The organism is Sulfitobacter sp. M85 (genome assembly GCF_029285915.1).
Classification (GTDB): Bacteria; Pseudomonadota; Alphaproteobacteria; order Rhodobacterales; family Rhodobacteraceae; genus Sulfitobacter; species Sulfitobacter faviae.
Genome location: NZ_JABECQ010000001.1, coordinates 107,909 through 217,788, shown reverse-complemented (window position 1 = coordinate 217,788; position 109,880 = coordinate 107,909). Strand labels below are relative to the sequence as shown.

Below are 109,880 nucleotides of genomic sequence, written 5' to 3'. Positions count from 1 at the left end.
AGGCGCGCCCGAGGGCGTGACCATCGTGCCGGTGCAATGTCTTTCCGCCTGTTCGCAGGGGGCCGCCGTGGCACTGTCTGCGCCGGGCAAATGGTCCTATGTCTATGGCCGCTTGACCAAGGAAGACGCCGCCGACATCCTTGCCGGAGCCGCCGCCTATGCCGCCACCGAAGACGGGCTGGTGCCATGGCGCGAACGCCCGGTCATCTTTCGCAAGCAAAGCCTTGCGCGTATCCCCCCTTTGACCCTGCCGCAGGAGCCTACCGCATGAGCGATCTCGCCAAAATTCCCGTTACCGTCATCACCGGCTTTCTCGGCGCTGGTAAAACCACGCTCATCCGCCACCTGATGACCAATGCAGGCGGGCGTCGCCTTGCCGTTCTGGTCAATGAGTTTGGCACCGTGGGTGTGGACGGTGACATCCTGAAATCCTGCGCCATCGACGACTGCCCGGCGGAGAATATCGTCGAGCTGGCCAATGGCTGCATCTGCTGCACTGTGGCGGATGACTTTATCCCGACCATCGAAGCGCTGATGGCTCTGCCGACGCGCCCCGATCACATCCTGATCGAAACCTCTGGGCTGGCCCTGCCGAAACCGCTGCTTAAAGCCTTCGACTGGCCCGCGATCCGGTCCAAGATCACCGTCGACGGCGTCATCGCGCTGGCCGATGCCGAGGCCGTGGCCGCTGGCACTTTCGCCGCCGATGTCGCCGCCGTGGACGCGCAGCGTCTGGCCGATGACAGCCTCGACCACGAAACGCCGCTTTCCGAAGTGTTCGAAGATCAGATTTCCTGCGCCGATATCGTGCTGATGTCCAAAGCCGATCTCGCCGGTCCCGATGGCCTTGCCAAAGCCCGTAAGGTGATTGAAGAGGAAAGCCCGCGTGAGATTCCGATCCTTGAGATGACCGAAGGCGTGATCGACCCCAAGGTGGTGCTCGGCCTCAACGCTGCCGCCGAAGACGACCTCGCCGCGCGCCCTTCGCATCATGACGGCCATGACGATCACGAGCATGACGATTTCGAAACCGTGGTGATCCCGATGCCGGAAGTGTCGGATGTCGATGCGCTGGTGGCCTCGATCGAGCGGCTCGCGCGTGAGCAGAACATCCTGCGCGTGAAGGGCTATGTCGCTGTCGAGGGTAAACCGATGCGCCTGTTGGTGCAGGCTGTGGGCGCGCGGGTGCGTCAGCAGTTCGACCGCCCTTGGGGCAGCGACACGCGCGCCGGGCATCTGGTGGTGATCGCCGAGCATGACGACATCGACCTTGCCAAAATCCGCGAGACTTTGGGAGCCTGATCGCCCATGCATGTCGTCTTTCGCGAAAGCCACGGGTTGGAGGATACCGACACCCCCTATGATCCGGGGCAAACCCCCGCCGATCTGGTGGTGCTGTCGTTTTCCGACAGTGACCTCGGCGCTTTCGCGGCAGGCTGGCACCGCGGCGGCGGCAAGGAGGGGAAGCTGCCCTCGCTGCGGCTGTGCAACCTCGTGGCGCTGCGGCACCCGGCCTCGGTCGACAACTACATCGAACAGACGCTGACCGGGGCCAAGGGCATTCTGATCCGCCTCATCGGGGGGGAGAATTACTGGCCCTACGGCATCATGCAGGTCCAAGACTTCGCCCGCCGCCATGATATCGCGCTGGCCGTCTTGCCCGCCGATGGGCGCGAGGATCCGGGGCTCGACGCGCATTCGACTTTGCCGGTTTCCACGCTGCGCCGTCTTGCGCATCTCTGCGACGCGGGCGGGCCGGTGGCGGCGCAGGCCGCGCTGGCACAGATGGCGCTGGCGGCGGGCTTTTACGCCGGGCCGGTCATGGGCACGAAAACGGTGCCCGACTGCGGCTATTACGACCCCGATCAGGGCGTGGTGCCTTTTGCCGACGTGGCAGGGGATACCGTCGCGGTCACCTTCTACCGCAGCTATCTTCTGGCCGCCGATACCGCGCCCGTCGATGCGCTGATCCGCGCGTTGCGGGCGGCGGGGCTGAACGCGATCGGGCTTTTCGTGCCCTCGCTTAAATCCGATCCCGCGCGGGGCTTTCTGGGTGATGCGCTGTCGGCGATGAAACCCGTGGCCATCGTCAACGCCACCGCCTTTTCGGGGCGCGGGGATGATGGCACCTCCCCGCTCGACGCGCCGGGCTGCCCGGTGTTTCAGGTGGCCCTCTCCACCGCCCGGCGGCGGGATTGGGACGAGAGCGAGCGCGGCCTTTCCCCCGCCGATCTGGCGATGCATGTGGTCTTGCCCGAGGTCGATGGCCGCATCTTCGGTGGCGTCGTCAGTTTCAAGAGCCCCGGAAAGCGCGACCCCGATCTGCAATACTCCCGCTTTGCCCACCGCGCCGAAGAGGCGCGGATCGAGGCTGTCGTCGCCCGCGTGATGGGGTGGCAGCGGCTGGCCCAAACCCCTGCGGACACGCGCAAACTGGCGCTGGTGCTCTCGACCTATCCGGGGCGGGACGATCAACTGGCCCATGCCGTCGGCCTTGATGCGCTGGCCAGCGTCGAAGACATGTTGATGCGGCTGGCGGGTGAGGGCTATGGCGTCACGCCGCAGATCGGCTTTGGCCGCAGCCTGACCGAGCAGCGCATCACTTGGCCGTTGGCTGACTACCGTGCCGCTCTGGCCAGCCTGCCGCAGGCGCTGCGCGATGACCTCGCGCAGGCATGGGGGCAGGCTGAGGATGACCCGCTGGCTCAGGACGGCGCCTTTCACTTCGCGGCGCAAACCTGCGGCAACGCGCTGGTCGCGCTGCAACCCGAACGGGGCGATCTGCAAGACCGCGAAGACAGCTATCACGACCTCGCCCGCACGCCGCGGCATTCCTATGTGGCCTTCTACCTCTGGCTGCGGGCGCAGGGGCATCATGCGCTGGTGCATATCGGCGCGCACGGCACGCTGGAGTGGCTGCCGGGCAAGGCGGTGGCCCTCTCGGGCGATTGCTGGCCCGAGGCGCTGACCGGTGATCTGCCGGTGATCTACCCCTTCATCGTTAACGATCCGGGGGAGGCGGCACAGGCCAAGCGGCGCATCGGGGCGGTGACGCTCGGCCATCTGCCGCCCCCGCTGAAAGACAGTGAAACACCCGATGGGCTGTTGCGGCTGGAACGGCTGCTGGATGAATATTCCACCGCCGATGGGCTTGACCCCGCGCGCCGCGACCGGCTGGTCGACACGATCCGCGCCGAGGCGCAGGCGGCGGGGGTGGAAGATGACCTCGGCCTCGACGCCGCCAGTTCCTCGGCCGAGGCGCTAACCCGGATCGACGCCTTCGTCTGCGACATTAAGGAAAGCCAATACGGCGATGGCCTGCACGTCTTCGGCGCGGGGGCGGGCGAATGGGACGGGCTGCTGACCGCACTGGCGGGGCGGCGCGTGACCTCCGGGCCCTCTGGCTCGCCCTATCGCGGGCGGTCGGATGTGCTGCCCACGGGGCGCAACCTCTATGCCGTCGATCCGCGCGGGGTGCCCAGCCGGGCCGCCCATGCGCAGGGGGTGAAACTGGCCGAGGAACTGCTCAGGCGGCATCTGCAAGACAATGGCGACTGGCCGCGCGGGCTGGTGATCGACCTTTGGGGCTCGGCCACCATGCGCACGGCGGGCGAAGAGGTCGCCATGGCGATGCATCTCGCCGGGATCGCGCCGAAATGGGATGAGGGCAGTGAGCGGGTGTCGGGTTTCGAGGTGATCCCGCTGACCCTGCTGGACCGTCCGCGCATCGACGTGACCCTGCGCATCTCGGGCCTGTTCCGCGATGTCTTTCCCGGCCTCGCGCAGCTTTTCGAAGCCGGGGCGGCGGCATTGACCGAGCGCGAAGAAGCGCCGGATATGAACCCCTATCTCACCCGCACCCCCCGTGTCTTTGGCCCCAAGCCGGGCCTTTACGGCGTGAATATGGAAGCGGCCTTGCAAGACTATTCCGACGCGGGTCGCGCCGCAGCGGGTGAGGCGTGGCTCGCGGGGTCAGAATGGGCGATCAACGCCCAAGGGGAGGCGCATCAGGACCGCGCCGCGTTGGAGGCGCAGTTGCACCGCGCCGATGGTTTCGCCCATGTGCAGGACTTGGCCGAAAGCGATATCCTGCTGGCCTCGGACTATGCCAGCCACGAAGGCGGCTTTGCCGCCGCGATGGCGCATCTGGGCGCGCAGAAACCGGCGATGTACCATCTTGACCACACCCGCGCAGGCAGCCCGCGCGCGCGCTCCATGCCCGAAGAGATCGCCCGCGTCGTCCGCGCCCGTGCGGCCAATCCCGGCTGGGCCAGCGGCATGATGCGCCACGGTTTCCGCGGCGCGGCAGAGGTGGCAGCGACACTCGACAACCTTGCTGCCTTTGCGCATCTGACGCGCGAGGTGCCTGCGCATCTCTTCGACCTCTATTTCGACGCCACACTGGGGCGCGAAGATCTCGTGGCCTTCATGGAGGCCGAGAACCCCGCCGCCTTGCAAACCATGCGCGACCGTTTCGCAGCGCTGCGCGAGTCCGGCCTATGGCTGACCCGCCGCAACTCGATCTCGGCCACATTGGACGGGGTGACGTGAGCGCGGCCCCGGCGATCAAGGGCTGGTGCCCCGGTGCGTTGCGCCCGATGCTCTCGGGCGATGGGCTGGTGGTGCGCCTGCGGGTGCCGCAGGGGCGGTTGACCCCGGCCCAAGCCCGCGGCGTGGCGGGGCTGGCCACGCGCTATGGCAACGGGATGCTCGACCTGTCGAACCGGGGCAATCTGCAACTGCGCGGCGTCGATCCCGCGCGGCATGAAGGGCTGAACGAGGCGCTGCGCGCGCTGGCGCTGATCGATGTGGATGAGCGGACGGAGCGACGGCGCAACATCATGGTCAGCCCCTTTTGGCAGGCGGGCGATGATACCGAATTCCTGAGCCATGCCCTCTCATCCGCCGCGCAGGCCCATGCGCTGCCGGATGTCTCCGCCAAATTCGGCTATGCGGTCGACGCAGGGCCGCAGCCGGTGTTGCACGCCGATCCCGCCGACATCCGGTTCGAGCGCTCGGCGGAGGGGCAACTGCTGCTCTGCATTGAAGGGGCAACGCGGGGCAAGCCCGTGACCCGTGCGACTGCAGTGGCCGATGCCATCGTGCTGGCCGAATGGGTGCGCGCGCAGGGGGTGACCCGCGCCGCGCGCGCCACGGCCACGGGGGCGCCGCTTCCCGCCGGTTTTGACTGCCCGCGTCAGACAGGGCAGGGCACACCCGCCCCCGGCCTCTACCCAGCCGGGGCGCTTGTCGCCTGTGCTTTTGGGCAGATGGAGGCCGAGACGCTTGCCGCGCTCGCCGAGCTTGCCCCGCTGCGCCTGACCCCGTGGCGGCGGCTGCTGATCGAAGGTGCCCCGCGCCTGCCTGGTCTGGCCGGTCTCATCACCGCCGCCGATGACCCGCTGTTGCGCGTCGTTGCCTGTATCGGCGCGCCGGGCTGTGCACAGGGCCGGGGTGAGACGCGCGGGCTGGCCCGGCGCCTTGCCGCCGTGGTGCCGAAGGGGCAACGCCTGCATGTCTCGGGCTGCGCCAAGGGCTGCGCCGCGCCGCGCGCTACCGACCTCACCCTGACCGCCACCGCGCCAGAGCGCTATGACCTCATCCACGATGGCCGCGCCGATGCCATCCCTGATCTGCGCGGGCTGACCCCCGCCGCCATCGCCTCTCACCTTAGAAAGTCCGCCGATGCCCCATAGCTATATCACCGACGGTGCCGAGATTTACCGCCAGTCCTTTGCCACCATCCGCGCCGAAGCGGCGCTGGCGCGTTTCACCCCGGAGGAAGAGATCGTCGCCGTGCGCATGATCCATGCCGCGGGTATGGTCGGGCTGGAGGAGCACATCCGCTTTTCCGAAGGCATGGCCGTGGCCGCGCGGGCGGCACTGGAGGACGGCGCACCGATCCTCTGCGACGCCTATATGGTCAGCGAAGGCATCACCCGCAAACGCCTACCGCGCGAGAATGAGGTGATCTGCACACTGCGCGACCCTTCGGTGCCAGCACTGGCCGCGAAGATGAGCAACACACGCTCTGCCGCCGCGCTGGAACTGTGGCGGCCCCATCTGCAAGGTGCTGTGGTGGCCATCGGCAATGCGCCCACGGCGCTGTTTCACCTGCTCAACATGCTCGAAGACCCCGATTGCCCGCGCCCGGCGGCGATCATCGGCTGCCCGGTGGGCTTCATCGGCGCGGCGGAATCGAAAGAGGCTTTGATGCAGGACCTGCCGGTGCCCTCGATGATCGTGCAGGGGCGTTTGGGCGGCTCGGCGATCACCGTGGCGGCGGTGAACGCCTTGGCCAGCAGGGTGGAATGACGATGGGCAAGGTAATCTGCGCGGGCCTTGGCCCCGGCGACCCCGAACTGATGAGTGTGAAATCCGACCGTGCCATTCGCGGTGCGCGGCATCTGGCCTATTTTCGCAAGAAAGGCCGCGCGGGCCAAGCACGCCGCATCGTTGAAGGGATGCTGCGCGACGACGTCATCGAATATGCGATGGAATATCCCGTCACCACCGAGTTGCGCTTTGATTCGCCCGAGTATCGCGCCCAGATGGTCGCCTTTTACGAGGAATGGGCCGACCGGCTAGAAGCCTTGGCCCAGGATCATGAGGTCGTCGTGCTCTGCGAGGGTGATCCCTTCTTCTACGGCTCCTTCATGCATCTGCACACGCGGCTTCAGGGCCGCGCCGAGGTTGAGGTGCTGCCCGCGATCCCCGGCATGGTGGGCTGCTGGAACGCGCTCGATACGCCCTTCACTTGGGGCGACGACGTGGTCACCGTCTTGATGGGCACGCTGCCCGAGGCCGAGTTGACCGACCACATGAAACGCGCCGATGCGCTGGTGGTGATGAAGACGGGCCGCAACCTGCCGACCGTGCGCCGCGCGCTGGCGGCGGCGGGCAAGTTGGAGGACGCTTGGCTGGTCGAACGCGGCACCATGCCCGACCAGCGGGTGGCAAGGCTTTCTGACGTGGCGGATGACGACTGCCCCTATTTCGCGATCGTCTTGGTTCATGGCCAAGGCCGCAGACCGGAGGCGGAGTCATGAGCGGCATTCTCTATATCGCGGGCCTCGGCCCCGGCGACGACGCGCTGGTGACGCCCGAGGTGACCGAGGCGCTGGCGCAGGCCACCGATGTCATCGGCTATATCCCTTACGTCGCCCGCGTCGCCCCGCGCGACGGGCTGACTCTCCACCCCAGCGACAACCGGGTGGAGTTGGACCGCGCGACCCATGCGCTGCAACTGGCGCAGGCAGGTGCCCGGGTGGTGGTGGTCTCTTCGGGTGATCCGGGCGTCTTTGCCATGGCCTCAGCCGTGTTCGAAGCGGTGGAGCGGGATCCGGCGTTTGAAGGCGTCGACGTCCGCGTGCTGCCCGGTATCACGGCGATGCTGGCGGCGGCGGCGCGGCTTGGGGCACCTTTGGGTCATGATTTCTGCGCGATCAACCTCAGCGACAACCTCAAGCCCTGGGCGATGGTGGAGCACCGTTTGCGGATGGCGGCCCGGGCGGATTTCGCCATGGCTTTCTACAACCCCCGCAGCAAATCCCGCCCGCACCAATTCGCCGAGGCGTTGGACATCCTGCGCACCGAATGCGGGCCGGACCGGCTGATCACCTTCGCCCGCGCCGTGACCACGCCGGAAGAGGCGTTCAACACCGTCACATTGGGCGAGGCGACGCCCGAGATGGCGGATATGCGCACCGTGGTGATCGTCGGCAATTCCGCGACGCGGCGGGTCGGGCGCTATGTCTATACGCCGCGCAGCGCGGTATGATGTAACCAATGCATCACTTCGGTCACATCATTGGCGGCCACTTCGCCCGGCAGTTTCGGCCGCTCGGCCAAGATCACCGGCAGGCCAAGGCTGCGGGCGGCATCCAGCTTGGCCCGCGCGCCAGCGCCTCCGGCGTTCTTGGCGACCACATGGGTGATCGCATGGGTCTGCATCAGCGCGGTATCCCCGGCCACGTCGAAAGGCCCGCGCGCCAGCACGACCGTCGCCCGCGGCAGCGGCAGCGGGTCGCGCGGCGGATCGACGAGGCGCAGGAGGTAGCGGTGCTGCGGTTTCGCAGCGAAAAGCGCCAGTTGTTGTTTGCCGATGGCCAGAAACACCCGCGCCGGGCTGTCGGGCAGGGCCGCGGGCAGCGCGGTGACGTCGGGCACGAAGGTCCAGTCGTCACCCTCCTGCGCCTCCCAAGCGGGGCGCTCGAACCGCACGAGCGGCAGGTCTTGCCGGGCGCAGGCGACGAAGGCATTGTTGCTCATCCCCGCGGCAAAGGGATGGGTGGCGTCGACGACATGGGTGATCGCTTCGGCTTTGAGATAGGACACCAGCCCCGCCACGCCCCCGAAGCCGCCTACGCGGGTGGGCAGGGGCTGGGCCACGGGGCTGTCTGTGCGCCCGGCATAGGAAAACACCGCGTCGATCCCGGCTTTGGCCAAGGCGCTGGCCAAGGCGCTGGCTTCGGTGGTGCCACCCAAAAGAAGGACGCGCATAATGGGTGACCCCTGGCTCAGCATCATCGGAATGCCCGACGATAGCGCGGATGCCTTGCCCCCGGCAAGTCGCGCGGCGCTGGCAGAGGCCGAGGTGATCTTTGGCGGGCCGCGGCATCTGGAGCGGGCAGGCGCAGGTGCGCGCGGTCGGGTTTGGCCCGTGCCCTTCTCTGTCGAGCCGGTGTTGGCCGAGCGTGGCAAGCGCGTCGTGATGCTGGTGTCGGGCGATCCCTTCTGGTTCGGCGCGGGCCGCAGCATCGTCGGCGCGTTGCAGCCCAACGAATGGCACAGCCTGCCCGCGCCCTCGACCTTCTCGCTGGTGGCCAATGCGCTTGGCTGGCGGTTGGAGGAGATTACCTGCCATGGGCTTCACGCCGCACCGCTGGCGCAGTTGCGCGGTGCCCTGCGTCCCAAGGGGCGGATGATCTGCCTGCTGCGCGATGGGAAAGCCCCTGCGGCGCTGGCGGAGTTTCTTTGCACACAGGGCGCAGGCGCGGCCAGGCTGCATGTGGCCGAACGGCTGGGCGGCCCCGACGCGCGGGTGCGGGCGGTGCAGGCGGATGGCTTCGATCTGACGGATGTGCAAGCGCCGGTGGCGGTCGGGGTGGAATTGCCCAAGGGCATCGGCCTGCCGCGCACCCCCGGCCTGTCGGATGACCATTTTGCCAGCGACGGCCAAATCACCAAGGCGCCGGTGCGGGCGCTGACGCTGTCGGCCCTCGCCCCTCGGCCCGGCGAGTTGCTGTGGGACATCGGCGCGGGGAGCGGCTCGGTCTCGGTCGAGTTCTGTCTTGCCGGTGGACGCGCCATCGCCTTTGAGCAGCACGCCGCGCGGGTCGAGAATATCACCCGCAATATCGAAGATTTCGGCCTGAACGCGCGTATGCAAACAATTCATGGCCGCGCGCCAGAGGTCTGGGCGGGGCAGTCTCTGCCTGACGTGGTCTTTGTCGGCGGCGGCGGGAACGCGGCGCTTTACGATGCCCTCTTGCCTGCGCTACCAGCGGGCACGCGGCTGGTCGCCAACGGTGTGACGCTGGAAACCGAAGCGCTTTTGGCGCAGTTGCAAGCGGAGCATGGCGGTAACCTGTTGCGGATCGAACTGGCGCAGGCCGCACCTTTGGGCCGGATGCGCGGCTGGCAGCCGCTGCGGCCCGTGGTACAATGGAGCGTGACACTATGAGGATGGCCGGGATCGGATTTCGGGGCGCGGCAAGCGTGGCGTCATTGCGCGACGCGCTGGAGCGGGCCAACCCCGATGGCACCAAGATCGACGCGTTGGTGACCGAAGCCGCCAAGGCCCGCGCCACCGTCTTCCGCGAATTCGCGCAAGAGTTGGGCGTGCCGGGGCTTGGCATCACCACCGAAGACTTGGCCCGCATGATAACCCCCACGCAATCGGCTCGGATCGAAGACCGTTTCGGCACCGGCTCCCTGTCCGAGGCCGCGGCATTGGCCGCCGCCGGACCGGGGGCGGTATTGGTTGCCGAACGCGTCGTTTCGGGCGATGCCATGGCCACTGCGGCGATTGCCGAGAGGAAAGGATAGATACCGTGACTGTACATTTCATCGGGGCCGGGCCGGGGGCGGCGGATCTCATCACCCTGCGCGGACGCGACCTGATCGCGGCCTGCCCGGTCTGCCTCTATGCCGGGTCGCTGGTGCCCGAGGCGTTGCTGAGCCACTGCCCCGAAGGGGCGCGGATCGTCAATACCGCACGGCTGTCGCTGGATGACATCATAGAGGAAATCGCCGCCGCCGATGCCGCAGGTCATGACGTGGCGCGCCTGCATTCGGGCGACCTGTCGGTCTGGTCGGCGATGGGCGAACAGCTGCGCCGCTTGCGCGAGATGGGCATCGCCTATGACGTGACGCCGGGGGTGCCATCCTTTGCAGCCGCTGCCGCGGAACTGGGGGCCGAGCTGACCCTGCCGGGCGTGGCGCAATCGGTGATCCTGACCCGCACCTCGGGCCGCGCCACGGCGATGCCCGAAGGCGAGACGCTGGCCAATTTCGCCCGCACCGGGGCGACGCTGGCCATCCATCTGTCGGTGCATGTGCTCGATAAAGTCGTCGAAGAACTGACCCCGCATTACGGTGCCGATTGCCCCGTCGCCGTGGTCTGGCGTGCAAGCTGGCCCGATCAGCGCATCGTCAAAGCGACGCTTGCGACCCTGCGCACCGAAGTGGGCGAGGAAATGGCCCGCACCGCGCTGATCCTCGTGGGCCATGCCATCGGGGCCGAGGATTTCGGCGAGAGCCGCCTTTACGCCGCCGATTATGACCGCCGCTTCCGCCCCGTCGGGGCCGAGCCGCGCTTTCCGGAGACCTCCTCATGATCCCGCCCGGCCTGCTGATCTCCGCCCCGGCCTCCGGCACCGGCAAGACAACCTTGATGCTGGGGCTGCTGGCTGCGCTGCGCGCCGAAGGTGTCGCGGTGCAGCCGTTCAAAAGCGGCCCCGATTACATCGATCCAGCCTTTCACACGGCGGCCTCGGGCCGGGCGTCTTTCAACCTCGACAGTTGGTCGATGGACCGCGCGCGGATCGAAGGGCTGGTCGGCAATGCCGATGGGGCCGAATTGATCCTCGGCGAAGGGTCGATGGGACTGTTTGACGGGGTGGCCAAACCGGGGGCCTGCGGCAATGGCGCCAGCGCCGATGTCGCGGCGCTGATGGGCTGGCCGGTGGTGCTGGTGCTCGACGTATCGGGTGCGGCGCAATCGGTGGCGGCCACGGCGCTCGGCTTTCGCGAGATGCGGCCCGATGTGGAACTGGCGGGCGTGGTGTTGAACCGCGTCGCCTCCCCCCGGCATGAGACGCTGGTGCGCGCGGGGATGGAGGCTGTCGGGATCAAAGTCTTCGGCGCGCTGCCGCGCCGGGTGGAGATCGAAATGCCCGAGCGTCACCTCGGGCTGGTGCAGGCCGGAGAGCAGGAAAACCTGCCCGATCTGTTGGGGCAGGCGGCGGCATTCGTCGCGGCCCATGTTGATGTCCCCGCCCTGCGGGACGCCGCGCGGGGCACGTTGCAGAACCCACCCGCACCGGCGCAGATCAACCCGCCCGGGCAGCGCATCGCGCTGGCGCAGGACAACGCTTTCGCTTTTGTCTATCCGCATCTTTTGGCCGGATGGCGCGCGGCGGGGGCAGAGGTTCTGCCCTTCTCCCCGCTCGCCGATGAAGCGCCGGACGACAGTGCCGATTGCTGCTGGCTCCCCGGTGGCTACCCTGAACTCCACGCCGGCAGGCTCGCCGCCGCCGCGCAATTCCGCGACGGGCTGCGCGCCTTTGCCGAGACCCGCCCCGTGCACGGCGAATGCGGGGGCTATATGGCGATGGGCGCGGGCCTCATCGACAAAGAGGGCGCCCGGCACGAGATGGCGGGGCTTTTGGGGCTGGAGACCTCTTTCGCCAAACGCAAGATGCATCTGGGCTACCGTCAAGCCGATCTCAACGCGCCGATCCCCGGCCATTCGGCACGGGCCGAATTGCGCGGACATGAGTTCCACTATGCCACGATCCTTGCAGAGCCGGATGCCCCGCTGGCCCGGATCACCGACGCCAATGATCTTGAAGTGCCCGAGACCGGCTCGGTCCGCGATTTCGCTGGGGGTGGGCGTGCCACGGGCACCTTCTTTCACATGATCGCGGCGCTGTGATGGGGGGCTTTGTTTCCTTCGTCTCCTCCGGCCCGGGCGACCCGGAGCTCTTGACCGTCAAGGCCGTGGCGCGGTTGCAGGCGGCCGATGTGGTGCTCTTCGATGACCTCAGCGCAGGCCCGATTTTAGAGCACGCGCGGCCCGATGCGGACCTGATCGGGGTTGGCAAACGGGCCGGGCGCGCCTCGCCCAAGCAAGACCATGTAAGCCGCGTTCTGGTCGATCATGCGGAAGCCGGGCTGAAGGTCGTGCGGTTGAAATCCGGCGACAGCGGCATGTTCGGACGGCTGGAGGAAGAGATCATCGCCCTGCGCGCGGCGGATATCCCTTTCGAGATCGTGCCGGGCGTGACCGCCGCCTCTGCCGCCGCCGCCACCGCAGGCATCCCGCTGACCCGCCGCATGACGGCGCGGCGCGTGCAATTCATCACCGGCGCGGATGTGACCGGCGAATTGCCGCGCGACGTGAACATGGCCGCCTTGGCCGATCCAATGGCGACCACCGTGGTCTATATGGGCAAACGCACCTTTGCGGGCCTTGCTGCGCGCTTGATCGAACACGGGCTGCCAGGCCACACGCCCGCGCTGCTGGCCGAGGCGGTCTCGACCCCGGCGGAGAAGGTGCAGCGCTTTACCATTGAAACTTTGGCACGCCATCTGGAAAGCACCAGCAGCACCACGCCCGCGCTGATCTTTTACGGACCATTGGCCGAGTTCGAGACGTGAAAGCGTTTGTCTGCACCTCTTGCACCGCCGACGGCGGCTTTCTGGATGTGGTCCGCGCGGGTCTGTCCGAGGTGGAGGTCGAAGGCATCGACTGTATGTCAGGCTGCACGCGGGCGCAGACGGTGGCGTTTCGCGCGCCAGGCAAGGTGGCCTATCTGTTTGGAGAGATCACCGAGGCGGATATGGATGACCTGTGCCGTTTCGTGACCCTCTACCGCGCGTCGCCGGATGGCAAATTCCCCGATGCGCGGGTGCTGGGAGGGCTGCGGCTGAAAGCGATTGCGAGGATACCGGGATGAGCGCGCTTGAACTCACTTTGATCGGCATTGGCACCGGCAACCCTGAGCATCTGACGCTGCAAGCGATCCGGGCGATGAACGCGCAAGACCTGATCTTGATCCCGCAAAAGGGCGCGGGCAAGGATGATCTGGCGGGACTACGGCGGAGCATCTGCGACGAGGTGTTGACCAATGAGGCGGTGCAGATCGTCGGCTTCGATCTGCCCGTGCGCGACCCGGCGATCGAGGATTACCGCGCCCGTGTCGACCACTGGCATGATGCGATTGCCGAGGCATGGCGCGGGGCGATGGCCCAGCATCCGACCGCCCGGCGGGTGGCGCTGCTGGTCTGGGGCGACCCGTCGCTTTATGACAGCACCCTGCGCATCGCCGCGCGGCTGGAACCCGCGCCCCGCATCACCGTGATCCCCGGCATCACCTCATTGCAAGGGCTGACGGCGGCCCATGCGATCCCGCTGAATGAAATCGGCGCGCCCTTCATGGTGACCACCGGGCGGCAATTGCGCGATCACGGTTGGCCCGAAGGGGTCGATACGCTGGTGATCATGCTCGATGGCGATTGCGCCTTTCAGACCTTGCCGCCTGCGGGGGTGACGATCTGGTGGGGCGCCTATGTTGGCATGGCCGAAGAGATCATCCGCCACGGCCCGTTGGCCGAGGTTGCCGAAGACATCATTGCCACCCGTGCCGCCGCCCGCGCGGCGCATGGTTGGATCATGGACATCTACCTGCTGCGGCGCGGCTGATCCTCAACCGTCGGGATCGACCTTGCCGCGCATCGCCTTAACCTCGCCGCGCACCTTCTTGGCCTTGAGACGGCGCTTTTTCGACCCCAGCGTCGGGCGGGTGGCGATGCGGCGTTTCGGCGGGGTGAGGGCGCGGCGGATCAACTCGGCCAGCCGCTCGCGCACCAATTCGCGGTTGCGCGCCTGACTGCGGGTCTCGTCACATTGCAACACCAATGCGCCTTCGGTGGTCCAGCGCCGTCCGGCCAGACGGCGCAGCCGGTTCTTGACCGGTTGCGGTAGGGAGGGCGAGGTGGCGGCCTCGAACCGCAATTCCACCGCCGAGGAGACCTTGTTCACATTCTGCCCGCCAGGGCCGGAGGCGCGCATGAAGCTTTCCGTCAGCTCCCAATCCTGAATGGCGATGTCATCGTTGATGTGCAGCATGGGCTCTCCTTGCCCCCGCAACATGCCAGCCCGCGCCATAAGGGTGAAGGGGGAATGCGAAATGGGCCGCCCCTTGCGGAGCGGCCCAATCGAATGGTTTCAGGAGGGGGATCGGTTAGACCGCCGTCCACCAGGTGGTTGCATTGCCAGGGGCTGCCCTAGCAGGAAACCCCGCTGGCTGTTCCGACACCTCGCTCCAATACCTTTCTTGACACTGGATCACCTCCTTTACATTTGTTGAACTCACCCTGAGCGTTGCACAGGTTTTGAAATTCGCAAAGCGTTTTTTTTGAAGGGGCGCGGCGGCAGGGGGTGGCCCCCTGCGCCAGTATCACGCGCGGGCGGTCAGCCGTGCGGTCAGGAGCCGGAAGGGGATCAGCGCGATGAGCGCGATGGCCAGTTTGACCGACCAATCCGCCACGGCGAGCGAGACCCAGAGCGGCGCGAGCGGGCCAGCGCCCAAAAGCGGCAGCGTCTCAGCAGCCCAAGCCACATCGGTGGCGAGGTGGATGAACGACAGGCTGGCCGAAAAGGCGATGGAGAAAAACAGCGCCGTGTCGATCGCGCTGCTGATCAATGTGCTGACCAAGGGCGCGCGCCACCATGCGCCATCGCGAAAACGGTTAAAGATCGTCACGTCCAGCAGCTGCGCCACGAGGAAGGCGGTGCCCGAAGCCACGGCAATGCGGATCGTCACAAGCGGGCCGAATTCGCCCATGATCTGCGTGCCAATGAGCGAGCAGATCAGGCCCACGACAAAGCCCACCAACACGACCCGGCGCGCGGCAGAGGCGCCGTAGAGACGGTTCATCACATCGGTGACGAGGAAGGCGAGCGGATAGGTGAAAGCCCCCCAGGTCAGCCATTGGCCAAAGAGAAACTGAACAAGGATATTCGAGGCCACGACGATGGCGGCCATGGCAAGAATGCCGGGAAGATAGGTGCGTGTCATATGTGAACCGTTTTGTGCAAGGGTGCGGCGACTTGGCCTGCGGGGATCGCAGACCGGACGGCTTTAGCCCTCGGAACCCGGTTTGGCAAGGATCAGCTCGACCACCTCATTGCGCTGCATGACGAAGAAATTGTCGTCCGACAGCAGGGTCAGCCGGGTTTGCCCCGCCGCGTCCTGCCAAGTGCTGAGTGCTTCGAGGTTGTCATATTGACCGGGGCCGGAGGTCAGCAGTGTCTCTTCGCCAAGCGCAGGCGCGGTGAGGTCGAAGCTGCGGATGCGGTTGCGAAACCCCAGCGGCGTGATCGTCCGCTCCAGCAGATAAAGCGTACCGTCCTGGGCAAAATCGGCATCCACCGGCAGGAACGGCCCCCGGCGCGGGATTTCTGCGGTGATCGTCCAACTGCTGCCGTCAAAGGCATAGAGCGGGAAATCATCCGAGGCCGGGCCGCCGCCTTCGGGGATCGCAAAGAGCCGCCCATCGGGGTGGGCGGCCAAAGTCTCCATCCCCGCGTTCGGCTCGAACTTGGCGAAGTCGTCATGTCTGGGCAGCGGGGTGGTGACGCCGCTCTCGGGCGACAGCCGCGCGACATGGTGGTCGTGTTCGAATGAGACGTAGAGTTGCCCGCTGCCGTCACGCGCCAGCGCTTCGGCATCGCGCATCTTGTCGCGCAGGGACTTGCCATCGGCATCTTTGAGCGGCGCATCCTCCTCAATCTCAAGCGACACCAGACGGCCCGCCTCGCGCAGCATGCGCGCTTGCACGACGCGGCCCCGGTCCGACACCGCCGTGAGGCGGGTGCCATCGGCATTCACCTCGACCCCGGAAAAGCCGCCGAACCACGGCGCCGGATGGCGCCATGTCAGCACGCTGTCCACCTGCACCACCGGCCCTGTCTGCGCGGCGGGGGCCACGCAGGCGATGAGCAGGAAGAACGGAAGGCAGGCGCGGATCAGTTTGCGTTCAAAACGGCGTTGCATTGTGCAGGCAGGTCCGCAAGCAGGATGTCGCGCTTGGGCTTGGGTGTCACTTTGGGCGCGCTCGGGTCGGGCTTTGGCGGGTTCAGGATATTGGCCTGCCACTGGCGCGCATCGGCGCAGCCGTCACCGGGCGGGGGTGGGGCCTGATCCACACAGCCGCGCGCGCCCTTGGGGCAGCTGATGCGGATGTGGAAATGGTAGTGGTGCCCGTACCAAGGCCGGATTTTGCGCAGATAGCTGCGGTCGCCCTTCTCATCGGCGCACATCTGCACCTTGGCGCCGGGGAAAACAAAGATGCGCGCGGTGCGGGGGTCTTGGGCCGCAGCCTTAATGACTTCGTGATGCGCAGGTGTCCAAGAGGAATTCACATAGGCCCCGCTTGCCCGGCGCATGGAGATCGACGAGATGTTTTCACGCTGGGCGCGGCTGAGGTTGAGGGATTTGGGCGGCAGCATCCAGATGTCGGCATCCAGCCCGATCTGGTGGCTGGCGTGCCCGGTCAGCATCGGCCCGCCGCGCGGCTGGCTCATGTCGCCGACATAGATGCCTTCCCAACCGGGTTGCTGCGCGGCCTTCCGGCTGAGTTTCTTGACCATGTCGATCATCTCGGGATGGGCCCAGTTGCGGTTGCGCGACAGGCGCATGGCCTGCCATGTCGGACCCGTCTCAGGCAATTGTTCGGCCCCGGCGAGGCACCCTTTGGAATAGCTGCCGAAAGCCGCCGGAGATTGCGCGGAGGCAAAGTTCTTGGCGCCGAAAAGCCGCTTGGCCTCAACCGTGCTCAATGCGCCGCCCGAAGAGCCGATGGTCGGCAGGGCGACCTTCTCACCGCTGATGTCGGTCTCGGTCCGGCCGCCCCCGCAAGAGGCAAGCGCAAAGGCCAGCGCCACGGAGGTGAAGGTGCGAAGCAGCGTCATGTGGCGAAATCTCCCTTGGGTTTGACCCAGGCTAACAGGATCAATCCGATGATGAAAAGCCCCACGACGGGGGTGATCCCCAGCCTTTGGCTGCCGGTGAGGTCGCTGGTCAGGGCAATCAGCGCCGGTGCGAGAAAGGAGGTGGCTTTGCCCGAGAGGGCGTAGAGGCCGAAAGCCTCGGTCATTCGCTCGGGGTTTCCCTGCCGGGTCAGCATGTTACGCGATGACGCCTGTAGCGCCCCGCCCGCCGCGCCGATAGAGGCACCGGCGACGTAGAACAGGATATCGGGCAGGGCGGAGCCTTCGGGCAAAGAAACGCCCATGACCGAATTTGGCCCCAGCGAGATGATCAGGCAGGCGGTGGCGATGAGGATGACGCAGCAGGCCACGATCACCGGCATCGGGCCGATGCGCCGGTCGATCCGCCCGCCCAGCACGCAGAACACCGCGCCCGAGATGGCGGCGAGGATGCCGAAGATGCCGATCTCTTGGATCGACCAATCCAGCACCCCAAGCGCATAGACCCCGCCAAAGGTATACATCCCGTTCAGCGCGTCGCGGTAGAACATCGACGAGCCGAGATAGGCCAGCAGAGACGGATGCTTCGGCAGCCCCCGCAGGGTGCGCGCCAAATCCGCGAGACCCGCACCCACGCGATAGCGCACCGCGCCGCGTTTCGGCCTGTCGCGCACATAGAGGAAGAAGGGGATCATAAAGACCGCGTACCAGATGGCCGTCAGCGGCCCGACGATGCGGGTGTCGGCCTTTGTCGCCGGGTCCAGCCCGAAAAGCGGCGTCAGCCCCGCCATGGTGCGCCCATTCGCGCCGCTTTGAAACAGGGCGATCATCGCGATCAGCGCCAGCACCCCGCCCGCATAGCCAAAGGCCCAGCCATCGCCGGAAATGCGTCCCCGCTCATCCGCGTCGGGGTGCAGCTCGGGCAGGTAGGCATTGGTAAAGATCGTCGCGAACTCCATCCCGACCAAGCCGATGCCGAAAAAGAACAGCGCCCAAAGCAGAGAGAAATCTCCCGGCGCGGTCCACCACAGTGCGCCTGCGCCCACCACATACATGGCCGAGAACAGCCAGATCCAAGGCATCCGCCGCCCCGAGGAATCCGCCACAGCGCCCAAGACCGGGGCCAGCACCGCAATCGCGACGCCCGCCAGCGCCAGACCATAGCCCCAGTATGCCTGGGCTTGGGCTTTGGCGGCGCCAAGCTCCATCCCGCCCTCGACCAGCGCATTGGTCGCGGTCTGAGCAAAGTAGGGGCCGAAGATGAAAGTCAGAAGCAGGGTGTTGTAAGGCTGGCTGGCCCAGTCAAAGAAATACCATCCCCAGATGCGCTTGCGCCCGCCTGTCTGTGCCATGTTGCGCCCTTTCGCGGCCTGCCCTTTTTCAAGTTAGAGCAGGGCAGGGCGCAAGGCGCAAGCGTCAGTAAGGGCAGGGGGCGAGGCAGAGGAGGGCGGTCGGCTCAGGCCGAAAGCTGCTCTGCGGTCTCGGGGGCAGGGACCGCGTCCTGCATCGGCGGCCACGGGCGATGCGCATCGGCGCGGATCCACTCCGCTACCCAGCCGGGCACTTCGGGCGAAGGTTGCTGCCGTCCCATCGCTTGCAGGACCTTTTCCGGCGGGATCAGGCCGTTGCGATCCGTGACAGCGGAACGGTAGAGCACATGGCTCGCGCATTCGCCGTTCTTCTTCCACATGGATTGCTCAAGATAGATGAACTTGTCGTCCCAACACAGTGTCCGGCTGCGCATCTCGAACTTCTCGAACATGCGGATGCGGCGGCGGAACCGCGTGCTGGAGCCTGCGATGGTGATGGCCCATTTGTTTTGCCGCAGCAGCGTGATCAGCCCGGCCCGCTGCGCCATGGCGGTGCGGCCCAGATCATAAAGCGACAGTGCCCGCCCGTTGTTCAATTCCATCCAGATATCGAGGTCATGCGGCCAGCAGATGTGGTGGCTGACATGGGTGTCGGTCAGATTGTCCAGCGGCGCCTGCCGCGCGGCGACGATGACGTCTTTGGCCATGCGGATGATCGGGAACATGAGGCTTTCCTTTGTCGTGACGCCGCGGATCTGCGGCGGAAGCGCAGCGCGGTCAAGCATATACGTCGCGGCACTCTTGCCCTTTGAGGGCGGGGCGCTTAATTGTCTTGCGTCAAACCAAGGGGATATTCCATGACGTCGCTGTTCCAGATCCTGATGCTGCTTTTGAACATCGTTTGGTTCATCGTCATCGCCCATGTCATCATGTCTTGGTTGATCAATTTTCAGGTGCTGAACCTGCGCCAGCCGCTGGTGGCGCAGATCTGGGACGGGCTGAACCGCATTCTTGAGTCGGTCTATAGCCGTGTGCGCAATGTGATCCCGCCGATGGGCGGTCTGGACCTCGCCCCCCTGATCGTGCTGATCGCCGTTGCCATGGCGCGGATCGTGCTTACCAACAACGCAGCGGCCTTCTACTGACCCGTGCCCCGGGCCCGCCCGCGCGCCGATGCCGCGGGCATCTGGCCTTGTTCACGCTTTGTTAGTGTGGGAGTCTGCATAAAAAGAGCAGACAATCTTACAGGTTCTCCATGACAGGCGCTGCCACGCTTCTTCGTGATGTTTTCGGTTTCGACGGGTTCCGCCCCGGCCAGCAAGAAATTGTTGAGGCCGTAACCGAGGGCGAGAACGTGCTGGCCATCATGCCCACGGGCGGCGGCAAATCCCTGTGTTTCCAATTGCCTGCCCTGATGCGCGAGGGGGTGACGGTGGTGATCTCGCCGCTGATCGCCCTGATGCGCGATCAGGTCCGCAGCCTGCAAGAAGCAGGCGTCGCGGCAGGCGCGCTCACCTCAGGCAACACGCCCGAAGAGACCGATGCGGTTTGGGAGGCGTTGGAAGCTGGCACGCTCAAACTGCTCTACATGGCTCCGGAACGGCTGGCGGCAGGCTCCGCCATGGGGATGCTGCGGCGCGTTGGCGTCAATCTCATCGCCGTGGACGAGGCGCATTGCGTCAGCCAATGGGGCCATGACTTCCGCCCGGACTACCTGCGCATCGGTGAGCTGCGCCGCACGCTCGACGTACCGCTCGCCGCCTTCACCGCCACGGCGGATGCCGAAACGCAGGTCGAGATTGTCGAGAAGCTCTTTGACGGCACCCCGCCGCGCGCCTTCCTGCGCGGTTTCGACCGGCCCAACATCCATCTTGCCTTTGCCGCCAAGAACAAGCCGCGCGACCAGATCCTCGCCTTCGCCGGGGCGCGGCGCGGCCAATCGGGCATCGTCTATTGCGGCACAAGGGCCAAGACCGAGGGGCTAGCCAAGGCGCTGCGCGATCAGGGGCAGGAGGCGCTGCATTACCATGGCGGCATGGAGGCCGAGGACCGCCGCATCGCCGAGCGACGTTTCCAGCAAGAGGACGGGCTGATCGTCTGCGCCACCGTGGCCTTTGGCATGGGCGTGGACAAGCCCGACATTCGCTGGGTCGCCCATGCCGATCTGCCCAAGTCGATCGAGGCTTACTACCAAGAGATCGGCCGCGCCGGGCGCGATGGTGCCCCGGCCGAGACGTTGACGCTTTTCGGCCCCGACGACATCCGCCTGCGCCGCGCCCAGATCGACGAGGGGCTGGCCCCGCCCGAACGCCGCGCCGCCGATCACGGGCGGCTCAACGCGCTTCTGGGGCTGGCCGAGGCGCTGGAGTGCCGCCGCAAGACGCTGCTGGGCTATTTCGACGAGACCGAGGTGACCTGCGGGCGTTGCGATCTCTGCGATACCCCCGCGGAGGTTTTCGACGGCACCACGGCGGTGCGCAAGGCGCTCTCGGCCATGCTGCGCACCGACGAATGGTTCGGCGCCGGCCATCTCATCGACATCCTCTTGGGCAACGAGACCGAGAAGGTCCGCCAGCGCGGCCACCAATCGCTGCCGACCTACGGCGTCGGCGGCGAATACAGCCGCAACGAATGGCAGGCGGTGTTCCGGCAGATGATGGGCCATGACCTCGTGCGCCCGGATGCCGAGCGCCACGGCGCGCTGCGCATGACCGACGCCGCCCTGCCGATCCTGCGCGGCGAGGCCAGCATCAACCTGCGCCGCGATACGATCAAGGCGGCGGGCGCGAACCGGCGGCCCGCGGTCAAGGCCATGGTCAGCGATGAGGACGCGCCGCTGCTCTCGGCGCTCAAGGCCAAGCGTCGCGCGCTGGCCGAGGCGGCCCGCGTGCCCGCCTATATCATCTTCACCGACCGGACATTGATCGAGATGGCCGAGGCGCGGCCGCAAGACCTCGACGCCATGGCGCGGATCGGCGGCGTGGGGGCCAAGAAGCTGGAAAATTACGGTGCGGCCTTCCTCGAAGTCATCAACGGCGAGGCGCAGCCGATGCATAAGGCGCGGCGCAAGCTGGCGGGGCGCGAGGCGGGCAATGTCTATGACCAGCTGTTGCAGGTGCAGGCCGATCTGGCGCGCGGCGAACAGGGGACCGAAAAGCCGCTGAGCTGTTCTGCCGCGATGCTTGCGAAAGTGGCCCAACTGCGCAGCGCCGACCCTTCGGCCATTGAACGATTGCTCGGCGATAAACGCGCTGAACGCTTTGGTCCGGCCTTTCTGGACGTTCTGCGCGACCCGGGCTAGATCACCCCGAAACGTCCCCAAGGAGACTGCCATGCTCGTCGTTATTTCCCCCGCCAAACGCCTTGATTGGGCCGAGCGCAATGTCGCCGTCACCCAGCCTGATTTTCAGGAAGACGCCGTGCGGCTGGCGACGACTGCGCGCAATCTCAGCTTGGGCGATCTCAAAAGCCTGATGGGGCTGAGCGACGATCTCGCGCGGCTCAACCGCGACCGCTTTCAGGCGTTCGAGGCTGAGCCCTCAGCCGAGGTCACCCGCCCCGCCGCGCTGGCCTTCGCCGGCGACACCTATCAGGGGCTGGAGGCCACGAGCCTTGATGCCGATGAGATGACCTATGCCCAAGATCACCTGCGCATCCTGTCGGGCCTTTACGGCGTGCTGCGCCCGCTCGATGCGATCCAAGCCTACCGGCTAGAGATGGGCAGCAAGCTGAAAACCCGCCGGGGCGGCAACCTTTATGACTATTGGCGCGACAGCCTGTCAAAGGCGTTGAACGCACAGGCCGAGGCGACCGGCAGCGATGTTCTGGTGAACTGCGCCAGTCAGGAATACTTTGGCGCGGTGGACCTCAAGGCGCTGAAACTGCGGGTGATCACCCCGCAGTTCATGGAAGATAAGGGCGATGGCAAGGGGCCGAAGATCGTCAGCTTCTTCGCCAAGAAGGCGCGGGGTGCCATGGCCCGCTACATCGTGCAGCACCGGGTGAACGACCCGGAAGGCTTGCAGGATTTCGACAGCGGCGGCTATGCCTATCAGCCCGATGCCTCGACGCCCGAGCGTCCGGTCTTTGTCCGGCCCTACCCGTCGAACTGACCCACAGGCGGGGCGGCGATGCGCGCCTTCCCGCCGTGCGCCGCCCGCCGGGCGATTGCCGCGCTTGGCGAAGGGGCGTAGACCTAGCGCCATGAAATACCCGCTCGTCACCGCCGCTCTCCTCGCCTGCGCCACACCGCTTGGCGCGCATCCGCATATCTTCGTCGATACCGGGTTCGAAGTGATCGTCGATGCCGAGGGGCGGTTGACCCATCTGCGGATCACATGGGCCTATGACGAATTCTACTCTCTCTTGGTGACCGAGGATCGCGGCCTCGACCCCGATTACGATGGCGTGCTGACGCAGGCGGAAGTCGCCTCTCTCAACGGATTCGACATGCAGTGGATCGAAGGGTTCAACGGCGATACGGTCTTGCTGGAGGGGGGCGAAGAGGTCGCGCTCTCGGGTCCGCAAGACGTGGAAACCCGCTTTGCCGAAGGCCGCATCATCACCAGCCATCTGCGCGCGGTCGAAGGCCTGGCTCCCTCGGCGGATGGGCTGATCATCAAACCCTATGATCCGACCTATTACACCGCCTATGAAGTGACCCAGAAAGTGACCATCCAAGGCAGCGATGCCTGCCGCGCGCGGGTCAAGATGCCGGATATGAATGCCGATCTGCGCGCCCTTCAGCAGGACTTGAGCACGCTGGACGCGAATACCGATCCAAGCGATGTCGGCTTGCCGGAGATCGGCGAAGCCTTGGCCAATGAAGTGGTGATCACATGCGACGCATCATAGCGCTGGCGGCATTGGCGACCCTTTTGGCGCTGGCGGCGCTGTGGTGGTCGGGCGGGTTCAACGCCCTTGCCCATTGGGCCGCGGGACAGCAGCGCGGATTTCAAAACAGTATCGCCAGCGGGCTGCGCGCCACGCGGGGCGGCGATACGGCGGCGTTCTGGACGGTGCTCTTGGCGTCTTTTGCCTATGGCGTCGTCCATGCGGCGGGGCCGGGGCACGGCAAGATCGTGATCGGCGGCTACGGGTTGGCGCGGGCGGTGCCAGTGCTGCGGCTGTCGCTGATCGCGCTCGCGGCGTCCTTGGGCCAAGCGGTGACCGCCGTGGTTCTGGTCTATGCGGGTATCCTCCTCTTGGGTCTCGGGCGGGAGGCGCTGGTCGGCGTGACCGAAGGCATCATGGCCCCGGCAAGCTATGGCGCGATTGCTCTCATCGGGCTTTGGTTGATCTGGCGCGGGTTGCGCCATGCGCGACAGGACAGATCGGCGCATTCCGGTGAAGTATGCAGCCATTGCGGCCATGCCCATGGGCCCAGTCTGGCGCAGGTTCAGCGCGCGGGCAGACTGCGCGACGCGCTGCTTTTGATCGGTGGGATCGCCATCCGGCCCTGCACTGGCGCGCTTTTCGTGCTGGTGATCACTTGGCATATGGGGATCGGCGGGGTCGGCATCTTGGGGGCCTTTGCCATGGCGCTCGGCACCGGCTTGATCACCATCGCCACCGGCTTGGCCGCAACGGGGCTGCGCGCCGGGGTCTTGGGCGGCCTCGCCGGATCGCCGAGGCTGGCCCAAGCCGGAGCGGTGGCCGAGTTGACGGCGGGCTTGGTCGTGGTGACGCTGGCGGGCGGTTTGCTGCTGCGGGCGCTTTAGCGGCGGCCCTCGCGCAGCCATGCGGCAATGATGAAGAGCGCCGAAAGCAAGAGCACCAGCCACCCCGGCAGCAGCGGCGTTTGTCGCACATCGCGCGTCTCGTAAGCGCCGCGCGGGGTCAGCCCCAGCCAGCCGCGCCCGGCGGCAGGGCGGCCAAGGCGCACGTCGCGCAGACGGGGGAGCCCATCCTCCACCCGTGCCACCCCACCGCGCAGGCTGTCGATCGCCGGGCGCAGGGCCGCATCGCTGGCGATGGTCTCCACAAACTCGCGCGGGGCGGCGGGGCCGAGGCCGATGACGGTGACCTCTTCGCCGTTCTCCAGCCGGTAGAGGCCGATCTCTTCGCCGGTATATTCCGCTTCGAACCGGCCCGGCCCGGCGGGGGTGAGGGGCAGTTCAGTCGTGCTGCCATCGGGGGCGGTGATCGTGACGGGGGGCACGGTCTCGTCCAAGGTGCGGCGGGTGATGCGCATGGTCCGGCCTTGGGCAGAGGCCATCAGCGCCTCTTCCTCAAGCTCGGGTTCCTTCATCATCCAATGGGCCAGACGGCGCAGCAATTCCAACTGCGGGCCGCCGCCCTCATAGCCGCGGTTCCACAGCCAAGCGTGGTCAGAGGCGAGCAGCGCCACGCGCCCCTCATCCACGCGGTCCAGCACTAGAAGCGGGCGGTCGTCCGCGCCGGTCATCACCACGTCGCCGCTTTCAGCGTTCACGTCGATCTGACGCAGCCAGCGGCCCCAGTCGCCCTTGCCGGGCAGGTCTGAGGTGACGGGATGGCGCTGGCCGATGTCGGTGACGACCGGGGGGAATGCTTCCTCCACCACCCGCGCGGTGGGGGTGGCGGGCAGCACCGTGCCGAGCGGCGACCGGTAGAGGCTGTCGGCACTGGCAAAATCCGGCCCGGCGGCGACCAGCACCGCACCGCCCTTGCGCACATATTGCGCCACGTTGTCGAGGTAGAGCGCAGGCAGAATGCCGCGCCGTTGGTAGCGGTCAAAGATGATGAGATCGAAGTCGTCGATCTTTTCCATGAACAACTCGCGCGTCGGGAAGGCGATGAGCGACAGCTCGTTCACCGGCACCCCATCCTGTTTGTCGGGCGGGCGCAGAATGGTGAAATGCACCAGATCGACCGCGCTGTCGGACTTCAGCAGGTTGCGCCACGTGCGCCCGCCGGGATGCGGCTCGCCTGAGACCAAGAGCACGCTGAGCCGGTCGCGCACGCCGTTCATATGGATCAGCGCGGCATTGTTGCGGTCGGTCAACTCCCCCTCGGCTTCGGGCAGGGAAAAGCGGATCACGTTGCGCCCGCCGTGGGGCAGGGCCACGGGCAGTTCAAGGTCTTGGCCAATCGGCACGTTGAAACTCTGCGGTTCTTCCCCGTCGACAGAGATATCAAGCTGGGTCAGCCCGCCGCCCTCGGGCGCGGCCCCCAGATCGTCGATGCGCAGCGTCAGGGTCACCGGCTCTCCGATGATGGCAAAGGCCGGAGCGTTGCGCACAGTCAGGCGGCGGTCCCAATCCTCGGCCCGACCGGTTTGCAGCAGATGTAGCGGCGCGGGCAGGTCGAGCGGTAGATCGGCGTCATGCACCCGGCCATCGCTGAGCGCCAGAATGCCCGCGATCCGCGCGCGTGGCTCTTCGGCCAGCGCATCGGCCAGCGTGGTCATCAGCCGGGTGCCTGCATCCTCGGCCCCATCGGGCACGGTGATCCGGCGCAGCTCGGTATTGGGGCGGGCGGCGATGCGGGTAGAGAGCGCCTCTGCCGCCGCGTCGGTCTGCGCGGCACGGTCGGAGAGCCGCTGGCTGGCGCTTTCGTCTTCCAAAAGCAGCACGATGTCCGACAGCGGCGCGCGGTCTTCGGTCTGGTAGGATGGCCCGGCGAGCGCGGCCAGAACCACTGCCGCCGCCAAGCCCCGCAGGGCCCAGCCCGACAGGCCGCGCCACAGCGCCAGCAGAAGGCCGAGCGCGGCCAGCACCGCAAGGCCGATCAGCAGCGGCAGGGGGATCAGCGGGTCGAAAAGCACGGTTCCGGTCATTGGCCCAACCTATCCAGCAGCGCAGGCACATGGACCTGATCGGATTTGTAGTTGCCGGTCAGCACATGCATGACAAGGTTCACGCCAAAGCGGTAGGCCAGTTCGCGCTGCCGCTCTCCGGCAAAGCCGCGCCCGATGGGCAAGAGCGGCGCGCCATCGCGGCGCACAGCCCAAGCCGCAGCCCAGTCGTTGCCCCCGATCACCACCGGCGTCACCCCGTCATTGAGGTTGCGAAAGGGCATCCCCTCGATCCGTTCGGCATCGGGCGGCGCAGCCTCGACCCAGACATCGCGGCTGCTGTAGCGACCGGGGTAGTCTTGCAACAGATAGAAAGTGCGCGTCAGCACATGGTCGCCCGGCAGCGGCTCCAGCGGCGGAATGTCGAGCGGTGCGGCCAGTTCCTGCAACTTGCGCCCATTCGGGCTGGCGGCACCGTAGCTGGCGATATCCGCGTCCCGCGTATCGAACAGGATCAGCCCGCCCGAGCGGAGGTAGTCGTTCAGCTTGCCATAAGCCTCGGACGAGGGCTGCGGTTGGTCGGGGGTTACTGGCCAATAGAGGATCGGAAAGAAGGCCAGTTCGTCCTGCTCAAGATCAACGCCGGTGGGCAGGTCAGGCTCTACGGTCGTGCGGAAATAAAGCGTGTCCGACAGGCCGATCAACCCGGCGCGGGCGATCTCGTCAACGTCGCTGTTGCCGGTCAGCACATGGGCCAAAGTCACCTCAGAGGCCGAGCGTATTGCAAAGCTTTCGGGGTCATTCTCCTGCGCGTCGCCCATCTGCGGGGCGATGGCCAGCCCCAAGGCCAGCGCCAAGCTGCCAGTGGAGCGGCGCAGCAGCAGCCCCGAAAGGGCGAGGGAGGCCAGCACATCGGCCACGAGCAAAAGAATGGCGAGGCTCAGAAGCGCCCCGGCGAGTGGCTGTTCCGGCGGCAGGGCAAGGCCCCGCAGCGGCACATCGGCGGGCCATGTGGCGGGGGTGAGGGCGGTCTCGCCGGTCAGCACATTGCGCGCAAGACGCCGGTCTTCGGCGCCGTAGATGCCGGGCGGAAGGGCGGGGCCTGCGGGGGCCGAGATCAGGTCAGGCCCCGCAACGCCGGGCAGGTTGCCCGCATCCGACAGGCTGCCGAAACCGTCCATCACCCACAGCGGGGTCCATGTGGTGCCCTCAAGGCTCTCGGCCTCGGGGGCGCTGGCACCGGATGACACGGCCAGCCGTTCCATCATCTGCACGAAAAGACCCGAAAGCGGCAGGGTGGACCATTCCGCCGTGGCGGTGACGTGGAACAGCACGATCTGCCCCTGACCCACGGCTTTGCGTGTGACCAGCGGGGTGCCATCGCTGAGCGCGGCGATCACCCGGTCGGCCAACGTCGGGTCGGGTTGGGCCACGACTTGGGCCGAAACGGTCACGTCATCGGGCACCGTCAGCCCAAAGAATGGCGACCCGTTGCGGAAGGGGGCCAGCGCCTTGGGCTCACCCCAAGACATCGCGCCGCCGACACTGCGGCCCCCGGCGCGCAGGCGCACGGGCATCAGCGGGTCTTCGTCGATGCGGCTGACATCGCTCGCCGCCACCCGCGGCCCGGCGAAACGGATGAGCATGCCGCCCGCGTCGATCCACTCTTGCAGCGGCTCGGCCTCAGCAGGGGCGAGGGTGGCCACATCCGCCAGCACGATCACATCGGGGTTGGCGGGCAGCACCTCGGTCAGGGTGCCGTCGATCAGATCTGCGCTCGGGGCCAGCGCCTGTTCGATGTAATGCAGCGGCGAGAGCAGTTGCAGCCCCTCCTGCGCCTCGCGCCCCCGGATCAGCGCGACTTCGCGGCGGCGCAGCCCGTCATCGACCAAGCTGCGCGCCCCGGCGGAGCGTTGGCCCGCGATGTCGAAAGAGGTGAGCCGCGCGCGCATTTCGGCAGGCAGCGAGAGGGAGGTGCGGGCCTCGGTCGCGCCTGCCTCGAACGTCGCATTGGCGGTGGCGAGCACGCGGGCGTTGCCCGCCGGATCGCGGCCATGGGCCTGCACCACCGCCGCGCGTTCCGGTCCGGGCGCGGCGCGGCGCAGGGTCAGGTCGATCGCGCCGTCTTGGTAGACTGCGGGCGCGATGCCGATGACATTGCCCGCGGATTGATGCACCTCGACCGCGCCTTTGGATTGCAGCGCGGCAACCAACTCATCGCGGCCCGGATAGTCCAATCCGTCGCTGAACCACAGGGTGTCGAAGGCGGGCAGGGCCGCCATGATCTCGGTCGCGCGGGTCAGCTCTGCCGGGGCCGGTTGCCACGGCGCGGGGGTGAACCCGGCCAGACGGCTGCGCCACGCATCGGCGGATTGGAAGGTCGGCACCTGCGGGTCGGTGAGGCTAAGGATGCCCACCGTCCGCTCCGCCCGTCCGGCGCGGGTGAGTTGCGCGTCAACGGCGGCCATCTGTCGGTCCCAGCCGCTGGCCCCGGCCCATGAGCCCTCGAGCAGGATCAGCAAGGGGCCGCTGCCCTCTTCCGCCTCGGCCTGCGGGTTCAGCACCGGCCCGGCAAGGCCGATGATGATCGCGGCCACGGCCAGCATCCGCAGCAAAAGTAGCCACCACGGGGTGCGGTCGCTGGTGCTGTCGTCATCCGCCAACCCCAAGAGCAGCGCCACACCGGGAAAGCGGCGGCGAACCGGCGCGGGCGGCACGGCCCGCAGGATTAGCCAAAGGATCGGCAGCGCCAGCAGGGCCAGCAGCAGCCAAGGCGCGGTGAAACCGATGCCGCCGAAAACGCTCATGCCGCACTCCCCTGCCGCGCGTCCAACGCGCCGTAGAGCCAGAGCAGCGCCGACTGCGCCGTGGCATCGGTGTGGTGCAGCCCGTAACGCCAGCCGGTCCGGGCGCAGAGTTGCTGCAAGGCGTCTTTGCGCGCCGCCAGCCGATCGAGGTAGCGATCACGCAGGTCATTCGCTTTGAGCGTCTCATGCCGCAGACTGCCGCCGACGCTTTCGAAAATGGTTCGACCCGCGAAGGGGAAAGCCTCCTCCGCCGGGTCTAGCAGGTGATAGAGCACGCCACGCACGCCACGGTCGGCGGCCTTGGTCAGCGCGGTCTGTACCGGGTCGAGATCGCCCATGAAGTCCGAGATGAAGACCGCCCGCGCATGGGGGATCATGCCGCGATGTTCGGGCGGGGCGTAGTCTTGGCCATCGTCTTGGCAGAGCAATTCGGCCAGTCGCAGCACCTGCGGATTGCCGCGCCGTGGGGGCAGGGCGGTGCCGGTCAGGCCCACACGCTCCCCCCCGCGCAGCAGCAAGATCGCCAGCGCAAGGCCCAAAAGGCGGGCGCGGTCGGCCTTGTCAGGCAGCGCCTTGTCCGAGGCAAAGCGCATCGAGGCCCCCTGATCAACCCAGAGCATGACGGACTGCGCAATCTGCCACTCGCGCTCGCGCACGAACTCCTGATCGCCGCGCGCCGAACGGCGGTGGTCGACCATGCGGCGGCTGTCACCGATCTGCACCGGGCGGTATTGCCAGAAATCATCTCCCGTCCCCGCGCGGCGGCGGCCATGGGCGCCGGGCAGCACCGCACCGGCCAAATGCTCGGCCCGCGCCAGCAGGGCGGGCAGCCGGGCCGCTTCGCCCTCGGCGCTGGCTCTGAGGGACAGGGGGCTATGGGTCACGCGGCGGCCTTTTTCCCGATCAATTGACCGGCGGTGGCGTCGATCAGCCCTTGCAGGCTTTCGCCGCGCGCGCGCGCGGCAAAGTTCAGCGCCATCCGGTGGCTCAGCACCGGGCGGGCCATGGCGAGCACATCTTCGGCGGAGGGGGCCAACCGCCCCTCCAGCAGCGCGCGGGCGCGCACGGTCAGCATCAACGCCTGCGCGGCACGGGGGCCGGGGCCCCAAGCGACGCTGTCGCGCACGGGCTGGGTGGCCTCAGGCTCGTCGGGGCGGAAGGCGCGGACAAGGTCGAGGATCAGTTCCACCGCGCTGTCGCCCACGGGCATCCGCCGCAGCAGGGTCTGGGCAGAGAGCAGATCTTCGGTGGTGAAGACCGGGCGCACGGTGCCCTCTTCGACACCGGTGGTGGCCAGCAGAATGTCCCGCTCCGTCGCGCGGTCGGGGTAGGCCACGTCGATCTGCACGAGGAAACGGTCAAGCTGCGCTTCGGGCAGGGGGTAGGTGCCTTCCTGCTCGATCGGGTTTTGCGTGGCCAGCACATGGAAGGGCTGGCCAAGCGCGCGGTCCTGTCCTGCGACGGTCACGGTCTTCTCTTGCATCGCCTGCAACAGGGCGGATTGCGTGCGCGGGCTGGCGCGGTTGATCTCATCGGCCATCAGAAGTTGGCAAAAGATTGGCCCTTCGACAAAGCGAAAGGCGCGGCTGCCGTCGGGCGCGGTGTCGAGTACTTCGGAGCCCAAGATGTCAGCGGGCATCAGATCGGGGGTGAATTGCACGCGGTTGCCGTGCAGGCCCATGACCGTGCTCAATGTCTCAACCAGCCGCGTCTTGCCCAAGCCCGGCAGCCCGATCAGCAGGCCGTGCCCGCCGCAGAGCAGCGCCGTCAGCGCAAGGTCGACGACCTGCTCCTGCCCGACGAAACGCCCGGTGATCGACTGTTTCGCCGCGGCGAGCTTTTCGGTCAGCGCTTCGATTTGCGCGATCAGATCATCCGCTTCGGCCATGACATTTCTTTCCCCGGAGTTATATCTTTCAGGTGTAAGTGTATCGCGACCAAAGGGAATGGCAAAACCAATGAGCGGACAAAATACCGTGACACCCACGGCAGACAGTTTGATCGAAGCCGCCAAGGCCGCAAAAGCGCGCGGAACCCCGCCGCTTGAGAAGTGGAACCCGGAATTTTGCGGCGATCTGGACATGCAGATCAAACGCGACGGGACGTGGTTCTATCAAGGCACACCCATTGGCCGGATCGAAATGGTCAAATTGTTCGCATCGATTCTCTGGCGCGAGGGGGATGATTATTTCCTCAAAACCCCGGTGGAGAAGGTCGGCATCACCGTCGAAGATGCACCATTCGTCGCCGTGGACTTCGAGGCCGAGGGCGCAGGCGAGGCGCAGCAGTTGCGGTTTTTGACCAATCTGGGCGATGTGGCCGAGGCGGGCGCGGCCCATCCGATCCGCGTGGTCCGCGATGAAGAGACGGGCGAACCTGCACCCTATGTGCTGGTGCGCCGCAATCTGGAGGCGCTGATCGACCGCAAGAGCTTTTATCGCTTGGTCGATCTGGGCCAGCACCGCGATGGCTGGTTTGGTGTCTGGTCGGGTGGGGAATTCTTTGGCATCATCCCTTCGGAAGACCTGCCGTAAGCTCACCGAAAGACCCGAATGCCGATCACCCCCGCCGCCAATCTGTCGCTGCTTTGGTCCGAACTGCCCTATCTGGACCGGTTCGACGCGGCGGCAGAGGCGGGGTTTGGCGCGGTTGAGGTCTTGTTCCCCTATGACATGCCCGCGAAAGAGACGCAGCGCGCCTTGCTGCGCAATGGCTTAACGCTCGCCCTGATTAACGCGCCGCCGCCGAATTACACGGGCGGTCCGCCCGGTTTCGCCGCCCTGCCGGGAGGCGAGGCGCGTTTCGCCCATGATATGCGCCGGGTCTGGCGCTATGTTGTGGCGCTGCGGCCCAAAATGGTGCATGTCATGGCCGGGGAGGGCGAAGGGCCAGCGGCGGCAAAGGCCCTTGTGGCGAACCTGCGCCATGCCGCGGCAGAGGCGCCGCCAGGGGTCACCTTGATGATCGAACCGCTCTGCCCGCAGGCCAAGCCGGGCTATTTCCTGAACGACTACGCGCAGGCGGCGGAGCTGCTGGCGGCGGTAGATGCGCCGAATGTGGCGCTGCAATTCGACAGTTTTCACGCGCAGATGATCCATGGCGATGCCGTGGCGGTTTTCGAGGAATATCGCCCCCTGATCCGCCATGTGCAGCTAGGTGACACGCCAAAGCGCGGCGCGCCGGGCAGCGGTGATATCGATTTCGACGGGCTTTTTGCCACGCTGCGGGCGGGCTATGACGGTTTCGTCAGCGGGGAGTATATTCCGGGCGGCCCGACGGAGCAGTCCTTGGGGTGGGTGTCCGCCTTAGGGGAATGACACCGGCGTATCTCCGGGCTGCCACTGGGGGTATTTGTTCATCACGCTTTCGAACCGGGGCGAGGCGAGGAAGCGGTCGAGCCAGCCGCGAAGGGCGGGCCAGTCCTGCGCGTCGAACCAAGCGCGGTCGATGAAGGCGAACTGCCGCACGAAGGGCAGGATCGCGTAATCCGCCAGCGTGGGGCGGTCAAAGATCCAGTCCCCCAGTTGCGCGTCGAGGTCATGGAGGAAGGTTGCCGCCTTGGCGCGTTGCTCTTCGGGGTCCGCCTCGGGGTAGCGGGTGGCGTATTTGGTGCGGTCCAGCGCGTCTTTGAACGGGCCGTCGGCGCAGGTGATCCAGTCGTGGCCTTCGGACGGCATGTCGCGCCAGCCGTCGGGATCGTTCTGGACCAGCGCCCATTTCATGATGTCGAGGCTTTCGTCGATGGGGCCGGTTTCGGTGACGAGGCAGGGCACGGTGGCGGTGGGCGAGGCGTCAAGGAAGGCTTGCGGTTTGTCGCGCAGGACGACTTCGCGCAGGTGGACGGGGGTTTGCGCGGCCGCGAGGGCGAGACGCGCGCGCATGGCGTAGGGGCAGCGGCGGAAGGAGTAGAGGATCGGGGTCATGCTGCATGATCTAGCGCATGGGGGACGCGTGTACAAAGGGCCATCGCCTGAGAATGGGGCCGGCCCGGAATCAAGCCGCAGGCGCCGGGCCATCGCCCGCCCGCCCCACCGGGTAGGCGATTTGGTGGGGCCGGGCGTAACCTTGAGGCCGCACATCATGGCTGAGAGATAAAGTGGCAGGAACTGAGCTTGGATCGCCAACCCGCGGGCAGGCGATGGCCCTCCACCCTACTGAAACGGCGTCGGCGGCAGCCCCTTGCCGGCAAAGCGCGCCACGTCATCCACCCGCTTTGACCGCGCCGTCGTGGTCCGTGCCGCGTCGATCCACGCCAGTGCATCGGCGCGCAGCGCGTCGCTGTAGCTGTCCCAACCGGCCTGCGCGCCGGTCTCTTCCAGCGCTTGGGCGAGGTCTGCGGGAAGGGCCGCGTCTTCCATCAATGCGCCTCCGCCCAATTGGCACCCACACCGGCGTCGACGATCAGCTTCACGTCAAGCTTCACCACCGGATCATTGGCATTCTCCATCACCTCACGCGCGGCGGCGATCAGCGCATCTTCGGCACCCTTTTCGACCTCGAACAGCAGTTCATCGTGCACCTGCAACAGCATGGTCGCGGGCAGATCGGCGATCGCCTCGGGCATCCGCACCATGGCGCGGCGGATCACGTCGGCGGCGGTGCCTTGGATCGGCGCGTTGATCGCGGCCCGGGCGGCGAAGCCCGCCTGCGGTCCCTTGGCGCCGATGTTGGGCGTGTTGATTTTGCGGCCAAAGAGCGTCTGCACATAGCCGCGCTCTTTCGCAAAGGCCTTGGTCTCGTCCATGTAGGTCCGGATGCCGGGGAAACGCTCGAAATAGCGGTCGATGAAACCCTGCGCCTCGGCCCGCGGGATGCGCAGGTTGCGCGCAAGGCCGAAGCCCGAGATGCCGTAGATCACGCCGAAGTTGATCGCCTTGGCGTTGCGGCGAATCTCAGGTGTCATCTGATCCATCGGCACGTCGAACATCTCGGACGCGGTCATGGCGTGGATGTCGTCGCCGCGGTGAAACGCCTCCTTCAGCGCGTCGATCTGGGCGATATGCGCCAGAATCCGCAGCTCGATCTGGCTGTAATCCAGCGCCACCAGCACCTTGCCCTCGGGGGCGACGAAAGCCTCGCGGATGCGGCGGCCTTCCTCGGAACGGATCGGGATGTTCTGCAAGTTCGGATCGGTCGAGGCGAGCCGCCCCGTCGCCGCCCCGGCGATGGAATAGCAGGTGTGCACGCGGCCCGTCTCGGCGTTCACATGGTCTTGCAGCGCATCGGTATAGGTCGATTTCAGCTTGGACAGCTGCCGCCAGTCCAGCACCCGGCGGGCGAGGTCATGTTCGGTCGCCAAATCCTCCAGCACATCCGCGCCGGTGGAGTATTTCCCGGTCTTGCCCTTTTTGCCGCCCGGCAGCCCCATTTTGCCAAAGAGGATTTCACCAAGCTGGGCGGGGGAGCCGACGTTGAAACTCTCGCCCGCCAACTCGTGAATATCCGCCTCCAGCCCGGCCATTTTCTGGGCAAAGGCGTTGGACATGCGGCTGAGCGTATCGCGATCGACCTCGATGCCCGCCCGCTCCATCTGCGCCAAGACCGGCACCAGCGGGCGCTCTAGCGTTTCGTAGACCTTGGTGACCTCGGCGCGGTGCAGTTGTGGCTTGAAAAGCTGCCACAGGCGCAGGGTGACATCGGCATCTTCGGCGGCATAGGGGACGGCATCGGCCAGCGGCACCTTGTCGAAGGTCACGGCGGATTTGCCGCTGCCCAAGAGTGGCTTGATCGGCATCGGTGTGTGACCGAGGTAGCGTTCCGACAGCGTGTCCATCCCATGCCCGTGCAGGCCCGCGTGCATCGCGTAGGACATCAGCATGGTGTCGTCGATGGGCGCGACCGCGATGCCCAGTTGGGCGAAAATCTTGCTGTCGTATTTCATGTTCTGCCCGATCTTGAGGATCGCGGGATCCTCCAGCATCGGGGTCAGCAGTTGCAGCGCCTCTTCGACCGGCATCTGACCGGGGGCTAGCCCCTCTCCGCCGAAGAGGTCGTCGTCGCGGCTGGCTTTGTGGGTCAGCGGGATGTAGCAGGCCTGCCCGGGCTCTACGGCCAGCGAAACGCCGACCAGTTCCGCGGTCATCTCATTGAGGCCGGTGGTCTCGGTGTCCACCGCGACATAGCCCCGCTCGTAAATCCGATTGAGCCAGACACGCAGCGCTTCGGCGTCGCTGACCTGTTCATACTGGCTGTGGTCAAAGGCCACCTCGGCCACCTGCGGCGCATCGGCCACGGCGGGGGCGGGCGCTTCGGGGATGACGGGGGCCTCGCGGCCCAACACCTCGGCCACGCGTTTCGACAGGGTGCGGAACTCCATCTCGGACAGGAAACCCAGCAGGCGGTCCGCATCGGGGTCGCGCACTTCGAGATCGTCGATGGTGAAGTCGAGCGGCGTGTTCTCGTCCAGCAGGACGAGGTTGCGGCTCAGGCGGATTTGCTCGGCATGGTCGATCAGGGTCTGGCGGCGCTTGGGCTGTTTGATCTCGCCCGCCCGTTCAAGCAGCGCATCCAGATCGCCGTATTCATTGATCAAAAGCGCTGCCGTCTTAATCCCGATGCCGGGCGCGCCGGGCACGTTGTCGACCGAATCGCCCGCCAGCGCTTGCACGTCGACCACGCGTTCGGGATAGACGCCGAACTTCTCGAACACCCCATCGCGGTCGATGGTCTTGTTCTTCATCGCGTCGAGCATTTCCACCCCGTCGCCCACAAGCTGCATCAGGTCCTTGTCGGAGCTGATGATGGTGCAACGCCCCCCGGCGGCGCGGGCCTGCACGGCGAGGGTCGCGATGATGTCATCGGCCTCATAGCCCTCAAGCTCTTTGCAGGCGATGTTGAAGGCTTCGGTCGCCGTGCGGGTCAGCGGGATCTGCGGGCGCAGGTCTTCGGGCATCGCGTCGCGGTTGGCCTTGTACTGGTCGTACATGTCATTGCGGAAGGTGTGGCTGCCCTTGTCGAAGATCACGGCGACATGGGTAGGCGCGTTGGGGCCGGTGTTGCCCTCGACATAGCGGTGCAGCATGTTGCAGAAGCCCGCCACGGCGCCAATCGGCAAGCCATCGGATTTGCGCGTCAGCGGCGGCAGGGCGTGATAGGCGCGAAAGATGAAGGCAGAGCCGTCGATCAGATGCAGGTGGTGGCCTTTGCCGAATGTCATAGGAATGCTCCGCTGGGTTGGCGACCCTTTTGCCACGAAGCATGGCCCACGGCCAGACGCCAATGCGCCGCGCGGGCAGGTTCGTGCCGTCGGTTCAGTTGTTCAGGGGGGGCGGAAAGGCTCAGACTTTGCCTTCGAAATCCGCATGGACGAATTTGCAGTCGCAATAGCTGCATTCGACCCAGCCGCGATCCTGGGGGATTTGCAGCCAGACGCGCGGGTGGCCAAGCGCGCCTTCGCTGCCGTCGCAGGCCACGCGCCAAGTGTTCACGATGCGGGTTTCGGGCGCTTGCAGGGTCATGGAGTTGGTCCTCGGCTCAGGCGAAAGTTGCCACTCGTTATGACCAAAGCAGCCGCGCGGGGCAAGGGCTCTGCGCGGGAATGGGGGGCTTGTGCACAAAGTGGTTCAAGTGCCAGCCCACAAGGGGTAAAAGGCGCTGAACAGCCACCAAGCCGGAGCAACAGTCTGATGAGCGCCCCCAAACCTGTCGTATTGTGCATCCTTGACGGTTGGGGCCTCAGCGAGGTGCCTGAGGGCAACGCGCCCCTGCTGGCCAAGACGCCGAATTTCGACCGGATCATGCAAGCAGGACCAAAGGCGCAGTTGATCACCCATGGCCCCGACGTGGGCCTGCCGCGCGGGCAGATGGGCAATTCCGAGGTCGGGCACACCAATATTGGCGCGGGCCGGGTGGTGGCGATGGATCTGGGGCAGATCGATCTCGCCATCGAAGAGGGCAGCTTTGCCGAGAATGAGCGCCTGCAAGATTTCATCGCCAAGCTCAAGGAAACCGGCGGCACCGCGCATCTGATGGGCGTCGTCTCGGACGGGGGGGTGCATGGGCATCTCAGCCATATGATCGCCGCCGCCCGCGCGCTGGACGCGGCAGGGCTGCCGGTGGTGATCCACGCGGTGACAGATGGGCGCGACGTGGCGCCGTCCTCTGCCCTTGGCTATTTCGAGACGCTAGAGGCGGCGCTGCCCGAGGCCGTGAAGATCGTCACCGTGACGGGGCGCTATTTCGCGATGGACCGCGACAACCGTTGGGACCGGGTCGGCAAGGCTTCGGCGGCGATCCTGCATGGCGAAGGGGAGGGGTTTCCCGATCCCCGCGCGGCGGTTCAGGCGGCCTATGGGCGGGGCGAGACGGATGAATTCATCACCGCCAGCGTGATCGAGGGCTACGCGGGGGCGGCTTCTGGCGACGGGTTCTTCTGCCTCAACTTCCGCGCTGACCGCGCGCGGGAAATCATGGCGGCTTTGGGCGATCCGGGCTTTGACGCCTATGACACCGGCGCGCGCCCCGATTGGGCGGCGCTGATGGGCATGGCGGAATATTCCAAGGACCACGCCGCCTATATGACCACGATGTACCCCAAGCCGGACATCAAGAACACGCTGGGCGATTGGGTGGCGCAGCATGGGCTGCGGCAGTTCCGGCTGGCCGAGACCGAGAAATATCCCCATGTGACCTTCTTCCTCAACGGCGGGGGTGAGACCCCGGCCACGGGGGAGGACCGCAACATGCCCAAATCGCCCAATGTGGCGACCTATGACATGCAGCCCGAGATGTCCTCCGCCGAGGTGACGGATCAATTCGTGCAGGCGATCGAGGCGGGTTATGACCTGATCGTGGTGAACTACGCCAATCCCGATATGGTCGGCCATACCGGCGATCTGGAGGCGGCGATTGCGGCTTGTGAGGCGGTGGATGCGGGGCTTGGCCGGGTGCTCAAGGCGCTGGAGGCCGCAGGCGGCGCGATGATCGTCACCGCAGATCACGGCAATTGCGAGATGATGATCGACCCCGAGACCGGCGGCGCGCATACGGCCCATACGCTGAACCCCGTGCCGGTGGTGGCGGTGGGCGCGCCCGAAGGGGCGGCGCTGCGCGACGGGCGGCTGGCCGATCTGGCGCCGACGGTGCTTGATTTGATGGGGCTGCCGCAGCCCGAAGAAATGACCGGGAAAAGCCTGCTTTCATGAAACATCTTGCCGCGGCTGCCCTTTTTGCCTGTCTGCCCTTGATGGCACAGGCGCAGGCCGATGAGGCCGCCGCGGAGGCACGCGCAGCCGCGACCGCCTTGGAGGCGGCATCGGCGCGGCTGGACCAAGCCGATGGCGCGCGCGACCGGGTGAAGGCGCTGACCGAGACGATTCAGGCGTTTGAGGCGGGGCTGGCGGCGATGCGGGCAGGGCTGCGGCAGGCGGCGATCAATGAGGCGCAGCTGAGCCGCAAGCTTCAGGCGCGCGAGGGCGAGGTGGCGCAGTTCTTGGGCGTCTTGCAAAGCATCGGCGGCGATCCCTCGCCCGTGGTGCTTCTGCACCCCGATGGCCCGATGGGCACCGCCCGCGCGGGCATGTTGCTGGCTGAATTGACGCCTGCGCTGAACGCTCGCGCCGATGCGCTGCGGCAGGACTATGAGGACATCAAGACCCTGCGCGCGCTCCAAACCGATGCGGCGCAGCGCCTGCAAGACGGGCTGACCGAGCTTCAGGCCGCGCGCACCGCGCTCAATCAGGCCATGGCCAACCGCACCGATCTGCCGATGCGCTTTACCGAAGACCCGGTGCGCACCGCGATCCTCATCGCCTCGACCGAGACGCTGGACGGCTTTGCCAGCGGCCTGTCCGAGATCACCACCGGCGCGGTTGAGCCTGCGCCGGTGAACCTTGACGGGCAGGTGGGCGATCTGCCCTTGCCCGCACAGGGGCTGGTGATCCGCAAGGCTGGCGAGACGGATTCGGCGGGCGTAACGCGACCGGGCATGATCCTTGCCACGCGCCCGCGCGCCATCGTGACCAGCCCCTCGGCGGCCACGATCCGCTATGTCGGGCCGCTGCTTGATCTGGGCAATGTCGTGATCCTTGAGCCGCAGGTCGACACGCTTTTCGTGCTGGCGGGGCTGGATGTGGTTTACGGCCAAGCCGGGCAGGTGATTGCCGGTGGCACCCCCATCGGGTTGATGGGCGGGCCGGAAAGCGGCACAACTTCTCAGATGTCACCAAATGGTGAAGCCACTGGCACTGACCGGACGGAAACGCTCTATATAGAAGTCAGGCAAGACAACACACCTCAGGATCCGGCAGACTGGTTCCGCACCGACAAGGATGGATAGCAGATGAAGAAATTCGTGATGGCAGCCGTTGCAGGCACGGTGGCGGGGGTGGTCGCCACCACTCAGATCGCCGGGCCGCTGCTGGCGCAAGAGGCCGAGAAGACGACCAATGTTTACGAACAGCTTGATCTTTTCGGTGATATTTTCGAACGCATCCGCGCCCAATATGTCGAAGATGTCGATCCCGGCGACCTGATTGAGGCGGCCATCAACGGCATGCTCACCTCGCTTGATCCGCATTCGTCCTACCTGTCGCCGAAAGACGCCGAGAAGATGCGCGAACAGACGCGCGGTGAGTTTGGCGGCCTTGGCATCGAGGTCACCCAAGAAGAGGGTTTTGTCAAAGTCGTCTCGCCCATCGACGGCACGCCTGCTGCTGAGGCCGGCATCGAAGCGGGGGATTTCATCACCCATGTCGATGGCGAAAGCCTACTGGGTCTCGGCCTCGACGATGCGGTCGAGATGATGCGCGGGCCGGTGGGGTCCGAGATCCTGATCACCGTGGTGCGGGAAGGGGAGCCTGAGCCCTTTGACGTCTCCATCGTGCGCGACACGATCCAATTGACCGCCGTGCGGGCCCGTACCGTGGGCGATACCGCCGTGCTGCGCCTGACCACCTTTAATGAGCAGACCTATCCGAAGATGAAGGAAGGGCTGGAGCAGCAGATCGAAGAGGCGGGCGGCATTGAGAATCTCAACGGCATCGTCATCGACATGCGCAACAACCCCGGTGGCCTGCTTAATCAGGCAATTGCCGTGTCGGATGCCTTTCTTGAGGAAGGCGAGATCGTCAGCACCCGGGGCCGGGATATCGAAGATGGTGACCGGGTGAACGCCACGCCGGGTGATCTGGCGATGGGCAAGCCGATCGTCGTGCTGATCAACGGCGGTTCGGCCTCGGCTTCCGAGATTGTCGCGGGCGCTTTGCAAGACCACCGCCGCGCCATCGTCATCGGCACCAAGAGCTTTGGCAAAGGCTCTGTCCAGACCGTGATGCCGCTGCGCGGGGACGGGGCCATGCGCCTGACCACGGCGCGCTATTACACGCCCTCGGGCCGGTCGATCCAAGCGCTTGGCGTATCGCCCGATATCGTCGTGGCCCAACCTCCGGTCACGCCAGAGACCGAGGAAGATGACGACGCATTGTCGGCACGCCCCCTCCGCTCCGAAGCCGATCTGCGGGGCCGGTTGAACAACGACAGCCTGACCGACGATCAGATCAAACAGATCGAAGACGACCGCGAAAAGGCCCGCAAAGCGGCGGAGCTGCGCGAAGAGGATTACCAGCTGGCCTATGCCATCGACATCCTCAAAGGTCTGTCGGCTCTGGGTCCGAACGAGTGATCTCTTTCACATAGATGCACAAAGCCCCGCTGGAGACAGCGGGGCTTTTTATTGGGCGCAGCCCTGCGGGACGGCGTTTCGCTTATTCCGTCTCGCGGCAATGCCGCCGAAAGGCGCGTTTCAGCATGTCGAGTTCGGCGCGCAGCAGGTCCATCTCGGCCCGTATGTCATCGCCGAGCGCTTCATCCGCGATCAGGGTCACATGACCCAAGAGCGCCCCGCTGGCCATTTCGGTGATGACGAGGGTCTGGACCCCATCGGCAATCGCCTCTGCCGGGACCGGGAAGGAAAGATGCCAGCGCCCCTCGGACCCTTCGGCCTTTAACGTGATATCCGTCACCTCCTTGCCCTCATGGGTCACGCTGATCTGTGGCGTGTCTGCACCCTCTTTGGCGGTCAGCACGCCGTGCCAGGCGCCTTGGCGCAGCACGGTTTTTGTGAGGTCATATCGGCTCATCACGGGGTCCTAGATCTGGGCGCGGGGGGAGCGGGAAAAAGTGAGGTCGCGCAGCACGACTTGGTTCATCTCCGGCCCTTCAAAGATCAGGTCGATCCATGCCGCCTCGATCCGTTTTTCGTTGAGCTTGCTATAGGCCAGATCGAATTCGACGCTGATGTGTTCCTGACCGACAGGCAGTTCGCGGACGATCTGTTCGGTGTTCGGCCCGTGGCGGATGTTGAGCCGGGCAAAGATCTCCAGCGGGTGCTCCAATTCCACAATCGTGTCCATGCGGAACAGGTGGCGGCGTTTCAATCCGGTGATCGCCTCGGTCGGCAGATCGACCACCAGCGACAGGAATGACCCGTCGAATTTGAACACGTCGAGTTGCAGGCCAAAGGGGGCCAGATCGGCCTCGCGCAGGTTGCGCAATTGGCGCAGGGTCAGTTCCGACTGCGCGCAATCGTGGAACAGGGTCACCTCTTCGCCCAGTTTTGATTTGGTCGCGACCGAGGACAGCCCCGGCGTGGCAAGCGGGCCGCGCCACAACTCCGGCCGCCATGCCCAATCGGCGTTATGTGGTTTCGGGAAGCCGCTGGCCCCGATGGCGGGCAGGGCAAGGCGGTCTTCGGCGCGGTGGATCAGCCGGTTCAGTTCGGCACGCAGCAGCCGGGCGCGGCTGCGTTGGCGGCGCAGGGTGGCAGGGTCAGCCGTGGCCGCTTTGCGGGCCGCAACCGCCCAGCGTTGCAGCGCGCGGGCAAAGAGCTTGCCCTCAAGATAACCGCTGCGGAAGTTGACCATGGCCCTGCGCCTCTCGTTTGCTCGCAGTCTATGCAAGGCGGGGATTTCGTTCAAATGAATAGCCCCCGTGATTGTTTCCGTCCCCGGGCAGTGTTGCCGATTTGGAAACAAAGGTCGGTCAACTGCCGGGGGCGGTGGGTGTTGCGCTTTTGCTGCGGCTTTGCTGGATCAGCTCTGCCACCAGCGCGCGGCCCTCTTCGGAAATGGCGCGGCTGTGCGGCGCGCCGTAGAGGGTGACGCTGGCGACATGGCCGCCGATCCGCGCCGTGCCGCGCCAATGGCGGGGGGACATGCCCTCGGCGGGCACCGGCCCTTGGGCCACAAAGATTGATGCCCCTTCGATGCTACCGGCCTCTTGCAACTGGCTTAGCCCTGCCGCCTCGGCAACCTGTTGCGGCGTGGGCAGGGGCGCGTCGGCCTCGGCTTCGATCAGCGCGAGGGTGAGAATGCCGCGCGGCGCGGCGCTGACCACATCAGGCAGGCCAAGCGCATCGCAACGCGCCATCAGCGCAAAGCGACGTTTGAGGCTTTTGGGGTCGATGCAATAGCCTTGCGGCGGCACAACCTGCACCGCGCCCCCGGCCAAAGCGGTTTGCAGCAGCGGTTTCTCAGGCGTGGCGGGGCTGCCGCCAAAGGAAAAACCCTGACCGCCTTCGCAGGCGGACAGGGTGAGCATTGCAAGCGCCGCGAGGGGGCTTTTAGAGGTCCATGTAATCATGGGTCTCCGCCTTGGCACCGGGATGTGTCACCGCGCCAAGGTAGGTGGGGCCGACGAGTTTCGCGTATTTCCACAGCGCACCACTTTCGTAGTTGGTGGCACGCGGGCCAGCCCAAGCCTTGCGGCGCTCGGCCAGCTCCTCGTCCGACAGATCCACGGTGATGCTGCCCTTGACCGCGTCGAGGGTGATCATGTCGCCGTTCTTCAGCAGCGCGATCGGGCCGCCATGCGCCGCTTCGGGGCCGACGTGGCCAACGCAGAAACCGCGGGTCGCGCCGGAGAAGCGCCCGTCGGTGATCAGCGCCACCTTCTTGCCCATGCCCTGACCCGAGAGCGCCGCCGTTGTCGCCAGCATCTCGCGCATGCCGGGGCCGCCCGCGGGGCCTTCGTTGCGGATGACGAAAACATCGCCTTCGGAATAGGCGCGGTTTTGCACCGCTTCAAAGGCATCCTGCTCGCATTCGAACACCAGCGCGGGGCCGGTGAAGACGATGTCGTCTTCGGACATGCCCGCGATTTTCACGATGGCGCCTTCGGGGGCAAGGTTGCCTTTCAGACCCACAACGCCGCCGGTCTTGCTGATCGGATTGGCGACCGAGTGGATCACCTTGCCGTCTGCTTCGCGCTCGATACGGTCGAGTTCCTCGCCGATAGAGCGGCCCGTTGCGGTCAGACAGTCGGTGTGCAGCAGACCCGCTTTGCGCAGTTCTTTCATCACAACCGGAACGCCGCCGGCGTCATAGAGGTCTTTCGCCACATAGGCACCGCCCGGTTTCATGTCGACGAAATACGGCGTGTCGCGGAAGATTTCGCAAACGTCTTCGAGGAAGAAGTCGATCCCGGCCTCATGGGCCATCGCCGGAAGGTGCAGGCCCGCGTTGGTGGAGCCACCGGTGCAGGCGACGATACGCGCGGCGTTCTCGAAGGCTTCGCGGGTGCAGATGTCGCGGGCGCGGATGTTCTTCTCGATCAGGTTCATCACCGCAGCACCTGAGGCTTCGGCATAGGCGTCGCGGCTCTCGTAAGGGGCGGGCATGCCGGAGGAGTTCGGCAGCGCGAGGCCGATGGCTTCGGAGACGCAGGCCATGGTGTTGGCGGTGAACTGGCCACCGCAGGCCCCGGCAGAGGGGCAGGCGACGCGTTCCAGCACATCGAGGGCGGCTTGCGACATGGAGCCGTTCTGGAAGCGGCCCACGGCCTCGAACATGTCCTGCACCGTGAGATCGCGGGTGGCGAAATCTTCGGGAACGTCGGCGCCCGCAGGCGCCTTGCCCGGCAGGATCGAGCCGCCGTAGAGGAAGACCGACGGCACGTTCAGCCGCAGCATCGCCATCATCATCCCCGGCAGCGACTTGTCGCAGCCCGCCAGCCCGACGATGGCGTCATAGCAATGGCCGCGCATGGTCAGTTCCACCGTGTCGGCAATCGCCTCACGCGAAGCCAGCGAGGAGCGCATGCCCTCATGCCCCATGGCGATGCCGTCGGTGACGGTGATGGTGGTGAACTCGCGCGGGGTGCCCTGTTCGGAGTGCACGCCAACCTTCACCGCCTGCGCCTGACGGTTCAGCGCGATGTTACAGGGGGCGGCTTCGTTCCAGCAGGTGGCGACGCCTACCAGCGGCTGGTGAATTTCTTCCTCGGTCATGCCCATGGCATAGTAGTAGGACCGGTGCGGCGCGCGGGCGGGGCCTTCGGTCACATGGCGGCTGGGCAGCCGGGATTTGTCGAAGCGGGGCGTGGTGGACATCGGTGGGCTCCTTGAAACGTCGTGAATGGAATAGTCGGGCGGCGGCTATGCTGCAAGGCTTTGGCGCGTATGAGGCGGGGGAACTGTTGTATTGCAGCGTGTTAGGGCATAGGTTCTGACCTTCTGGCGCGGTCGGTTCGGCCCGCCCGCAAGCGTGAAGGCCCGGCATATGCTCTGCAAGCACCACCCCCGATTTGAACGGCGCCGCTGATGAACTGGCGGCCCGATTATAGCGCCCATGCGGCCTTTGTCGCACCCGCGCGCCCGTCATCGGCGCTGTGGCGGTTTTTCTTGGGACTGTTCGTGGCCGTGGTGGCCTATGTCGCGCTGAACGAGCTTTACTTTCAAACGGTCTATGGGCTGGCGGGATCGGCGGCCCCCTCGCTGCACGGCAACCTGCTCAAAGGGGCCACGCCGCAGGCGATGTATCTGCTACTGTTCAGCTTTGGCACCATGGCGATGGCCGTCGCCGTGACCGTGCGGATCGTGCACCGGCGCAGCGCGGGGAGCCTTTTTGGCCTGCCGGGGCGGCTCTGGCCCAGTTTTCGCGCGGTTTCCGGGGCGATGTTGCTGCTGGGCGTTGCGCTTGCGGTATTGCCGCCGTGGAGCATGGGCGGTGAGTTGACGCCGAACCTGCCCCTAAGCCGTTGGTTGCTGCTTTTGCCGCTGTCGCTGCTGGCCGTGCTGGTGCAGGTCAGCGCCGAAGAGATCGTCTTTCGCGGCTATGTGCAACAGCAACTCGCGGCGCGGTTCAACGCGCCGCTGATCTGGATGGTGCTGCCGTCGGCGCTGTTCGCGGCGGGCCATTACCTGCCTGCCGAGGCGGGGAAGAATGCGCTGATGGTGGCGCTTTGGGCGGGGGTTTTCGGCATCCTGATGGCGGACCTTACCGCGCGCTCCGGCTCGCTTGGGCCCGCGATCGCGGTGCATCTGTGGAACAATGTCTCAGCCATTCTCATTGTCTCTCTGCCGGATGATCTTTCGGGGCTGGCGCTTTATCTGACGCCCTTTTCAATGGATGACGCGGCGGCGTTGCGTTCATGGCTGCCGGTTGATTTCGCCTTGATGCTGGTCTCATGGCTGGCGGCGCGGCTGGCGATACGCCGCTGATTGCAATTTCCCCATGCGGGGATTATCTGGGACGGAACCACAGCAGAGGCCTGCCAATGAACTGGATCACGAACTACGTCCGCCCGCGAATCAACTCGATCTTCTCGCGCCGCGAGACGCCGGACAATCTGTGGACCAAGTGTAACGAATGCGGCACCATGCTGTTTCACCGTGAGTTGGCGGACAATCTGAACGTCTGCACCAATTGCGGCCACCACATGCACATCAGCCCCCGCGCGCGTTTCAAGGCGCTGTTCGACGGTGGCATCTTTACCGAGGTGAAGGTTCCGGCGCCCACACCCGACCCGCTGCATTTCAAAGACCAGAAGCGCTATCCCGACCGGATGAAGGCCGCGCAAAAGCAGACCGGTGAGCATGAGGCGATGCTGGTCGTGACCGGCGATATTGGTCGCACGCCGATCGTCGCCTGCGCGCAGGACTTCTCTTTCATGGGCGGCTCCATGGGCATGTATGTCGGCAATGCGATCATTGCCGCCGCCGAGGAAGCCGTGAAGCTGAAGCGCCCGCTGGTGCTGTTCTCCGCCGCCGGTGGCGCGCGCATGCAGGAGGGTATCCTCAGCCTGATGCAGATGCCGCGCACCACCGTCGCCGTGCAGATGCTGAAAGAGGCGGGGCTTCCTTACATTGTCGTGCTGACCCATCCCACCACCGGGGGCGTCACCGCGTCCTATGCAATGCTGGGCGATGTGCAGATCGCCGAGCCGAACGCGCTGATCTGTTTTGCCGGACCGCGCGTGATCGAACAGACCATCCGTGAGAAACTGCCCGAAGGGTTCCAGCGGGCGGAATATCTGCTCGACCACGGGATGCTTGACCGGGTGACCAAACGGACCGAGATGCGCGATGAGTTGATCACCATCACCCGCATGCTAATGGGCCTGCCCCCTGTCGTGCGCGGCGACCTGCCCGCCCCCGAAGAGCTTGAGGTGGCCGAGGCCGCCGCCGCCGTTCAGGCCGCAGCGGATTTGCCCGCCGACACGCCAGAGAAGAAATGAGCACGCCTTCATCCGACGTCATCCTTGAACGGATGATGGCGCTGCACCCCAAGATCATCGACCTGACGCTCGACCGGATGTGGCGGCTGCTCGATGCTTTGGGCAATCCGCAGAACGACTTGCCGCCGGTGATCCATATTGCGGGCACCAATGGCAAAGGCTCGACCCAAGCGATGATCCGCGCGGGGTTGGAGGCGGCGGGAAAGACGGTGCACGCCTATACCTCGCCGCATCTCGCGCGGTTTCACGAGCGTATCCGGGTCGCGGGAGAATTGATCTCGGAGCCTGACCTCGCCGCCGTGCTGGACGAATGCCATGCCGCCAATGGCGGCGAAGAGATCACCTATTTCGAGATCACGACCTGCGCCGCGATCCTCGCCTTTTCGCGGGTGCCTGCCGATTATACCCTGCTCGAAGTCGGCCTTGGCGGGCGGCTCGACGCGACGAATGTGGCCGATCCCGCCCTGACCGTGATCACCCCGGTGTCGGTCGATCATCAGCAGTATCTGGGCGAAACACTGGCCGAGATCGCGGGCGAAAAGGCGGGTATCATCAAGCGGCTTGTCCCTTGCGTGGTCGGCAAGCAGGAAGAGCCCGCGCTTGAGGTGATCGAAGACCGCGCCGCGAAACTCGGGGCACCCTTCTTGGCCTATGGTCAGCAGTGGCATGTCGCGCCCGAAGCCGGGCGCATGGTCTATCAGGATGAGCGCGGCCTGCTTGATCTGCCGCGTCCCAATCTGCCCGGCGACCACCAGATCATGAACGCCGGGTCCGCGCTGGCCGCGCTGCGCCAACTTGGCGTCGATGCGGAGGCCTGTGAGGCTGCCGTGACGCAGGCGCAGTGGCCCGCGCGAATGCAGCGGCTGTCAGACGGGCCGCTTGCCCGTATGGCGCCCGAGGGCGAGTTGTGGCTCGACGGCGGCCATAACCCCGCGGCGGGGGCGGCATTGGCGGCCACGTTGGCGGTCCTCCCGAAACGCCCGACGCATCTGATTTGCGGCATGTTGAATACCAAGGATATCGCCGGATATCTGCGCCCGCTGGCGGCAGAGGCTGCAAGCCTCACCGCCGTGTCGATCCCCGGCGAGGCGGCGACCCTGCCTGCCGAGGCGACGGCGAAAGTGGCGCGCGATGTAGGGTTCGAGACCGCAGAGGCCGAGACCGTCACCGCGGCGCTCAAGGCGATCATCGCCCGCGAACCCCATGCGCGTGTGCTGATCTGCGGCTCGCTCTACCTTGCCGGTAGCGTGTTGCGTGAAAACGTCTGATTAACCATATTTGGGTGTACCGCTGCTGCGAGGTGCAGATGTGGTGTATCTTGGTCCGCGGAAGTCTCCCCTTTCGAATTTAACCGAGGTGTCCCCATGCGCAATTTCAGCCGGTCCGCGCGTCACGATCAGGACGATGCACGGAAATTTCAATTTATCTTCATGGCCGTAGGTCTCGCAATTATCGCGGGCGGCCTGTGGTGGCTTTATGAGGTCGAACGACCTTACCACCCTTTCCTGCAGGGCAATGACCTGCATATGCAGCCGATTAGTGATTCCTGATCGGTTGGCCGGGGGCGGTCAGCGCCCCCAGTCTTCCCCCTGCATCTCCCGCAGGCGGGAGGCTGTACGCTCAAATTCAAAGGTGCCTTCACCTTCGAGGTAGAGCATTTCCGGCGCGGCGGCGGCGGAACAGATCAGCCGCACCTTCGCCTCGTAAAGCGCGTCGATCAGGGTGACGAAACGCTTCGCCTCGTTAAAATTCGACCGGCCAAGGGTGGGGATGTTGTCCAGCAGCAGTACCCGCACAGCCTGCGCCAGCGCGAGGTAATCCGCCGCGCCCAAGGGCTGCCCGCAGAGCGCGTGAAAACCGGCGCGGGCCATGCCGTTGTGATATTGCGGAATGGTCACTTCGCGGCCTTTGACGTGTAGGGTGAGCGGTTCGCCCTCGGTGCCCGCCAGATCGTCCCAGACCGCGTCCATCGCGGCGCGGCTTTCGGCGTTGACGGGGGTGAAATAGACCTGCGTCCCTGCCAGCCGGTCTTGGCGGTAGTCGGTCGGGCTGGCCAATTCATGCACCACCATCCGCTCTTTGATGAGGTCAATGAAGGGCACGAAAACCTCGCGGTTGATGCCGTTTTTGTAGAGGTCATCGGGCAGGCGGTTCGAGGTGGTGACCACCACGACACCCGCGGCAAAAAGCGCTTCGAACAGGCGGCCCACGATCATCGCGTCGGTGATGTCGGTGATCTGCATCTCGTCGAAAGCGAGCAGGCGGACGCTTTCCGCCACGTCGCGGGCCACGGGCGCGATGGCGTCATCCACGCTGGTCTTGCGGACCTCGTGCATGGCGTTGTGGATTTCCTGCATGAAGGCGTGGAAATGCACGCGGCGCGCAGGCACGTCGGGCAGATGCGCCACGAACATGTCCATCAGCATGGATTTGCCGCGCCCGACGCCGCCCCATAGGTACAGGCCCTTGGGCGGCTCTGGGGCTTTGCGGAAAAAGCTTTTCTTCGGCGGGTTGGCCAGTGCATCGCGGATGCGGTCGAACTCGGCCATGACGGTTTCTTGGGCCGGGTCGGCCTGTAGTTTGCCCTCGGCGACAAGCCGGGCGTAGGTTTCGCGCATGTTGCTCATGGCGGGAGAGATAGCGTGCTGGTGAGGGAGAGGAAAGCATTTCGCGAGGAGGGCCGTCGCCTGCCCGCGGGTCGGCGATCAGGCGGTATGGCGTTGCCACTTTATGGCTCAACCATTGTGTGCGTTCGCAAGGTCGTACCCAGCCTCGCTAAATCGCCTACCCGTCCGGGCGGGCAGGCGATGGCCCGGCGCCTACGGCTTGATTCCGGGCCAGGTGGCAGTCGCGACTGTTACCAGTCCGCCGGCCCCTTCTCGGCAAACTCATGCACCAGAAAGTCGATGAACGCCCGCACTTTGGGCTGGGTGAACCGGCCCGGCGGATAGACGGCATAGATGCCCTGCGTCTCCAGCGGCAGATCGGGGATCGCGTCCTCGACCAGTCCTTTCTCCATCGCCTCGGCGTAGAGGAAGCTTGGCAGATAGGCGATGCCCAGCCCCGAGATCGCGGCGTTCAAAAGGCTCTGCCCGTCATTGACCGAAAGCCAGCCCGCCGTGCGCACCTGCCGTTTCTCGCCCGAGGGCGCGGTCAGTTTCCACACGTTGCCCGAGGACTGGTTCGAGTAATGCAGCAGCTTGTGATTGTTCAGGTCGTCGATCTTTTCCGGCCGTCCGTATTGCTCGAAATACTTCGGGCTGGCGATCATGCGTTTGGTCGTCTCGGTCAATTTGCGCGCGCGCAGGGTGCTGTCTTCCAGCTCCCCGATCCGCACGGCCATGTCGAAGCCTTCCGAGATCAACTCAACGTAGCGGTTGTTCAGCACCATGTTCACGGTGATATCGGGAAAATCCTGCAAGAACTCCGACAGCGCGGGGGAGAGGTGGTTCACCCCAAAGTCCGTCGCCACCGAAATCCGCAGCAACCCCGAGGGCGCGGATTGCATCGAGGTCACCAGCGCGTCGGCTTCGCCCGCGTCGTTCAGCACGCGGCGGGCGCGGTCGTAATAAGCAAGGCCGATCTCTGTGGGCGATACGCGACGGGTGGTGCGGTTCAGCAGTCGCGCCCCCAAACGGGCCTCGAGTGAGGAGACATGCTTTGAGACGGCGGATTTCGAGATCCCCATCTTCTTGGCAGCATCTGTAAAGCCGCCTTGATCCACCACAGTGGCAAACGCTTCCATTTCCGTAAGGCGGTCCATTGCCTGTCCCTTCGCATTGATCTTGTTGCGGTCAGGTATGGGCGTCAATTCGGGCAGGATCGGGGCGGAGGCAAGACAGTCCCGTGGTCTTTGCGGGGATCGTTCATGGCATGGAAACGGCAGAACAATCCGTTTCCCCGCCCGTCACAGCCAGCGCAGCCATTTCAACACGGCCAGCATGATGGCAGCGAGGCCGACCATGGCAAGGCAAAGGATCGCGAAGGCGCGCGGATCGTCCACGCCCGGCATCCCGCCCACGTTGACGCCGAAAAGTCCCGTCAGAAACCCTAGCGGCAAAAAGACCGCGGCGGCGATGGAGAGCATGTAGCTGTGCCGCGCCTGTCGCTGCGCGACCTGGTTGTCGTGTTCGTCCTGCACCGTGACGATGCGTTCCTGTAGCGCGTCCAATTCCTCGACCACGATGGCGGTCCGGTTGGCCAGTTCGCGCAGCTTCATCGCGTCCACGTCCGGCACCAGCGGCAGGTCCAGTGTCGCCAACCGCTCCAGCGCATGGCGCTGCGGGGCGAGGTAGCGTTCCAGCCGGATCGCGCTGCGGCGGGTCACCGGCAGTTCCTTCGGCGGCGGGGTGCTGAGGTCTTCGAGGTCGGCCTCGTAGAAGGCGGTGCGCTCGGCCAGCCGGGCGACCTCGGCTTGTACCCGCGCCGTGAGCCGCATCACCAGCGCCTCGACAAAGGCCGAAGGCCGGGGTGGCGCATTATTCTCGGCGGCCAGCGCGCGCAGCTCATCTATGGCAAAGACCCGGCGCATCCGCACGGTGATCACCACCGCATCCGTCACCCACATCCGGACCGAAACCATTTGGTCGGCCTGTTGACCTTCGTTGAGGTTGATGCCGCGCAGGTTCAGGATCAGCCCGTCGTCATATTCGTCACAGCGCGGGCGGGTTTCGGGCTGTAGCAATGCGCCCGCCGGGATCTCGGGCAGGTGTTCGGCCAGCCACGGTGCCAGCGCCGGATCAGCCATGTCGTAGTGCCACCAGCGGTAGCGCCCCGGCCCGGTGAGGTTGTTGTCAGAGGGCACCTGCGCGGTGCCGTCCTCATAGATGTCGAAGACGCAGAGGGGCATGGAGACCTTGGATCGTTTTGGCAATCCTGCGGCGATCTAGGGCGGGGCGCAAGGGGGCCAAGCGCCCGCCCCTCGCTTACAGCCCGGCGGCCAGCCGTGTGCCTTGGTTGATGGCGCGTTTCGCGTCCAGTTCCGCCGCCACATCCGCGCCGCCGATCACGTGGCAGGTCTGCCCCCGCGCCTCCAGTGCATCGGCGAGGCTGCGCTCGGACAATTGCCCGGCGCAGAGCACGATGGTGTCGGCCTCGATCAGCGTGGGGTTCTCGCGCGCTTCGCCAAAGGAGATATGCAGGCCCGCGTCGTCGATCTGCTCGTAGTTCACGCCCGCGATCATCTTCACGTCGCGCATGGTGAGCGAGGCACGGTGGATCCAACCCGTGGTCTTGCCCAGACCCTTGCCGGGCTTGCTGGTCTTGCGTTGCAGCATGGTGATCTGGCGCGCGGGCGCCGGGGGCTGCGGGCCTTCGGGGGCGAGGCCGCTGCGATGCGCGCCCGGGTCCGTGACGCCCCATTCGCGCATCCACTCGGGCAGGTTCATCGTGCTGCTCTCGCCATCGTGGACCAGATGTTCCGACACGTCGAAGCCGATCCCGCCTGCGCCGATCACGGCGACCCGTTGGCCGACCTTCGCAGTGCCGTTCAGCACGTCGATGTAGCTGACCACGTTGTCGCGGTTCTGGCCGGGAATCTCCGGGTCGCGCGGCACGACGCCGGTGGCAATGATGACCTCGTCGAAGTCTGAGAGCGCCTCGCTCGTGGCTTCGGTCTCAAGCTGTACGGTCACGCCGTGCACGTCCAGCATGGTGCGGTACCAGTCGACGAGGCCCCAGAACTCCTCCTTGCCGGCTACCTGTTTGGCGAGGTTGAGTTGCCCGCCGATCTCGCTTGCGCGGTCCATGAGCGTCACCTTGTGGCCGCGCTCCGCCGCCGTGATGGCCGCCGAGAGACCGGCGGGCCCCGCGCCGACAACGGCAATTGTTTTCGGGCTTGCGGCGGGTTCGATCCGCAATTCCGTCTCGTAGCAGGCGCGCGGGTTCACGAGGCAGGTGGAGATCTTGCCGCCGAAGGTATGGTCGAGGCAGGCTTGGTTGCAGGCGATGCAGGGGGCGATGCGCTCGGCCTGACCGGCCTTCGCCTTGGCGAGGAAATCGGCATCGGCCAGCATCGGCCGCGCGAGGCTGACCATGTCGGCGCAGCCCTCCGCCAGCACTTCTTCGGCCACTTGCGGCGTGTTGATCCGGTTCGAAGTGATCAGCGGGATGCCCACCTTGCCCATCAACTTTTTCGTGACCCATGCAAAGGCCGCGCGTGGCACCGAGGTGGCGATTGTGGGGATGCGCGCCTCGTGCCAGCCGATGCCGGTGTTGATGATGTTGGCGCCCGCCTTCTCGACCTCTTGCGCCAATTGCACGACCTCTTCGAAGGTCGAGCCGTTGGGCACGAGGTCGATCATCGACAGGCGGTAGATCAGGATGAAATCCTCGCCCACCATTTCGCGCACGCGGCGGACGACTTCCAGCGGCAGGCGCATGCGGTTTTCGTAAGACCCGCCCCAGCGGTCCTCGCGCTTGTTGGTATGGGTGACGAGGAACTGGTTCAGGAAATAGCCCTCGGAGCCCATGATCTCGACCCCGTCATAGCCCGCCTCGCGGGCGCGCAGGGCGCAGGCGGCGATGTCGGAGATTTGTTTTTCGATGCCTTCCTCGTCCAACGCCTTGGGCGCGAACATCGAGATCGGGGATTTCACCGCGCTCGGGGCCACGCATTCAGGTGTGAAGGCATAGCGGCCCGCGTGCAGGATCTGCATGGCGATCTTGCCGCCCGCCTCATGCACCCGCTGGGTGATGATGCTGTGGTTGTCGACGTCCTTCTGGCTGACCATCATCGCCGCGCCATGGGCCACCGCGCCTTCGCGGTTCGGCCCGATGCCGCCCGTGACCATCAGCCCCACATCGCCCCGCGCCCGTGCCGCATAGAACTCCGCCACGCGGTTCCAATCGCCCGTCTCCTCCAACCCGGTGTGCATCGAGCCCATCAGCAGCCGGTTCTTCAGCGTAGTGAAACCAAGGTCGAGCGGGGCAAGCAGGTGGGGATAGTCGGACATGGCTTTACCTTTCTGGGAGGGCTGGGTCACTGTGACACCATCGGAAACGGCAGGGCAAGTCACGCGAAACGCCGCGTCAAGGATGCGGCTGCCGAAACGTTATAGCCGCGATGTGACCGCTTTGAGCCGCGCCTTGGTCGTGCTAACTCCCTCATGAACGCCATTCAGGAGACCTGCCCCCATGACCCCCGAAGAGATTGCCAAACTGCCCTACCGACCTTGCGTCGGCGTGATGCTGGTGAATGCCGAGGGCGAGGTTTTTGTTGGCCAGCGGCGCGACCGGGATCAGGACGCTTGGCAAATGCCCCAAGGCGGGGTCGACAAGGGCGAGGCCGCGCGCGATGCGGCCCTGCGTGAGTTGGAGGAAGAGACCGGCATCTCCAGCGATCTGGTGCGGATCGAAGCCGAGACGACAAGCTGGCTGCCCTATGATCTGCCCCATGAACTGGTGCCCAACATCTGGAAGGGCCGCTACCGGGGGCAGGAACAGAAGTGGTTTCTCATGCGTTTTATGGGGCAGGACGATCAGGTCAATATCCAGACGGCTGAGCCTGAATTCTCGGAATGGCGCTGGATGCCCGCAGATCAACTGGTCGCGAATATCGTGCCGTTCAAACGTGCGGTCTATGCGGCGGTTCTTGAAGAGTTTGAGGAGAAGCTATGACACGGATCATCGCCTGCGCCCTCGCCACTTTGGCCCCGCTGCCCGCGCTTGCGCTCAGTTGCCTGCCCCATTCGGTCGAGGCGACCTATCAACGCGCGGCCAAGGCCGAGGAAAGTTACGTCGTGGTGCAGGGGCGTCTGACCTTGGATGCCAGCGCCCTGCCGAAGGGTGGCACCATCGGGATCAACCCACCCGAAGAGACGCCGATCCGGGCGCAGATCAGCGGCACGGCGCTATCCGAAGGGGGCTTTGACGTGCCCTTTGACCAGCCCTTGACGCTCAACGTTCAGTGTTTCGGCCCTTGGTGCGGCTCCGCCGAAGAGGGGGATGTTCTGGCCTTCCTCGAACGCAAACCGGATGGGGCCTATGCGCTGGAAAGCAACCCCTGCGGGGGCGACCTCTTCGGCTCTCCGAAGCCTGCCATGGTCGATAAAGTAATCGCCTGTTTCCAAGGGGCGGAGTGCACGCCGGTTCGATGATCCGGCGGCGGTCCTATGCCTCGATAAGCGGCACTTGCGGTGCCGCATCGCGCGGCAGCAGCCCTGTGAGACGCGGATCGTCGTCGATCTCGACCTGACGGCGCACCGGGATGAAGCCTGACCGCACATAAAAGCCAAGCGCCTGTGGGCTGTCGTTGGTGCAGGTATGCAGATGCAGCCGGGTGATTGGCTTTTCCCATGCCAGCGTGATCGCTTGGTTCATCAGATACCGCCCCGAACCGCTGCCGATCAGCGCAGAGGTCAGCCCGAAATAGGCCAGCTCGCAGCTGCCATCTTCGGGGAAGTTCAACTCAAGCAGCGCCTCGTCCTTGCCATCGCGGGTCAGCGTATAAAAGTCCCGCGCCGGGTCTTGCAGCAGCGCAGAGAGGGCCGCGCCCTCCAGTTTGAGCCGCCCGTACCAGAGCCAATCCATCCCGACACGCCGGAAAATGTCCCGAAACCAGTCGGGCGTCGGTGTGACCTTCCGAAAGGTGACACCCTCGGGCAGGGGCACCTCCCGCAGGCTGGGTTTGGCGTCCATCTCAAGATGGGTCACCACCACGGCGAGTTTGCCGGGCGGGACATCGTGAAAACCGTTCTCGATCATGGTCAGACCAGCCCTTCGGCCTTGAACAGGGCCATGATGTCAGTCTGGGGGCGGGGGCCGATGTGGCGGATCACTTCGCCCGCGCAGATGTTGCCCATGCGGCCACAGGTCTCAAGATCGCGGCCCGTGGCAAGACCATAGAGGAAGCCCGCCGCGAATTGATCGCCCGCGCCCGTGGCATCCACCGGCACGACCTTTTCGACCGGCACGTCGACCCGTTCCTCGCCCCGGACCAGCGTGACCCCGTCGCCTGAACGGGTGCAGACCACCAGCGGGCAAATCTCGGCGGTTTTGGCCAGGGCGGCTTCGGTGTCGTCGGTTTCCCAAAGGGCGCGAATCTCGGCCTCATTACCGATGACATAGCCCAGATCGTTTTCGATCAGCGCGAGGAAGTCGTCGCGGTGGCGCTCCACGCAGAAGGGGTCGGAGATGGCGATGCCCGCCATGCCGCCGCCCGCCGTCGCGGCCCGCGCGGCCTCGCGAAAGGCGGTTTTGCCCGCCTCGTGGTCGAAGAGGTAGCCTTCGAGGAACATCAGCTTGGCCTTCTCCGTCACCGCCTGCGGCACATCGGCCGAGGTCAGCCCGGTTGAGATGCCGAGGTAGGTGTTCAGCGACCGCTCCCCATCGGGGGTGACGAAGATCATGCAACGCGAGGTCGGGTTCTCGCCCTCGGCCACGGGGGCGTTGACGAAGTCGATGCCGATATCGGTCATCGCCTTGGCATAAAACTGGCCCAACTCATCATCGCGCACCCGCCCGATAAAGGCGGTCTTGAGGCCCAGCGCGCCCGCGCCCGCAACGGTATTGGCGACCGAGCCGCCCGGCGTCTGCACGCGGTCTTGCATCGCGGCGTAGAGGTCTTCGGCGCGGTCACGCTCGATCAACTGCATGATGCCTTTCTCGATACCGTTGTCGGCAAGGAAAGCGTCATCGGCATGGGAGATCACGTCGACGACGGCGTTGCCGATGCCAATCACTTCGTATTGGGTCATTCTGTCTTGTCCTCGTATTGGCACAGGTCACGGATGATACAGGTGCGGCACAGGGGTTTGCGGGCTTTACAGTGATAGCGGCCATGCAGGATAAGCCAGTGATGGGCATGGCGCTGGAAATCGGCGGGAATGTTGTCCTCAACGGCGCGCTCGACCGCGTCGACCGTCTTGCCCGGTGCGATCCCGGTGCGGTTGCCAACGCGGAAGATATGCGTGTCCACCGCCTGCGCGGGCTGGCCCCACCACATATTGAGCACGACATTCGCAGTCTTGCGCCCCACCCCCGGCAGCGATTGCAGCGCAGCGCGGGAGTTCGGCACCTCGCCGTCGTAATCGTCGACGAGGATTTGGCTGAGCTTGATGACGTTCTTGGCCTTCTGACGGTAGAGGCCGATGGTCTTGATATGTTCAATTAGCCCCTCAAGCCCGAGATCGAGCATTTTTTGCGGCGTGTCGGCAATCTTGAACAACTCGCGCGTGGCTCTGTTGACGCCCGCATCGGTCGATTGCGCGCTCAGCGCCACGGCCACGACGAGCGTATAGACATTCACATGCTCCAACTCGCCCTCGGGCTCAGGCTCTGCCTGTTGGAAGCGGGCGAAGATCTCGCGGATGGTATGATAATCAAGTTGGCGGGCCATGGCTCAGGGTATGCGATGAATGGCGCGGCAGGGCAAGCGGGGGCGGGGCTTGGGCTGCGATGGCGCAAGAAACGGGTCGCACGGGGGCAGGGGCGCGGCTAATCTGGTGGCATGACACAGATTGCACAGCTCTCTCCCGCGCCCGAAGATCAGGGGTACCACTATCAGGTGATGCGCCGCGCCATCGCCCTGATTGACGAGGCCGAGGACCCCAAGCAACTCGATTGGATCGCGGGCGAGATGGGCATGTCCGCCGCGCATTTCCAGCGGCTGTTCTCACGCTGGGTGGGGGTCTCGCCGAAGCGATACCAGCAGTATCTGATGCTGGATCAGGCCAAGGTCATGCTGCGCGACCGTTTCACCACGCTGGCGGCGGCGCATGAATTGGGGCTGTCGGGCAGCGGGCGGTTGCATGACCTTTTCCTGCGCTGGGAGGCGATGAGCCCCGGTGAGTTTGCCCGCAAGGGCGCGGGGCTGACGATCTACTGGGGTTGGTTTGACAGCCCCTTCGGCCCGACACTGGTGATGGGCACCGACAAGGGCATCTGCGGGCTCGCGCTGTCGTCGGAAGTGGGGGAGGATGCGGCGATGGCGGATCTTTGTAGCCGCTGGCCGCTCGCCGATTTCAAGGAGGCCCCCGCGCGGTTGCAGGCATGGGTCGACGCCGCCTTTGGGCGGCGGAAGGACCCCGAGGCGAAAGCGCCGCTCTACCTCATCGGTGCGCCCTTTCAAATCAAGGTCTGGGAGGCGCTGCTGAGCATCCCTTCAGGGCAGGTGACCACCTATTCCGAAATCGCGCAGAGCATCGGCAGCCCCCGCGCCGTGCGCGCAGTGGGCACAGCAGTAGGGCGCAATCCGGTGAGTTGGCTGATCCCCTGTCACCGGGCGCTGCGCAAAAGCGGGGGCTTGGGCGGCTACCACTGGGGGCTGCCGGTGAAACGCGCAATGCTCGCCTTCGAGGCGGCACGGGCAGAGGCGCAAATGGCCCCTTCTGGGCGGGTTTCTGCCGAATAGCGGTTATATGTAATGTTTTTGGGAACTTTGCGTGCCTATATTGCGTTCACGTCAAGATGCCCCGCCCGAACGGGGCCGCAAACATGAAGGCAGTAGACATGATTTCTTCGAAGATGACTTTGGCCGCCGCTCTGGCCGGCGCGATGACACTGGGTGCCTGTACGCAGCCGATGCAGCCGGGCAATGGCGATCCCAACCAGCGGACCAAGAATGGCGCTTTGATCGGTGCGGGCGTCGGGGCCCTTGCTGGTGCGATTTCCGAAGGTGACGGCAAAGGCGCGCTGAAAGGCGCTTTGATCGGCGGCACGATCGGCGCGGGCGTCGGCTATTCGCTTGATAAGCAAGAGGCCGAGCTGCGCGCCGCAATGGACAGCCGTGTGGTGATCACCAACACCGGCGACCGTCTGATCGTGACACTGCCGCAAGACATCCTCTTTGCGACCGACAGCACCAGCGTATCGCCCGCCCTGCGTGACGATCTGGCCGCGCTGGCGCAGAATGTGAACATCTATCAGAACTCCACCCTGCAAGTCGTGGGCCACACCGACAGCGATGGCGAAGCGGCCTATAACCAGCAGCTTTCCGAGCGTCGCGCGCAGGCCGTGGGCAACATCCTTCTGTCCAACGGCGTGCCGCAGCAGCGTTTGCAGACATTCGGCCGTGGCGAAAGCCAGCCGGTTGCCAGCAACCTGAGCGCCGCTGGCAAGGCGCAGAACCGCCGGGTCGAGATCGTGATCCTGCCCAACGCGCGCTAAGCCGCAGGTTGAAAGTGACAGAAAACCCCGGCCAGTGGCCGGGGTTTTTTGTTGGTCTAGAGGTTGTCCTCGACCCTGAAACCCTTGGGGATGGCATCGCGCCCTTCAAGCAGAAGATCGGCCATGACCTCTGCCACTTTGGGGGCCATGCCGAAGCCGATTTTGAAGCCGCCGTTGGCGATGTAATGCCCCGGTCTGCCCGGCCACGGCCCCAGCATCGGCGCGCGGCTGCGGCTGCGCGGGCGCAGCCCGGCCCAGCGTTCGACGACCGGCGCGTCTTGCAATGCGGGGACCGCCGCGCGGGCCTTGGCGATCACCGCATCGAGCTGTGCATCGGTGCCGTCAGGGCTGTCATATTCTCGCTCAGTGGTGCCGCCCACAGCCACCGTGCCATCCAGATGCGGGATCACATGGACCCCATCGGCAAAAAGCTGTGCCGCGCCGCTTCGGTTCAGTTTTAAGAGCGCGGCTTGCCCTTTGATGCCTGCGCCGACCAAACGCGGATGGCCCGCATTCAGCGCCTCCAGCCCCGCGACCCCAGTGGCCCAGAGGGTCAGGCCCGTATCGGGCGCCTCGGCCACGATCTCAACGCCTTTGGCCGCCAGCGCCGCCACGAGGGCGGCACAGGCGTGGCGCGGGTGGACGAGGGCGCTTAGCGTGTCGCGGATCAGCCAGCCCGTGGGGCTCTGCGGGGCCCAATCGCGGCTCTCGGCGCGGATCAACTCCCACCGGGCGCGGCCTTGCCAAAGCGCGGCTGCCGTGTCCTGCCGCTGCCGCGCCAGCGCGAGGGCCGCGTCATCTGTCACCGGCTGCAAGCGCCCGCTGCGGATATAGCCGGGCGCGCGACCGCCCGCAGCCTCGACCTCGGCCCAGAAGGCTTCGGCGCTGAGCAGGCTCTCAAGCTGAAAGGCTTTCTTGGCGTTCCAATTCTCTGGCACATGCGGCGCCAGCGCGCCCACGATCCCGCCCGACGCCCCCGCCGCCGGTCCTGACGGATCGACCACGCGCACCACCGCCCCGCGCCGGACGCAGGCCCAAGCCACCGACAGGCCAAAAATCCCGGCCCCTCTTACGGTTACATCCACCATTGCCATTCCCCGCCAGCTTGCGCAGTGTCTGCGCGACTTCTTCCCCCTCTAGCAGGACGTGCCGTGCCAGACCAGAATGCCCAGATCACTTGGCGCGCGGGCCAAGTGCCCGTCTCGACCCAGTTCGATGACCCCTACTTCAGCTTGGAGGATGGCGCGGCAGAGACGGCCTATGTCTTTCTGGCGGGCAATGACCTGCCCGAGAGGTTCCGCCCCGGCTTTCACATCGCCGAGCTTGGCTTTGGCACCGGGTTGAACCTGTTGCTGGCATGGGATGCTTGGATGCGGGCGGGCCATGACGGGCCGCTGCATTTCACCAGTTTCGAAGCCTACCCGATGCACCCCGAGGATATGGCGCAGGCCCATGCGGCCTTTCCCGCGCTCGACGGGCGGCGCGATGCGCTGACAGCGGCGTGGGATGGCGCGGGTGGCGTGTTGGAACTGCCCGGCTTCCGGGCCGAAATCATCATTGGGGACGCGCGCGAAACCCTGCCCGCATGGCAGGGGCAGGCCGATGCTTGGTTTCTCGATGGGTTTTCACCGGCCAAGAACCCCGAGCTTTGGGGCGATGATCTGATGGCCGAGGTGGCCCGCCATACCGCACCGGGCGGCAGTGCGGCGACCTATACCGCCGCGGGCTTCGTGCGCCGGGCGCTCGCCGCGGGCGGTTTTGAGGTTGCCCGCATCCCCGGCTATGGCCGCAAACGCCACATGACCTGCGCACGGATGCCCGCATGAGCCAGTCCAACAATATCCCGCTCGGCATCATGCTGATGATCGCCACGACGATGGTCTTCGCCGTCCAAGACGGGCTGTCGCGCCATTTGGCCGAGAACTACAACGTGCTAATGGTGGTGATGATCCGCTATTGGTTTTTCGCGGCCTTCGTGATCGCGCTGGCATTGCGCAAGGCGGGCGGCATCCGCCGCGCCGCCGCCACGACACAGCCCGCGGTGCAAATCCTGCGGGGGGTGCTGCTCTCGGCGCAGATTTGCACGATGGTGCTGGGCTTCACTATTCTGGGGTTGGTGGAGAGCCATGCGGTCTTTACCTGCTACCCGCTTTTGGTGGCGGCGCTCTCCGGTCCGATCTTGGGTGAGAAAGTCGGCTGGCGGCGGTGGGCCGCGATTGGTGTGGGCTTTGTCGGGGTGTTGGTCATCTTGCAACCCGGGCTTCGGGTGGTGGACCCTGCCGCCGCGATCCCGCTGGCGGGGGCGGCGATGTTCGCGGTCTATGGCCTGCTGACTCGCTATGTCGCGCGGCGCGACAATACGGCGACGAGCTTCTTCTGGACCGGCGTCACCGGCGCGGTTGTCATGACGGCGGTCGGCGTCTGGTTCTGGGAGCCGATGACGCCGGGCAACTGGCTGTTGATGGGCACGCTCTGCATCACCGGGGTTACGGGCCACTGGCTGTTGATCCGTTGCTACGAAGTGGCCGAGGCCAGCGCGGTGCAGCCCTTCGCCTATACCCAGTTGATCTTTACCGTGATCATCGGCCTGTCAGTCTTTAACGAGGTGCTGCGCCCCAGCGTGGTGCTGGGCGCGGGCATGATCGTGGCGGCGGGGCTGTTCACCCTATGGCGCGAACGCCTTCAAAGTCGATCCGGTTAACTCTTTGCTGAAGGGGATCGGCAGCGGGTCTTTGCCCAGTCGGGCGCGGTAGACCGGCAGGCTTTCGGTCACCCGCATGACGTAGTTCTGCGTCTCGCGGAAGGGAATCATCTCGATCCAATCGACGATGTCGATCTCACCCTTGCGCGGGTCGCCATAGGTCGCCATCCAGCGCCGCGGGCGGCTAGGGCCTGCGTTATAGGCCGCCGACATCATGGAGACATTGCCGTCAAAAAGTCCCGCCATCTGTGACAGATAGGTCGCGCCAAGCCGCGCGTTGTAATCGGGGTCGGCGGTCAGGCGGTCCGTCGTGTGCTGGCCTGAGATGCCCAGATCGCGCGCCACGTCCCGCGCCGTGGCGGGCATGATCTGCATCAAACCCCGCGCGCCGACGCCGCTCTGCACATTGGGATCAAATTCGCTTTCACGCCGCGCGATGGCGAGGGTCATCTCGGTCGCCATCGGCAGGTCTTTCTCCACCAGTCTGTGCAGCGCGTAATAGGGGGCGGGCACCTCCAGCCCCCGCTGCGCGGCGCGTTTGCCGATCATCACCGCGATATGGGGCTGGCCCACGTCGATGGCGGCTTGCCCCAGCAGGGCGATGTCTTCGGGGACGAGTTGTTCGGCCAAATGGGTCCAGAACCGCTCGGCGGTGGACAGCTCGCCCGAGGCTTGCAGCAGCAATCCGGCCTCGAACAGGGGCGCACGGGCCAGCGGAGAGCTGCGCCAGTCTTGTTCAGGTGCCGCGCCTGCGAGCTTTTCATCAAAGGGGAGGCCGCCCCGTTCGGCGGCCAGCAGCCCGTAGAAGGAGGTTTGGTATTCCGCCCCCATGGCATAGGCTTTCGCCGCGCCTTCGGCATCGCCCATCGCCTCTAACGCGCGGCCCTGCCAATAGCCCGCGCGGCCTTGGCTAATGGGAGATTCCACGGCGTTGTCGTGGTTCTGGAAATGGCCCAGAGCGGTGGTGGGATCGTCCAAGAACCGCAGCGCGATATAGCCCGAGAGCCATTCGAGATCGGCATAGTTCGAGCCATCGGTCAGAAAATGCTGCGACGCCAGTCGGTAGGCCCTTTGCGCATCGCCATTGCGCATTTCATCCCGTGCCAAGGCGCGACGGCGGTTGGCCCATTTGGGGGGCTGGCCCAGGGCCTCAGCCGAGGTCGAGCGCGCCAGCATCAAATCCTTGGCATCCTCGCGCAGCCCCTTGCGAATACGCCATTCAAAGCGGTCATGCGCCAGCCCCGGCGCATCGGACTTGGAGGCGGGGAGCGCGTCGATCTTGGCGTTCACGTCGCTTTCCAGCTTTTGCAGGGCGATGCGGGTTTCCGCCAGCGCCCTGTCGGCGCTTGAGACCAGATCGAACATCTGCCGCGCTTCGGAATGTTCGCGCTGCCAGAGCATCTCTTCCAGCCGGGCCGCGTGATGCGGGGCCAGAAGGCTCCCGTGGGCGTCGGTGAAAAGGGCCTGACTGCTGGCGTTCATCGGCATGGTGCGCCACGCCAGAACCAGGTTCGCCTCGGCCTCACCGCGCTGGCCAATGTTGATCAGCGCCTCGGCATGGGCCAGCACGCCGCGTGGGGTCTGCGGGGCCATGGCCGAGAAGAAATCCAGTATCTCGCTCTCACCCTGTTTGATGACCGCCGCTTCGCTCTGCCTGCGCAGATACGCCTCACCGGGCCAGTCGGGTCTGCGGTTCAGGAAATCGCGGGTGTCGGCATAGGTGCCGCGCCCGGCGCGCAGCCGGTGCCATTCGATCACATCGGCGGCGACCTGCCCGTCACGGGCGGCCAGCGCCGCAGCCGCGTCCCAATTGCCGCTGCGCATCGCATCCATTGCCCAGCCCAAAGGCCGCGGGCGCTGCGCTTCCGCAGGCACGGTCAGGACAAAAACACTCATGAGGATCGCCATCAGGCGCGTCATCGCTTGCATTTCCCACGTCTCCGAGGCTAGAGCCTTGCAACATATGGCTTGGGCGCCGTTTATCAAACCGTAGCGCCCGCAAAAGCCCTCATCCAGTCCGGTTTTCCACCGGCCAGCACTTAAGGAGCGTGCACATGTTCAAAGGCTCTCTGCCTGCCCTCGTCACGCCGTTTCGCAACGGCGCGCTGGATCTGGATACGCTTAAGAAACTTATCGAATGGCACATCGGCGAAGGGTCGAGCGGGCTCGTCCCCGTCGGCACCACTGGCGAATCCCCCACGCTGAGCCATGCCGAGCATGAGACCGTCGTCGAAGAGGTGGTCAAAGCCGTCGCGGGCCGCATCCCGGTCATCGCGGGCGCCGGGTCGAACAACACGGTCGAAAGCATCCGCCTCGCCCGTCACGCCGAAAAGGTCGGCGCGGATGCGCTGCTGGTGGTGACACCCTATTACAACAAGCCCACGCAGCGCGGGTTGGTGGCGCATTTCACCGCCGTGCATGACTGCTGTGACCTGCCGATCATCATTTACAACATCCCCGGCCGTTCGGTGGTGGATATGATGCCCGAAACGATGGGCGAACTGGCCGAGCTGCCGCGCATCGTCGGCGTCAAGGACGCCACCGGCGATCTAGCGCGCGTCTGCGATCAGCGCATCACCTGCGGCCCGGATTTCTGCCAGCTCTCCGGCGAAGACGCCACGGCGCATGGGTTCAACGCTCAAGGCGGCGTCGGCTGTATCTCGGTCACCGCCAATGTCGCGCCGCGCCTTGTGGCGCAGATGCAGGCCGCCTGTCTTGAGGGCGATTATGCCAAGGCGCTGGAGCTGCAGGACCGTCTGATGCCGCTCCACAAGGCGATCTTTACCGAACCGGGGCTTGTGGGTGTGAAATACGCCATGTCGCGGCTCGACCTTTGCTCGGACGAGGTGCGCCTGCCGCTCACGGAGCTGACCGACCCGACCAAGGAACTGGTCGATGCGGCCCTGCGCCATGCGGGTCTGATGAATTAAGCCTAATTTAAACAGGCTGGCCAATACGAAGAGGGGGTGAAGACACCCCCTCTTTTGCGTTCAGCGTTTGCCGTAATAGAAGCCGACCACATGTTCGGCTTGGGCAAAGAACAGCCAGCGCGCGGTCAGCACCCCTGCCGCATGGCTCAGCACCGCAAGACCGGCAGCAAGGTGGTGAAACACGGGCGAGAGCAGCAGCAGCAGCGGCAGCAGCACCATCAGGGCAATCGCGATCACCCGCAGTTTCAGCGCATGTTTGCGCCCGATCTGATAGACGAATTCCCGCAGCAGATAGTTGCTGCCGGTATGGGGCGGCTCAAAGGCGCGGACACTGCCCTGCGGCCCCAACCGCGTCGCGCTCGCGATATCGCTGTTTGAGGCCGCAAGCGCCCGATCCCCGCGCCACCATGTGGCGATCTGCACCGCCCCGGCCAGCGCCAGCAGGATCGTCGCCGCCGTCACCTGCCCCGCCAGCAGGGCACCGCCCGCGATGCTGAGCGACAGGAAATTCAGCGGCGTCATCACGCTGTGCCAGCGCGGCACGGTTTTCATCTGGGTATAGATCATCGCCGTGGTCAGCACCGTCAGCAGCGCCAGCGCCGCACCGATCACCCCCAAGGGCCAAAGCCGCGTGTCGTAAAACACCAACCCCGTGCCATAGGCTGCCATGGTCAACAAGGCCGCGACCGAGGCCCAAGCCTCCCGGCTGAGCCAAGAGCTGCGCCATTGGGTGAAGGCTTTGAGCGCGCGCTCTGGATGGCCAAGGTGAAAGGTCGAAGCGATGAGCCCGCCCACGGCCAAGAGATAGGCCAGCGCGAAGAAGACGAAAGCGACCCAGCCGGTCACCGCAGGCAGGCCGATCCCGAGCCATGCAAGCAGGCCAAAACCCATGCCCGACAGGCTGCTGAACAGAATAACGGAAGGCGCCGGATGCATCAGAGCTTCTCCAAAGTGCGATCAAGCCAGCCGAGAAAGCCCTTCGGCCCCTCGTCCACCGGGGCGAGGAAGGGGGCGAGCACGTCGATCTCGCCCTCGGGAGGGCCAAGCGTGTCGCGCGGGCGCGGCGGCAGGTATTTGTTGACCGGTTTGGTGCCCTGTTCGGGCATCAGGTCCACGCCGCCACGCTCTGCTACAAGCTGGCTGACAGCGCTGTCGGGATCGCCCAGATCGCCGAAATGCCGCGCGCCCGCGGGGCAGGTGCGCACGCAGGCGGGCTGGCGGTCTTCCTCGGGCAGGTTCTCGTTGTAGATCCGGTCGACGCAGAGGGTGCATTTCTTCATCACACCGGCTGCCTGATCCAACTCGCGCGCGCCGTAGGGACAGGCCCAAGCGCAGAGGCCGCAGCCGATGCAATCGCTTTCGTTGACCAGCACGATGCCGTCCTCGACCCGCTTGTAGCTCGCGCCAGTGGGGCAAACGGTGACGCAGGGCGCGTCTTCGCAGTGCAGGCAGGATTTTGGGAAATGGACCAGTTGCGCCGCACCCGCCTCGGGCTGGACCTCGTAGCTGTGCACCCGGTTGAGGAAGGTGCCCGACGGGTCGCCGCCATAGGCGTCTTGGTCCGACAGCGGTGCGCCGTAGTTCTCGGTGTTCCAGCCCTTGCAGGAGATCACGCAGGCATGACAGCCGACGCAGGTGTCGAGGTCGATCACGAGGCCGAGTTTGCGGTCGGTCTGTTGCGGAAGCGTGGTCATGGGCGGTGGTCCTGAAGGGGCTTGTGCGCGGCGCGGGGGCGGAAGCGGGTCATTTGCCCACCTTCCACGCGATGCCGCGCGGCGCGGGCGGGACCGGGGAGCGTTGCGGCGGGATTTCCGGCTGCGCCTCGGCAGGGGCGTCGGTTTTTTCGATATGGACCTTGAGGTCGAACCACGCGGCCTGTCCGGTGATCGGGTCGGAGTTGGACCAGCGCAGGCCGTCGCCCTTTGGCGGCAGAAGCTCGTGGATCAGGTGGTTGAGCAGAAAGCCCTTTGTTGCCTCCGGCGCATCGCGGTCCAGCGCCCATGCGCCTTTGCGCTTGCCGATGGCGTTCCATGTCCAGACGGTATGCGGGTTAAGCGCGGCCATCTCCATCACTGGCACGGTGATCCCGCCATGGGGCGAGGTCACGCGCGCCCAATCGCCGTCCTTCAAACCCTTTGCCCGCATGATCGCGGTGGGCAGGTTGAGCGGGTTATGCCCATGCAGCTGCCGCAGCCATGCGTTCTGGCTGCCCCAGGAGTGGTACATTGCCATTGGGCGTTGGGTGAGGGCGTGGACATCGTAGCCCTGCGTGCCCTCGGGGTCGCTTTCGTACCAATGCGGCAGCGGTGTCATGAACTGCTTGATGCGCTCGCGCAAATGCTCCGGGGGCTGGCGGTCGCCGTGACCCTCGGCGGCGAGCTGGAAGCGGCGCAGCGGCTCCACGTAGAGCGAGAAGAGATAGGGCTGCGGTGCGTCGAAGAGGCCCAAGCCCACGGCCCAGTCCTGATAGGCGCTGTTCCACGGCTTGTAGTATTGCGCCTCGGCGGGGATGTGATGCACCGAGAAACCACCGTTCTCGATGTAGCGCTCGATCTGCGCAGGATTCGGAGCACCCCGGCCGCTCTTGGTGCCGTCCTCCCCGCGAAAGCCCGCCAGCGGGCCGACACCGGGGCGGCGTTCATGGGTGGTGATGTAGTCGGCGTAGTCTTTGTATTTCTGGCTGCCGTCGTCGTTCACGAAGCCGGGCAGGCCGAGCTTGGCCCCCAGATCGCAGAGCACCGATTGAAAGCCACGCACGTCGCGGTTGGGCTCCACCACCGGCCAGCGGATCGCGTCGGCGGCGGCATCGGCCTCGCTGATCGGGCGGTCAAGGAGCGAGATGCAATCGTGCCGCTCCAGATAGGTCGTGTCGGGCAGGATCAGGTCGGCATAGGCCACCATTTCCGAGGAATAGGAGTCGGAATAGATGATGCGGGGGATCACGTAATCCCCGTTCTCATCGGTGTCGGTCAGCATCTTCATGACCCCGCCGGGGTTCATCGAGGAGTTCCACGACATGTTGGCCATGTACATGAAGAGCGTGTCGATCTTGTAGGGATCGCCCGCATGGGCATTGCTGATCACCATGTGCATCAGCCCGTGGGCCGACATCGGGTTTTCCCATGTAAACGCCTTGTCGATCCGCGCCGGGCTGCCGTCGGCTTTCAGCGCGAGATCCTCTGGCCCGTGGACGAACCCCAGATGCGGCCCGTCAAGAGGTCCGCCCGGCGTGGCTCTGCAATGCGGTTTCGGATGTGCCGTGGCGGGCTTGGGGTAGGGCGGTTTGAAGCGGAAGCCGCCGGGCACCTCGACAGTCCCGAGAATGATCTGAAGCACATGCAGCGCGCGGCAGGTCTGGAAACCGTTGGCATGGGCCGAGATTCCGCGCATGGCGTGGAAGGAAACCGGCCGGCCGATCATCTTCTCGTGGCGCTCGCCCCGGAAATCGGTCCAGGGCTGGTCGAGTTCAAAAGCCTCGTCGAAGGCCACGCGCGCCAGTTCCGCCGCGATGGCGCGGATGCGCGACGCAGGGATGCCGCAGCGCTCGGCCACTGCTTCGGGGGCGTAATCGTCTCCGAGGTATTGCTCGGCCATCTGGTGGAACACGGGTCGGTGCGTGATCCCGCCGGCGCGGTAGGTGGCCGAGAGGTCGGGGCGCACCCCGGGTTGGTCGAAGGGGGTGAGCTTGCGGGTCTTGCGGTCGATCACCAGCGCCTTGCCGTCCGCGTCGCGCAGTTGCAGGCCGAACTCGGGCGACTTCGGGTCGCCGTTCAGCAGCACCGGCGCGTCGGTATAGCGCGCGAGGTAGTCGAGATCGATGCGCCCGGCCTTCATCAGGCAGTGGATCAGCGACAGGATGAACAGCCCGTCGGTCCCGGGCGTGATGCCGACCCAATCGTCGGCGATGGCGTTGTAGCCGGTACGGATGGGGTTCACCCCGATCACCCGCGCGCCGCGTTTCTTCAGCTTGCCCAGTCCCATCTTGATCGGGTTGCTGTCGTGATCCTCGGCCACCCCGAAGAGCATGAAGAGCTTGGTGTGGTCCCAATCAGGCTGGCCGAACTCCCAAAAGGCGCCGCCCATGGTATAGATCCCCGCCGTCGCCATGTTGACCGAGCAAAAGCCGCCATGTGCCGCGTAGTTCGGCGTGCCGAATGCCTGCGCCCAGAGGGAGGTGAAGCTTTGCGACTGGTCGCGCCCGGTGAAGAAGGCGAGTTTCTCTGGCGCCTCATGGCGTAGCGGGGCAAGCCAGCCGGTGGCGATCTGCAGTGCTTCGGCCCAGCTGATGTCCTCGAACTCGCCCGAGCCGCGAGGGCCCACGCGTTTCATCGGGTTGCGCAGCCGCGCCGGGGAATTGTGCTGCATGATCCCCGCTGAGCCCTTGGCGCAGAGCACGCCGCGGTTCACCGGGTGGTCGCGGTTGCCCTCAATATAGGCGACCTTGCCTTTTTTCATGTGCACGTTGATGCCGCAGCGGCAGGCACACATGTAACAGGTCGTGCGGCGGACCTCGTCCGAGACCTTGGGCGACAGATCGAGCGGCGGCTGGGAATGCGTCATGAGGGGGCGGGGGCTTTCAGCAGGGCAAGCGCTTGGCGCGCGATATGTTTCTCTTCGGCAGCGGGGATGACCCACGAGGGAATATTTCCCGCCCAGCGGAGGTTTGCAAGAACCTTTTCCCTCACCGCGGAATAGTTCTCGCCAATCCCGCCGGTGAAGGCGATGCCGTTGATCCCGCCCATCGCGGCGATCATCGACCCGGCCTGACGGGTGATCCAATAGCAAAAGTGGGCGCGCGCAAAGCCAGCGCTCTCGCTGTCGCTTTCCGCCAATTGCCGCATATCGGCGGTCTGGCCCGACAGGCCGAGCAACCCGCTCTCGTGGTGCAGCAGTCTCTGCGCGGCTTCCAGCCCGAGATCGCCCACCAGATGCAACACCGCGCCCGCGTCGATCTCGCCCGCGCGGGTGCCCATGGTCAGCCCGCCGAGCGGCGAAAAGCCCATGGTTGTGGCCACCGATTTCCCATCGCGGATCGCGCAGAGCGATGCGCCATTGCCCAGATGCAGGGCCAGCAGGCGGGCGGGCAATGGGGCGCCGGTCTGGGCGCTGAAATTCCGCACGAGGCTCTCGTAGCTGATGCCGTGGAAGCCGTAGCGGCGGAGGGCGGCGGTCTGGGGCTTCTCGGGCAGCGCGTAGCGGCGCGCCACGTCCGGGTTGGTGCGGTGAAAGCCGGTGTCGAAAGCGGCGAATTGCGGGAGCTCCGGCATCAGCGCTGCAAGGGCGTCGATGGCGCTGAGGTGATGCGGGTTGTGCAGCGGCGCCAACGGTTGCGCCGCGGCGATGGCGGCGCGCACGGCGGGGGTGACTTCCGTCGTCGCGGCCAAGTCCGGGCCGCCGTGCACCACGCGATGCGCGGCGGCGCTGAGGTCAGCGGTCACGATCCCCGCGTCACGCAGCCCTGCCAGAATGGCGGTGAAGGCGGTGCGGTGATCGGGCAGCGCAAGGGGCCGTGCCGGAGCCTTTCCCACACGCAGGGCGCCGGACTGGCCGATGCCCTGCGCTTCGATCCGCAGGGTTTCATACAGCCCGCCGTCAAAGACCGCCGCCTTGATCGACGACGAGCCTGCATTGACGACGAGCACCAGCGCCATGGCTCAGGCCCGTTGCGGGCGCATGTCATCCCGGCTGATCCCGGCGACGGAGACCGGTTTCTTCATCGCGTCGCGGCGGAAGGGCTCGCCCAGTTCCTGGTTGAGCAGCACCTCGATGAAGGTCGTCTTGCCGTCATTCATCTGGGCCTTGATCGCGCGGTCCAACGCCTCGGTCAGTTCCTCCATTGACGAGACCTGCACCCCCTCGACCCCGCAGGCCTTGGCGATCCCGGCATAGCTCACGTCTTGGGCCAATTCGGTGCCGACGAAGTTGTCGTCGAACCAAAGCGTCGTGTTTCGTTTCTCCGCGCCCCATTGGTAGTTGCGGAAGATTACCATGGTCACGGCGGGCCAGTCGTCGCGGTTCACGCTCACCATCTCATTCATGGAAATGCCAAAGGCCCCGTCGCCGGCAAAGCCCACTACGGGCGTGTCCGGGCAGGCGATCTTGGCGCCGCAGATCGCCGGGAAGCCGTAACCGCAGGGGCCGAAAAGGCCGGGGGCGAGGTATTTGCGCCCCGCCTCGAACGTCGGGTAGGCATTGCCGATGGCGCAGTTATTGCCAATGTCGGAACTGATGATCGCCTCAGTGGGCAGCGCCTTCTGGATCGCGCGCCATGCCATGCGCGGCGACATTTTTTCCGGCTCGCGGCTGCGGGCGCGCTCGTTCCACGTGGTGCCGGGGTCGTCGTGTTCGTGGTCCATCGAGGTCAGTTCCTGCGCCCATGCCGATTTGGTCTGGGCGATCAGATTGCGGCGTTCCTCGCGGCCCGCGTCGCCGGCACCGTCGCTCAGCCGGTCGAGGAGGCTGCGCGCCACCTTGCCCGCATCGCCCAGGATGCCGACGCTGACCGGCTTGGTCAGGCCAATGCGGTCGGGGTTGATATCGACTTGAATGATCTTGGCATCCCGCGGCCAATAGTCGATCCCGTAGCCCGGCAGGGTCGAGAAGGGGTTGAGCCTTGTGCCGAGCGCCAGCACCACATCGGCCTTTGCGATCAGCTCCATCGCCGCCTTGGACCCATTGTAGCCCAGTGGCCCGACCGAGAGCGGATGCGAGCCGGGGAAGGCGTCGTTGTGTTGGTAGCCGCAGCAGACCGGGGCATCCAGCCGCTCAGCCATCTGCCGCGCGTCGTCGATGGCTCCACCGATCACCACGCCTGCGCCGTTCAGGATCACCGGGAATTTCGCCTTCGAGAGCAGTTCCGCCGCCTCGGCAATGGCGGTCTCCCCGCCCGAGGGGCGTTCAAACTCGACAATGGCGGGCAACTCGATGTCGATCACCTGCGTCCAGAAATCGCGGGGCACGTTGATCTGGGCGGGCGCGGAGTGGCGCTTGGCCTGAAGGATCACGCGGTTCAGCGTCTCGGCGATGCGGCTGGGGTCGCGGACCTCCTCCTGATAGGCGACCATATCGCGGAAGAGCGCCATCTGCTCGACCTCCTGAAAGCCGCCCTGACCGATGGTCTTGTTCGCCGCCTGCGGGGTTACCAGCAAAAGCGGCGTGTGGTTCCAGTAGGCGGTTTTCACCGGCGTCACGAAATTGGTGATGCCAGGCCCGTTCTGCGCCACCATCATCGACATCCGCCCCGAGGCGCGGGTGTAGCCATCGGCCATCATGCCAGAATTGCACTCATGCGCGCCGTCGTAAAAGGTGATCCCGGCGGCGGGGAAAAGGTCGGAAATCGGCATCATGGCCGAGCCGATAATGCCAAAGGCCGTGTCGATCCCATGGATCTGAAGGGTTTTGACGAAGGCTTCTTCGGTGGTCATTTTCATCGCGCGATCCTTTGGGCATGGGGCAAAGCTATCGGCAAATTACGAGCAGGTGCAGGCCGGGGTTAGGGCCAGAATTGCGCCAGCCCTAGGGCCAGATCAGCGCAGGTGGTCAATCTCTTGCGCGATCAGCCCGACGCCCTCTTCGATCCGCGCGGCGGGGATCGAAGAATAGGCCAGTCGGTAGTAATTCGTGGCCCTTTCAGCCCCGGCGAAAAAGGCATGGCCCGGCTCCAGCAGCACATCCTGCGCGCGCAGGTTTTCGGCCAGTTCCGCCGTGTCCACGCCTTCTGGTGCGCGCATCCAGAAGGACGAGCCGCCATAGGCCCCCCGGCCCGACACGCGCAGGCCATGGGTCTCTAGCGCCGCGTCCATGACCCGGCGGCGTTCGTGCAGCGCTAGCCCCATGCGGCGGATCTGGGCGTCGTAATGGCCAAGCGACAGGAAATAGGCGGCGGTGCGCTGGATATGCCCCGGCGGGTGCCGCAGGACCGAGGCGCGCAGCGCGCGGGCCTCGCGGATGAAGGGTTCGGACCCCACCAGATACCCCAGTCGCAGCCCCGGAAAGAGCGATTTGGAGAAACTGCCGACATAGATCACCCGCCCCTCGTCATCGAGCGATTTAAGCGCGGGCGAGGCGGGTTTGAGAAAGGACATCTCGAACTCATAGTCATCCTCGACGATCAGCGCCTCCAGCGCGCGGGCGCGGGCCAAGAGCGCGCGGCGGCGGTCCATCGGCATGGTGGCGTTGGTCGGGCATTGGTGGCTTGGGGTTGCGAAAATCACATCCGTATCGGGGGGGATCGCCTCGGGCGGGAGGCCGTCTTGATCCACCCGCACGGGCGTGATGTGGCAACGGGACTGGCTGAGAATACCGCTCAGCGCCGGATAGCACGGGTCTTCGAGCACGGCGCGGCGGCGTTGGGTCAGCAGCACCTGCGCGGTAAGCCAAAGCGCGTTCTGCGCGCCGAGGGTGATAAGGATCTGCTCGGGCCGGGCCGAGACGCCGCGCCGGGGCAGGATGTGGCGGGCAATGAACTCGATCAGCTGCGGGTCGTCCTGATCGTAGTAATCGGTCGTCATCGAGGTGAAATCGCGCTGGCCGAGGGCTTGCAAGGCGCAAAGCCGCCAGTTGGCGTGATCAAAGAGCGTTGGGTCGGCTTGGCCATAGATGAACGGGTAGCGGTAGCTGGCCCAATCCTGCGGTTTGGCGGCCAACCCATTGGCGCTGAACCGCTGCCCGATGGCGCGGGTCCAGTCGATGGCGTCATCCGCCTCGGCCCGGGGGGCGAAAGCGGGCGGGGCGGGCGCGTTGTCCGAGACGAAATACCCCGACCGCCCGCGCGAGGTGAGATAGTCATTCGCCAAAAGCTCGGTATAGGCGATGGTCACGGTGATCCGGCTGACGCCGAGATGCGCGGCGAGCCTGCGGGTCGAGGGCAGCTTCTCCCCCCGCTGGAACCGGCCCGAGAGGATGCCTTGGGCGATCATCTGCTGGATCTGCTGTTGCAGGGTGCCTTGCGCATCGGGGCGCAGGAAAAAGGTTTCGACGGGCAGGGCCATGGGGCGAAGGTTAGGCTGGCCCTAGGGGGAGTTCAATCTGGCATTACGGCTGGCCGAATTTATCCTCGGGGCCGCGCCCGCACTTCCGTTCGCCCGGCCCCTCGCCTAGAACGATCGCATGAGCATTTCCGCCCCTCTCTTGATCGCCGTGGACGGCGGTGGCACCGGCTGCCGTGCGGCCATCGGCACGCAGCGCGGTGGCATCCTTGGCCGGGCTTCTGGCGGGCGGGCCAATATCGGCAATGACCCGGATCAGACCCTGATCAATATCCGCGCCACGGTCGAAGCGGCAGCAGCCTCGGCGGGGCTGCCTGCCGAGGCGCTTGCCGGGGCCACCGCCTTTCTCGGCCTCGCCGGGATGAACGTCGCGCGGGACGCAGCGCGGCTGCGCGCGGCGCTGCCCTATGGCCGGATCATCGCGGAGGATGACCGCCCCGCCTGCGTGGTCGGCGCGCTTGGCGAAGGCGCGGCGGGCTGGGTCTTGGCCATCGGCACCGGCACGATCGTGGCCGCGACCGATGGCACGACGTTTCGCTATGCCGGCAGTTGGGGGTTTCATCTGGCGGATCAGGGATCGGGCGCTTGGCTGGGCCGCGGCGCGCTAGATTTGGCGTTGCAATGTCATGACGGGGTGTTGCTCCACAGCGACCTGACCCGCGCTTTGTTGGCGGATTTCAGAGATGATCCTGAGGCTTTCGTGGCCTTCAGCCTGACGGCGCAGCCGGGGGATTACGCGGCATTCGCGCCCAAGGTCATCGCGGCGGCGGAGGCCGGAGACCATCACGCGCAGGCGTTGATGCGGGAGGGCGCGGCCTATTACACCCGCGCGTTGAAGGCGCTGGATTTCGCGCCCGGCGATCCGCTCTGTCTGCTCGGCGGGATCGGCCCGGATTACGCGCCGTACCTGCCGGAAGACCATTTGGCAGGACGGATCTCGGCGCGGGGCACGGCGCTGGACGGGGCGTTTCATCTGGCCTGCAAGGCCGCGGCGGAGGAGGTTCTGTGATGAGCGAGATCGCAAAGGTTTTCACCGAGGCCCAGATCCACGACGGCAAGCGGTTGCACCCCGGCAAGGTGCTGGCGCAGATGCAGGACGGCAGCCGCCGCATCCTCACCGCCGAAGAGGTGCCGCAGGGCATCGTGGCGGAGCCTATGGCGGGCGGCGTGCTTTGCCCCGGCTTCGTCGATCTTCAGGTTAACGGCGGCGGCGGGGTGATGTTCAACGACAGCCCCGATCTGGCGACCCTGCGGCGCATGGCCGACGCGCATCGCAGCACCGGTGTCGCGGCGCTGCTGCCCACCCTGATCACTGACACGCCCGAGAAGACCGAAGCGGCCATCGAGGCCGCTGTCGACGCCATCGCAGAAGGGGTGCCGGGCATCATCGGGCTGCATCTGGAAGGCCCGCATCTGGCGCTTTCGCGCAAGGGCGCGCATGACGGGGCGCTGATCCGCCCGATGAGTGAGGCGGACCTCGCCCTGATCCTACGCGCCGCCGGGCGTCTGCCGAATCTCATGGTCACCGTCGCGCCAGAGAACACCAGCACCGCCCAGATCGCCGCGATGGCCGAGGCGGGGGTCGTGGTCTCGCTCGGCCATAGCGATGCGGATTACGAGACCTGTATGGCGGCCTTCGACGCGGGCGCGTCCTGCGTCACCCATTTGTTCAACGCGATGAGCCAGATGGGCAACCGCGCGCCGGGGCTGGTCGGGGCGGCATTGGCGCGGGATGGGGTTCATGCCGGGCTGATCGCCGATGGCATCCATGTGCATCCCGCCTCTATGCGCAACGCGCTGGCGGCCAAGCCCGAGGGTACCTTCCTCGTCAGCGATGCCATGGCGACGGCTGGGTCGGATATCACGGGCTTCACCCTCAACGGTCGGGAGGTCTATCGCGCCGAGGGGCGGTTGACCTTGGCGGATGGCACGCTGGCGGGGGCGGATCTGGAAATGGGCCGCGCGGTGCATACGCTGACCCATGCGGTGGGGGAGCCGCTGGAGGTGGCCCTCGCGCGGGCGATCTCGGGGCCGGTTGCGCTGTTGCGCGATGACATGGGGCTGGGCCGGATCGAACGGGCGACCCACCCCTTGGTGCTTTTCGATCCTGAAACCGGCGCGGCGCGGGTGGTGGACTAGCTCGCCACGAGCCGCCAGAAAAACACCGCGCTCATGCCGAAACCGATGGCGGCGATCAGCCAGCGTACGGTCTCTTTCGGCAAGGCTCGCGCCAAGGGCGCCCCGGCATAGCCGCCCGCCGTGGCCGCCAGCATCATCAACAGCGCCTGCGGCCATGCGACCAGACCGGCCAAGGCAAAGACCGCTACGGAGATTGAGGAAAGCACGAAGCTCAGCCCGTTCTTGAGGCCGTTCATCCCGTGCAGGTCGGTCATCCCCCAAAGCGCGAATAGGGCCAGCAGAACGATGCCCAAGCCCCCATTGAAATAGCCACCATAAACGCTGACCGCAAAGAGGCCGAGCGCGCCTTGGGGCGTCACGGCTCGGGCATGGGCGGCGGCGAAGGCGCGGATGCGGTCGCCCAGCAGAAACACCAGCGTCGCCGCAAGCAATAGGAAAGGCACGACAACGGAAAACGCCGCGTTGGAAGAGATCAGAAGCAAACCCGAACCGACCACACCGCCCGCCAGCGTGATAAGGCACAGCCGCAGCAAGGCGCGGCGGTCGAAGCGGCCAAGCTCGTTGCGAAAGCCAAGAGCGCCTGCAAGGTAGCCCGGAAACACCGCCACGGCGCTGGTCGCATTGGCGGCCACGGGGGGCATGCCGGTAAAGACCAGCGCGGGAAAGGTCAGAAAGGTGCCGCCCCCGGCGATGGTGTTCAACACCCCCGCGCCGAAGGCCGCGATCAGCAAGATCGCGATATCGCTTAAAGTTGTCATGGTTCCTCCCCGCACCCTTGGGGCGCTTGATCCCTGTTAGGATCAAATCATGTCGGTGCCAAGGTGAGGGGAGAGGCGGAAACGAAAAAGGGCTCCGACCGATGGTCGAAGCCCCGATAACGCGAAATCGCGCGATGTCAGCCGATTATGGGCAAGCTGCGACGTAGCGCTGGCCGTTGGCATTCTGGTACACGCATTTGCCGGACTGTGTCTGACCGATGTAGTTGCCAGCCGCCGCACCTGCGAGACCGCCGATGATTGCGCCTTGAACCTTGTCGTCACCGCCTGAAACGGCAGCACCGGTGGCAGCTCCGAGAGCCGCGCCAGTCAGAGCACCTTGGTTGGAGGTGGTGCCGTCACAAGCGGCGAGACCGGCGATCATCGGAATTGCGATAAGAAACTTCTTCATGTCTTTCTCCCAGTTTACTCATTTGCCAACGCGGGGGGATTGGAAGAGGTTCCCACGAAGGCGCTACATTTTCAGAAAAATCCCGCGGGTTTCGATCTGCGGCGATCTTTCGGTGCGATGTCATGTTCGGGCAAGACAGGGGTTTAGATAGAGGAAGGCGGCACCGGGTCAACCGATGCCGCCTGTCACATGCCGCAAGACGCGGTTTTACGCCGAAGTGAAGACCCGGCCCAAGGCACCATCGACCGCCGTGATGATCTCATCAATATCATCGCGGGTGGCGATCAGCGCGGGCGAGAAACACAGCGTGTTGTTCTTGCCAGGCAGGGAACGGTTGGTGGCGCCGATGATCACCCCTTGGGCCATGCAATCGCCCACCACGGCCTGAATGCGCTTTTCCTCAACAGGGGCGCGGCTGTCGCGGTCCGTCACCAGTTCGGCCCCCAGAAACAGCCCTTTGCCGCGCACATCACCGATCACCTTGTGCTTGTCGGCCAGCGCGTGAAGCTGCTCCAGCATGTAGTGGCCCATGTTGGTGGTGTTCTCCAACAGGTTCTCACGCTCGATGATGTTCATGTTTTCGATGCCCGCGGTCGGCCCCGCGGTGCAGCCACCAAAGGTCGAGATGTCGCGGAAATAGTTCAGCGGATCGCTGGCATCGTCCTTGAACATGTCAAAGACCGCATCGGTCGTGACCAGACAGGCGATTGCGGCATAGCCCGAGGCGACGCCCTTGGCCATGGTCACCATGTCGGGCTGGATGCCGTAGTGCTGATAGCCGAACCATGTGCCGGTGCGGCCCACGCCGCAGACGACCTCATCGATGTGCAGCAGGATGTCGTATTTGCGGCAAATCTCTTGCACGCGCTCCCAATAGCCTTCGGGCGGGCAGATCACGCCGCCGCCTGCGGTGACCGGCTCAAGGCAGAGCGCGCCGACGGTTTCGGGGCCTTCGGCGAGGATCACCTTTTCGATCTGATCGGCGGCCCAGACACCGTAGTTTTCCTGCGGCGCGCCGTCCTGTTCGAAACTGCGGTATTCAAGGCAATGCGGCACCCGCACGAAACCCGGTGCGAAGGGGCCGTATTGCGCATTGCGCTCGTCCTGACCGCCTGCCGAGAGACAGCCAAGCGTGGTGCCATGGTAGTCGCGGTCGCGGTAGAGGATCTTGTGCTTCTTGCCGCCGTAGCGCTTGTGCGCGATCTGGCGAACCATCTTGAAGGCTTTCTCATTCGCCTCGGAGCCGGAGTTGCAATAGTAGACGCGGTCCAGCCCCGGCATCTTGTCGAGCAATTTCTCGGCGAAATGAGAGCCGGGGATCGAGCCTGCAGAGCCCGCGAAATAGTTCAGCTTGATCAACTGATCGCGCACCGCATTGGCGATGCTTTCGCGGCCATAGCCGACGTTGACCGTCCAGACCCCGCCCGAGACGGCGTCGAGGTGTTCCTTGCCCTTTTGGTCCCAGACCCGGATTCCCTTGCCTTCGACGATGATGCGCGGGTCGGTGGTTTCATAGGGTTTGTGCTGGCTCAGGTGGTGCCAGATATGCGCGCGGTCGGCTTCGACAACGCGGGAGATGTCGTTCTCGTTGAAATTGCCGTCCATGGGGCAAACCTTTCTTTACGGGTGGGCGAGCCCACGAATGAAGCCCGCGCAAAGGCGGGATAAACTGTTCCAAGAACACCGCGAATAGGCACGATCCAGTAGTGCCAGTTTATCCCCTTCGGTGAGGCCAGAGGGGGCGATTTCTTTAAAGAAATGGCGCCGGATGCAAAAACGCCGGGGTGAGGCCCCGGCGTTTGGTCTTATTTCGATTTAGGGCCACCCTTGCCGCCCTGTTTGCCGATCTTATTCGGCGGGGTGAAGCGTTTGGACGGGTCGGAGGCCCGTTTGTAGGACTTCTCTCCGCCCGGCGTGGTGACCGAGGTGGTCGGCTTGCCCTTGCCCTTGCGCGGGGCGTCGCCCGCGGGCTTTTCCTTTTTCCAAACGGCCTTTGCCTTGGGCTTGCCGCTCGTGTCGCCGCCCGATTTGGGCTTGGGCGTCGCGCCGGGTTTCATCGGGCTACGCTCGGTCTTATGCGACTTCGGTGGGCGTTCGCCCTTGGGCGCGCGGGGTTTGTCGAATTTCGGCTTGTCGAAAGACGCAGCACCGGGGCCGTCGCTGGATTTCGCGCGGGGTTTGCGCGGGGCGGGGGCGGCATCCGGGTCATAATCGCCGCGCGGTTTGCGGGGGCCGCGGTCGCCTTTGAAACCGCCGGGTTTCGGGCCACGTTTGCCGCCGGGCTTGGGGCCGCGCGGCAGATCGGGCGCTTTGTCCAGCTTGGTCAGCACCACGCCGTCTTCCAGTTTCATGTCGCCGCCGAGCGTGTCGAGCAGGCCGGGCACCGAGGCTTCGGCCACCTCCACGAAACTGTGGCTGTCTTGCACGCGGATCGCGCCGATGTCGTCCTTGGTCAGGTCGCCCCGGCGGCAGAGCATCGGCAGCAACATGCGCGGCTCGGCCCCGTCTTTGCGCCCGGTGGAGACCGAGAACCAGACCGATGGGCCAAAGTCGCGGCGCGGCTTGTCCTCGCCCGGCGCGCCGGGGTCGCTCAGCTCTTCCGGAGCGGATTGCCGCTTGCGGTAGAGGTTGACGAAGGCGGTGGCCAATTGCTCGGCGCTGAATTTCTCGACCAGTGAGGTGACGAATTCCGCCGCATCCTCGGGCGCAGGCTCCACCCATGCGGAATCGGCCAGCAGGCGGGCTTCGTCAGCGGCGTTGACCTCGGCGGCGGAGGGCGGTGCGGCCCATTCCACTTTCAGCTTGGCCCAGCCCAGAAGCCGGTTCGCCTTGCTGCGCATCTTGGGCGGTACGATCAGGGCGGAAACCCCCTTGCGCCCGGCGCGGCCCGTCCGGCCCGAGCGGTGCAGCAGCGTGTCGGAGTTGCTGGGCAGGTCGGCGTGGATCACCAGTTCGAGGTTCGGCAGGTCGATGCCGCGCGCGGCGACGTCGGTCGCAATACAAACGCGCGCACGCCCATCGCGCAGGGCTTGCAATGCGTTGGTGCGCTCGGACTGCGTTAACTCACCCGACAGCGCCACGACCGAAAAGCCGCGGTTGGTGAAGCGGGTGGTCAGACGCGCCACGGCGGCACGGGTGTTACAGAAGACGATGGCGTTCTTGGCTTCATAGAAGCGCAGCACGTTGATAATCGCGTTCTCGGTGTCGCGCGGGTGGACGTTCAGCGCGCGATATTCGATGTCGCTGTGCTGCTTGGCTTCGCCAACGGTGGTGATGCGCTGCGCGTCGCGCTGGTAGGATTGCGCCAGTTTGGCAATCGCCGCAGGTACGGTGGCCGAGAACAGCAGCGTGCGGCGCTCTTCGGGGGATTCCGACAGGATGAACTCAAGGTCTTCGCGGAAGCCGAGGTCGAGCATCTCATCCGCTTCGTCCAGCACCACGGCGCGGATCGCGTCGAGGTTGATGTTGTTGCGTTTGATGTGGTCGCAGAGGCGACCCGGCGTGGCGACGACGATATGCGCGCCGCGGTCCAGCGCCCGGCGCTCGGTCCGGGTGTCCATGCCGCCGACGCAGGTGGTGACCACCGCGCCCGCCTTGCCATAAAGCCAGGTCAACTCGCGGCTAACCTGCATGGCCAATTCGCGCGTCGGCGCGATGATCAGCGCCAGCGGCGCGCCTGCTTGGCCGAAATGCGTGTCCTCGCCCAGAAGCGTCGGCGCGATGGCAAGGCCGAAGCCCACCGTTTTGCCCGACCCGGTTTGGGCCGAAACCAGAAGGTCTTGATCGTTCAGCGCAGGGTCTGTGACGGCCTCCTGTACGGCGGTAAGTGTTTCATAACCCTGTTGGGCAAGGGCATCGGCAATAGTCTGGATCACGAAGGCTGTCCTGTCTTGAACGTTGTGCGGGGGGCGGGCACGTGGGGTGCTACCAGCCACGGCAAAGGAATCCGACCGTCGGTAGAGGGTCGGGGATGGAATGTACATGGGGGTTTTGTGGCGAATTGTCACCCTTTTTACCGGTTTGGCGGCTTTCCGGGCCTGAATGGGCGGGGAAGCGCCATTTCCGCTCTGATCCGGCCCGCTCACATCTCGGTCAGGCCGATGGCGCGGGCGGGCGGCTTGGGGTAGCTATAAGCCAAAGCGGAAAGAGAGAGTGAGGCAATCTGGTGCAAAGCGATCTGCCCCTGACGCGGGATCTGGTGCTGGTGGGGGGCGGGCACGCCCATGCGCTGGTGCTGCGCAAATGGGGGATGGACCCGCTGCCCGGCGCGCGGCTGACGGTGATCAACCCCGGCCCCACTGCGCCCTATACCGGCATGCTGCCCGGTCATATCGCCGGGCATTACGACCGCGATGCGTTGGAGATCGACCTCATGCGCCTTTGTCGCCACGCCGGGGCGCGGTTGATCCTTGGGGCGGCGACGGGGATCGACCGCGCGGCGCGGGAGATCACGGTCGAAGGGTGCGGGGCCGTGGCCTATGATGTGGCGTCAATCGACATAGGCATCACGGCCAAGATGGACCTGCCGGGATTTGCCGAGCACGCGGTCGGGGCCAAGCCGCTCGATCGCTATGCCGCGCGTTGGCGGGAGTTTCTCGCGGCGGTCAAGGCGGGGGAGCAGCCGCCCGAGGTGGCGGTGATCGGTGGCGGTGTGGCGGGCTGCGAGCTTGCCATGGCGATGGCCTTTGCCCTGCGCGAAGCGGGGGGGCAGCCAGCGGTGACGGTGGTGGAACACGGGCCGCAGCTTTCCGGCATGGCCCCCCGGACCGAGGCGATGGTGCGGCGGCAGATGGCAGAGCTTGGGGTGACCGTGGCGCTTGAGGCCGAGGTCAAGCAGATCACCGACCGGCAGGTACTCTTGGCGGATGGCGCGCCGATCCCCGCGGCGCTTTGCGTGGGGGCTGCGGGGGCGGTGCCGCAGGGCTGGCTTGCCCAGACCGATCTGCCGCTGCACGCGGGGTTCATCCGCGTCGGGGCCGATCTGGGGGTGGTAGATGATGACAGGCTCTTCGCCGTTGGCGATTGCGCCCATATGGAGGCCAGCCCGCGCCCCAAGGCCGGTGTCTTTGCCGTGCGGGCGGCGCCGGTGCTGCACGACAACCTGCGCGCGGCGCTTAGCGGCGGGACACGGCGGGCGTTCAAACCGCAGCGGCATTATCTCAAGCTGATTTCACTCGGCGGGAAAGCCGCTGTGGCGGAGCGGAATGGGCTGGCCCTTGGCGGTGCGCTGCTGTGGCAGTGGAAAGACCGGATCGACCGGAAGTTTATGGACGGGCTCGATGACCTGCCCGCGATGAAGACCGATGCGCTGACGGGCCCGGTGGCCTCGGGCGTGCAGGAGGCGCTGGCGGGCAAACCGCTTTGTGGTGGATGCGGGGCCAAGGTGGGCGGTGCGGTGCTGGGCGATCTCTTGGCCGAGGTGCAGCCGCCCGTCTCGGGCGATGTGCTCACCGGGGCGGGCGATGATGCGGCGGTGCTGCGCCGCCCCGGTGGCGGCTTTCAGGTGATGAGCACGGATCATTTGCGCGGCTTCATCGAAGACCCGGCCCTGATGACGCGGGTCGCGGCGGTGCATGCTTTGGGCGACATCTGGGCGATGGGGGCCGCACCGCAGGCGGCACTGAGTTCGATCATCCTGCCGCGCATGTCGCCCGAATTGCAGGCCCGGACCCTGCGCGAGATCGCGGTGGCCGCGCAGGAGGTGATGGCGGGTGCAGGTGCGCAGATCGTGGGCGGCCATACGACCATGGGCGCGGAACTGACCATCGGCTTTACGGTCACCGGCACCCGCGACGCGATGCCGATTGGCCACGGTGGCGCGCAGCCGGGCGATGTGCTGGTGCTGACCCGGCCCATCGGGTCGGGGGTGATCCTTGCAGGCCATATGGCGGGGACCGCGCCGGGGCGGGTGGTGGCCGAAGCGCTCGACGTCATGGCCACCCCGCAGGCGCGGGAGGCGGAGATTTTGGGCACGGCCCATGCGATGACGGATGTGACGGGCTTTGGCCTTGCCGGCCATTTGCAAGCGATCTGCCGTGCCTCGGGATTGGCGGCGGAGCTTTGGGCGGAGGCGGTGCCGATCTACCCCGGCGCGCAGACGCTGTCGGATCAGGGGGTGGCCTCTTCCTTGCTGGCGGTCAATCAGGCGGACGCCCCGATTGCGGCGGCAGACCCGGTGAACCCGCTTTTCCACGATCCGCAAACCGCCGGGGGGCTGCTGGCAGCCCTGCCCGAGGATGCGGCGAAAGCGGCGCAGGCGCGGTTAAAGGCCGAAGGCTTGGCGGGCCATATCATCGGGCGGCTTGAGGCGGGGGGGCCTTCTATCCGTTTGCGGTGAAACGGCTGTGCAGGGCTGCGGCGGTTTCGGCCAATGTGCTGTCATCAAGCCGGTCCAGCGTCAACCGGGCGCGCGGGGCGGGGTTGCGGCTGGCGGCCTTGGCATAGCGCGGATCGTAATGCTGGCCGATCAGCCCTTCGGCGAGGCTGGCCCAATCGCCTGCGCGGGCTTGGGCCTGCCACTGGGTGATCGTCTCACCGCTATGATAGGGCCGCAGCTTGTCGATGCGATTTTCGAGCATGGCGGGGTCGGTGGTCAGGTCATCATAGGCCCGGCACAGAAAATCCGCCCGCGCGGCCAAGGGGGCGGCGATCTCAACCCGCGCGGCGTCGCGCATCGCGGCCCAAAGCGCAGGCGGAAGGGTGATGTCGCCGATCTTGCTGCTCTCGGCTTCGACCCATGTCACCTGCGCGGGGTCGAACGGCAATAGCGCTCGGGCGAGCCGGGATTCGAACATCTTTTGATGCGGCTGCCCACCATCCATCGCACCGAAAAGCGAGCCGCGGTGCTGCGCCAGCCCTTCGAGGTCAAGCACCTGCGCGCCCACCTGCGCCAGATGATGCAACAGCCGTGTCTTGGCCGTGCCGGTGCCACCTTCGATCAGCATAAGCCGATGCGGCAGGGGCGTGTCGTAGAGTGCCGCGACCACGAGCCGCCGGTAGCTGCGATAGCCGCCGCGCAGAAGTTGCACGCGCCAGCCAACCTGATCGAGGATCGTCGAGAATGCCCCCGACCGCTGCCCGCCGCGCCAGCAATAGACCAGCGGCTGCCAGCCGCCGTCTTTATCCGCCAGCGCCGTCTGCAAATGCCGCGCGGTGTTCTGCGCGACCAGCGCCCCGCCGATCTTGCGCGCGTCAAAGGGGCTGACCTGCTTGTAGATCGTGCCCACTTCGGCGCGCTCCGCGTCCGACAGCACGGGCAGGTTAATGGCACCGGGCAGATGATCCTCGGCAAACTCCATTGGCGCGCGCACGTCGATGATCGTATCGACGCGGAGCTGGGCGAGGTCCGACAGGGCGGTGAGGGTGCAGGGGGTCATCTGGGGGTCCGACAAAGCCCCGCGCCCCGTAACAGGGCGCGGGGCAATGGCTCAGGCTTTGGCGGCGATCACCAGCACTTCGACCAGATATTCCGGCGTGGCGAGTTTGGATTCGCCGCAGGCGCGGGCGGGGGCTTGGCCCTCGGGCGCCCATTCGTCCCAAACGGCGTTCATGGCTTCGAAATCGGCCATGTCGGCCAGCCAGATGGTGGATTGCAGGATGCGGGTCTTGTCGCTGCCGACCTCGGCCAGCAGGGCGTCGACCTTATCAAGGCAATCTTGGGTCTGCTGGGCTACATCCGCCCCCGCCGTGCCGACCTGACCGGCAAGGTAGATCACATCGCCATGCTCGACGATCTGGCTCATGCGGGTGTTGGTGTGGTGGCGTTTGATCTCGGTCATTCTGTCTCTCCTTTGACGTTGCAAAACTTGTGGCAGCTTTGCGCGGGGGAGGCCAGATCAAAGCCTACGCTTCAAGACCTCTCGATCGGGCCGCCCGCTTTTTCCCAGCCGCCGAAACCGTCCTTCAGGTGGGCCGCGTCAAAGCCCATGTCTTGCAGCGTCGCGACCGAGATGGCCGAGCGCCAGCCAGAGGCGCAGTGAAAGACGAACTTCTTGTCTTGGGCAAAGACCTCTTTGAAATAGGGGCTCTCGGGGTCGACCCAGAACTCCAACATGCCGCGCGGGCAGTGGAAGGCACCGGGGATGAACCCGGTGCGTTCGCGTTCGCGGGGGTCACGCAGGTCGACGAATTGCACGTTTTCGTCGTCGAGCATGGCGATGGCCTCGGTGCTGTCGATCTCTTCGATCCGGGCGCGGGCCTCGGCGACCATTTGCGCGGCGGTTTTCTTGAGGGCCATCGGTCTTCTCCTTACAGTTGGTTCAGCAGGTCGGGCGTGGGCCAGCCATCGACGGGCATGCCAAGACGGGCCTGTTCCGCGCGTACGGCGGCGCGGGTGCCGGAGCCGAGGATGCCATCCACATCGCCCACGTCATAGCCCTTGGCTTGGAGTTTGCGTTGCAGCGTTTTCATCGCCTCGCCGCCCAGACCGGGGGCCGGACTGCCCGCGTCATAGACCTGCGCGCCTTCCAGCCGTGTGGCGAAATAGGCAGCGGTCATGACGTAGGTAAAGCTCTGGTTCCACTCGAAATAAACGCGGAAGTTCGGATAGGCGATGAAAGCAGGCCCGCCGCGCCCCTGCGGCAGCAGGACGGAGGCGGTCAGCCCCTCGGCCAGCAGCCCGTTGCGGGGGGAGACACCCATGGCCTGCCATTCGCTGACGGGTTTCGTGGTCTCCAGCCCGGTTTGCGACCAGTCGAAATCCTGCGGCAGGGTGACCTCGGCCAACCAAGGCTCGCCCGCGCGCCAGCCGAGGCTTTGCAGCATCTTGGCGCCTGACAGCAGCGCATCGGGGGCGGAGGTCTTGAGCGAGACCGCGCCGTCGCCGTCGCCATCCACCCCGTTCTCTAGGATGTCGCGCGGCAGCATTTGCACCATGCCGATCTCACCGGCCCAAGCACCGGTGGTGGTGGCCGGGTCGAACTCACCGCGCTCGAAAAGCTCTAGCGCCGCGAAAAGCTGTGGGCGGAACAGTTCGGGGCGGCGGCAGTCATGGGAAAGGGTCGCCAGCGCGTTGGCGGTGTTGAAGTCGCCTTGGATTGCGCCGTAATCCGTCTCGAACGCCCAGAAAGCCAAGAGCACCCCACGGCTGACGCCGTATTCCGCCTCGATCCGGTCGAAGATGGCGTCGTATTTCTCGGCCATGGCGCGGCCCCGGTTGATCCGGTTTTCCGAGATCAGGCGGCGCGAGAATTCGATGAAGGGCTTTTGAAACACCCCTTGGGCCTGATCGGCGCGCAGAACGGCGGGGTCTTGGCGCAGGCCGGCAAAGAAACGCTCGGCCTTGGCGGGATCGGCGCCGTTCGCCACGGCCTCGGCCTTGGCATCGGCGATGAAACTGGAGAAATCCCCGCCGCATTTGGCTTGCGCATAGGCGCTGGCGGGAAGGGTGAGGGCCGCAAGGGCGGCGGCGAGAAACGTGGGGCGCATGGATACCTCTTTGTCACAGACAGGCCAGAACTAGGGCGATTGCCCACATCACCAACCATGCCTGCCAGAGGCGGGTGATGGCCGCATCGATCTCCAAAGGTCCGATGACGCGCGCCCCCGCGCCATGCACCCAAGGAAACTGCTGCACCCGCCCATCATAACTGCGCGGACCGGCGAGGGCCACACCTATGGCCCGCGCCATGGCGGCTTCCGGCCAACCGGCGTTGGGCGAGCGGTGCAGCGCCGCGTCGGCCTTGATGTCGCGCCAGCGGTGCAGCACCCCGCCGGGCAGGGCAATCAGCAGCGCGGTCAGCCGTGCGGGGGCGAGGTTCAGAAGGTCATCCATCCGCGCCGCGGCCCAGCCGAAATCGGCATAGCGTGGGGTGCGGTAGCCGATCATACTGTCGGCGGTATTGACGATTTTATAGACCAGCAGCCCCGGCAGCCCGCCCAGCAGGAACCAAAAGGCAGGGGCGATGATCCCGTCGCTGAGGTTCTCCGCCCCGCTTTCGATGGCGGAGCGGGCGACGGCGTCTGCGGGCATCGCGGCAGTGTCGCGGCTGACGATCATCGCCACGGCGCGGCGCCCTGCGGGCAGGGACTGGCGCAGGCCATCTGCCACGGCGCGCAGGTGCTCAACGAGGGAACGTTGCGCCAGCAGGATGGCGGCGAGGATGATCTCGACGAGGGGGCCAGCAAGGCTGAGCGCCCAGCCGAGCAGCGCGGCCCCGATCATCAGCGCCAGCAGCAGCGCCACGCCCTTGGCGCGGCGGGCTTCGCCGTGGTTTAACCGACGATCCCCCCAGCCGATCAGCCGCCCCATCAGCACCGCCGGATGCGGCAGGCGACGCCAGAGCCAATCCGGCTCTCCAAGTGCTGCATCCAGCAGCATGGCCAGCGCGAGGACCGCCGCCGTGCTCATGCCAGCGCCTGCTCCAACCGCGCCCAACCTATCGAGGGCGGCAGGCCAAGGCGCAGCCAGCGGGGGTTATAGGGGAAGATGCGGCTCCAGATCTGGTGCCGGGCGAGGCGGGTTTGCCAAGCCTGCGCGTCTTCGACCTCATAGAGCCGGAAAAGCGGGGTGCCGCCGACGATCTCTGCGCCTGCTGTGGTCATCAACCCGTCGAGGCGCGTGGCCTCGGCCCCCAGCCGCGCCCGCGTGGCCTCGGCCCATGGTTGATCCCGCAGCGCCGCTGCGCCGATATGCAGCGCGGGGCCGCCGACCGGCCACGGCCCAAGCATCTGTTCAAGCCGCGTGACCAAGGCCGGATCGCCGATCACGAACCCCAGCCGCAGCCCGGCCAGCCCCCAGAACTTGCCAAAGCTCTTGAGGATCAGCGTGCCGGGCACCGTGGCCTGCGCCATCAGGGTGGCGTTGGGCGTGATGTCGCAAAAGCTCTCATCAATGATGCTGAGCGGGGCTCTCGTCTCTGCCATGGGCCACAGGCGCCCGTCGGGGTTGTTGGGACGGACGTGAACGGCGGCTTCGGCTTCGCCCGTCTCGACCACTTGCCAGCCGTTCTCGGCGAAGCTGGCGGCATGTTCGTTATAGGTCGGCCCGGGGATGCGCACGCGGCCCTTCGGGGCCAGCGCCGGGATTCGCGCGATGGCCGAGGAGGCCCCCGGCACGGCGAGGATCGCGGCCCCTTCGGGCACTTGCCAAAAGGCGCGGGCGGCGGCCAGCAGCGCGTCTTGCGCCGCGGCATCGGGGAGGGCAGTCCATGTGCCCGCAGGCAGGGCAGGTATCGGGTAGGGCGCGGGGTTGATCCCGGTGGAAAGGTCGATCCAATCCGACCGCGCTCCGCCGAAACGCGCCGCTGCCGCATCGACACCGCCGCCGTGGTCGCGCTGGTCTGGCTTTTGCATGATCATCCCCCTGCCGTCGTCGCTGCGGTGAAAGCGCAAAAGCGCTGCGCGATCAAGCGTCTTCCACGGGGCAGGGGGAGGGGAGGTCAGCCGCGCCCGTGCGGCGCGTCGAAGTCCAGCACCGGATTGATCGGGATGATGCGGTGCGGGTTAATCGTATCATGGCTGTAGTGATAGTGCCGCACGATATGGTCGAAGTTCACCGTCTCGGCCACGCCCGGCACCTGATAGAGTTCGCGCGTATAGGCCCAGATGTTCGGGTAATCGACGATCCGGTGGCGGTTACATTTGAAGTGCAGGTGATAAACCTTGTCGAAGCGCACCAACGTGGTGAAAAGCCGCCAGTCCGCCTCGGTCATCCGGTCGCCCGCGAGGTAGCGGTTCTGCGACAGGATGTCTTCGATCCAATCCAGCGTGTCGAAGAGCGGATGCACGGCGGCGTCATAGGCCTCTTGCGTGGTGGCGAAGCCGGCTTTGTAGACGCCGTTGTTCAGCGTGTCATAGACGCGGGCGTTCACCTCTTCGATGCGGCCGTGCAGGGGCGCGGGGTAATAGTCATCACTGTTGCCGATGATCGCGTTGAAAGCGCTGTTGAACATGCGGATGATCTCGGCGCTCTCATTGCTGACGATGGTCTCGCGCGCTTTGTCCCAAAGAATCGGCACGGTGACGCGGCCTGTGAAATTGGGATTGGCACGGGTGTAGATGTCGCGGGCATAGGGCAGGCCGAAGAGCGTGTCGCCCGTGGCACCGGGGAAATCCGTGTCAAAGGTCCAGCCCTCCCCCAGCATATCGGGATGCACGACAGAGACACCGATGTGATCCTCAAGCCCCTTCAACTGGCGGAAGATCAGCGCGCGATGCGCCCAAGGGCAGGCATAGCTGACGTAGAGGTGATAGCGCCCCGATTCTGCCTTGAACCCGCCTTCGCCGCTTGGTCCGGCGCTGCCATCGGCGGTCACCCAGTTGCGAAACTTGGCCTCGCTGCGCTCAAATTTGCCGCCCGAGGATTTGGTGTCATACCATTTATCTTGCCATTTACCGTCGACCAATAGGCCCATCTTGTTCTCCTTTCCGCGTTTGAGGGTATATTTAGGGCAGGGCGCGGGGGCCGCCCATCTTCATAGGCGCGCAGCCGCTCTGCGCTGATGCAGACTGCCCAAACGTCACCAATTCTTAACTTGAATTTTCTACGCTTTCCGCCAGCTTAGAGGCATCAGCGGGGGGATTGCGCATGGAAGAATTTCTGTCGAAAGAAATACAGGCGGGGCTGGATGCCGCGCGTATGACAAGCCTGCGCAAGGGCGCGCGCCTGCGGCTTGAGGCGGGCGGTGATGTCTACCGCGTGCTGCGCATGTGGAAGACCGGTTTCTCCGTCGATTTGGAGGATGCGCCGAAGCTGCGCGGGCTGGTCGATCTCTATGACGGCAGCCTGCATCTGTTCCAATGTCTGATCGTGGCGAGTGAGGAAGAAGCGGGCGAGATGCGCTATGAGTTCAAACGCGCCACCGCCGTGGCGGACCGTCCGCCGCTTGATTTCGAACGCCCCGCCGATGCGCCGCTGGGGCTGATCGAAGACGGCCGCACCTGATAGGGCGGCACGGCGGGGCTGCCCCGCCGCGCCGTTTCGTTACTGCAAATCACTGAAGGCTTTGGTGAGCCGCTCGCAGGCTTCCTCGACCCGGGCGCGCGGGGTGGCGAGGTTGAAGCGCATGAAACTTTCGCCCCCCGTGCCAAAGGTGGCGCCGTGGTTGGCAGCGATGGCGGCGCTTTTCTCGACACGGTCCTGAAACTCCGCGGGCGCCATGCCGGTGCCCGAAAAGTCCACCCAAGCCAGATAGGTCGATTCCAGCGGCATCGAGCTTAGCCCCGGGATCGCATTCACCGCCTCGTCGAAAAGCTGCCGGTTGCCGTCGAGATAGGCGGTCAACTCATCCACCCAAGCGGCCCCTTCGGGCGAATAGGCGGCGGTTGCCATGATCAGCCCGAAGGAATTTGCCGAAACGCCCAAGGCCGCCATGCGCCGGGCAAAGCGCGCGCGCAGCTTGGGGTCGAGGATGATGACGTTTCCGGTATGGCCGCCCGCGATGTTGAAGGTCTTTGTCGTGGCGGTCATCATAACCAGTCGGTCTGCAATCCCGTCGATCTGCGCCATGGGGATATGCTTGTGCCCCGGCATCACCAGATCGTGGTGGATCTCATCCGAGACCAGCACCAGATCGTGCCGCTTGGCGAAGTCGGCCACGCCTTGCAGTTCCTCACGGCTCCAGACCCGCCCGCCGGGGTTATGCGGCGAGCAGAGGATCACCATCTTCTCATCCCCGGTCATCAGGGCATCATAGGCATCGAAATCCATCTCGTAGCGGCCCGAGGCATTGGTCAGCGGGCATTCCACCACCCGTCGCTCGGCGGCGTTAATCACGCGGGCGAAGGCGTGGTAAACCGGGGTGAACAGCACGACGCCATCGCCGGGCTGGGTAAAGGCGTCGACGCACATGGCGGTGGCGTTCACCAAGCCATGCGTGGTGAAGATCGCCTGCGGATCGACCTTCCAGCCGTGGCGGTTTTCCATCCACCACTGGATCGCGGCGAGGTATTTGCTGTCGTCGCCGAAATACCCGTGCACCCCGTGGTCGATCTGGGCCTGAAGCGCGTCCTGCACCACCTGCGGGGGGCGGAAATCCATGTCTGCCACCCACATGGCGATGCCGCTATCTGCGGGCACGCCATAGATCGCTTCCATCTTGTCCCATTTCGCACAATGGGTGCCGCGCCGGTCGATGATGTCGTCAAAGCTCATGCTGGTCTCTCCTGATATTGCGGCCAAGCTAACGGCTGCCGCAGGCGCTGCAAGCCCCCGGTTGCGCGATGCACGGGCATGGCCTAAATGAGCGGGATGAAACGCCCGATCCTTTTGCACCCCGATCCACGGCTCAAAAAAGCCGCAGCCCCCGTCGCCGATCTCAGCGACGAGCTGCGCGTGCTGGGCGATGATATGTTGACCACCATGTATGATGCGCCGGGCATCGGCCTTGCCGCGCCGCAGATCGGCGTGTTGAGCCGGGTGATCGTGCTGGATTGCGTCAAGGAAGAGGGCGAAGCGCCCCGGCCCTTGCTGATGTTCAACCCCGAAATTGTGGCTTCTTCGGACGGGCTCAACACCTATGAAGAAGGCTGTCTCAGCATCCCCGACCAATATGCCGAGGTGACCCGCCCGGCAGAGGTTGAGGTGCGCTGGCTCGACCGTGACGGGAAAGAGCAGCAGGAGGCCTTTGACGGGCTTTGGGCGACCTGCGTTCAGCATGAGATCGACCACCTCGACGGCAAGCTTTTCATCGACTACCTCAAGCCGCTGAAGCGTCAGATGATCACCCGCAAGATGGTCAAGCTCAAGCGCGAGCTGGCGCGCGGATGAGCGTGCTGGAGGTTCTTCGCTGGCCCGACCCGCGACTGGCCGAAATCTGCGCCCCGGTCGAGGAGATCACGCCCGAGATCGAACGCCTTGCCGCCGATATGCTGGAAACGATGTATGCCGCACCGGGCCGGGGCCTTGCCGGGCCGCAGGTGGGCGCGATGCTGCGCATCTTCGTGATGGATGCGGGCTGGAAAGAAAATAAGTCCGACCCGCTCGTCTGCATCAACCCGATGTTTCAAGAGATCGGCGAAGAGCGGGTGACCAATACCGAAGGCTGCCTTAGCATCCCCGGCATCAGCACCGACATCTCGCGCCCTGCGCAGGTCCAGATGGTTTGGACCGGTCTGAACGGGGGCCGCTATGTGCAGAGCATGGAAGGCGCCGCCGCGCTAATCGCGCAGCATGAGATGGATCACCTTGATGGTGTGGTGACCTTCGATCACCTCGACGCGGAGACCCGCGCGGCCAAGATTGCGGAGTTCAACGCACAATGACCCTACGCCGCTATGTTCCATGGCCCGACAAACGCCTGCGCAGCCCCGCCGAACCGATTGAGGCGGTGACGGATGAAATCCGCACCCTCTGGGACGACATGATCGAGACGATGGACGCCATGCCCGGCGTCGGCCTTGCCGCGCCGCAGATCGGGGTGATGTTGCAGGTGGCCGTCGTCGATGCCTCGGAAGCGCGAAACAAACGCATTCGGCTGGCGAACCCGGTGATCGTCGATGCCTCTGCCGTGTTGCATCCTTACGAGGAGGCCAGCCCCAATCTGCCCGGTTTCAGCGCCGTGATCCGCCGCCCGCGTGGGGTGAAGGTACGCTTTCTGGATGAGACGGGGGCCGAGGTGGAGCGTGATTTCGTCGGGCTGGAAGCGGTGAGCGTGCAGCACCAGATCGACCATTTGGCGGGCAAGATGTATTTCGACAACCTCAGCAAAACCAAGCGCGACATGCTGTTGCGCAAGGCACGCAAACAGAACGGCTGACGGCGCTCTCCAAGGCGCTGTCCGGCAGGAGTGAACAGATGCGACTGATCTTCATGGGCACGCCCGATTTCTCGGTGCCGATCCTCGATGCGCTGGTGCAGGGTGGGCATGAGATCTGTGCGGTCTATTGCCAACCGCCCCGCCCCGCCGGGCGCGGCAAGAAGCCCCGCCCCAGCCCGGTGCAGCAACGCGCCGAAGCGCTTGGACTGCTGGTGCGCCATCCGGTATCGCTCAAACATCCCGAGCCGCAGGAAGAGTTCGCCGCGCTTGAGGCCGATGCGGCGGTGGTCGTGGCCTACGGTCTGATCCTGCCGCAGCCCATTCTCGACGCGCCGAAACATGGCTGTTTGAACATCCACGCCAGCCTGCTGCCGCGCTGGCGCGGCGCGGCGCCCATTCACCGTGCGATCATGGCGGGCGACGAAAAGACCGGCGTGTGCATCATGCAGATGGAAGCGGGGTTGGATACCGGGCCGGTGCTGCTGTGCGAAGAGACCGAGATCGGCAGCGATGAGACCACGGCACAGTTGCATGACCGGCTGAGCGCCATGGGCGCGGTTGCGATCAACAAGGCGCTGTCGCAACTGACCGATCTGACGCCGCAGCCCCAGCCCGAAGAGGGCGTCACCTATGCCGCCAAGATCGACAAGGCCGAAGCGCGCATCGACTGGACCCGCCCCGCGGTTGAGGTGGATCGCCAGATCCGCGGGCTGTCGCCCTTTCCCGGCGCGTGGTTCGAGATTGACGGCCAGCGGGTGAAAGTCCTCGGCTCGGTGCTGGACGAGGGCACCGGCGCGCCGGGTGAGGTGCTGTCGGACGGGCTGCGCATCGCCTGTGGCGAGGGGGCGGTGCGGCTGACGCGGCTACAGCGCGCGGGCAAGGGCGTGCAGGAGGCGGATGTGTTTCAACGCGGTGCGCAGATCGCAGTGGGTGCGCGTCTTAGCTGAGGCCGAGCGTTCAGCTTTTGGGCGGGGTGCTTTTGTAGACCGGCAGGTGCCAGCCAAAATAAAGCGACCCGGCGCGCAGCACCCAAGTCGTCGCAGCGCAGGCCAGCAGCGGGTAGAGCGTGCCATCGAAATAGGGCGACAGCAGCACGGCAACGGCGGCACCTGAGAGCGCTGCGGTGGCGTAAAGCTCGCCTTGGGTCAGCACCAGCGGCAGCTGCCCCACCACCACATCACGCATCAGCCCGCCCATACAGCCGGTGATCATGCCCATGACGATGATGATTGGCGCGGACTGCTCTTGCGCCATGGCAACACCAACCCCCGCCGCCACGGCAACGGCAAGGGCCAGACTGTCGAGCCAGATCAAGGTACGAAAGCGACTTTCGAGCAGGTGGGCGGTGAAAAACACCACCAAAGCGGCCAGGATGGCCACGCCCAACATGCTGGGGGTCTCGATCCAGAAGATCGGGTTGCGGTCGAGCAGAAGGTCACGGATCGTGCCGCCGCCCACGGCGGTCAGGCAGGCGATAAAGGCAAAGCCCACGATATCAAGCTGCGCCCGGCTGGCAACAAGCGCGCCGGTGATGGCAAAGACCAGCACGGCGGCATAGTCCAGCAGGGCCAGCAGGGTCACTTCTTGCCGCCCGGTTTGAAGGGGGCCATGCCCGCGCGGGCCAGTTCATCGGCGCGCTCGTTCTCGGGGTGGCCGGCGTGGCCCTTGACCCATTTCCACGTCACATTGTGCCGCGCATTCGCGGCGTCCAGCCGTTGCCAAAGCTCGGCATTCTTGACCGGCTTCTTGGCCGCGTTCTTCCAACCGTTCTTTTTCCAGCCAAAAATCCAGCCGGTGATGCCGTTTTTGACGTAGTTGCTATCGGTCACCAGCGTGATCTCGGTCGGCCGGCTGAGCGATTCCAAGGCCGAGATCGCGGCCATCAACTCCATGCGGTTGTTGGTGGTCTGCGCCTCGCCGCCTTTCAACTCGCGTTCCTTGACGATCTTATCGCCGTCCATGGCGCGCATCAGCACGCCCCAGCCGCCGGGGCCGGGATTGCCCGAACAGGCACCGTCAGTATAGGCGTAGAGGTCAGGCATGGGTATCTCCGGCAGTTTCCAGCGCGGTTTAGGCGGCTGGCGCGCGGCGGTCAATCAGGCGGGTTGGCGCAGAACGCGCGGCACCTTGAATTCCACGTTCTCCTGCGCGGTCTCGACCAGATCGGTGGTCACATCATAGCGCGCTTTGAAAGCGTCGATCACCTCATTGATGAGCACTTCGGGGGCCGATGCGCCGGCCGTGATGCCGATGCTGCCGATGCCCTCTAGCGCGCGCCAGTCGATGTCATCGGCGCGCTGCACCAGTTGCGCATAGGCGCAGCCTGCGCGGGCGCCGACTTCGACCAGCCGTTTTGAGTTCGAGGAATTGGGCGCGCCTACCACCAGCATCGCGTCGCATTTCGGCGCCATGGCTTTGACCGCTTCCTGACGGTTGGTGGTGGCGTAGCAGATGTCTTCTTTATGCGGGCCGATGATGGCGGGGAACCGCGCCTGTAGGGCGGCCACGATATCGGCGGTGTCGTCAACGCTGAGCGTGGTCTGGGTGACATAGGCCAAACGCTCTTCATCGCGCACGGTGACCTCGGCCACATCGTCGGGCGTTTCGACGAGCAGCACATCGCCCTCGGGCAGTTGGCCCATGGTGCCGATCGTCTCAGGATGGCCCGCGTGGCCGATCATGATGATCTGAAGGCCCGCGTCGGCGTGCCGCTGCGCTTCGATATGCACTTTGGAGACCAGCGGACAGGTCGCGTCGACATAGATCATGTTGCGCGCCTGGGCCGCCGAGGGCACGGATTTCGGCACGCCATGGGCCGAGAAGATCACCGGACGGTCATCGGGGCATTCGCTGAGTTCCTCGACAAAGACCGCGCCCTTGTCGCGCAGCCCGTCGACGACAAATTTGTTGTGCACGATCTCATGGCGCACATAGACCGGCGCGCCCCATTTCTCGATCGCCATTTCGACGATCTTGATCGCCCGGTCCACGCCCGCACAGAATCCGCGCGGCGCGGCGAGGTAGAGGGTAAGAGGCGGTTTGGTCATGGCGAAATCTCCGGACGGTTGGCGCAGAGGTAAGGGCTTGGGCCCGCTTCGTCCAGCCCGTCAGTCCGACTTGGGCGCAGGCTCGCCCGCCGTGGCGTGCACGAGCGCGGCGGCCTGCGCCCGGTTGCGGATGCCGAGCTTGCGGTAGCCAGATTTCGCATAGTCCGACACGGTGTGGATAGAAAGATTGCAGCGGTGCGCGGTCTGCTGGCGGGTGTAGCCATGGGCCAGCAGGTTCACCACTTCGGCTTCGCGCGGGCTGAGTTTGTCGAAGGCCGAAGGGTTTTCGGGCAGGGGCAGCGGCGCGGTGCCGGTCAGGTCTTCGATCCGGCGGTGCATCAGCAGGCAGAAGAGGCGCAGATCCTCGGCGATGTCACTGAAGGCGCGCTCGAACTCTTCGGCCTCCATCCCGTTGCCGACGATGAAGCCGCCAAAGCGTTCGGAGCCCTTCAGCCGCATCGGCACGGCAAAGGCAGCATGCAGACCTTCGCGCCCCGCGCGGGCGATCAGCGAATGCTCGGACGGGGTGACATCGGGGTAGAGGTGTACGAAGGCTTGGCCGATCGTCAGCACATCATAACTGTTGCACGAGTGGTGCAGGAATGGATCATCCTCGGGCGGGAGGTCATCGTAAAGGTCGGGGATGGTCGACAGAAACTGTGCGTCTTTGAAATCCGCACCCACGCTGATGTGGATGGCATGGGTAAAGCCGGTCTTTCGAAATGTCTTTACGATCCCATCCCAAAGCGCGCTAACATCTTGCAGCTTTTCCAAACGTACAGCGGCATCGAACAGCATCTTCCCTCACTTTTACCCCCCTTTTTCGGGGGGTCGTCTACTTCTACGGGAGCAGGTAGTGTGGGATCAAGGGGAACGCATGGGTTCATGTGCTGTATTGTATCTTCCCTGGGGTATTTTAGAAATTTCACAGGCCAGTGACGCCACAGTCGCTGGCCTGGTATTCGTTTGCCCATCATCCGGACGCTGCGCACAATAGGACCGCTGCCGCGCGGGGCGGCATGGTTCTGCGCGAAATGGGTCTACTTCGTTCAGTCCTGCGGTGCGAGATCGCGCGGCGGGCGGCCGATAACGTCACGCAGGTCGTCAAGCTCGATAAAGTTGTCGGCTTGGCGGCGCAGATCATCCGAGATCATCGGCGGCTGGCTGCGGATCGTGGAGACGACGGAGACGCGCACGCCTTGGCGTTGCAGGCTTTCCACCAGCGGGCGGAAATCACCATCGCCAGAGAAGATCACGATATGATCGACACGCGGGGCCAGCTCCATCGCATCGACGGCCAGTTCGATGTCCATATCGCCTTTGACTTTGCGGCGGCCCATGCTGTCGGTGTATTCCTTGGCCGGTTTGGTGACCATGGAGAAGCCGTTGTAGTTCAACCAGTCGACAAGCGGGCGGATCGGCGAATATTCATCGTTTTCCAAAAGCGCGGTATAGTAGAAGGCGCGCAGCAGCTTGCCGCGGCGCATGAACTCTTGCCGCAGCAGCTTGTAGTCGATGTCGAAGCCCAGCGTCTTTGCCGCGGCGTAGAGGTTGGAGCCATCTATAAAAAGCGCCAACCGCTCATCTTTGTAGAACATTAAACTATCCTTTCGGCAGGCTTCGCCGTATTCCCGGTTTGAACTGTAATCGCCGCGGATTAATAAATCCGTGACCTCTGGCGATGCCCCCACATCAGGGTGCATAACTAAGGCTTTTTAACGATGTCGCAAGACCCCGAGGGCATGGAATTAAGCAGTAGAGGCCCTATACGAAAGTATAGTCTTCTGGTTGCGCTCGGCGGTAACCTTGCATCTTCTGTGGGTAAGCCTCAGGAAACGCTAAAATCGGCTTTAAAGCTATTGCAGACGTCCGGCGCGGTGATTCGCGCCACAAGTGCATTCTATCACACTCCGGCCTTTCCCGCAGGGGCGGGGCCGGACTATGTGAATGCCGCCGCCTGGCTCGAAGCGCCATGGGATCCGCAGACCGCGCTTGGCGTCTTGCACCGGATCGAGGCGCAGATGGGCCGCGAGCGGGTGCAACGCTGGGGCCAGCGGACCTTGGATCTGGATCTTTTGGCCTGTGATGATATCGTATTGCCAGACCGTCAGACCCACAAGATATGGCGCGAGTTGCCATTGGAGGCACAGATTGGCCGCACGCCGGATCAATTGATTCTGCCGCATCCCCGGCTACAGGATCGGGCTTTTGTCTTGGTGCCGCTGGCCGATGTGGCCCCAGATTGGGTGCATCCGCTGATTGGAAAGCCGGTGCGCGCCCTGCTCGAAGCCCTGCCTGAGCGGGATCGTGCCGAGGTGCGGCGGCTGCAATAACGGCTTGTAAATCTGCCCGAGGCGGCTTAAATACGGCACTTCTGGCAGCAAATGAGATATTGGAGGCTTCATGGCCCGCGTCACCGTCGAAGATTGTGTGGATAAGGTTCCGAACCGTTTCGAACTCGTCATGCTGGCCGCACATCGTGCCCGCGAGATCTCTGCCGGATCGCAGTTGACCGTTGACCGTGACAACGACAAGAACCCCGTCGTGTCCTTGCGCGAAATCGCCGAAGAAACACAGTCGGCCGATGATCTGCGCGAGCGTCTGATCGAGAGCAACCAGAGCCAGATCGAAGTCGATGAGCCCGAAGAAGACGCCATGGCGCTTTTGATGGGTGCCGAAGAGGACAAGCCCGAAGAAGACAGCATGTCCGAAGAAATGTTGCTGCGCCAGTTGATGGCCGCACAGGGGCAGGGCTAACCCCCGCGCCCCGGCCGGGGCTATGAGGCAGATGGCATGAACAGCGCCGACATCACTGCCGACGACCTGATCGCTCTCGTTCAAGGCTACAATCCGCGTACCAACGAACCCCTGATCCGCGCCGCTTTCGACTATGGGGCGCGGATGCATGAGGGGCAGTTTCGCCATTCTGGTGAGCCCTATTTCACCCATCCCGTCGCCGTCGCTGCGATCCTCACGGAACAGCAGCTTGACGATGCGACAATCATCACCGCCCTGCTGCACGACACGATCGAAGACACCAAAGCGTCTTATGCCGAGGTGCAAAGCCTCTTTGGGGGAGAAGTGGCGGAATTGGTCGATGGCGTCACCAAGCTGACCAACCTTCAGCTAAACTCGACCGAGACCAAGCAGGCCGAGAATTTCCGCAAGCTGTTCATGGCGATGTCCAAGGACTTGCGCGTCATCCTCGTCAAGCTCGCCGACCGTCTGCACAACATGCGCACGATTAAATCCATGCGCCCGGACAAGCAGATCAAAAAGGCGCGGGAGACGATGGACATTTATGCGCCGCTGGCGGGCCGCATGGGCATGCAGTGGATGCGCGAAGAGCTCGAAGACCTCGCCTTTCGGGTGCTCAACCCCGAGGCGCGCGCCTCGATCATTCGCCGCTTTATCACCCTGCAACGTGACACCGGCGATGTGATCCAGCGCATCACCGGCGATATGCGGGTGGAGTTGGAAAAGGCCGATATCGAAGCCGAGGTCTTTGGCCGGGCCAAGAAACCCTATTCGATCTGGCGCAAGATGGAGGAGAAGGAGCAAAGCTTCTCCCGCCTGTCCGACATCTACGGCTTCCGGGTCATCACCGCTTCTGAGGAGGACTGCTACCGTACCCTCGGGGCGATCCATCGCCGCTGGCGCGCGGTGCCGGGGCGGTTCAAGGATTACATCAGCCAGCCCAAGACCAATGGTTATCGGTCGATCCACACAACCGTCTCGGGCCGTGACGGCAAGCGGGTGGAGGTGCAGATCCGCACCCGCCAGATGCATGACGTGGCCGAGACCGGCGTCGCCGCCCATTGGTCCTACCGTGACGGGGTGCGCAGCCGGAACCCCTTTGCCGTCGATCCCGCCAAGTGGATCAGCCAGCTGACTGAACAGTTCGACGCCGAGACCGATCACGAGGATTTCCTCGAAGCGGTGAAGCTTGAGATGTACGCCGATCAGGTCTTCTGCTTCACACCCAAAGGCGATGTGGTGAAACTGCCGCGCGGGGCTACGCCGATTGATTTCGCCTATGCGATCCACACCCGTATCGGCAACGCCTGTGTAGGGGCCAAGGTCGACGGGATGCGCGTGCCGCTTTGGACGCGGATCAAGAACGGCCAGTCGATCGAAATTACCACGGCGCAGGGCCAGACACCGCAGGTGACATGGCTCGACATTGCCACCACGGGCAAAGCCAAGTCGGCGATCCGGCGCTCCCTGCGTGAGGTCGACCGCGAGCGCTTTATCAAACTGGGCCGCGAATTGGCCCGCTCGGCCTTTGCGCAGGTGGGCAAAAAGGCCACCGATAAGGTGCTGCATACCGTGGCCAAGAACATGCGGCTGAATGGCCCTGATGAGGTGCTCGCCCGGCTTGGCAGTTCGGAACTCACGGGCCGCGAAGTGGTGGAATGCGTCTATCCCGACCTTGCCCCGCAAAAGGGCGAACAGATCGACGTGCGCCGCGCGGTCGTGGGGCTAGAGCCGGGGCAGAGCTTTGACCGCGCCCCCTGCTGCACCCCGCTGCCCGGTGAGCGGATCGTCGGCATCACTTTCCGCGGCAAGGGCGTGACTGTCCATGCCATCGACTGTGACCGCCTCTCGGAATATGAGGACCAGCCCGAACGCTGGCTCGATTTGCGTTGGCATGACGGCAGCCATCCGGCGGTCTATACCTGCGCGCTGGACATCACCATCGGCAATGGCGCGGGCGTTCTGGGGCGGGTCTGCACCTTGATCGGCGAAGCCTCGGCCAATATTTCGGATCTGGAGTTTGTGGAGCGCAAGCCTGACTTTTACCGGCTGGTGGTCTATGTGGATCTCCGAGACGTGAGTCACCTGCATTCGCTGATGTCCACGCTCGAAGCCGAGAGTGAGGTCGCCGATGTCAGCAGGCACCGCAATATGAGCATGGGAAAGACCGTCGAAAAGACCGCCTGACCCCGCGCAGACGAAACGCCGATACTGGACCTGAGACTTGATTTTCAAACGCCGCGATCCGAAACCGACCCTGCGCGCGCTGGCCGAGTTTCTGTGGCCGCGCGGTGGTTGGACGCGTGCGTTTCACTATGTCAAACACCGGATGCGGCGGCTGCCCGACAGCCCCGAGCGGATCGCGCGCGGCATCTGGGCCGGGGTCTTTACCACCTTTACGCCCTTCTATGGTCTGCATTTCATCGTGGCCGCGCTGATCGGGCGGGTGATGCGGGCCAATATCCTTGCTGCGCTGATGGCGACCTTCTTTGGCAATCCGCTGACCTATGTGCCCATCGGCATCGCGGCCCTGCAAACCGGGCATTGGATCCTCGGCGCGCCCGTGGCACCGACGGCGCACCGCTCTTTCGGGGGAAAGTTTCTCGACGCCGGGCGCGATCTGAAAGAGAATTTCGTCGCGATCTTTACCGACACCCAGATGGATTGGACCGGGCTGACGGTGTTTTTCCATCAGGTCTTCTACCCCTATCTGATCGGGGGCATCCTGCCGGGGATGATCTGCGCCTCTATCGCCTATTACATCTCGGTCCCGGTGCTGCGCGCCTATCAAAAGCGGCGGCGCGGCATGATCAAAGCCAAGTTCGAGGCGCTCAAACATAAGGCGGCGCAAAAGGCCGACGCCAAGCGCCACGCGGACTGATCCTGTCGCGCCATCAAATTTCGGAAAAACCGCTTCTCCCTATGGGGTTGGCGAAAGTTCCGACCTATGGTCGGGGCAAGTGATGCAAGGGGAATCGAGATGGCGGATCAACCAAAGCTGAGATTGGGCGTGAACATTGACCATGTGGCGACGGTGCGTAACGCACGTGGCGGCGACTATCCCGACCCGCTGCGCGCGGCCAAGATCGCGGAAAAGGCCGGGGCCGATGGCATCACCGCGCATCTGCGCGAAGACCGGCGGCATATCTCCGACGCCGATATCGAAGGTTTGATGGAGGTGCTGTCGGTCCCGCTCAACTTCGAGATGGCCGCGACGGATGAGATGCAAAAGATCGCCCTGCGCCACAAGCCCCGCGCGGTCTGCATTGTGCCCGAGAAGCGCGAAGAGCGGACCACCGAAGGCGGGCTGGAAGTCGCCCGGGAAGAGAACAAATTGGCCCATTTCATCGCGCCCCTGCGCGAGGCGGGCAGCCGGGTGTCGATCTTCATCGCAGCCGAGCGCGCGCAGATCGAAGCCGCCAACCGCATCGGCGCAGAGGTGATCGAACTGCACACCGGTGCCTATTGCGATGCCTTCGCCGAAGGCCGTTGGGATGAGGCGGATGTCGAACTCAACAAGCTGCGCGAGATGTCGCGTTTCGCCGACTCTCTCGGGCTTGAGGTGCACGCGGGCCACGGGCTGACCTATGACACCGTCACCCCGATCGCCGCTTTCCCTGAGGTGCGGGAACTTAACATCGGGCACTTCCTGATTGGAGAGGCGATCTTCCTCGGGTTGGAACCCGCGATTGCCGAAATGCGCCGCCTGATGGATGAGGCCCGCGAGGGCTGAACCTGCCGCCCGCCGGTGGCGGAGAATCTCTCAAAGCGTGTCTCCTCCGGACCTAAAGCGGCCTTGGCCGCGTTGGGCCGCCAGACTGGTTAACGAACCTAAGGAGGCACCAATGAGCGACCATATCGACACGCTGAAGAAACTGCACACCCGCCTGATCGACAGCCGCGACGGCTATCGTGAATCCCGCAAGCAGGTCTCGGATGAAGCGGCATTTGTCGGCTTCTTCGACCAGCGTATCGCGGAACGTGAGAAGTTCCACACAGAACTGCACCGCCAGCTTGGCGTCGACGGCGTGGATGTATCCGAAGAAGGCTCTGCCGCCGCATCGGCTCACCGCGGTTGGCTGAAACTGCGCGACGCCGTGACCGGCGACAACGAAGCTGTTTATGACGAGATCATCAACGGCGAATCCGCATTGGTCGAAAACTACGACGATGCGATCAAAGCCACTGCTGGGCGCCCCGGCTATGAATTCCTGACCGAACAGCGCGCCGCCGTTCAGCGCGCCATCGACGAGGCGAAAGCCGAGAAGGCGCGCCACGTCGCAGCCTAAGCGCCGCGCCTTGTGGTAAATTCAACGCCGTCCCGTTCCCGCGGGGCGGCGTTTTCGCATCGGATTGCCGCTTTTCCTCGCTTCCGCCGCGTGATCTATTGAGGACAAAGGGCCATCGGCCCCGTCACGCGGCAAGAATGGCACCCAATGATCCTCGGCATCGGCACTGATCTGGCAAATATCGAGCGTATCCAAGGCACGCTTGACCGTTTTGGCGACCGGTTTCGCAATCGGGTGTTCACCGAGGTCGAACAACGCAAGGCCGAGCGCCGCCATGACGTGGCGGGCACCTATGCCAAACGCTGGGCCGCGAAAGAGGCATGTTCAAAGGCGCTTGGCACCGGGCTGCGCATGGGCATCGCTTGGCGCGACATGGCGGTGAGCAATCTGCGCACCGGTCAGCCGGTGATGGAGGTGACGGGCTGGGCCGCGGACCGTCTCGCCGCGATGACCCCGCCGGGGCATGAGGCGATCATTCATGTCACCCTGACCGACGACCATCCGTGGGCGCAGGCTTTCGTGGTGATCGAAGCGCGCCCTCTTGCCGATTAGGCCGCATAGGCTGGCGCGCCCCGCCGTTTCGCGTCATATGCACGCGGGGCAGGCCGATCCGGCTTCGCTTTACTTGACTTGGCCCGCACGGCCCCGCATGTAACCCCAAACCTATATGTCAGGAGCGCCGCATGGCCGCTAAGGAAAAAACCGGCAACGCCTTTGTCGAAACCATCAAGACAATCTTTTGGGCGCTGCTGATCGCCGGTGTCTTTCGGACCCTGTTCTTCCAGCCCTTCTGGATCCCCTCCGGCTCCATGAAAGAGACGCTGCTGATCGGTGATTTCCTCTTCGTGAATAAGATGGCCTACGGCTATTCCTACGCCTCTTGCCCCAGCCTGATGCTGCCCGGTGTCGGGATCGAGGTTGACGCCAAGGATGTCTGCGGTGTCTTTGATGGCGATAACGAGCGTCTTTTCGGCTCCGAGCCTGAGCGCGGCGATGTGGTCGTCTTCCGTCATCCTGTCTCGGGCCGCGACTATATCAAGCGCCTGATTGGCCTGCCGGGGGACAAGGTGCAGATCAAAAACGGTGTCATCAGCCTGAACGGCACCCCGGTCGAGGTCGAAGATGCGGGCACGTTTGAAGAGGTCATGGCCCCACAAGGCCCGCAACAACTGCGCCCGCGCTGCGAAAACGGCCCCGTGGGCCAAGGGGCGACCTGCGTGAAAAGCCGCCAGATCGAAACCCTGCCCAATGGCGTGTCCTACCCGACCCTGAACATCACCAATCAGCAGTCGGACAACACGGGCGTCTATACCGTGCCTGAGGGGCATTACTTCTTCATGGGCGACAACCGCGACAACTCTGCCGACAGCCGTCTGGCGCAGCGCGCCGGGGGCGTGGGGTTCGTGCCCTTCGAAAACCTCATTGGCCGCGCCGACCGGATCATGTTCAGTTCTGCCGGGCGTTCGATGCTGTTCTTCTGGACATGGCGCGGCGACCGCTTCTTCGAAGCTGTCAGATGAAACTGAGCGGAGACCTCAAAGCCTTCGAGACCCGGATTGGCCATCATTTTGCCAAGCCGGAGCTGCTGGTGCGCGCGGTGACCCATGCCTCCATGTCTTCGGCCAACCGCGACGACAACCAGCGGCTGGAGTTTCTGGGCGACCGGGTGCTGGGCCTTGTCATGGCCGAAGCGCTGCTGGGGCTTGATCCCGGTGCTAGCGAAGGCCAGTTGGCCCCCCGTTTCAACGCATTGGTACGCAAGGAAACCTGCGCCGATGTGGCGCGTGAGATTGATCTGGGCAAGGTGCTCAAGCTCGGTCGGTCCGAGATGATCTCGGGCGGGCGGCGCAAGCAGGCGCTTTTGGGCGATGCGATCGAGGCGGTGATCGCCGCGGTCTATCTGGACGGTGGTTTTGACGCCGCCAAAGACCTCGTGCTGCGGCTTTGGGGCGACCGCCTCAAAACCGTCAAGGAAGACGCCCGCGACGCCAAGACCGCTTTGCAGGAATGGGCGCAGGCGCGGGGGCTGAACCCGCCGCGCTATGTGCAGACCGGGCGCAGCGGCCCGGATCACGCGCCGGTCTTTACCATTACCGCGCGGCTGGACAACGGGGCCGAGGCCGCCGCCACCGCGCCGTCGAAACGCGCCGCCGAACAGGCCGCCGCCAGCACGCTGCTGCGGCAATTGGAGAGCAACACATGACCACCCGTGCCGGATTCGTCGCCCTGATCGGAGAGCCCAACGCGGGCAAATCCACCCTGCTGAACCGCATGGTCGGGGCCAAGGTCTCGATCGTGACACATAAGGTCCAGACCACCCGCGCCCGCATCCGTGGCGTGGCGATGGAGGGCGATGCGCAGCTGGTCTTTGTCGATACCCCCGGCCTGTTCCAGCCGCGCCGCCGTCTGGACCGCGCCATGGTCGCCGCCGCTTGGGGCGGGGCCGCGGATGCCGATGTGATCGTGCTGCTGATCGAGGCGCACCGCGGCGTGACCGAGGGCGTGGAACGCATCCTCGAAGAGCTCGGCAACATCGCCAAGGGCCGCCGCGTGGCGCTGGCGATCAACAAGATCGACCGGGTCGAGGCGCCGGTGCTGCTGGGGCTGGCCGAGAAGATGAACGAGCGGTTTGAGTTTGCCGAGACCTTCATGATCTCCGCCGAGCGCGGCCACGGCACCGACACCCTGCGCGAATGGCTGGCGGGCGAGGTGCCGGAGGGCCCGTGGCTCTACCCCGAGGACCAGATCGCCGACCTGCCGATGCGCAACATCGCCGCCGAGATCACGCGCGAAAAACTGACCCTGCGCCTGCATCAGGAACTGCCCTACCAGCTCACCGTCGAGACCGAGAACTGGGAAGAGCGCAAGGACGGCTCGGCCCGGATCGACCAGCTGGTCTATGTCGTGCGCGACGGCCACAAGGGCATCGTGCTGGGCAACAAGGGCGAGACGATCAAGGCCGTGGGCAAGGCCGCGCGCGAGGAACTCGAAGAGTTTCTGGGCCGCAAGGTGCATCTGTTTTTGCAGGTGAAAGTCCGCGCCAACTGGCTGGAAGAGGCCGAGCGCTATTCCGAGATGGGCCTGGATTTCAAAGATGGCAATGACTGAAGCCAAAGGTCTGCCATGGCCCGCCTGACCGCGCGTTTCTGGGTCGACGCCTATCTCGCGCGGCTCAGGTTGCAGGACATCCCCGCCTTCGTCGTGGCCCATGGCGATGACACCGGCGGCGCGGTGCTGGTGAAGCTGGCGACGCTCGATGGCCGCGCGGTGCTGTTCCAGCGTTCCTTCGATCTGATGAGCGGCGCGCGTAAGTGGGTCGAACTGGCCGCGGGCGACGAGGGGGAGGTCGATGCCACCGTCTCGCGCCAGCGCGGCTTCGATCCGGACCTCTGGGTGATCGAGGTCGAGGACCGCGCCGGCCGGCACCTTCTAGACGAGCCGGGGTTGGCCTGATGGAATGGCGCGATCAGGGCATCCTGTTGAGCGCGCGGCGACATGGCGAGACCTCCGCCATCATTGAGGTCTTCACCCCCGCCCAAGGCCGCCACGCCGGCATCGTTCGCGGCGGCACCAGCCGCAAGATCGCGCCCAGCCTGCAGCCCGGTGCGCAGCTTGACGTGGCATGGCGCGCGCGGCTTGAAGACCATATCGGCGCTTTCACCGTCGAGCCGCTGCGCAGCCGCGCCGCCGTGGCCATGCAGGACCGTCTGGCGCTGGCTGGGCTGAATGCGGTCACCGCGCTTCTGGCCTTCTGCCTCCCTGAGCGCGAGCCGCATCCGGCGCTTTACCGGCGCACCGAGGCGCTGCTGGATATGTTGGGGCAAGGCGATGTCTGGCCGCTGGCCTATCTCAAGTGGGAGCTGCGCCTTTTGGAGGAAATGGGCTATGCGCTCGACCTCGATGCCTGCGCGGTGACGGGGGCGACCGAGGGGCTGATCTATGTCTCCCCCAAGACTGGGCGCGCAGTCTCGGCCAAGGGGGCGGGGGAGTGGGCGGATCGGCTCTTGCCCCTGCCGCCCGTGCTGCGCGGCGGCGCGGGCAGCGATGCTGAGGTGGCGCAGGGGCTGCGGACGACGGGGCATTTCCTGACCGTGCATCTGGCGCGGGACTTGGGCGGCAAACCTCTGCCGGAAGCCCGTGCACGCTTTGTCGATGCCTTTAGTCGGCGGCTTTAAAAACCAGACGTTCGCCGCTGTCATCCGACAGGATCATCGTGTCGCCCAGCACGTCCGAGATGGTCACCTCGGTCAGCGCGTCCAGAAACGCCGTCTCGCCCGCAAGGTCGGGGCAGGCGCGGCGGGTGACGGCGATATGGCCCGTGTCGAACCACGGGTAGGGCACCGTCATCGCGGCGCTATAGGCGTTGCAGGGGGCCTGTCCGGCGATCTTGCCGGTCTCTGGGAAGGTTAGGGTCGCGCGAGCATCGAAGGGCTCGCCGTCCAACTCCACCAGATGCCAGGTCTTGCCGCCCGCGCCATAGGCTCGGACGGTTTCATCGCCTTGGCATTGCGGCAGGGCGCTGAGGGCGGCGAGGATCAGAAAGCTGCGCATGGGCTGTCCTTTGGAGTGAAGCGCCGCCTATGTTTCTGACATCGGCAGCGCTTGCAACCCCGGCAGATCAGCCCAAGAGCCGACGGGCGATAACCTGCGCCTGAATCTCGGCAGCCCCTTCGAAGATGTTGAGAATCCGCGCATCGCAGAGGACGCGGCTGATCTTATACTCCAGCGCGAAGCCGTTGCCGCCGTGGATCTGCAAACCGTTGTCGGCTGCCGCCCAAGCGACACGGGCGCCGAGCAGTTTTGCCATGCCCGCCTCCACGTCACAGCGGCGTCCCGCGTCCTTCTCGAAAGCGCTGTAGTAGGTCAGTTGCCGCGCTACCATCAGCTCCACCGCCATCATCGCCAGCTTGCCCGAGACGCGGGGGAAGTTGATCAGTGATTTGCCGAACTGCTTGCGGTCTTGGGCGTATTGCATCGAGATATCCAGCGCCGATTGCGCCACGCCGATGGCGCGGGCGGCGGTCTGGATGCGGGCGCTCTCGAAGGTCTCCATCAGCTGTTTAAAGCCGCGCCCCTCTTCGCCGCCGAGAAGGTTCTCGCCCTTCACCTCGAAACCGTCGAAGCCAAGCTCATATTCCTTCATGCCGCGGTAGCCCAGCACGGCGATCTCACCGCCAGTCATGCCGGGGGTGGGGAAGGGGTTGGCATCATCGCCGGGCGTTTTCTCGGCGAGGAACATCGACAACCCGCGGTGGTCGCTGGTTTCAGGGTCGGTGCGCGCCAGCAGCGTCATCACATGGGTGCGCGCGGCATGGGTGATCCATGTCTTGTTGCCGGTCACCTTGTAATCGTCCCCGTCCTTGACCGCGCGGGTGCGCAGACTGCCAAGGTCTGAGCCGGTGTTTGGCTCGGTAAAGACCGCCGTCGGCAGGGTCTCGGCGCTGGCGATGCGGGGCAGCCATTTCTCTTTCTGCGCGTCGGTGCCGCCGCAGAGAATCAGTTCGGCGGCAATTTCCGAGCGGGTGCCGAGCGAGCCAACGCCGATATAGCCGCGCGACAGCTCTTCGCTGACCACGCACATCGACGCTTTGGTCAGGCCCAGACCGCCGTATTCTTCGGGGATGGTCAGGCCGAAAACGCCCATCTCGGCCAGTTCCTCGATCACCTCCATCGGGATCAGCTCATCCTTGAGGTGCCAGTCATGGGCGTGCGGCTCGACCTTTTCCACCGCGTAGCGGCGGAATTGGTCGCGGATCATCTCAAGCTCTTCATCCAGCCCGCTGACGCCAAAGGTCACATCGGCGCTGCGCTCCTGCATCAGTTCCACCAGACGGCTGCGCGCGGCTTGGGTGTTGCCCGCGCGGGTCAGGCCGGTGATCGCAGGATTGTCGAGCGCGGCCTCATCCTCGGCGCTCAACCCCAGATCTTGCAGGCGCAGCATTTCGCCTTGATTCATCTGGATGCCGCCGCTGATCTGGCAAAGGTATTCGCCAAAGGCGATCTGGTGCAGCAGTTGCTCAACCTCGCCAAAGCGGCCTTCGCCTTGCAGGCGTTCGGCCCAAAGCTGCATCTGCCGCAAGGCTTGAACATAGGTGGCGAGCCAAGCAAGCCCGTGGGCGGCGGTCTGGTTGGCCTCGATCAGCTTGGCCGACACGCGGTCGCCCTCGCTAACCTGCGAACGCACGGCGGCGGTGGCGGTTTCGAGCAACTGGTCGAGCGGCGGCAGTGCCGCGCCGGTCTGCCCGATCAGATCGTCGAGAATTACGCGATGCATCGTCATGTCCTGACCGTCATGTGCCATGGGCTGTCCTTTCTTGCTTAGGACAGGCATAGACCTTTCGCAGTCGCAGCACAACAAAGATACGTTTCGTCGCGGCATTTTGTTCTAATCTTGCGCGAGCATTTTTGACGTGCGGCCCCGGAGGAGGGTGCTATGTAACGGTATGAACAGTATTTTCCCCTTTCTCACCCCGTTCGAATTTTATGCTGCACTTGCAATCGGCCTGTGCGGTGGCTTCGTCAAAGGCGTCGTGGGCTTCGCCCTGCCGCTGGTGCTGATTTCCGGCCTCACGACCTTCATGGCGCCCGATCTGGCCTTGGCGGGGCTGATTCTGCCCACGGTGCTGGCCAACGCTTTCCAAGCCCTGCGGCAGGGGCCGCAGGCCGCGCTGCGGTCGATCAAGCTGTTTTGGGTGTTCCTGCTCTGCGGCGGCGTGATGCTGGTGCTTTCCGCCCAGATGGTGCGGCTGGTGCCGGCAACGGTGATGCTGCTGATGATCGGCGTGCCGGTGGTGCTGTTTGCGCTGCTGCAACTGTCGAAACATCAGTTTCATCTGGCCCAGCGGTCGACGAAGGTCGAGGCACTGGTGGGCGGGTTTGCCGGGGCCGTCGGGGGGATTTCCGGCATCTGGGGGCCGCCCACGGTGGCCTATCTCACCGCGCTCGGGACCGCGAAACATGATCAGATGCGGATCCAAGGGGTGATCTATGGGCTGGGGGCGGTGGCGCTCCTCGCCGCGCATATCGGATCGGGCGTGTTGAACGCACAGACATGGCCGTTCTCGGCGCTGCTGATCCTGCCGGTGATGCTGGGCGTTTGGCTGGGCAGCAAGGTGATGGACCGCGTCGATCCAGTGCTGTTTCGCAAGATGACTCTGGTGGTCTTGATGGTGGCAGGGTTGAACCTGATCCGGCGGGCGATTTTTTAATCGGTTGAAGTTGCCATTCCGGTTCGGGGCAAACCGTAGGCGATGGCTCTCGGGGCTTGATCGCGACGAATCATATGGGGCTACGCGCTACAATCGTCTGATTTTTATGGGTGGGACTGCGCTCTCATCGCCTCTTCGAAGCGACTGCCGCGCGCCGCCTTTTGCTTTGCAAAAGGCTTGGTGGAGCCTAGCGGGATCGAACCGCTGACCTCCTGCATGCCATGCAGGCGCTCTCCCAGCTGAGCTAAGGCCCCATCGTGGATCGTGATCGTGTGATCCGGGTCGTTCTGTGGCGCTGTCTAGGCGCTGGCGGAGGCGGGATCAAGCGGAAAATTGACCCCGCCGCCGA

The 109,880-nt window shown here is 65.2% G+C and carries 109 protein-coding genes and 1 tRNA gene (1 of these 110 cut by a window edge); 56 read left to right on the top strand and 54 right to left on the bottom strand.

Features of this window, described 5'->3' with window-relative positions; all coding sequences use genetic code 11:
- The 7 genes in view from HKX24_RS01175 to cobJ are tightly spaced (at most 6 nt apart) and all read left to right on the top strand, a layout consistent with a single transcriptional unit that may run on beyond the window.
- Positions 1-271 carry the 3' portion of a DUF1636 domain-containing protein gene (locus HKX24_RS01175; RefSeq protein ID WP_271692566.1) on the top strand. It extends 104 nt beyond the left edge of the window, so the window shows 271 of its 375 coding nt (coding positions 105-375); the start codon falls outside the window, past its left edge; it ends in the stop codon at positions 269-271.
- Positions 268-1,302 (top strand): cobalamin biosynthesis protein CobW, encoded by a 1,035-nt coding sequence (gene cobW, locus HKX24_RS01170; protein WP_271688495.1) that lies wholly within the window; start codon positions 268-270, stop codon positions 1,300-1,302. The genes HKX24_RS01175 and cobW overlap by 4 nt, the downstream gene beginning before the upstream one ends.
- A 6-nt stretch (positions 1,303-1,308) precedes the next feature.
- Complete coding sequence (cobN, locus tag HKX24_RS01165) at positions 1,309-4,551, top strand: cobaltochelatase subunit CobN (RefSeq protein ID WP_271692565.1); 3,243 nt, start codon at positions 1,309-1,311, stop codon at positions 4,549-4,551.
- Positions 4,500-5,696, top strand: coding sequence for a precorrin-3B synthase (gene cobG / locus HKX24_RS01160; RefSeq protein ID WP_271692563.1), 1,197 nt, complete (start codon positions 4,500-4,502; stop codon positions 5,694-5,696). Before cobN ends, cobG begins: the two co-directional genes overlap by 52 nt.
- A complete protein-coding gene (locus HKX24_RS01155) occupies positions 5,686-6,315 on the top strand; it encodes a precorrin-8X methylmutase (protein ID WP_067265689.1) in 630 nt (209 codons plus the stop codon). The genes cobG and HKX24_RS01155 overlap by 11 nt, the downstream gene beginning before the upstream one ends.
- A gap of 2 nt (positions 6,316-6,317) precedes the next feature.
- Complete coding sequence (gene cobI, locus HKX24_RS01150) at positions 6,318-7,049, top strand: precorrin-2 C(20)-methyltransferase (protein WP_271693865.1); 732 nt, start codon at positions 6,318-6,320, stop codon at positions 7,047-7,049.
- Positions 7,046-7,780, top strand: a complete 735-nt coding sequence (gene cobJ, locus HKX24_RS01145; protein ID WP_271692562.1) for a precorrin-3B C(17)-methyltransferase — start codon at positions 7,046-7,048, stop codon at positions 7,778-7,780. The genes cobI and cobJ overlap by 4 nt, the downstream gene beginning before the upstream one ends.
- Here the strand turns inward: cobJ and HKX24_RS01140 are convergent.
- Complete coding sequence (locus HKX24_RS01140; protein WP_271693864.1) at positions 7,756-8,505, bottom strand: cobalt-precorrin-6A reductase; 750 nt, start codon at positions 8,503-8,505, stop codon at positions 7,756-7,758. The two genes, cobJ and HKX24_RS01140, sit on opposite strands and share 25 nt — an antisense overlap.
- Between HKX24_RS01140 and cbiE the strand changes: the two genes are divergently transcribed.
- From cbiE to cobF, 7 genes are read left to right on the top strand one after another with little or no spacing between them, the layout of a single operon-like run.
- Positions 8,504-9,685: a precorrin-6y C5,15-methyltransferase (decarboxylating) subunit CbiE gene (gene cbiE / locus HKX24_RS01135; RefSeq protein WP_271692561.1), complete on the top strand. Its 1,182-nt coding sequence runs from the start codon at positions 8,504-8,506 to the stop codon at positions 9,683-9,685. The genes HKX24_RS01140 and cbiE overlap by 2 nt on opposite strands.
- Positions 9,682-10,050 (top strand): cobalamin biosynthesis protein, encoded by a 369-nt coding sequence (locus HKX24_RS01130; protein WP_271688487.1) that lies wholly within the window; start codon positions 9,682-9,684, stop codon positions 10,048-10,050. Before cbiE ends, HKX24_RS01130 begins: the two co-directional genes overlap by 4 nt.
- Positions 10,051-10,055: 5 nt before the next feature.
- Positions 10,056-10,841 (top strand): precorrin-4 C(11)-methyltransferase, encoded by a 786-nt coding sequence (gene cobM / locus HKX24_RS01125; protein WP_271692560.1) that lies wholly within the window; start codon positions 10,056-10,058, stop codon positions 10,839-10,841.
- Complete coding sequence (locus HKX24_RS01120) at positions 10,838-12,160, top strand: cobyrinate a,c-diamide synthase (protein WP_271692559.1); 1,323 nt, start codon at positions 10,838-10,840, stop codon at positions 12,158-12,160. The genes cobM and HKX24_RS01120 overlap by 4 nt, the downstream gene beginning before the upstream one ends.
- Positions 12,160-12,885, top strand: coding sequence for a uroporphyrinogen-III C-methyltransferase (gene cobA, locus HKX24_RS01115; protein ID WP_271692558.1), 726 nt, complete (start codon positions 12,160-12,162; stop codon positions 12,883-12,885). The genes HKX24_RS01120 and cobA overlap by 1 nt, the downstream gene beginning before the upstream one ends.
- Positions 12,882-13,184, top strand: a complete 303-nt coding sequence (locus HKX24_RS01110; RefSeq protein WP_271692557.1) for a DUF1636 domain-containing protein — start codon at positions 12,882-12,884, stop codon at positions 13,182-13,184. Before cobA ends, HKX24_RS01110 begins: the two co-directional genes overlap by 4 nt.
- Positions 13,181-13,930, top strand: coding sequence for a precorrin-6A synthase (deacetylating) (gene cobF / locus HKX24_RS01105; RefSeq protein ID WP_271692556.1), 750 nt, complete (start codon positions 13,181-13,183; stop codon positions 13,928-13,930). Before HKX24_RS01110 ends, cobF begins: the two co-directional genes overlap by 4 nt.
- A gap of 3 nt (positions 13,931-13,933) precedes the next feature.
- On the opposite strand, the gene arfB is transcribed toward cobF, so the two are convergent.
- From arfB to HKX24_RS01075, 6 genes are all read right to left on the bottom strand, one after another.
- Positions 13,934-14,356: an alternative ribosome rescue aminoacyl-tRNA hydrolase ArfB gene (gene arfB / locus HKX24_RS01100; RefSeq protein WP_067267837.1), complete on the bottom strand. Its 423-nt coding sequence runs from the start codon at positions 14,354-14,356 to the stop codon at positions 13,934-13,936.
- Positions 14,357-14,687: 331 nt separating this feature from the next.
- A complete protein-coding gene (locus HKX24_RS01095; RefSeq protein ID WP_271692555.1) occupies positions 14,688-15,308 on the bottom strand; it encodes a queuosine precursor transporter in 621 nt (206 codons plus the stop codon).
- Positions 15,309-15,371: 63 nt separating this feature from the next.
- Positions 15,372-16,286, bottom strand: a complete 915-nt coding sequence (locus HKX24_RS01090; protein WP_271692554.1) for an esterase-like activity of phytase family protein — start codon at positions 16,284-16,286, stop codon at positions 15,372-15,374.
- Complete coding sequence (gene mepA / locus HKX24_RS01085; RefSeq protein ID WP_271692553.1) at positions 16,259-17,203, bottom strand: penicillin-insensitive murein endopeptidase; 945 nt, start codon at positions 17,201-17,203, stop codon at positions 16,259-16,261. Before mepA ends, HKX24_RS01090 begins: the two co-directional genes overlap by 28 nt.
- Complete coding sequence (locus HKX24_RS01080; RefSeq protein ID WP_271692552.1) at positions 17,200-18,573, bottom strand: MFS transporter; 1,374 nt, start codon at positions 18,571-18,573, stop codon at positions 17,200-17,202. Before HKX24_RS01080 ends, mepA begins: the two co-directional genes overlap by 4 nt.
- A gap of 104 nt (positions 18,574-18,677) precedes the next feature.
- Positions 18,678-19,256: an acyl-CoA thioesterase gene (locus HKX24_RS01075; RefSeq protein ID WP_271692551.1), complete on the bottom strand. Its 579-nt coding sequence runs from the start codon at positions 19,254-19,256 to the stop codon at positions 18,678-18,680.
- A 132-nt stretch (positions 19,257-19,388) separates the two neighbouring features.
- Between HKX24_RS01075 and HKX24_RS01070 the strand changes: the two genes are divergently transcribed.
- The 5 genes from HKX24_RS01070 to HKX24_RS01050 all read left to right on the top strand — a co-directional run bounded on the left by HKX24_RS01070 (position 19,389) and on the right by HKX24_RS01050 (position 24,251).
- Positions 19,389-19,676 (top strand): YggT family protein, encoded by a 288-nt coding sequence (locus HKX24_RS01070; RefSeq protein WP_276153757.1) that lies wholly within the window; start codon positions 19,389-19,391, stop codon positions 19,674-19,676.
- Positions 19,677-19,786: 110 nt separating this feature from the next.
- The gene (recQ, locus tag HKX24_RS01065; protein ID WP_271692550.1) at positions 19,787-21,832 is read left to right on the top strand and encodes a DNA helicase RecQ; all 2,046 of its coding nucleotides are present in this window, start codon (positions 19,787-19,789) and stop codon (positions 21,830-21,832) included.
- A gap of 31 nt (positions 21,833-21,863) precedes the next feature.
- A complete protein-coding gene (gene yaaA, locus HKX24_RS01060; protein ID WP_271692549.1) occupies positions 21,864-22,643 on the top strand; it encodes a peroxide stress protein YaaA in 780 nt (259 codons plus the stop codon).
- Between the two features lie 91 nt (positions 22,644-22,734).
- Positions 22,735-23,385: a DUF1007 family protein gene (locus tag HKX24_RS01055; protein WP_271692548.1), complete on the top strand. Its 651-nt coding sequence runs from the start codon at positions 22,735-22,737 to the stop codon at positions 23,383-23,385.
- Positions 23,370-24,251: a hypothetical protein gene (locus HKX24_RS01050; protein WP_271692547.1), complete on the top strand. Its 882-nt coding sequence runs from the start codon at positions 23,370-23,372 to the stop codon at positions 24,249-24,251. Before HKX24_RS01055 ends, HKX24_RS01050 begins: the two co-directional genes overlap by 16 nt.
- On the opposite strand, the gene HKX24_RS01045 is transcribed toward HKX24_RS01050, so the two are convergent.
- The 4 genes from HKX24_RS01045 to HKX24_RS01030 are packed head-to-tail and all read right to left on the bottom strand — an operon-like array spanning position 24,248 to position 30,943.
- Positions 24,248-26,290 (bottom strand): hypothetical protein, encoded by a 2,043-nt coding sequence (locus tag HKX24_RS01045; protein ID WP_271692546.1) that lies wholly within the window; start codon positions 26,288-26,290, stop codon positions 24,248-24,250. The two genes, HKX24_RS01050 and HKX24_RS01045, sit on opposite strands and share 4 nt — an antisense overlap.
- Positions 26,287-29,055 carry a DUF4159 domain-containing protein gene (locus HKX24_RS01040; protein ID WP_271692545.1) on the bottom strand — a complete coding sequence of 923 codons (2,769 nt, stop codon included), beginning with the start codon at positions 29,053-29,055 and terminating at the stop codon, positions 26,287-26,289. Before HKX24_RS01040 ends, HKX24_RS01045 begins: the two co-directional genes overlap by 4 nt.
- Complete coding sequence (locus HKX24_RS01035; RefSeq protein WP_271692544.1) at positions 29,052-29,939, bottom strand: DUF58 domain-containing protein; 888 nt, start codon at positions 29,937-29,939, stop codon at positions 29,052-29,054. The genes HKX24_RS01040 and HKX24_RS01035 overlap by 4 nt, the downstream gene beginning before the upstream one ends.
- Positions 29,936-30,943, bottom strand: a complete 1,008-nt coding sequence (locus HKX24_RS01030; protein WP_271692543.1) for a MoxR family ATPase — start codon at positions 30,941-30,943, stop codon at positions 29,936-29,938. The genes HKX24_RS01035 and HKX24_RS01030 overlap by 4 nt, the downstream gene beginning before the upstream one ends.
- Positions 30,944-31,013: 70 nt before the next feature.
- Here HKX24_RS01030 and HKX24_RS01025 point away from each other — a divergent pair, with 70 nt between their 5' ends.
- A complete protein-coding gene (locus HKX24_RS01025; RefSeq protein WP_271692542.1) occupies positions 31,014-31,589 on the top strand; it encodes a DUF1285 domain-containing protein in 576 nt (191 codons plus the stop codon).
- 18 nt (positions 31,590-31,607) lie between these two features.
- Positions 31,608-32,372: a TIM barrel protein gene (locus HKX24_RS01020; protein WP_271692541.1), complete on the top strand. Its 765-nt coding sequence runs from the start codon at positions 31,608-31,610 to the stop codon at positions 32,370-32,372.
- Here HKX24_RS01020 and HKX24_RS01015 read toward each other — a convergent pair.
- From HKX24_RS01015 to HKX24_RS01000, 4 genes are all read right to left on the bottom strand, one after another.
- On the bottom strand, positions 32,361-32,978 hold the full coding sequence (locus HKX24_RS01015; RefSeq protein ID WP_271692540.1) for a glutathione S-transferase: 618 nt from the start codon (positions 32,976-32,978) through the stop codon (positions 32,361-32,363). The genes HKX24_RS01020 and HKX24_RS01015 overlap by 12 nt on opposite strands.
- Before the next feature lie 228 nt (positions 32,979-33,206).
- The gene (locus tag HKX24_RS01010) at positions 33,207-33,413 is read right to left on the bottom strand and encodes a YdeI/OmpD-associated family protein (RefSeq protein WP_067263012.1); all 207 of its coding nucleotides are present in this window, start codon (positions 33,411-33,413) and stop codon (positions 33,207-33,209) included.
- On the bottom strand, positions 33,413-36,211 hold the full coding sequence (gene polA, locus HKX24_RS01005; protein WP_271692539.1) for a DNA polymerase I: 2,799 nt from the start codon (positions 36,209-36,211) through the stop codon (positions 33,413-33,415). Before polA ends, HKX24_RS01010 begins: the two co-directional genes overlap by 1 nt.
- 121 nt (positions 36,212-36,332) lie before the next feature.
- Entirely contained in the window at positions 36,333-36,512 is a 180-nt protein-coding gene (locus tag HKX24_RS01000) for a zinc-finger domain-containing protein (RefSeq protein WP_271692538.1), read from the bottom strand.
- Between the two features lie 168 nt (positions 36,513-36,680).
- Here HKX24_RS01000 and gpmI point away from each other — a divergent pair, with 168 nt between their 5' ends.
- The 3 genes from gpmI to HKX24_RS00985 are packed head-to-tail and all read left to right on the top strand — an operon-like array spanning position 36,681 to position 40,675.
- Positions 36,681-38,198: a 2,3-bisphosphoglycerate-independent phosphoglycerate mutase gene (gpmI, locus tag HKX24_RS00995; RefSeq protein WP_271692537.1), complete on the top strand. Its 1,518-nt coding sequence runs from the start codon at positions 36,681-36,683 to the stop codon at positions 38,196-38,198.
- Positions 38,195-39,331 (top strand): peptidoglycan DD-metalloendopeptidase family protein, encoded by a 1,137-nt coding sequence (locus tag HKX24_RS00990; RefSeq protein WP_271692536.1) that lies wholly within the window; start codon positions 38,195-38,197, stop codon positions 39,329-39,331. The genes gpmI and HKX24_RS00990 overlap by 4 nt, the downstream gene beginning before the upstream one ends.
- Positions 39,332-39,334: 3 nt before the next feature.
- Positions 39,335-40,675 (top strand): S41 family peptidase, encoded by a 1,341-nt coding sequence (locus tag HKX24_RS00985; RefSeq protein WP_067268037.1) that lies wholly within the window; start codon positions 39,335-39,337, stop codon positions 40,673-40,675.
- Positions 40,676-40,757: 82 nt separating this feature from the next.
- Here the strand turns inward: HKX24_RS00985 and HKX24_RS00980 are convergent, their stop codons facing one another.
- The 4 genes from HKX24_RS00980 to ilvD all read right to left on the bottom strand — a co-directional run bounded on the left by HKX24_RS00980 (position 40,758) and on the right by ilvD (position 44,380).
- On the bottom strand, positions 40,758-41,132 hold the full coding sequence (locus HKX24_RS00980; RefSeq protein ID WP_271692535.1) for a hypothetical protein: 375 nt from the start codon (positions 41,130-41,132) through the stop codon (positions 40,758-40,760).
- 9 nt (positions 41,133-41,141) lie between these two features.
- Entirely contained in the window at positions 41,142-41,915 is a 774-nt protein-coding gene (locus tag HKX24_RS00975; RefSeq protein WP_271692534.1) for a DUF6478 family protein, read from the bottom strand.
- Between the two features lie 118 nt (positions 41,916-42,033).
- On the bottom strand, positions 42,034-42,633 hold the full coding sequence (locus tag HKX24_RS00970; protein WP_271692533.1) for a hypothetical protein: 600 nt from the start codon (positions 42,631-42,633) through the stop codon (positions 42,034-42,036).
- Positions 42,614-44,380 (bottom strand): dihydroxy-acid dehydratase, encoded by a 1,767-nt coding sequence (gene ilvD, locus HKX24_RS00965; RefSeq protein ID WP_271692532.1) that lies wholly within the window; start codon positions 44,378-44,380, stop codon positions 42,614-42,616. The genes HKX24_RS00970 and ilvD overlap by 20 nt, the downstream gene beginning before the upstream one ends.
- Positions 44,381-44,590: 210 nt before the next feature.
- Here ilvD and HKX24_RS00960 point away from each other — a divergent pair, with 210 nt between their 5' ends.
- From HKX24_RS00960 to HKX24_RS00945, 4 genes are all read left to right on the top strand, one after another.
- Positions 44,591-45,490, top strand: a complete 900-nt coding sequence (locus HKX24_RS00960; protein WP_271692531.1) for a CPBP family intramembrane glutamic endopeptidase — start codon at positions 44,591-44,593, stop codon at positions 45,488-45,490.
- Positions 45,491-45,546: 56 nt separating this feature from the next.
- Positions 45,547-46,506, top strand: a complete 960-nt coding sequence (gene accD, locus HKX24_RS00955) for an acetyl-CoA carboxylase, carboxyltransferase subunit beta (RefSeq protein ID WP_271692530.1) — start codon at positions 45,547-45,549, stop codon at positions 46,504-46,506.
- On the top strand, positions 46,503-47,774 hold the full coding sequence (locus HKX24_RS00950; protein ID WP_271692529.1) for a folylpolyglutamate synthase/dihydrofolate synthase family protein: 1,272 nt from the start codon (positions 46,503-46,505) through the stop codon (positions 47,772-47,774). Before accD ends, HKX24_RS00950 begins: the two co-directional genes overlap by 4 nt.
- Positions 47,775-47,870: 96 nt before the next feature.
- A complete protein-coding gene (locus tag HKX24_RS00945; RefSeq protein WP_168612943.1) occupies positions 47,871-48,056 on the top strand; it encodes a hypothetical protein in 186 nt (61 codons plus the stop codon).
- A gap of 18 nt (positions 48,057-48,074) precedes the next feature.
- On the opposite strand, the gene zapE is transcribed toward HKX24_RS00945, so the two are convergent.
- The 4 genes from zapE to HKX24_RS00925 all read right to left on the bottom strand — a co-directional run bounded on the left by zapE (position 48,075) and on the right by HKX24_RS00925 (position 53,459).
- Complete coding sequence (zapE, locus tag HKX24_RS00940; RefSeq protein WP_271692528.1) at positions 48,075-49,133, bottom strand: cell division protein ZapE; 1,059 nt, start codon at positions 49,131-49,133, stop codon at positions 48,075-48,077.
- A 230-nt stretch (positions 49,134-49,363) separates the two neighbouring features.
- On the bottom strand, positions 49,364-50,269 hold the full coding sequence (locus HKX24_RS00935) for a LysR family transcriptional regulator (RefSeq protein WP_067261147.1): 906 nt from the start codon (positions 50,267-50,269) through the stop codon (positions 49,364-49,366).
- A 144-nt stretch (positions 50,270-50,413) separates the two neighbouring features.
- Positions 50,414-51,355 (bottom strand): zinc transporter ZntB, encoded by a 942-nt coding sequence (locus tag HKX24_RS00930; protein ID WP_271692527.1) that lies wholly within the window; start codon positions 51,353-51,355, stop codon positions 50,414-50,416.
- 76 nt (positions 51,356-51,431) lie between these two features.
- On the bottom strand, positions 51,432-53,459 hold the full coding sequence (locus tag HKX24_RS00925) for an NADPH-dependent 2,4-dienoyl-CoA reductase (protein WP_271692526.1): 2,028 nt from the start codon (positions 53,457-53,459) through the stop codon (positions 51,432-51,434).
- A gap of 181 nt (positions 53,460-53,640) precedes the next feature.
- Between HKX24_RS00925 and HKX24_RS00920 the strand changes: the two genes are divergently transcribed.
- Entirely contained in the window at positions 53,641-54,123 is a 483-nt protein-coding gene (locus HKX24_RS00920) for an RNA pyrophosphohydrolase (protein WP_271692525.1), read from the top strand.
- Positions 54,120-54,602: a hypothetical protein gene (locus HKX24_RS00915; RefSeq protein WP_271692524.1), complete on the top strand. Its 483-nt coding sequence runs from the start codon at positions 54,120-54,122 to the stop codon at positions 54,600-54,602. Before HKX24_RS00920 ends, HKX24_RS00915 begins: the two co-directional genes overlap by 4 nt.
- Before the next feature lie 13 nt (positions 54,603-54,615).
- Here HKX24_RS00915 and HKX24_RS00910 read toward each other — a convergent pair whose 3' ends face one another.
- The 3 genes from HKX24_RS00910 to nth are packed head-to-tail and all read right to left on the bottom strand — an operon-like array spanning position 54,616 to position 56,842.
- Entirely contained in the window at positions 54,616-55,209 is a 594-nt protein-coding gene (locus HKX24_RS00910; protein ID WP_271692523.1) for a GNAT family N-acetyltransferase, read from the bottom strand.
- Between the two features lie 2 nt (positions 55,210-55,211).
- On the bottom strand, positions 55,212-56,201 hold the full coding sequence (locus HKX24_RS00905; RefSeq protein WP_271692522.1) for an adenosine kinase: 990 nt from the start codon (positions 56,199-56,201) through the stop codon (positions 55,212-55,214).
- Positions 56,198-56,842 (bottom strand): endonuclease III, encoded by a 645-nt coding sequence (nth, locus tag HKX24_RS00900; RefSeq protein ID WP_271692521.1) that lies wholly within the window; start codon positions 56,840-56,842, stop codon positions 56,198-56,200. The genes HKX24_RS00905 and nth overlap by 4 nt, the downstream gene beginning before the upstream one ends.
- 111 nt (positions 56,843-56,953) lie before the next feature.
- On the opposite strand from nth, the gene HKX24_RS00895 reads away from it, so the two are divergent.
- Together HKX24_RS00895 and HKX24_RS00890 are read left to right on the top strand one after the other, a co-directional pair.
- On the top strand, positions 56,954-57,856 hold the full coding sequence (locus HKX24_RS00895) for a bifunctional helix-turn-helix domain-containing protein/methylated-DNA--[protein]-cysteine S-methyltransferase (protein ID WP_271692520.1): 903 nt from the start codon (positions 56,954-56,956) through the stop codon (positions 57,854-57,856).
- 98 nt (positions 57,857-57,954) lie between these two features.
- Complete coding sequence (locus HKX24_RS00890) at positions 57,955-58,611, top strand: OmpA family protein (RefSeq protein ID WP_067265672.1); 657 nt, start codon at positions 57,955-57,957, stop codon at positions 58,609-58,611.
- Between the two features lie 56 nt (positions 58,612-58,667).
- Here HKX24_RS00890 and HKX24_RS00885 read toward each other — a convergent pair whose 3' ends face one another.
- Positions 58,668-59,705 carry an FAD-binding oxidoreductase gene (locus HKX24_RS00885; protein WP_271692519.1) on the bottom strand — a complete coding sequence of 346 codons (1,038 nt, stop codon included), beginning with the start codon at positions 59,703-59,705 and terminating at the stop codon, positions 58,668-58,670.
- Between the two features lie 57 nt (positions 59,706-59,762).
- Here HKX24_RS00885 and mnmD point away from each other — a divergent pair, with 57 nt between their 5' ends.
- Both mnmD and HKX24_RS00875 read left to right on the top strand, forming a co-directional pair.
- Positions 59,763-60,437, top strand: a complete 675-nt coding sequence (gene mnmD, locus HKX24_RS00880; RefSeq protein WP_271692518.1) for a tRNA (5-methylaminomethyl-2-thiouridine)(34)-methyltransferase MnmD — start codon at positions 59,763-59,765, stop codon at positions 60,435-60,437.
- Positions 60,434-61,312, top strand: a complete 879-nt coding sequence (locus tag HKX24_RS00875; RefSeq protein WP_271692517.1) for a DMT family transporter — start codon at positions 60,434-60,436, stop codon at positions 61,310-61,312. The genes mnmD and HKX24_RS00875 overlap by 4 nt, the downstream gene beginning before the upstream one ends.
- Here HKX24_RS00875 and HKX24_RS00870 read toward each other — a convergent pair.
- Entirely contained in the window at positions 61,277-63,241 is a 1,965-nt protein-coding gene (locus tag HKX24_RS00870) for a transglycosylase SLT domain-containing protein (protein WP_276153756.1), read from the bottom strand. The two genes, HKX24_RS00875 and HKX24_RS00870, sit on opposite strands and share 36 nt — an antisense overlap.
- Before the next feature lie 125 nt (positions 63,242-63,366).
- On the opposite strand from HKX24_RS00870, the gene dapA reads away from it, so the two are divergent.
- Positions 63,367-64,242: a 4-hydroxy-tetrahydrodipicolinate synthase gene (gene dapA / locus HKX24_RS00865; protein ID WP_271692515.1), complete on the top strand. Its 876-nt coding sequence runs from the start codon at positions 63,367-63,369 to the stop codon at positions 64,240-64,242.
- 60 nt (positions 64,243-64,302) lie between these two features.
- On the opposite strand, the gene HKX24_RS00860 is transcribed toward dapA, so the two are convergent.
- From HKX24_RS00860 to HKX24_RS00835, 6 genes are all read right to left on the bottom strand, one after another.
- A complete protein-coding gene (locus HKX24_RS00860) occupies positions 64,303-65,178 on the bottom strand; it encodes a DmsC/YnfH family molybdoenzyme membrane anchor subunit (protein ID WP_271692514.1) in 876 nt (291 codons plus the stop codon).
- Complete coding sequence (locus HKX24_RS00855; RefSeq protein WP_271692513.1) at positions 65,178-65,936, bottom strand: 4Fe-4S dicluster domain-containing protein; 759 nt, start codon at positions 65,934-65,936, stop codon at positions 65,178-65,180. Before HKX24_RS00855 ends, HKX24_RS00860 begins: the two co-directional genes overlap by 1 nt.
- A 49-nt stretch (positions 65,937-65,985) precedes the next feature.
- Positions 65,986-68,802 carry a molybdopterin oxidoreductase family protein gene (locus HKX24_RS00850; protein ID WP_271692512.1) on the bottom strand — a complete coding sequence of 939 codons (2,817 nt, stop codon included), beginning with the start codon at positions 68,800-68,802 and terminating at the stop codon, positions 65,986-65,988.
- Entirely contained in the window at positions 68,799-69,893 is a 1,095-nt protein-coding gene (locus HKX24_RS00845) for an acetate kinase (protein WP_276153755.1), read from the bottom strand. The genes HKX24_RS00850 and HKX24_RS00845 overlap by 4 nt, the downstream gene beginning before the upstream one ends.
- Positions 69,894-69,896: 3 nt before the next feature.
- Positions 69,897-71,672 (bottom strand): sulfoacetaldehyde acetyltransferase, encoded by a 1,776-nt coding sequence (gene xsc, locus HKX24_RS00840; RefSeq protein ID WP_271692510.1) that lies wholly within the window; start codon positions 71,670-71,672, stop codon positions 69,897-69,899.
- 96 nt (positions 71,673-71,768) lie between these two features.
- Positions 71,769-73,232 (bottom strand): PLP-dependent aminotransferase family protein, encoded by a 1,464-nt coding sequence (locus tag HKX24_RS00835; protein WP_271692509.1) that lies wholly within the window; start codon positions 73,230-73,232, stop codon positions 71,769-71,771.
- Between the two features lie 118 nt (positions 73,233-73,350).
- On the opposite strand from HKX24_RS00835, the gene HKX24_RS00830 reads away from it, so the two are divergent.
- Both HKX24_RS00830 and nagA read left to right on the top strand, forming a co-directional pair.
- Positions 73,351-74,238, top strand: coding sequence for a BadF/BadG/BcrA/BcrD ATPase family protein (locus HKX24_RS00830; protein WP_271692508.1), 888 nt, complete (start codon positions 73,351-73,353; stop codon positions 74,236-74,238).
- Positions 74,238-75,368, top strand: coding sequence for an N-acetylglucosamine-6-phosphate deacetylase (gene nagA / locus HKX24_RS00825; RefSeq protein WP_271692507.1), 1,131 nt, complete (start codon positions 74,238-74,240; stop codon positions 75,366-75,368). The genes HKX24_RS00830 and nagA overlap by 1 nt, the downstream gene beginning before the upstream one ends.
- On the opposite strand, the gene HKX24_RS00820 is transcribed toward nagA, so the two are convergent.
- The 4 genes from HKX24_RS00820 to HKX24_RS00805 form a co-directional block, all read right to left on the bottom strand.
- Positions 75,365-76,126 (bottom strand): sulfite exporter TauE/SafE family protein, encoded by a 762-nt coding sequence (locus tag HKX24_RS00820; protein ID WP_271692506.1) that lies wholly within the window; start codon positions 76,124-76,126, stop codon positions 75,365-75,367. The genes nagA and HKX24_RS00820 overlap by 4 nt on opposite strands.
- A gap of 145 nt (positions 76,127-76,271) precedes the next feature.
- The gene (locus HKX24_RS00815; RefSeq protein ID WP_209216644.1) at positions 76,272-76,535 is read right to left on the bottom strand and encodes a glycine zipper 2TM domain-containing protein; all 264 of its coding nucleotides are present in this window, start codon (positions 76,533-76,535) and stop codon (positions 76,272-76,274) included.
- A gap of 207 nt (positions 76,536-76,742) precedes the next feature.
- Positions 76,743-78,140, bottom strand: a complete 1,398-nt coding sequence (locus HKX24_RS00810; protein WP_271688424.1) for an aminotransferase class III-fold pyridoxal phosphate-dependent enzyme — start codon at positions 78,138-78,140, stop codon at positions 76,743-76,745.
- Between the two features lie 200 nt (positions 78,141-78,340).
- Positions 78,341-80,410, bottom strand: coding sequence for a DEAD/DEAH box helicase (locus HKX24_RS00805; RefSeq protein WP_271692505.1), 2,070 nt, complete (start codon positions 80,408-80,410; stop codon positions 78,341-78,343).
- A gap of 287 nt (positions 80,411-80,697) precedes the next feature.
- Between HKX24_RS00805 and selD the strand changes: the two genes are divergently transcribed.
- Positions 80,698-82,872 (top strand): selenide, water dikinase SelD, encoded by a 2,175-nt coding sequence (selD, locus tag HKX24_RS00800; protein WP_271693863.1) that lies wholly within the window; start codon positions 80,698-80,700, stop codon positions 82,870-82,872.
- Here selD and mnmH read toward each other — a convergent pair.
- The 7 genes from mnmH to HKX24_RS00765 all read right to left on the bottom strand — a co-directional run bounded on the left by mnmH (position 82,856) and on the right by HKX24_RS00765 (position 88,888).
- A complete protein-coding gene (gene mnmH, locus HKX24_RS00795) occupies positions 82,856-83,911 on the bottom strand; it encodes a tRNA 2-selenouridine(34) synthase MnmH (protein ID WP_271692504.1) in 1,056 nt (351 codons plus the stop codon). The genes selD and mnmH overlap by 17 nt on opposite strands.
- Positions 83,912-83,962: 51 nt before the next feature.
- Positions 83,963-84,313: a RidA family protein gene (locus HKX24_RS00790; protein ID WP_271692503.1), complete on the bottom strand. Its 351-nt coding sequence runs from the start codon at positions 84,311-84,313 to the stop codon at positions 83,963-83,965.
- A 71-nt stretch (positions 84,314-84,384) separates the two neighbouring features.
- A complete protein-coding gene (locus HKX24_RS00785; protein ID WP_271692502.1) occupies positions 84,385-84,771 on the bottom strand; it encodes a rhodanese-like domain-containing protein in 387 nt (128 codons plus the stop codon).
- A gap of 11 nt (positions 84,772-84,782) precedes the next feature.
- Positions 84,783-85,961 (bottom strand): lytic murein transglycosylase, encoded by a 1,179-nt coding sequence (locus HKX24_RS00780; RefSeq protein ID WP_271692501.1) that lies wholly within the window; start codon positions 85,959-85,961, stop codon positions 84,783-84,785.
- Positions 85,962-85,974: 13 nt separating this feature from the next.
- Positions 85,975-86,883: an adenosylcobinamide-phosphate synthase CbiB gene (gene cbiB, locus HKX24_RS00775; RefSeq protein WP_271692500.1), complete on the bottom strand. Its 909-nt coding sequence runs from the start codon at positions 86,881-86,883 to the stop codon at positions 85,975-85,977.
- Complete coding sequence (gene cobD, locus HKX24_RS00770) at positions 86,880-87,827, bottom strand: threonine-phosphate decarboxylase CobD (RefSeq protein WP_271692499.1); 948 nt, start codon at positions 87,825-87,827, stop codon at positions 86,880-86,882. The genes cbiB and cobD overlap by 4 nt, the downstream gene beginning before the upstream one ends.
- 86 nt (positions 87,828-87,913) lie before the next feature.
- On the bottom strand, positions 87,914-88,888 hold the full coding sequence (locus HKX24_RS00765) for a glutathione S-transferase family protein (protein ID WP_271692498.1): 975 nt from the start codon (positions 88,886-88,888) through the stop codon (positions 87,914-87,916).
- Between the two features lie 173 nt (positions 88,889-89,061).
- Here HKX24_RS00765 and HKX24_RS00760 point away from each other — a divergent pair, with 173 nt between their 5' ends.
- Positions 89,062-89,418 carry a hypothetical protein gene (locus HKX24_RS00760; protein WP_276153754.1) on the top strand — a complete coding sequence of 119 codons (357 nt, stop codon included), beginning with the start codon at positions 89,062-89,064 and terminating at the stop codon, positions 89,416-89,418.
- Between the two features lie 39 nt (positions 89,419-89,457).
- Here HKX24_RS00760 and HKX24_RS00755 read toward each other — a convergent pair whose 3' ends face one another.
- Positions 89,458-90,627, bottom strand: coding sequence for a MalY/PatB family protein (locus tag HKX24_RS00755; RefSeq protein WP_271692496.1), 1,170 nt, complete (start codon positions 90,625-90,627; stop codon positions 89,458-89,460).
- A gap of 96 nt (positions 90,628-90,723) precedes the next feature.
- Between HKX24_RS00755 and def (HKX24_RS00750) the strand changes: the two genes are divergently transcribed.
- From def (HKX24_RS00750) to fmt, 4 genes are read left to right on the top strand one after another with little or no spacing between them, the layout of a single operon-like run.
- Positions 90,724-91,242, top strand: coding sequence for a peptide deformylase (gene def, locus HKX24_RS00750; protein WP_271692495.1), 519 nt, complete (start codon positions 90,724-90,726; stop codon positions 91,240-91,242).
- The gene (gene def / locus HKX24_RS00745) at positions 91,239-91,736 is read left to right on the top strand and encodes a peptide deformylase (protein ID WP_271688413.1); all 498 of its coding nucleotides are present in this window, start codon (positions 91,239-91,241) and stop codon (positions 91,734-91,736) included. Before def (HKX24_RS00750) ends, def (HKX24_RS00745) begins: the two co-directional genes overlap by 4 nt.
- Positions 91,733-92,230, top strand: coding sequence for a peptide deformylase (gene def, locus HKX24_RS00740; RefSeq protein ID WP_271692494.1), 498 nt, complete (start codon positions 91,733-91,735; stop codon positions 92,228-92,230). Before def (HKX24_RS00745) ends, def (HKX24_RS00740) begins: the two co-directional genes overlap by 4 nt.
- Before the next feature lie 38 nt (positions 92,231-92,268).
- Entirely contained in the window at positions 92,269-93,177 is a 909-nt protein-coding gene (gene fmt, locus HKX24_RS00735; RefSeq protein WP_271692493.1) for a methionyl-tRNA formyltransferase, read from the top strand.
- Positions 93,178-93,187: 10 nt separating this feature from the next.
- On the opposite strand, the gene HKX24_RS00730 is transcribed toward fmt, so the two are convergent.
- The 5 genes from HKX24_RS00730 to HKX24_RS00710 all read right to left on the bottom strand — a co-directional run bounded on the left by HKX24_RS00730 (position 93,188) and on the right by HKX24_RS00710 (position 96,875).
- Positions 93,188-93,811 (bottom strand): trimeric intracellular cation channel family protein, encoded by a 624-nt coding sequence (locus HKX24_RS00730; protein ID WP_271692492.1) that lies wholly within the window; start codon positions 93,809-93,811, stop codon positions 93,188-93,190.
- Positions 93,808-94,272 (bottom strand): ribonuclease HI, encoded by a 465-nt coding sequence (gene rnhA / locus HKX24_RS00725; protein WP_271692491.1) that lies wholly within the window; start codon positions 94,270-94,272, stop codon positions 93,808-93,810. The genes HKX24_RS00730 and rnhA overlap by 4 nt, the downstream gene beginning before the upstream one ends.
- Before the next feature lie 54 nt (positions 94,273-94,326).
- Positions 94,327-95,277: a 4-hydroxy-3-methylbut-2-enyl diphosphate reductase gene (gene ispH / locus HKX24_RS00720; protein WP_271692490.1), complete on the bottom strand. Its 951-nt coding sequence runs from the start codon at positions 95,275-95,277 to the stop codon at positions 94,327-94,329.
- A gap of 60 nt (positions 95,278-95,337) precedes the next feature.
- The gene (locus HKX24_RS00715; protein WP_209216623.1) at positions 95,338-96,075 is read right to left on the bottom strand and encodes a LuxR family transcriptional regulator; all 738 of its coding nucleotides are present in this window, start codon (positions 96,073-96,075) and stop codon (positions 95,338-95,340) included.
- A gap of 251 nt (positions 96,076-96,326) precedes the next feature.
- Positions 96,327-96,875 (bottom strand): NYN domain-containing protein, encoded by a 549-nt coding sequence (locus tag HKX24_RS00710; RefSeq protein WP_271692489.1) that lies wholly within the window; start codon positions 96,873-96,875, stop codon positions 96,327-96,329.
- 123 nt (positions 96,876-96,998) lie between these two features.
- Between HKX24_RS00710 and folK the strand changes: the two genes are divergently transcribed.
- The 12 genes from folK to recO all read left to right on the top strand — a co-directional run bounded on the left by folK (position 96,999) and on the right by recO (position 106,498).
- Complete coding sequence (gene folK, locus HKX24_RS00705; protein WP_333909702.1) at positions 96,999-97,610, top strand: 2-amino-4-hydroxy-6-hydroxymethyldihydropteridine diphosphokinase; 612 nt, start codon at positions 96,999-97,001, stop codon at positions 97,608-97,610.
- Between the two features lie 70 nt (positions 97,611-97,680).
- Positions 97,681-98,034, top strand: coding sequence for a DNA-directed RNA polymerase subunit omega (gene rpoZ, locus HKX24_RS00700; RefSeq protein WP_067264606.1), 354 nt, complete (start codon positions 97,681-97,683; stop codon positions 98,032-98,034).
- 36 nt (positions 98,035-98,070) lie between these two features.
- Positions 98,071-100,221 (top strand): bifunctional (p)ppGpp synthetase/guanosine-3',5'-bis(diphosphate) 3'-pyrophosphohydrolase, encoded by a 2,151-nt coding sequence (locus tag HKX24_RS00695; RefSeq protein ID WP_168612652.1) that lies wholly within the window; start codon positions 98,071-98,073, stop codon positions 100,219-100,221.
- 37 nt (positions 100,222-100,258) lie between these two features.
- Complete coding sequence (locus tag HKX24_RS00690) at positions 100,259-100,915, top strand: DUF2062 domain-containing protein (protein WP_067264597.1); 657 nt, start codon at positions 100,259-100,261, stop codon at positions 100,913-100,915.
- 99 nt (positions 100,916-101,014) lie between these two features.
- Positions 101,015-101,767, top strand: coding sequence for a pyridoxine 5'-phosphate synthase (locus HKX24_RS00685; protein WP_271692487.1), 753 nt, complete (start codon positions 101,015-101,017; stop codon positions 101,765-101,767).
- 112 nt (positions 101,768-101,879) lie between these two features.
- Positions 101,880-102,323: a PA2169 family four-helix-bundle protein gene (locus tag HKX24_RS00680; protein WP_067264591.1), complete on the top strand. Its 444-nt coding sequence runs from the start codon at positions 101,880-101,882 to the stop codon at positions 102,321-102,323.
- 147 nt (positions 102,324-102,470) lie between these two features.
- Positions 102,471-102,875 carry a holo-ACP synthase gene (gene acpS / locus HKX24_RS00675; RefSeq protein ID WP_271688404.1) on the top strand — a complete coding sequence of 135 codons (405 nt, stop codon included), beginning with the start codon at positions 102,471-102,473 and terminating at the stop codon, positions 102,873-102,875.
- Between the two features lie 131 nt (positions 102,876-103,006).
- Complete coding sequence (gene lepB / locus HKX24_RS00670) at positions 103,007-103,843, top strand: signal peptidase I (RefSeq protein ID WP_168612648.1); 837 nt, start codon at positions 103,007-103,009, stop codon at positions 103,841-103,843.
- Positions 103,840-104,526, top strand: coding sequence for a ribonuclease III (rnc, locus tag HKX24_RS00665; RefSeq protein ID WP_271692486.1), 687 nt, complete (start codon positions 103,840-103,842; stop codon positions 104,524-104,526). Before lepB ends, rnc begins: the two co-directional genes overlap by 4 nt.
- Positions 104,523-105,431 (top strand): GTPase Era, encoded by a 909-nt coding sequence (gene era, locus HKX24_RS00660; protein WP_067264580.1) that lies wholly within the window; start codon positions 104,523-104,525, stop codon positions 105,429-105,431. Before rnc ends, era begins: the two co-directional genes overlap by 4 nt.
- A gap of 15 nt (positions 105,432-105,446) precedes the next feature.
- On the top strand, positions 105,447-105,776 hold the full coding sequence (locus HKX24_RS00655) for a DUF1491 family protein (protein ID WP_271692485.1): 330 nt from the start codon (positions 105,447-105,449) through the stop codon (positions 105,774-105,776).
- On the top strand, positions 105,776-106,498 hold the full coding sequence (gene recO, locus HKX24_RS00650; protein WP_271692484.1) for a DNA repair protein RecO: 723 nt from the start codon (positions 105,776-105,778) through the stop codon (positions 106,496-106,498). Before HKX24_RS00655 ends, recO begins: the two co-directional genes overlap by 1 nt.
- Here recO and HKX24_RS00645 read toward each other — a convergent pair.
- Positions 106,482-106,874, bottom strand: a complete 393-nt coding sequence (locus HKX24_RS00645; protein WP_276153753.1) for an META domain-containing protein — start codon at positions 106,872-106,874, stop codon at positions 106,482-106,484. The two genes, recO and HKX24_RS00645, sit on opposite strands and share 17 nt — an antisense overlap.
- 67 nt (positions 106,875-106,941) lie before the next feature.
- Entirely contained in the window at positions 106,942-108,624 is a 1,683-nt protein-coding gene (locus HKX24_RS00640) for an acyl-CoA dehydrogenase family protein (protein WP_271692482.1), read from the bottom strand.
- A gap of 142 nt (positions 108,625-108,766) precedes the next feature.
- Between HKX24_RS00640 and HKX24_RS00635 the strand changes: the two genes are divergently transcribed.
- The gene (locus HKX24_RS00635; RefSeq protein WP_271692481.1) at positions 108,767-109,531 is read left to right on the top strand and encodes a sulfite exporter TauE/SafE family protein; all 765 of its coding nucleotides are present in this window, start codon (positions 108,767-108,769) and stop codon (positions 109,529-109,531) included.
- A 178-nt stretch (positions 109,532-109,709) separates the two neighbouring features.
- Here the strand turns inward: HKX24_RS00635 and HKX24_RS00630 are convergent.
- A tRNA-Ala gene (locus HKX24_RS00630) sits at positions 109,710-109,785 on the bottom strand.
- Positions 109,786-109,880: the final 95 nt, after the last annotated feature.

Excerpts from the sequence above, each read along its gene's own strand:
- HKX24_RS00925 (WP_271692526.1), bottom strand. The coding sequence starts at position 53,459 with ATGTCCGACTATCCCCACCTGCTTGCCCCGCTCGACCTTGGTTTCACT.
- HKX24_RS01090 (WP_271692554.1), bottom strand. The coding sequence starts at position 16,286 with ATGCAACGCCGTTTTGAACGCAAACTGATCCGCGCCTGCCTTCCGTTC.
- folK (WP_333909702.1), top strand. The coding sequence starts at position 96,999 with ATGTCGCAAGACCCCGAGGGCATGGAATTAAGCAGTAGAGGCCCTATA.
- HKX24_RS00760 (WP_276153754.1), top strand. The coding sequence starts at position 89,062 with ATGGAAGAATTTCTGTCGAAAGAAATACAGGCGGGGCTGGATGCCGCG.
- era (WP_067264580.1), top strand. The coding sequence starts at position 104,523 with ATGACCACCCGTGCCGGATTCGTCGCCCTGATCGGAGAGCCCAACGCG.
- HKX24_RS01000 (WP_271692538.1), bottom strand. The coding sequence starts at position 36,512 with ATGACCCTGCAAGCGCCCGAAACCCGCATCGTGAACACTTGGCGCGTG.
- cobW (WP_271688495.1), top strand. The coding sequence starts at position 268 with ATGAGCGATCTCGCCAAAATTCCCGTTACCGTCATCACCGGCTTTCTC.
- HKX24_RS00645 (WP_276153753.1), bottom strand. The coding sequence starts at position 106,874 with ATGCGCAGCTTTCTGATCCTCGCCGCCCTCAGCGCCCTGCCGCAATGC.
- HKX24_RS00680 (WP_067264591.1), top strand. The coding sequence starts at position 101,880 with ATGAGCGACCATATCGACACGCTGAAGAAACTGCACACCCGCCTGATC.
- HKX24_RS01130 (WP_271688487.1), top strand. The coding sequence starts at position 9,682 with ATGAGGATGGCCGGGATCGGATTTCGGGGCGCGGCAAGCGTGGCGTCA.
- mnmH (WP_271692504.1), bottom strand. The coding sequence starts at position 83,911 with ATGACCCCCTGCACCCTCACCGCCCTGTCGGACCTCGCCCAGCTCCGC.
- HKX24_RS00820 (WP_271692506.1), bottom strand. The coding sequence starts at position 76,126 with ATGACAACTTTAAGCGATATCGCGATCTTGCTGATCGCGGCCTTCGGC.
- HKX24_RS00985 (WP_067268037.1), top strand. The coding sequence starts at position 39,335 with ATGAAGAAATTCGTGATGGCAGCCGTTGCAGGCACGGTGGCGGGGGTG.
- HKX24_RS01050 (WP_271692547.1), top strand. The coding sequence starts at position 23,370 with ATGCGACGCATCATAGCGCTGGCGGCATTGGCGACCCTTTTGGCGCTG.
- cobJ (WP_271692562.1), top strand. The coding sequence starts at position 7,046 with ATGAGCGGCATTCTCTATATCGCGGGCCTCGGCCCCGGCGACGACGCG.
- HKX24_RS01080 (WP_271692552.1), bottom strand. The coding sequence starts at position 18,573 with ATGGCACAGACAGGCGGGCGCAAGCGCATCTGGGGATGGTATTTCTTT.
- cbiB (WP_271692500.1), bottom strand. The coding sequence starts at position 86,883 with ATGAGCACGGCGGCGGTCCTCGCGCTGGCCATGCTGCTGGATGCAGCA.
- HKX24_RS00860 (WP_271692514.1), bottom strand. The coding sequence starts at position 65,178 with ATGCATCCGGCGCCTTCCGTTATTCTGTTCAGCAGCCTGTCGGGCATG.
- HKX24_RS01030 (WP_271692543.1), bottom strand. The coding sequence starts at position 30,943 with ATGGCCGAAGCGGATGATCTGATCGCGCAAATCGAAGCGCTGACCGAA.
- rpoZ (WP_067264606.1), top strand. The coding sequence starts at position 97,681 with ATGGCCCGCGTCACCGTCGAAGATTGTGTGGATAAGGTTCCGAACCGT.
- HKX24_RS00810 (WP_271688424.1), bottom strand. The coding sequence starts at position 78,140 with ATGGACGGCAATTTCAACGAGAACGACATCTCCCGCGTTGTCGAAGCC.
- HKX24_RS00710 (WP_271692489.1), bottom strand. The coding sequence starts at position 96,875 with ATGTTCTACAAAGATGAGCGGTTGGCGCTTTTTATAGATGGCTCCAAC.
- HKX24_RS00875 (WP_271692517.1), top strand. The coding sequence starts at position 60,434 with ATGAGCCAGTCCAACAATATCCCGCTCGGCATCATGCTGATGATCGCC.
- gpmI (WP_271692537.1), top strand. The coding sequence starts at position 36,681 with ATGAGCGCCCCCAAACCTGTCGTATTGTGCATCCTTGACGGTTGGGGC.
- HKX24_RS00635 (WP_271692481.1), top strand. The coding sequence starts at position 108,767 with ATGAACAGTATTTTCCCCTTTCTCACCCCGTTCGAATTTTATGCTGCA.
- HKX24_RS00980 (WP_271692535.1), bottom strand. The coding sequence starts at position 41,132 with ATGAGCCGATATGACCTCACAAAAACCGTGCTGCGCCAAGGCGCCTGG.
- ispH (WP_271692490.1), bottom strand. The coding sequence starts at position 95,277 with ATGACCAAACCGCCTCTTACCCTCTACCTCGCCGCGCCGCGCGGATTC.
- HKX24_RS00855 (WP_271692513.1), bottom strand. The coding sequence starts at position 65,936 with ATGACCACGCTTCCGCAACAGACCGACCGCAAACTCGGCCTCGTGATC.
- HKX24_RS01070 (WP_276153757.1), top strand. The coding sequence starts at position 19,389 with ATGACGTCGCTGTTCCAGATCCTGATGCTGCTTTTGAACATCGTTTGG.
- zapE (WP_271692528.1), bottom strand. The coding sequence starts at position 49,133 with ATGAGCAACATGCGCGAAACCTACGCCCGGCTTGTCGCCGAGGGCAAA.
- HKX24_RS00915 (WP_271692524.1), top strand. The coding sequence starts at position 54,120 with ATGACACGGATCATCGCCTGCGCCCTCGCCACTTTGGCCCCGCTGCCC.
- HKX24_RS00935 (WP_067261147.1), bottom strand. The coding sequence starts at position 50,269 with ATGGACCGCCTTACGGAAATGGAAGCGTTTGCCACTGTGGTGGATCAA.
- HKX24_RS00655 (WP_271692485.1), top strand. The coding sequence starts at position 105,447 with ATGGCCCGCCTGACCGCGCGTTTCTGGGTCGACGCCTATCTCGCGCGG.
- mepA (WP_271692553.1), bottom strand. The coding sequence starts at position 17,203 with ATGACGCTGCTTCGCACCTTCACCTCCGTGGCGCTGGCCTTTGCGCTT.
- HKX24_RS00895 (WP_271692520.1), top strand. The coding sequence starts at position 56,954 with ATGACACAGATTGCACAGCTCTCTCCCGCGCCCGAAGATCAGGGGTAC.
- HKX24_RS00950 (WP_271692529.1), top strand. The coding sequence starts at position 46,503 with ATGAGCACGCCTTCATCCGACGTCATCCTTGAACGGATGATGGCGCTG.
- HKX24_RS00885 (WP_271692519.1), bottom strand. The coding sequence starts at position 59,705 with ATGGCAATGGTGGATGTAACCGTAAGAGGGGCCGGGATTTTTGGCCTG.
- def (WP_271688413.1), top strand. The coding sequence starts at position 91,239 with ATGAGCGTGCTGGAGGTTCTTCGCTGGCCCGACCCGCGACTGGCCGAA.
- cobD (WP_271692499.1), bottom strand. The coding sequence starts at position 87,827 with ATGCAAAAGCCAGACCAGCGCGACCACGGCGGCGGTGTCGATGCGGCA.
- cobA (WP_271692558.1), top strand. The coding sequence starts at position 12,160 with ATGGGGGGCTTTGTTTCCTTCGTCTCCTCCGGCCCGGGCGACCCGGAG.
- HKX24_RS01075 (WP_271692551.1), bottom strand. The coding sequence starts at position 19,256 with ATGTTCCCGATCATCCGCATGGCCAAAGACGTCATCGTCGCCGCGCGG.
- def (WP_271692495.1), top strand. The coding sequence starts at position 90,724 with ATGAAACGCCCGATCCTTTTGCACCCCGATCCACGGCTCAAAAAAGCC.
- HKX24_RS01015 (WP_271692540.1), bottom strand. The coding sequence starts at position 32,978 with ATGACCCCGATCCTCTACTCCTTCCGCCGCTGCCCCTACGCCATGCGC.
- acpS (WP_271688404.1), top strand. The coding sequence starts at position 102,471 with ATGATCCTCGGCATCGGCACTGATCTGGCAAATATCGAGCGTATCCAA.
- arfB (WP_067267837.1), bottom strand. The coding sequence starts at position 14,356 with ATGCTGCACATCAACGATGACATCGCCATTCAGGATTGGGAGCTGACG.
- HKX24_RS01155 (WP_067265689.1), top strand. The coding sequence starts at position 5,686 with ATGCCCCATAGCTATATCACCGACGGTGCCGAGATTTACCGCCAGTCC.
- HKX24_RS00685 (WP_271692487.1), top strand. The coding sequence starts at position 101,015 with ATGGCGGATCAACCAAAGCTGAGATTGGGCGTGAACATTGACCATGTG.
- recQ (WP_271692550.1), top strand. The coding sequence starts at position 19,787 with ATGACAGGCGCTGCCACGCTTCTTCGTGATGTTTTCGGTTTCGACGGG.
- HKX24_RS01010 (WP_067263012.1), bottom strand. The coding sequence starts at position 33,413 with ATGGAAGACGCGGCCCTTCCCGCAGACCTCGCCCAAGCGCTGGAAGAG.
- HKX24_RS00765 (WP_271692498.1), bottom strand. The coding sequence starts at position 88,888 with ATGGGCCTATTGGTCGACGGTAAATGGCAAGATAAATGGTATGACACC.
- HKX24_RS00780 (WP_271692501.1), bottom strand. The coding sequence starts at position 85,961 with ATGCGCCCCACGTTTCTCGCCGCCGCCCTTGCGGCCCTCACCCTTCCC.
- HKX24_RS01040 (WP_271692545.1), bottom strand. The coding sequence starts at position 29,055 with ATGAGCGTTTTCGGCGGCATCGGTTTCACCGCGCCTTGGCTGCTGCTG.
- HKX24_RS00990 (WP_271692536.1), top strand. The coding sequence starts at position 38,195 with ATGAAACATCTTGCCGCGGCTGCCCTTTTTGCCTGTCTGCCCTTGATG.
- HKX24_RS00785 (WP_271692502.1), bottom strand. The coding sequence starts at position 84,771 with ATGGCCCTCAAGAAAACCGCCGCGCAAATGGTCGCCGAGGCCCGCGCC.
- dapA (WP_271692515.1), top strand. The coding sequence starts at position 63,367 with ATGTTCAAAGGCTCTCTGCCTGCCCTCGTCACGCCGTTTCGCAACGGC.
- HKX24_RS00910 (WP_271692523.1), bottom strand. The coding sequence starts at position 55,209 with ATGATCGAGAACGGTTTTCACGATGTCCCGCCCGGCAAACTCGCCGTG.
- HKX24_RS00975 (WP_271692534.1), bottom strand. The coding sequence starts at position 41,915 with ATGGTCAACTTCCGCAGCGGTTATCTTGAGGGCAAGCTCTTTGCCCGC.
- HKX24_RS00890 (WP_067265672.1), top strand. The coding sequence starts at position 57,955 with ATGATTTCTTCGAAGATGACTTTGGCCGCCGCTCTGGCCGGCGCGATG.
- nagA (WP_271692507.1), top strand. The coding sequence starts at position 74,238 with ATGAGCGAGATCGCAAAGGTTTTCACCGAGGCCCAGATCCACGACGGC.
- HKX24_RS00830 (WP_271692508.1), top strand. The coding sequence starts at position 73,351 with ATGAGCATTTCCGCCCCTCTCTTGATCGCCGTGGACGGCGGTGGCACC.
- yaaA (WP_271692549.1), top strand. The coding sequence starts at position 21,864 with ATGCTCGTCGTTATTTCCCCCGCCAAACGCCTTGATTGGGCCGAGCGC.
- accD (WP_271692530.1), top strand. The coding sequence starts at position 45,547 with ATGAACTGGATCACGAACTACGTCCGCCCGCGAATCAACTCGATCTTC.
- HKX24_RS01055 (WP_271692548.1), top strand. The coding sequence starts at position 22,735 with ATGAAATACCCGCTCGTCACCGCCGCTCTCCTCGCCTGCGCCACACCG.
- HKX24_RS00945 (WP_168612943.1), top strand. The coding sequence starts at position 47,871 with ATGCGCAATTTCAGCCGGTCCGCGCGTCACGATCAGGACGATGCACGG.
- HKX24_RS00715 (WP_209216623.1), bottom strand. The coding sequence starts at position 96,075 with ATGCTGTTCGATGCCGCTGTACGTTTGGAAAAGCTGCAAGATGTTAGC.
- cobI (WP_271693865.1), top strand. The coding sequence starts at position 6,318 with ATGGGCAAGGTAATCTGCGCGGGCCTTGGCCCCGGCGACCCCGAACTG.
- lepB (WP_168612648.1), top strand. The coding sequence starts at position 103,007 with ATGGCCGCTAAGGAAAAAACCGGCAACGCCTTTGTCGAAACCATCAAG.
- cobF (WP_271692556.1), top strand. The coding sequence starts at position 13,181 with ATGAGCGCGCTTGAACTCACTTTGATCGGCATTGGCACCGGCAACCCT.
- HKX24_RS01095 (WP_271692555.1), bottom strand. The coding sequence starts at position 15,308 with ATGACACGCACCTATCTTCCCGGCATTCTTGCCATGGCCGCCATCGTC.
- HKX24_RS00835 (WP_271692509.1), bottom strand. The coding sequence starts at position 73,232 with ATGGCCCTGCCCGTCGAAACCTTTTTCCTGCGCCCCGATGCGCAAGGC.
- rnhA (WP_271692491.1), bottom strand. The coding sequence starts at position 94,272 with ATGCCTGACCTCTACGCCTATACTGACGGTGCCTGTTCGGGCAATCCC.
- def (WP_271692494.1), top strand. The coding sequence starts at position 91,733 with ATGACCCTACGCCGCTATGTTCCATGGCCCGACAAACGCCTGCGCAGC.
- HKX24_RS00695 (WP_168612652.1), top strand. The coding sequence starts at position 98,071 with ATGAACAGCGCCGACATCACTGCCGACGACCTGATCGCTCTCGTTCAA.
- HKX24_RS00870 (WP_276153756.1), bottom strand. The coding sequence starts at position 63,241 with ATGCAAGCGATGACGCGCCTGATGGCGATCCTCATGAGTGTTTTTGTC.
- cobG (WP_271692563.1), top strand. The coding sequence starts at position 4,500 with ATGGCTGACCCGCCGCAACTCGATCTCGGCCACATTGGACGGGGTGAC.
- HKX24_RS00905 (WP_271692522.1), bottom strand. The coding sequence starts at position 56,201 with ATGACCCAATACGAAGTGATTGGCATCGGCAACGCCGTCGTCGACGTG.
- HKX24_RS00845 (WP_276153755.1), bottom strand. The coding sequence starts at position 69,893 with ATGGCGCTGGTGCTCGTCGTCAATGCAGGCTCGTCGTCGATCAAGGCG.
- cobN (WP_271692565.1), top strand. The coding sequence starts at position 1,309 with ATGCATGTCGTCTTTCGCGAAAGCCACGGGTTGGAGGATACCGACACC.
- HKX24_RS00970 (WP_271692533.1), bottom strand. The coding sequence starts at position 42,633 with ATGATTACATGGACCTCTAAAAGCCCCCTCGCGGCGCTTGCAATGCTC.
- HKX24_RS01025 (WP_271692542.1), top strand. The coding sequence starts at position 31,014 with ATGAGCGGACAAAATACCGTGACACCCACGGCAGACAGTTTGATCGAA.
- HKX24_RS00790 (WP_271692503.1), bottom strand. The coding sequence starts at position 84,313 with ATGACCGAGATCAAACGCCACCACACCAACACCCGCATGAGCCAGATC.
- HKX24_RS00755 (WP_271692496.1), bottom strand. The coding sequence starts at position 90,627 with ATGAGCTTTGACGACATCATCGACCGGCGCGGCACCCATTGTGCGAAA.
- HKX24_RS01020 (WP_271692541.1), top strand. The coding sequence starts at position 31,608 with ATGCCGATCACCCCCGCCGCCAATCTGTCGCTGCTTTGGTCCGAACTG.
- xsc (WP_271692510.1), bottom strand. The coding sequence starts at position 71,672 with ATGAAAATGACCACCGAAGAAGCCTTCGTCAAAACCCTTCAGATCCAT.
- fmt (WP_271692493.1), top strand. The coding sequence starts at position 92,269 with ATGCGACTGATCTTCATGGGCACGCCCGATTTCTCGGTGCCGATCCTC.
- HKX24_RS00960 (WP_271692531.1), top strand. The coding sequence starts at position 44,591 with ATGAACTGGCGGCCCGATTATAGCGCCCATGCGGCCTTTGTCGCACCC.
- HKX24_RS01120 (WP_271692559.1), top strand. The coding sequence starts at position 10,838 with ATGATCCCGCCCGGCCTGCTGATCTCCGCCCCGGCCTCCGGCACCGGC.
- HKX24_RS00920 (WP_271692525.1), top strand. The coding sequence starts at position 53,641 with ATGACCCCCGAAGAGATTGCCAAACTGCCCTACCGACCTTGCGTCGGC.
- recO (WP_271692484.1), top strand. The coding sequence starts at position 105,776 with ATGGAATGGCGCGATCAGGGCATCCTGTTGAGCGCGCGGCGACATGGC.
- polA (WP_271692539.1), bottom strand. The coding sequence starts at position 36,211 with ATGACATTCGGCAAAGGCCACCACCTGCATCTGATCGACGGCTCTGCC.
- HKX24_RS00930 (WP_271692527.1), bottom strand. The coding sequence starts at position 51,355 with ATGCCCCTCTGCGTCTTCGACATCTATGAGGACGGCACCGCGCAGGTG.
- nth (WP_271692521.1), bottom strand. The coding sequence starts at position 56,842 with ATGGCCCGCCAACTTGATTATCATACCATCCGCGAGATCTTCGCCCGC.
- ilvD (WP_271692532.1), bottom strand. The coding sequence starts at position 44,380 with ATGTCCACCACGCCCCGCTTCGACAAATCCCGGCTGCCCAGCCGCCAT.
- HKX24_RS01045 (WP_271692546.1), bottom strand. The coding sequence starts at position 26,290 with ATGACCGGAACCGTGCTTTTCGACCCGCTGATCCCCCTGCCGCTGCTG.
- rnc (WP_271692486.1), top strand. The coding sequence starts at position 103,840 with ATGAAACTGAGCGGAGACCTCAAAGCCTTCGAGACCCGGATTGGCCAT.
- HKX24_RS00640 (WP_271692482.1), bottom strand. The coding sequence starts at position 108,624 with ATGGCACATGACGGTCAGGACATGACGATGCATCGCGTAATTCTCGAC.
- cbiE (WP_271692561.1), top strand. The coding sequence starts at position 8,504 with ATGGGTGACCCCTGGCTCAGCATCATCGGAATGCCCGACGATAGCGCG.
- HKX24_RS00815 (WP_209216644.1), bottom strand. The coding sequence starts at position 76,535 with ATGAAGAAGTTTCTTATCGCAATTCCGATGATCGCCGGTCTCGCCGCT.
- HKX24_RS00850 (WP_271692512.1), bottom strand. The coding sequence starts at position 68,802 with ATGACGCATTCCCAGCCGCCGCTCGATCTGTCGCCCAAGGTCTCGGAC.